At 62.8% G+C, this 103,365-nt stretch carries 79 protein-coding genes (1 of these 79 running past the window's edge); 25 read left to right on the top strand and 54 right to left on the bottom strand.

Annotation, left to right across the window (positions count from 1 at the left end):
* Positions 1-217: 217 nt before the first annotated feature.
* Complete coding sequence (locus FKZ61_RS09250) at positions 218-1,012, bottom strand: SDR family NAD(P)-dependent oxidoreductase (RefSeq protein ID WP_141609797.1); 795 nt, start codon at positions 1,010-1,012, stop codon at positions 218-220.
* Between the two features lie 247 nt (positions 1,013-1,259).
* On the opposite strand from FKZ61_RS09250, the gene FKZ61_RS09245 reads away from it, so the two are divergent.
* Complete coding sequence (locus FKZ61_RS09245; protein WP_141609796.1) at positions 1,260-2,078, top strand: polyphosphate kinase 2 family protein; 819 nt, start codon at positions 1,260-1,262, stop codon at positions 2,076-2,078.
* A gap of 8 nt (positions 2,079-2,086) precedes the next feature.
* Here FKZ61_RS09245 and FKZ61_RS09240 read toward each other — a convergent pair whose 3' ends face one another.
* The 6 genes from FKZ61_RS09240 to FKZ61_RS09215 all read right to left on the bottom strand — a co-directional run bounded on the left by FKZ61_RS09240 (position 2,087) and on the right by FKZ61_RS09215 (position 10,124).
* On the bottom strand, positions 2,087-3,424 hold the full coding sequence (locus tag FKZ61_RS09240) for an acetyl ornithine aminotransferase family protein (RefSeq protein ID WP_141609795.1): 1,338 nt from the start codon (positions 3,422-3,424) through the stop codon (positions 2,087-2,089).
* 28 nt (positions 3,425-3,452) lie between these two features.
* The gene (locus FKZ61_RS09235) at positions 3,453-4,271 is read right to left on the bottom strand and encodes an IclR family transcriptional regulator (protein WP_141609794.1); all 819 of its coding nucleotides are present in this window, start codon (positions 4,269-4,271) and stop codon (positions 3,453-3,455) included.
* A 172-nt stretch (positions 4,272-4,443) separates the two neighbouring features.
* Positions 4,444-5,304 (bottom strand): family 16 glycosylhydrolase, encoded by an 861-nt coding sequence (locus tag FKZ61_RS09230; protein WP_211358487.1) that lies wholly within the window; start codon positions 5,302-5,304, stop codon positions 4,444-4,446.
* Positions 5,305-5,422: 118 nt separating this feature from the next.
* Entirely contained in the window at positions 5,423-6,487 is a 1,065-nt protein-coding gene (locus tag FKZ61_RS09225; protein ID WP_141609792.1) for a glycoside hydrolase family 117 protein, read from the bottom strand.
* 113 nt (positions 6,488-6,600) lie between these two features.
* Positions 6,601-8,823: an ABC transporter substrate-binding protein gene (locus FKZ61_RS09220; protein ID WP_170199487.1), complete on the bottom strand. Its 2,223-nt coding sequence runs from the start codon at positions 8,821-8,823 to the stop codon at positions 6,601-6,603.
* A 173-nt stretch (positions 8,824-8,996) separates the two neighbouring features.
* Complete coding sequence (locus tag FKZ61_RS09215) at positions 8,997-10,124, bottom strand: mandelate racemase/muconate lactonizing enzyme family protein (protein ID WP_141609790.1); 1,128 nt, start codon at positions 10,122-10,124, stop codon at positions 8,997-8,999.
* Between the two features lie 297 nt (positions 10,125-10,421).
* On the opposite strand from FKZ61_RS09215, the gene FKZ61_RS09210 reads away from it, so the two are divergent.
* The 7 genes from FKZ61_RS09210 (at position 10,422) to FKZ61_RS09180 (ending at position 16,948) form a co-directional block, all read left to right on the top strand.
* On the top strand, positions 10,422-11,420 hold the full coding sequence (locus FKZ61_RS09210) for an ABC transporter permease (RefSeq protein ID WP_141609789.1): 999 nt from the start codon (positions 10,422-10,424) through the stop codon (positions 11,418-11,420).
* Between the two features lie 42 nt (positions 11,421-11,462).
* Positions 11,463-12,581 carry an ABC transporter permease gene (locus FKZ61_RS09205; RefSeq protein ID WP_229964199.1) on the top strand — a complete coding sequence of 373 codons (1,119 nt, stop codon included), beginning with the start codon at positions 11,463-11,465 and terminating at the stop codon, positions 12,579-12,581.
* A 64-nt stretch (positions 12,582-12,645) separates the two neighbouring features.
* A complete protein-coding gene (locus FKZ61_RS09200; protein WP_141609786.1) occupies positions 12,646-13,659 on the top strand; it encodes a zinc-dependent alcohol dehydrogenase in 1,014 nt (337 codons plus the stop codon).
* Position 13,660: 1 nt separating this feature from the next.
* Positions 13,661-14,431, top strand: coding sequence for a 2-dehydro-3-deoxy-D-gluconate 5-dehydrogenase KduD (kduD, locus tag FKZ61_RS09195; protein ID WP_141609785.1), 771 nt, complete (start codon positions 13,661-13,663; stop codon positions 14,429-14,431).
* A gap of 80 nt (positions 14,432-14,511) precedes the next feature.
* A complete protein-coding gene (locus tag FKZ61_RS09190) occupies positions 14,512-15,537 on the top strand; it encodes an ABC transporter ATP-binding protein (RefSeq protein ID WP_141609783.1) in 1,026 nt (341 codons plus the stop codon).
* Positions 15,534-16,574 carry an ABC transporter ATP-binding protein gene (locus tag FKZ61_RS09185; protein WP_141609782.1) on the top strand — a complete coding sequence of 347 codons (1,041 nt, stop codon included), beginning with the start codon at positions 15,534-15,536 and terminating at the stop codon, positions 16,572-16,574. Before FKZ61_RS09190 ends, FKZ61_RS09185 begins: the two co-directional genes overlap by 4 nt.
* Before the next feature lie 5 nt (positions 16,575-16,579).
* Positions 16,580-16,948 (top strand): hypothetical protein, encoded by a 369-nt coding sequence (locus tag FKZ61_RS09180; protein WP_141609781.1) that lies wholly within the window; start codon positions 16,580-16,582, stop codon positions 16,946-16,948.
* 20 nt (positions 16,949-16,968) lie between these two features.
* Here the strand turns inward: FKZ61_RS09180 and scpB are convergent, their stop codons facing one another.
* From scpB to FKZ61_RS09135, 9 genes are all read right to left on the bottom strand, one after another.
* Positions 16,969-17,778 (bottom strand): SMC-Scp complex subunit ScpB, encoded by an 810-nt coding sequence (scpB, locus tag FKZ61_RS09175; protein ID WP_229964198.1) that lies wholly within the window; start codon positions 17,776-17,778, stop codon positions 16,969-16,971.
* A 165-nt stretch (positions 17,779-17,943) separates the two neighbouring features.
* Positions 17,944-18,507 (bottom strand): hypothetical protein, encoded by a 564-nt coding sequence (locus FKZ61_RS09170; RefSeq protein WP_141609780.1) that lies wholly within the window; start codon positions 18,505-18,507, stop codon positions 17,944-17,946.
* Between the two features lie 77 nt (positions 18,508-18,584).
* Entirely contained in the window at positions 18,585-21,443 is a 2,859-nt protein-coding gene (locus tag FKZ61_RS09165) for a YfhO family protein (protein WP_141609779.1), read from the bottom strand.
* Positions 21,440-23,299 carry an ArnT family glycosyltransferase gene (locus FKZ61_RS09160; RefSeq protein ID WP_141609778.1) on the bottom strand — a complete coding sequence of 620 codons (1,860 nt, stop codon included), beginning with the start codon at positions 23,297-23,299 and terminating at the stop codon, positions 21,440-21,442. Before FKZ61_RS09160 ends, FKZ61_RS09165 begins: the two co-directional genes overlap by 4 nt.
* Before the next feature lie 18 nt (positions 23,300-23,317).
* Positions 23,318-24,058, bottom strand: coding sequence for a glycosyltransferase family 2 protein (locus tag FKZ61_RS09155; protein ID WP_170199483.1), 741 nt, complete (start codon positions 24,056-24,058; stop codon positions 23,318-23,320).
* A gap of 15 nt (positions 24,059-24,073) precedes the next feature.
* A complete protein-coding gene (locus FKZ61_RS24265) occupies positions 24,074-24,658 on the bottom strand; it encodes an ANTAR domain-containing response regulator (RefSeq protein WP_141609777.1) in 585 nt (194 codons plus the stop codon).
* A 193-nt stretch (positions 24,659-24,851) separates the two neighbouring features.
* Positions 24,852-26,426 carry a sensor histidine kinase gene (locus FKZ61_RS09145; protein ID WP_141609776.1) on the bottom strand — a complete coding sequence of 525 codons (1,575 nt, stop codon included), beginning with the start codon at positions 26,424-26,426 and terminating at the stop codon, positions 24,852-24,854.
* Positions 26,427-27,031: 605 nt separating this feature from the next.
* On the bottom strand, positions 27,032-28,024 hold the full coding sequence (locus FKZ61_RS09140) for a LysM peptidoglycan-binding domain-containing protein (protein ID WP_170199481.1): 993 nt from the start codon (positions 28,022-28,024) through the stop codon (positions 27,032-27,034).
* A 236-nt stretch (positions 28,025-28,260) separates the two neighbouring features.
* Entirely contained in the window at positions 28,261-29,430 is a 1,170-nt protein-coding gene (locus FKZ61_RS09135; RefSeq protein WP_170199479.1) for a ribonuclease D, read from the bottom strand.
* A gap of 277 nt (positions 29,431-29,707) precedes the next feature.
* Between FKZ61_RS09135 and FKZ61_RS09130 the strand changes: the two genes are divergently transcribed.
* The 7 genes from FKZ61_RS09130 to FKZ61_RS09100 all read left to right on the top strand — a co-directional run bounded on the left by FKZ61_RS09130 (position 29,708) and on the right by FKZ61_RS09100 (position 36,854).
* Entirely contained in the window at positions 29,708-30,742 is a 1,035-nt protein-coding gene (locus tag FKZ61_RS09130; RefSeq protein WP_141609773.1) for a PrsW family intramembrane metalloprotease, read from the top strand.
* Positions 30,739-31,377: a hypothetical protein gene (locus FKZ61_RS09125; protein ID WP_141609772.1), complete on the top strand. Its 639-nt coding sequence runs from the start codon at positions 30,739-30,741 to the stop codon at positions 31,375-31,377. The genes FKZ61_RS09130 and FKZ61_RS09125 overlap by 4 nt, the downstream gene beginning before the upstream one ends.
* The gene (locus tag FKZ61_RS09120) at positions 31,374-33,185 is read left to right on the top strand and encodes a S1C family serine protease (RefSeq protein ID WP_141609771.1); all 1,812 of its coding nucleotides are present in this window, start codon (positions 31,374-31,376) and stop codon (positions 33,183-33,185) included. The genes FKZ61_RS09125 and FKZ61_RS09120 overlap by 4 nt, the downstream gene beginning before the upstream one ends.
* A 326-nt stretch (positions 33,186-33,511) precedes the next feature.
* A complete protein-coding gene (locus FKZ61_RS09115; protein ID WP_229964197.1) occupies positions 33,512-34,678 on the top strand; it encodes a PQQ-dependent sugar dehydrogenase in 1,167 nt (388 codons plus the stop codon).
* Positions 34,679-34,719: 41 nt separating this feature from the next.
* The gene (corA, locus tag FKZ61_RS09110; protein ID WP_141609769.1) at positions 34,720-35,715 is read left to right on the top strand and encodes a magnesium/cobalt transporter CorA; all 996 of its coding nucleotides are present in this window, start codon (positions 34,720-34,722) and stop codon (positions 35,713-35,715) included.
* Between the two features lie 46 nt (positions 35,716-35,761).
* A complete protein-coding gene (locus FKZ61_RS09105) occupies positions 35,762-36,355 on the top strand; it encodes a hypothetical protein (RefSeq protein ID WP_141609768.1) in 594 nt (197 codons plus the stop codon).
* Positions 36,348-36,854 (top strand): NUDIX hydrolase, encoded by a 507-nt coding sequence (locus FKZ61_RS09100; RefSeq protein WP_141609767.1) that lies wholly within the window; start codon positions 36,348-36,350, stop codon positions 36,852-36,854. The genes FKZ61_RS09105 and FKZ61_RS09100 overlap by 8 nt, the downstream gene beginning before the upstream one ends.
* Positions 36,855-36,894: 40 nt before the next feature.
* Here FKZ61_RS09100 and FKZ61_RS09095 read toward each other — a convergent pair whose 3' ends face one another.
* Entirely contained in the window at positions 36,895-38,079 is a 1,185-nt protein-coding gene (locus tag FKZ61_RS09095) for a lipocalin-like domain-containing protein (protein ID WP_229964196.1), read from the bottom strand.
* A 296-nt stretch (positions 38,080-38,375) separates the two neighbouring features.
* Here FKZ61_RS09095 and ppgK point away from each other — a divergent pair, with 296 nt between their 5' ends.
* The 5 genes from ppgK (at position 38,376) to FKZ61_RS09070 (ending at position 43,873) form a co-directional block, all read left to right on the top strand.
* Positions 38,376-39,113, top strand: coding sequence for a polyphosphate--glucose phosphotransferase (gene ppgK / locus FKZ61_RS09090; protein ID WP_141609766.1), 738 nt, complete (start codon positions 38,376-38,378; stop codon positions 39,111-39,113).
* A gap of 308 nt (positions 39,114-39,421) precedes the next feature.
* Positions 39,422-41,392 carry a DUF2207 domain-containing protein gene (locus tag FKZ61_RS09085; RefSeq protein ID WP_141609765.1) on the top strand — a complete coding sequence of 657 codons (1,971 nt, stop codon included), beginning with the start codon at positions 39,422-39,424 and terminating at the stop codon, positions 41,390-41,392.
* Positions 41,393-41,494: 102 nt separating this feature from the next.
* Entirely contained in the window at positions 41,495-42,064 is a 570-nt protein-coding gene (locus FKZ61_RS09080) for a BlaI/MecI/CopY family transcriptional regulator (RefSeq protein ID WP_141609764.1), read from the top strand.
* A gap of 79 nt (positions 42,065-42,143) precedes the next feature.
* Positions 42,144-42,776, top strand: a complete 633-nt coding sequence (locus tag FKZ61_RS09075) for a hypothetical protein (protein ID WP_141609763.1) — start codon at positions 42,144-42,146, stop codon at positions 42,774-42,776.
* 38 nt (positions 42,777-42,814) lie between these two features.
* Positions 42,815-43,873: an SPFH domain-containing protein gene (locus tag FKZ61_RS09070; protein WP_141609762.1), complete on the top strand. Its 1,059-nt coding sequence runs from the start codon at positions 42,815-42,817 to the stop codon at positions 43,871-43,873.
* A gap of 48 nt (positions 43,874-43,921) precedes the next feature.
* Here the strand turns inward: FKZ61_RS09070 and FKZ61_RS09065 are convergent, their stop codons facing one another.
* The 9 genes from FKZ61_RS09065 to FKZ61_RS09025 all read right to left on the bottom strand — a co-directional run bounded on the left by FKZ61_RS09065 (position 43,922) and on the right by FKZ61_RS09025 (position 56,927).
* Complete coding sequence (locus FKZ61_RS09065; protein ID WP_141609761.1) at positions 43,922-44,233, bottom strand: HPr-rel-A system PqqD family peptide chaperone; 312 nt, start codon at positions 44,231-44,233, stop codon at positions 43,922-43,924.
* Entirely contained in the window at positions 44,230-44,421 is a 192-nt protein-coding gene (locus tag FKZ61_RS09060; RefSeq protein ID WP_141609760.1) for a hypothetical protein, read from the bottom strand. The genes FKZ61_RS09065 and FKZ61_RS09060 overlap by 4 nt, the downstream gene beginning before the upstream one ends.
* Positions 44,418-44,798: a S24/S26 family peptidase gene (locus FKZ61_RS09055; RefSeq protein ID WP_170199477.1), complete on the bottom strand. Its 381-nt coding sequence runs from the start codon at positions 44,796-44,798 to the stop codon at positions 44,418-44,420. The genes FKZ61_RS09060 and FKZ61_RS09055 overlap by 4 nt, the downstream gene beginning before the upstream one ends.
* Before the next feature lie 103 nt (positions 44,799-44,901).
* Complete coding sequence (locus FKZ61_RS09050) at positions 44,902-45,882, bottom strand: hypothetical protein (protein ID WP_141609758.1); 981 nt, start codon at positions 45,880-45,882, stop codon at positions 44,902-44,904.
* Positions 45,883-46,144: 262 nt separating this feature from the next.
* Positions 46,145-49,573, bottom strand: a complete 3,429-nt coding sequence (locus FKZ61_RS09045; RefSeq protein ID WP_141609757.1) for a C25 family cysteine peptidase — start codon at positions 49,571-49,573, stop codon at positions 46,145-46,147.
* A gap of 11 nt (positions 49,574-49,584) precedes the next feature.
* Positions 49,585-50,796 carry a hypothetical protein gene (locus FKZ61_RS09040; protein ID WP_141609756.1) on the bottom strand — a complete coding sequence of 404 codons (1,212 nt, stop codon included), beginning with the start codon at positions 50,794-50,796 and terminating at the stop codon, positions 49,585-49,587.
* A gap of 17 nt (positions 50,797-50,813) precedes the next feature.
* On the bottom strand, positions 50,814-52,031 hold the full coding sequence (locus tag FKZ61_RS09035; RefSeq protein ID WP_229964200.1) for a nucleotidyltransferase family protein: 1,218 nt from the start codon (positions 52,029-52,031) through the stop codon (positions 50,814-50,816).
* Between the two features lie 368 nt (positions 52,032-52,399).
* Complete coding sequence (locus FKZ61_RS09030) at positions 52,400-55,441, bottom strand: FAD-binding and (Fe-S)-binding domain-containing protein (RefSeq protein ID WP_141609754.1); 3,042 nt, start codon at positions 55,439-55,441, stop codon at positions 52,400-52,402.
* A 223-nt stretch (positions 55,442-55,664) separates the two neighbouring features.
* A complete protein-coding gene (locus tag FKZ61_RS09025) occupies positions 55,665-56,927 on the bottom strand; it encodes a C39 family peptidase (protein WP_141609753.1) in 1,263 nt (420 codons plus the stop codon).
* A gap of 316 nt (positions 56,928-57,243) precedes the next feature.
* Between FKZ61_RS09025 and FKZ61_RS09020 the strand changes: the two genes are divergently transcribed.
* The gene (locus tag FKZ61_RS09020; protein WP_141609752.1) at positions 57,244-57,504 is read left to right on the top strand and encodes a glutaredoxin family protein; all 261 of its coding nucleotides are present in this window, start codon (positions 57,244-57,246) and stop codon (positions 57,502-57,504) included.
* Between the two features lie 49 nt (positions 57,505-57,553).
* Here the strand turns inward: FKZ61_RS09020 and FKZ61_RS09015 are convergent, their stop codons facing one another.
* The 18 genes from FKZ61_RS09015 to FKZ61_RS08930 form a co-directional block, all read right to left on the bottom strand.
* Positions 57,554-57,946, bottom strand: coding sequence for a hypothetical protein (locus tag FKZ61_RS09015; protein ID WP_141609751.1), 393 nt, complete (start codon positions 57,944-57,946; stop codon positions 57,554-57,556).
* Positions 57,943-58,458 carry a hypothetical protein gene (locus tag FKZ61_RS09010; protein WP_141609750.1) on the bottom strand — a complete coding sequence of 172 codons (516 nt, stop codon included), beginning with the start codon at positions 58,456-58,458 and terminating at the stop codon, positions 57,943-57,945. The genes FKZ61_RS09015 and FKZ61_RS09010 overlap by 4 nt, the downstream gene beginning before the upstream one ends.
* Positions 58,459-58,764: 306 nt before the next feature.
* Positions 58,765-65,103 carry a S8 family serine peptidase gene (locus FKZ61_RS09005; RefSeq protein WP_141609749.1) on the bottom strand — a complete coding sequence of 2,113 codons (6,339 nt, stop codon included), beginning with the start codon at positions 65,101-65,103 and terminating at the stop codon, positions 58,765-58,767.
* Positions 65,104-65,139: 36 nt separating this feature from the next.
* On the bottom strand, positions 65,140-66,090 hold the full coding sequence (locus tag FKZ61_RS09000) for an NAD-dependent epimerase/dehydratase family protein (protein ID WP_170199475.1): 951 nt from the start codon (positions 66,088-66,090) through the stop codon (positions 65,140-65,142).
* A gap of 98 nt (positions 66,091-66,188) precedes the next feature.
* Positions 66,189-67,193, bottom strand: a complete 1,005-nt coding sequence (locus FKZ61_RS08995) for an ROK family protein (protein ID WP_170199473.1) — start codon at positions 67,191-67,193, stop codon at positions 66,189-66,191.
* 105 nt (positions 67,194-67,298) lie between these two features.
* Entirely contained in the window at positions 67,299-69,380 is a 2,082-nt protein-coding gene (locus FKZ61_RS08990) for a PQQ-dependent sugar dehydrogenase (RefSeq protein WP_268251934.1), read from the bottom strand.
* A gap of 171 nt (positions 69,381-69,551) precedes the next feature.
* Entirely contained in the window at positions 69,552-70,901 is a 1,350-nt protein-coding gene (locus tag FKZ61_RS08985) for an ABC transporter ATP-binding protein (RefSeq protein ID WP_141609746.1), read from the bottom strand.
* Between the two features lie 30 nt (positions 70,902-70,931).
* Positions 70,932-71,741, bottom strand: coding sequence for an ABC transporter permease (locus tag FKZ61_RS08980; protein ID WP_170199468.1), 810 nt, complete (start codon positions 71,739-71,741; stop codon positions 70,932-70,934).
* 215 nt (positions 71,742-71,956) lie between these two features.
* Positions 71,957-73,471, bottom strand: a complete 1,515-nt coding sequence (locus FKZ61_RS24260) for a CARDB domain-containing protein (RefSeq protein ID WP_170199466.1) — start codon at positions 73,469-73,471, stop codon at positions 71,957-71,959.
* A gap of 129 nt (positions 73,472-73,600) precedes the next feature.
* Positions 73,601-74,665 (bottom strand): Vgb family protein, encoded by a 1,065-nt coding sequence (locus FKZ61_RS08970; RefSeq protein WP_141609743.1) that lies wholly within the window; start codon positions 74,663-74,665, stop codon positions 73,601-73,603.
* 76 nt (positions 74,666-74,741) lie between these two features.
* On the bottom strand, positions 74,742-76,064 hold the full coding sequence (locus tag FKZ61_RS08965) for a glycosyltransferase family 4 protein (protein ID WP_229964194.1): 1,323 nt from the start codon (positions 76,062-76,064) through the stop codon (positions 74,742-74,744).
* Positions 76,065-76,185: 121 nt separating this feature from the next.
* Entirely contained in the window at positions 76,186-77,649 is a 1,464-nt protein-coding gene (locus FKZ61_RS08960; protein WP_141609742.1) for a flippase, read from the bottom strand.
* Between the two features lie 182 nt (positions 77,650-77,831).
* The gene (locus FKZ61_RS08955) at positions 77,832-78,383 is read right to left on the bottom strand and encodes a metal-dependent hydrolase (RefSeq protein WP_141609741.1); all 552 of its coding nucleotides are present in this window, start codon (positions 78,381-78,383) and stop codon (positions 77,832-77,834) included.
* On the bottom strand, positions 78,383-79,333 hold the full coding sequence (locus tag FKZ61_RS08950; protein ID WP_141609740.1) for an ABC transporter permease: 951 nt from the start codon (positions 79,331-79,333) through the stop codon (positions 78,383-78,385). The genes FKZ61_RS08955 and FKZ61_RS08950 overlap by 1 nt, the downstream gene beginning before the upstream one ends.
* A gap of 46 nt (positions 79,334-79,379) precedes the next feature.
* The gene (locus tag FKZ61_RS08945; RefSeq protein WP_141609739.1) at positions 79,380-80,486 is read right to left on the bottom strand and encodes an ABC transporter permease; all 1,107 of its coding nucleotides are present in this window, start codon (positions 80,484-80,486) and stop codon (positions 79,380-79,382) included.
* Entirely contained in the window at positions 80,483-82,006 is a 1,524-nt protein-coding gene (locus FKZ61_RS08940; RefSeq protein WP_141609738.1) for an ABC transporter ATP-binding protein, read from the bottom strand. The genes FKZ61_RS08945 and FKZ61_RS08940 overlap by 4 nt, the downstream gene beginning before the upstream one ends.
* A 207-nt stretch (positions 82,007-82,213) precedes the next feature.
* The gene (locus FKZ61_RS08935) at positions 82,214-83,512 is read right to left on the bottom strand and encodes a BMP family ABC transporter substrate-binding protein (RefSeq protein WP_141609737.1); all 1,299 of its coding nucleotides are present in this window, start codon (positions 83,510-83,512) and stop codon (positions 82,214-82,216) included.
* 224 nt (positions 83,513-83,736) lie between these two features.
* Positions 83,737-85,713: a glycosyltransferase family 117 protein gene (locus FKZ61_RS08930; RefSeq protein ID WP_141609736.1), complete on the bottom strand. Its 1,977-nt coding sequence runs from the start codon at positions 85,711-85,713 to the stop codon at positions 83,737-83,739.
* 351 nt (positions 85,714-86,064) lie between these two features.
* Here FKZ61_RS08930 and FKZ61_RS08925 point away from each other — a divergent pair, with 351 nt between their 5' ends.
* A complete protein-coding gene (locus FKZ61_RS08925) occupies positions 86,065-86,853 on the top strand; it encodes a polyprenol monophosphomannose synthase (protein WP_141609735.1) in 789 nt (262 codons plus the stop codon).
* Positions 86,854-86,996: 143 nt separating this feature from the next.
* Here FKZ61_RS08925 and FKZ61_RS08920 read toward each other — a convergent pair whose 3' ends face one another.
* Complete coding sequence (locus tag FKZ61_RS08920; protein WP_141609734.1) at positions 86,997-89,813, bottom strand: interleukin-like EMT inducer domain-containing protein; 2,817 nt, start codon at positions 89,811-89,813, stop codon at positions 86,997-86,999.
* A gap of 297 nt (positions 89,814-90,110) precedes the next feature.
* Between FKZ61_RS08920 and mtaB the strand changes: the two genes are divergently transcribed.
* Both mtaB and pheS read left to right on the top strand, forming a co-directional pair.
* On the top strand, positions 90,111-91,535 hold the full coding sequence (gene mtaB / locus FKZ61_RS08915; RefSeq protein ID WP_141609733.1) for a tRNA (N(6)-L-threonylcarbamoyladenosine(37)-C(2))-methylthiotransferase MtaB: 1,425 nt from the start codon (positions 90,111-90,113) through the stop codon (positions 91,533-91,535).
* Positions 91,528-92,565, top strand: a complete 1,038-nt coding sequence (pheS, locus tag FKZ61_RS08910; protein WP_141609732.1) for a phenylalanine--tRNA ligase subunit alpha — start codon at positions 91,528-91,530, stop codon at positions 92,563-92,565. The genes mtaB and pheS overlap by 8 nt, the downstream gene beginning before the upstream one ends.
* Here pheS and FKZ61_RS24450 read toward each other — a convergent pair.
* The 9 genes from FKZ61_RS24450 to FKZ61_RS08870 all read right to left on the bottom strand — a co-directional run bounded on the left by FKZ61_RS24450 (position 92,526) and on the right by FKZ61_RS08870 (position 101,725).
* Complete coding sequence (locus FKZ61_RS24450; protein WP_141609731.1) at positions 92,526-92,810, bottom strand: ATP-binding protein; 285 nt, start codon at positions 92,808-92,810, stop codon at positions 92,526-92,528. The two genes, pheS and FKZ61_RS24450, sit on opposite strands and share 40 nt — an antisense overlap.
* Positions 92,807-93,505 carry a hypothetical protein gene (locus FKZ61_RS08905; protein ID WP_211358484.1) on the bottom strand — a complete coding sequence of 233 codons (699 nt, stop codon included), beginning with the start codon at positions 93,503-93,505 and terminating at the stop codon, positions 92,807-92,809. Before FKZ61_RS08905 ends, FKZ61_RS24450 begins: the two co-directional genes overlap by 4 nt.
* Positions 93,499-93,915 carry a DUF6884 domain-containing protein gene (locus FKZ61_RS08900; protein WP_211358483.1) on the bottom strand — a complete coding sequence of 139 codons (417 nt, stop codon included), beginning with the start codon at positions 93,913-93,915 and terminating at the stop codon, positions 93,499-93,501. The genes FKZ61_RS08905 and FKZ61_RS08900 overlap by 7 nt, the downstream gene beginning before the upstream one ends.
* 96 nt (positions 93,916-94,011) lie before the next feature.
* Entirely contained in the window at positions 94,012-95,589 is a 1,578-nt protein-coding gene (locus tag FKZ61_RS24255; protein WP_141609730.1) for a DEAD/DEAH box helicase, read from the bottom strand.
* Between the two features lie 16 nt (positions 95,590-95,605).
* Entirely contained in the window at positions 95,606-96,922 is a 1,317-nt protein-coding gene (locus FKZ61_RS08890; protein WP_141609729.1) for a BREX system ATP-binding domain-containing protein, read from the bottom strand.
* 13 nt (positions 96,923-96,935) lie between these two features.
* Complete coding sequence (locus FKZ61_RS08885) at positions 96,936-98,165, bottom strand: BREX system ATP-binding domain-containing protein (protein ID WP_141609728.1); 1,230 nt, start codon at positions 98,163-98,165, stop codon at positions 96,936-96,938.
* Positions 98,162-98,998, bottom strand: coding sequence for a hypothetical protein (locus FKZ61_RS08880; protein WP_141609727.1), 837 nt, complete (start codon positions 98,996-98,998; stop codon positions 98,162-98,164). Before FKZ61_RS08880 ends, FKZ61_RS08885 begins: the two co-directional genes overlap by 4 nt.
* Positions 98,999-99,643: 645 nt before the next feature.
* A protein-coding gene (locus FKZ61_RS08875; RefSeq protein WP_170199463.1) for an IS3 family transposase occupies positions 99,644-100,751 on the bottom strand; the annotation gives its coding sequence in 2 pieces (ribosomal slippage) (positions 99,644-100,478 and positions 100,477-100,751; 1,110 coding nt in all).
* Between the two features lie 47 nt (positions 100,752-100,798).
* The gene (locus tag FKZ61_RS08870) at positions 100,799-101,725 is read right to left on the bottom strand and encodes a helix-turn-helix domain-containing protein (RefSeq protein ID WP_141609726.1); all 927 of its coding nucleotides are present in this window, start codon (positions 101,723-101,725) and stop codon (positions 100,799-100,801) included.
* A 504-nt stretch (positions 101,726-102,229) separates the two neighbouring features.
* Between FKZ61_RS08870 and FKZ61_RS08865 the strand changes: the two genes are divergently transcribed.
* A protein-coding gene (locus FKZ61_RS08865; RefSeq protein WP_141609725.1) for a hypothetical protein crosses the window boundary here: on the top strand, positions 102,230-103,365 show its 5' portion. It continues 670 nt past the right edge of the window; 1,136 of the gene's 1,806 nt are visible here — the first part of the coding sequence; the start codon lies at positions 102,230-102,232; its stop codon lies off the right edge, out of view.

Below are 103,365 nucleotides of genomic sequence, written 5' to 3'. Positions count from 1 at the left end.
TGTGTGCGAACCTGTTTGGTTCCCTGCGAAGCCGGGGTGGGTAGCGCACATTTGTGGTAGATGAGCCCCCATTTCTTGGCGGACAGACGATACCGATTGTCTTGCGAAGTTTGTCTGGCGAAGTGGCCCTCTGATTTCGTAGATCCGGTTTCCATACCGGACAAACGGTCATGTATGGAAACGTGACCTACTATGTCCTGTGATTAGACAATCGATATTACGGAGGAAGCAGGCTGGCCACACTCTGCCCCCCATCGATCACGAAGACCGCGCCGGTGGTAAAGTCAGACGCCGGCGCGGCCAGGTAGAGCGCGATGCCGGTGAGCTCTTCGGGCCGGCCCATGCGGCGCTGGGGGATGGACCGCAACACAGCGTCGTTCAGGGTCGGGTTGTCCCAGATGGCCTGGCTGAAGCGGGTCTGGACGTAGCCGGGCGCAATGGCGTTGACCTGGATCCCATCGGGCGCCAGCTCCTGGGCCAGCACCTGGGTGAGCATGATCACCGCAGCCTTGCTGACGCAGTAGATACCCATGCCCGGCTGGGGGTGCAGACCTGCGATGGAGGCCACGTTGATGATCTTCCCGCCGCCCCGGGCCCGCATGGCGGGCACGCAGGCCTGGACCAGGCGAAAGTATCCCTTGACGTTGATGTCCAGGGTCTTGTCCCAGTGGCTCTCCTGGGCGGTAAGCAGGGGGCCGAAGTGGGGGCTGGTGGCCGCGTTGTTGACCAGGATGTCCACGCCGCCGTAGGTTTCCACGGCTCGTTCCACCAGATGCGCCACCGCCGCCGGGTCGCCCGTGTGGGCGGCCACGGCCAGCGCCGTCCCCCCGGCCGCCTGGATCTGGGCAGCCACCTCGTCCAGGGCCTCTTGTTTGCGGCTGGCCAACACCACCTTCGCCCCGGCCGCGGCGTAGGTGCGGGCGATGGCTGCGCCAATCCCCCGGGACGCGCCGGTCACCAGGGCCACCTTCTCGGCCAGGGAAAAATCTGGCTGGTTCAATGGCATGGTCATGGGCTTCCTTCCCCCTGTCGTTCTCCCTTCTGCCCCAGAGCGGGGGGCAGATCCGGCCAGGCCAACTGGCTTGCTCCTGAAGCCACCTTATGCTATGGTCTCAGGGCTATGGCCTCAAAATCGTATCACAGCTTGCTGCCTGGGGTCGATTCCATCGCGCCCCCGGACGCACCATCGACCGGCACCGTGGCGTGGTAGCGACGGTCCTGGGTGAATGCAATCTGCCTGAAAGAGAAGGAACTGTCACATGGTAGACAAGACGGTGGACCACTATCGGGTCGAGCCCGGCATGGCCGTCGACCTGAGCCGGTGGGATCCAGACGACAGGTCGGTGTTTTCCGGTTCGAAAGCGGAAGGGAAAGCACGAACCAAGGCGCTCAACCGCCGGCTGGAAGCCCTGCAGGAGCTCCTCTACGCGGAAGGAAAGCACAAGGTCCTGATCGTGCTCCAGGCCATGGACACGGGCGGCAAGGATGGGACCATCCGCCACGTCTTCGACGGCGTTAACCCCCAGGGCGTCCGGGTGGCGGCCTTCAAAGTTCCCACGCCCGAGGAACTCCGCCATGACTACCTCTGGCGGGTTCACAAACATACGCCGGGCAGCGGCGAGATAGTCATCTTCAATCGCAGCCACTACGAGGATGTGTTGGTGGTGCGGGTCCACAACCTGGTGCCGCCGGAGGTCTGGCAGCGGCGGTATGAGCACATCCGCCAGTTCGAGAAACTCCTGGCCGATGAGGGGACCACCATCCTCAAGTTTTTCCTGCACATTTCGCCGGAAGAGCAGAAGGAGCGCCTGCAGGCCCGGCTGGACACGCCCCACAAGCGTTGGAAGTTCAACAAAGGAGACCTGGCCGAACGCAAGCGCTGGGACGAGTATATGCAGGCCTACGCCGACGCCATCCGCGAGACCAGCATCTCCTACGCGCCCTGGTACATCGTGCCGGCCAATCGCAAGTGGTACCGGAATCTGGTGGTTTCCCAGGTCATCGTGGATGCGCTGGAAGCGCTGGACATGCGCTATCCGGAGGCGGAGCCGGGCCTGGAATCCATCACCATCGAGTGAGGCCCGGCCTACTCCTGCTCCTCCTCGGCCAGGGTGAGGGCGTGTTCGAAGATCTGGAGCGCCTCGTCCACCTCCTGGCGGCTGACGATCAGGGGTGGGCAGAACCGGATGCTGCTGACGCCACAGCCGATCACCAACAAGCCATGCTCGAAGGCCAGCTTCTTCACCCGGTTGCGCAGCGCCACAGCCGGCCGTCGGGAATCCCTGTCCACCACCAGCTCTACGCCCACCATTAACCCCTTGCCGCGTACATCGCCCAGGTGGGGGTGTCGATCGGCCATCTTCCGCAGCCTCTCCAACAGATATGCGCCCTGCAGTCGGGCATTCTCCAGCCCCTCCTCGGCCAGCACATCCAGGGTGGCCAGCGCGGCGGCACAGGCCAGGGGGTTGCCCCCGTAGGTGTTGCTGTGGGCGCCTGCCGGCCAGGTCATGATGTGTTCCCGGGCGATGACCGCGCCCAGGGGCACACCGCTGGCAATTCCCTTGGCGCTGCAGACGATGTCTGGCTCCACGCCCCAGTGTTGAATGGCCCACCATTCTCCGGTGCGTCCCATCCCCGACTGCACTTCATCCACAATCAGCAGAATCCCATGGCGGTCACAGAGCTCCCGCAGCCGGGGGAAGAAACCATCCGGTGGGACGATGTAGCCCCCTTCCCCCTGGATGGGTTCCACCAGAACCGCCGCCACCTCTTCCGGCGGGACCAGGTTCTGGAAGATCACCTGCTCCAGATAGTTCACCACTGTTTCGCCGTAGTCCCGGTCGCCGGGCATGGGCTGGAGGACCGGCCGGTACGGGTTGGGGTACGGGATGTGGGTCACCGCCGGTGCCGGCATGAAGCCGGCCCGCTGGACGGTCTTGCTGGCGGTGAAACCCAGCGCGCCCAGGGTTCGTCCGTGGAAGCCACCGATGAAGCCGATGAAGCGGCTGCGCCCTGTGTGGTAGCTGGCCAGCTTGATGGCGGCCTCCACCGCTTCCGTGCCTGAATTGGCCAGGAAGACCCGGGCCGGCTCCGCAAATGGCGCGATCTGGCTCAAGCGCTCTGACAGCTCGATCCAGCGCTGGTGGTAGAAGTCGGACGAGATGTGGATGAACTGCTCGGCCTGTTCCTGGATGGCCTGGACGACCCGGGGGTGGCAGTGCCCGGTGGCGTTGACGGCGATGCCAGCCACAAAATCCAGATACCGGTTGCCGTCCACATCCCACACATAGCACCCCTTGCCGTGGGACATCACAAAGGGATGCTCACGGCCGTAGGACGGCGAAATGACCCGATGATCCCGGGCAATGAAGGCCCGGGCTTCGGGGCCGGGAACATTCAGTCGAGTGATGGAATTCAACAGCATGGTATCGCTCCTTTTTTGTGAATCCGCTTCAACGGGGGGAGGCCGGCGCCGTCCCCTGGGTTTCGGTCGGAGCGTCGCCGGCAGGCCGGTATCCCAACTGGTGGGAAATGTGACGGGCACAGCGTTGAACCTGCTCCACCAGGGCAGGCCAATGGGCCTCGTTTAGTCGGGTGCTGGGGCCGCCCACGCTCACGGCCGCCACCACCTGGCGATGATGGTCGAAGATGGGCGCGGCCACCGCCACAAAGCCGGCCTCCAGCTCTCCGGCGGCCACAGCATATCCCTGCCTGCGCACCTGTTCCAGCTCCTGGCGCAACATGGTCGGATCCACGAGGGTGCGCTCTGTCAGGCGGGCCAGGGGCTGTTGAAGGAGGGCTTCCACCATGGCCGCGGGCTGATGGGCCAGGAGGACCTTGCCCGTGGAAGTGGCGTGGGCGGGCAGGCGGCTGCCCACGTCCTGGGAGACGCCCAGCCGATAGCGGGTGGAGACTTCATCCAGGATCAAAACCTGATCGTTCACCAGGATCTCCAGGGAAGTGGTTTCGCCCGTCTCCGCAGCCAGCGCCTCCAGACTCGGGCGGCTGATGCTGCGCAGATCGTTGGAGCGCAGGGCCGAAGCGCCCAGCGCGATCAGCTCGGGGCCCAGGCGGTAGGCGCCGGTGGCCGGATCCCGCACCAGGAACTGGGCCCGCTCCAGGGTGCTGAGCAACCGGTAGGCGGTGGTCTTATTCAGGCCCACAGCCTGGGCCAATTCGGTCAGGTGCCAGGCTGGCCGGGCATCGCTGAAGGCTTTGAGGAGGGAGAGCGCCCGGACCACGGCCTGGGTGCCGGGGTAGGGTTCTTGCATGGTGGCTCTGCGCTTGTGTTTTTGAAACAAGTATTCATAATGTGGAACTGCGTAAGGGCAATATACAAAAAGGCCCACCCTTTGTCAAGGGCAGGCCTGAGGGGCTGATATGTTTCACCGTTGTCGGTCAGACAGCACTCGTCGGGGCTTGCCCTGCCCCAACGAGCTTGAACTACTGGTTGCCCTCGGGCACCAGCTGATAGAAGCGGATCCAGTCCACGTAGAAGAAGCGTTTGCTGTCGTCGGCCAGTTCTTCGTCGGTGGGGGTGATGCCGTTATCCGATCGCCAGTTTTGGTCTTCCATGTCGATGATCACGTCCATCGCCTTGCTCAGGCCAGTTCCATTGGTGTAGTTAAGGGGATCGATGATGGATGCCCCGGACACGGTGCGCACAAGCTGGCCGTCGATGTAGTATTCCAGGTGCCAGGGGTCGCGCCAGTATACGCCGTAGCGATGGAAATCTTCCCGCCAGATGGTGCCATCGTAGTACCAGGAGCCTGGATCCGTCGGTTGGTAGTCCTGGAACGGCTCGCGGATGAAGACGTGGTGGCTCAGGTGTACCCTTTCGGCGAACCACGTTTGGTCAGGTCGGTCGCTGCCATAGGCTTCCAGGATGTCGATTTCCTGGGTGTCGTCGGGGCTCAGCATCCACACGGCGGAGGACAGGACGAGGTTGCTGATCTTCGCCCGGGCCTCCACGTAGACGGGATAGATTACCCTTTCTTTGGACGTGATGATCCCGGCGTACACTTGCTTGCTGTTTGGCTTGCGGCTGGCCGCGATGACCAGGTGTCCGCCTTCCACCCAAGAGTGATTTCGCTGCCATTCGGTCAGACCGGGGCCGGTCCAGGGATTGTGATAGGTATCCTGCCACTTTTGGGTGAATTGGGGGCCTTTGTCGTCGGCAGGGGCAGTGTAGTTGAAGTCGTCCGACATGGGCAGGAGTTCCCATCGATACCCATCCCCTGGAGCGACAGGCACCGGGTAGATATCCCATTCCCAATGTTGGCTGGCGGGTCGTTCGCGATTCATGGCAACCAGAAGCATGCCCGATGCAAGGAGGACGAGTGCGAGCACGAAGATGATGGATAGGGTCGTTCGCCTGGGAGCCGGAATTCTTCGGAGCATGTTGGACCTCACTCTCGGGGATCTACACCCTTCGGGGGAAGTAGGTTTCAAAGCGGCGGATATACTGCCAGTTGCGGTTCGCCGCGTAGCGGTGGCAGAGTCCCCAGCGGATGCCGGCCAGGGGACTTGTGTCGTGGTCGGGAGTGCGGAAGAGGCCCATGGCCTCTGGCGCCCCTTTGATCACAGCCATGATCTCGAAGTTGATGCCATCCTCCGCGTATTGGATGGTGTTCTTTTCGGGGCCGTCGGTGGTGAGGACGGCGGCGATCCCGCCCCGGTAGGGCCAGATGCACACTTCATGACCGCTGTTGGTGATGGGATTGTACTCGCTCTTCACATAGGGGCCCTCGGGCTGATCGGCGATGGCGACGCCCCAGCGGATCTCCCGGCCGCCGAAGGTCATGCCCTCGCCCATCTGCTCTCCCTTGTAGTAGAGGTAAAATCGGTCGCGGTAGTAGATGAGACAGGGGTCGTGAACCTTATGGCTGTCGAAGTCTCCTTTTTCCACCACCGCAAAGCGATCGTCTTTCTCGCCCAGCCAGATGCCGTTGTCGGCGGGGGAGAGGATGGGTGCCGGCAACTTACGCCAGGGACCATCTGGAGAGTCCGCCACAGCCATGGCGACATGCTCTTTGACCCGCAACACGTAGGGGGCCTGGACCACCTGGTACACCAGGTAATACTTGCCCTCATGGACGAAGATTTCCGGGGTAAAGACGGAGCGGTCGTCGAAAGCGCCGGCGGGCCCGCGCCCGATGGCACGTCCTTGTTCACGCCACGTCCATCCGTCCTGGGAAGTGGCATACCAGATTTCGCTCAGGTCCCAAGGGAAGACCTTCTTCGACGGATCGCCGCTGCCAAAGCCTGCGGTCTCGCCGGTACTTTTGGTGTACCAGACGTAGTAGGTATCGTCGATCTGGATGACAGCGCTGGGATCGCGGCGCACCACGCCCTCCTGGTAAGCCAGGTCGCCACCCAGGTCGTACTCCTTGAACTCGCAGAACCATTCGGGGCCTTTGGTGTAGGCCAGGGCGCGCTTTGAGGCCGCGCTGAGCTTGGGTTGTTGGCTGTGGGTTTGTGTTTCCATGTGTCTGTGCTGCATGTGAATGTTTCTTTCGGCAGGCTCATGCGCTGGAAATCAACGGTTCGACTTCGGGATGGGGTAACACCCATCCCGAAGTCTCCGGAGGAACAGTGCCATCAGGGGCATTCGCCGTCGGAAGCGAAGTACCACTGCTCGGGCATGTAGAGGACCCACTGACGATAGCTCCAGCTCCAGACGCCCTGGGTACCCTCGGGCGGCGTGTTGCAGAGGTTCTTTTTGAAGAGCAGGGGCTGGGGCGGCCGCTGGATGGTGCCGATCATGTACAGCGGTTCAAATGCCTTGCGATAGAATTCCTTCCCCACGGCGATCTGCTCCTCCGACCGGTAGGGCAGGGCCAGATACTGCTCGCCCAGCTCCCACAGTTCCTTGATCTCGTCCGGCGGTTCTTCGCCCACTATTTCTTCTTCGCCGGCTTCCTGGGATTGGGCTTCGGTTCCTTCGCCAGCCTGTTGGGCCTTCTCCTTTCGCTCCTGCTCCAGGAGCCACTCCTGCCATGGATGGCCGGAGGCCCGGGCACCCCAGTACGGTCGCAGGTTCCCCAGCCCGTTGCTGATATCTTCGATGTCGGTGATATCTAGCGCCCACCCCGCGAGTTGAACGGCGTTGCCATCTCGCAGTTCGTTGTACAGACCTACGTCGATGATCTTGTAGTTGGTCTTCACGCCCACCGCGTTCCAGTAGTCTGTGACCAGCTCGCCGATCTTTTGCCAGGCTTCCTCGGGCACGGAGACCTGGAAGTTGAGGAAGAGGGTTTCGCCATCCGGGCGCAGGCGATACCCGCTGGCATCCCGCTGGTCGAGCCCCATTTCATCCAGGAGCTGATTGGCCCTCTCCGGGTCGTATTCGGCGTAGTAGTCGGTCATCCAGGGTTCGTAGTAGAGGGAGTTGGGGGTTGGCGCCGCCTGGGATGGGGTGGCCAGGCCGAAGTAGACCAGCTGGTTGATCTCTTCCCGGTTGATGGCCAGGGACATGGCCTGTCGGAAGCGTGGATCCCAGAAAATCTCCCGCAATACCGGATCCTCCACCGTGAAGTTGAACATGATGGCATATTCATTGCCCCGCTCGTAGGGAACCATCACGGTGCGGTAGTTGCCGGCCTCTTCGTTTTCCCGATAGGTGGGGACGCTGAGCAGCTTGCCCCATCCGTGGTGGGTATATTCCCCGGCAATGGCCTTTAAGTCCTGGACCTGCAGGTCCTCCACCAGGATCCGCCGTACGCTATCCGTGTAGGGGAGCTGGTTGCCGGCGACGTCAACTTTGAAGAAGTAGGGATTCCGTTCGTAATACTTGTTGCCGAAGGAATCTTCCCGTGCAAAGACGAAGGTGTTCAGGGTGGGCGCGTAGGGGTCGGTCTCTGCGCCCAGGTTCCAGGTATAGTTGTAGGGGACCTTCTTGGCGTTGAAAAGTTCTACCCAGTCGGCGTAACCTTGCTCTTCGGCCAGGGTATTGGCGTCGGGGTTGTAGTCGATGTGGAACTGTTTGAAGTAATGGGCCGGGAGGAAGCCCCGATTGCCAAATTCTGAGCCCAGGGCCACGATGAAACCGGGGTTGGGCTCGGCAAAGGTGTAGCGGACGGTCGTCTCGTCGATAACCTCGAATTTGGCCAGCTCGCCGCCGACCAGGTAGAGGGAGGGCGGCACGGGACTCAGTTCCGGGTTAGACACCACATCCTCGTAGTAGAAGCGGAAATCCTCGGCCGTGAAGGGCTCTCCATCCGACCACCGATGCCCTTCCCGCAGGTAGATGGTATAGGTGGTCTGATCGTCGGAGATCTCGTAGCCCTTCGCGATATTGGGAATGATGGTGACCAGATCCGGGCCGATGGTAAAGAGCTTCTGCAGGCGGACCTCGATTTCATCCCAGCCGCAGCAGGTGGGGCTGGTGGCAGGGCCGGCCAGTTCACCGCCATATTCTCCCACGGCGAAGAGGGGCTGAACCACCACTGGCTCCTTGGGGAGTCGCTCTTCCACCGGCGGTAGTTCACCGTTGGCTACCTTTTGAGCCAGAAGGGGAGATTCATTGAATTGGGTGATGGTGTTGCCCGTAGCCGCCTCGTATTCGGCCAGGGTGCCATACTGGAAGGGGTACGTCCGGTCGGATGTATCTTCTGCACCGGTGGTCTCTGCACCGGCGGCTTCCGAATTGGCGGCCGTTTCCGCAGAAGCGTCGCCCTGGGTTGCAGCCGGTGCCTGGACGGGCGCTTCTGCCTGGGCTGTTGGCGCCGGCGTGGGTGTCTGGTTTCGCCGGCCACAGGCAGCCAGCATCAAAGCCAGAAAGGCCAGCAGGCTCACGAGCAGGAAGAGTCGTTTGTGAGACATGGTCAGCATCTCCTTGTGTCAGGTCCTGAACCAAAACATATCCCAAAATATGGAGACAAGTGAGATTATCTGCAGGTGCTTCACCTCCTTCGTCTGTGAGAGACGACTGCATGCCTGAGGGTTGGGAAGCCGGTGCCCCGACGGAGAAAGCCAGGCCATCTCCATCGTGCGACTCAGGCGGTGGCCACGAAGGGCGCTGTTTCGGTTTCTCGGGGAGCAACCAGGTAGGGTGCCAGCGCCTCCCAGTCGAAGTGGACGCCATGACCTGGCGCCTCGCCGGGCACCATGACGCCATCCTGGAGCTGGGGCGGATTAAGGATAAATCGCTCCAGCCCGAAGCTGTGGATTTCCAGGTAGGACGCGTTGGGGATGGCCGCCAGCAGATGCAAATGCAGCTCGTGGACGCCGTGGGTGGTCACGGCGAGGTTATGGGCATGGGCCAGCCGGGCCACCCGCAGCCAGTTGGTGATCCCCCCGATGTTGGTGACATCCGGTTCGGGGAAGGCGATGCCTCCGTGCTGGATCATCTGCCGAAACTCGTAGAGGGTATGCAGGTTCTCACCTGTGGCGATGGGCACTCCGCCTTCCTGGGCGATACGGGCATGGCCGGCCACGTCGTCCGGGATGGTTGGCTCTTCCAGCCAGTAGACGTCGTACTCTTGAAGCTGTCTGGCTGTGCGAATGGCCGTTTCCACATTCCACCGCATGTTGGCATCCACCATCAGGCGAATATCTGGGCCGATGAGCTCGCGCACTGCACGGACCCGCTCGACATCCTCTCGGACGTGGGACTGTCCGACCTTGATTTTGATGGCGCGATACCCCCGGGCCAGGTTCTCCCGGGTCTGGGCCAGCAGCTCTTCCAGGCTCAGGTGCAGATCGATGCCCCCAATATAGGCCAGGACGGTATTGCTGTGGCCGCCCAGGAGTCGCCAAAACGGCACCTTGTCATGCTTGCCGATCAGGTCCCAGATGGCGATATCCACGGCGCTGATGGCAAAGCTGGCCAATCCTCCCCGGCCCACGTAGTGCAGCCGCCACCACATCTCCTCCCAGATGGCTTCAACACGTCGAGCGTCTTTGCGAAGTACCACTGGTTTCAGGGCTTCTTCGATCAAGGAGCGGATGGCTGCTCCGCCCTGGCCAATGGTGTAGGTGTACCCCAGCCCCTCGATGCCATTTTGGGTACGAAGGCGGACCATGACCACTTCGAAATGGGTCATGTTGCCATGGGTGGAGTCGGTCATGGGGGTGGGCAACGGGATGCGATAATGTCTTGATTCAAGTTCTGCGATCAACATGTCCCACGTCCTTTGTCGAAGGGATTGGATGAATTTTCCAGGCGAACAGGAACGGTCTATGGGGGCCACGACTTGTGGGGGCAGAAATGTCGCTGGCCACGTGATGGATGGAGTCATGGACCCTGTTGGGATTCACGGTATGGGGAGTATACTCGATTTTGAGTCGATTGTCAATTGTTGACAAAATGAAAGTTTTGGGATATGCTGGGCCGCAATGGTTTTCTGCCCCTGTCTTTTCCCATAGATGAGATTCCCCGGGCTGCACGGATGCTGTGCAGGTTCAAGGAGGGTTGATGTATGACGCGCTACATGGTCCAGCGGTCAATCTACCTGCTCTTTCTCCTCTGGATGGTCACCATTGTTACCTTTGTGGTCATTCAGCTCCCGCCAGGCGACTATTTGTCCACCTATATCAGCCGCCTTGAGCAACAGGCTGGTGATGTCATCACCGAGGAGATGATCCAGGCGCTCAAGGCCCAATATGGGCTCGATCTGCCCATGCACGAACGCTACTTGAAATGGCTGGGATCCGTGTTTCGCGGAGATTTCGGTTTTTCCTACGAGTGGCAAAAACCCGTGGGGGAGCTCATTCGGGAACGGTTGGCCCTTTCCTTTACGGTGGCCATCCTGAGCACGTTAGTCACCTATGCCATCGCGATTCCCATCGGCATCTACTCGGCCACCCACCAATATTCGTTGGGGGATTATGTGATCACCGTGTGGGGATTCCTGGGGCTAGCCATTCCCAACTTCATGCTGGCGCTGGTCTTTCTCTTCCTGGCTTTTAAGCTCTTCGGCGCCAACTTGAGCGGCCTCTTTTCGCCCGAATATATCGATGCGCCCTGGAGCACCGCCAAGGTCATCGACATGCTGAAGCACCTGCCCATTCCCATCCTGGTACTCAGTACCAGCGGCGCAGCCGGCCTGATCCGGGTCCTGCGGGCCACACTCCTGGACGAGCTGCAGAAGCAATATGTCATCACCGCTCGAGCCAAGGGCGTCAGCGAGACCCGGCTCCTGTTCAAGTATCCTGTGCGGGTGGCTTTGAACCCGCTGATCAGCAATCTGGCGTGGCTGTTTCCCGCCCTGATCTCGGGGGGCACCATCGTGGATATTGTCCTGGGGCTGCCTACGGCCGGGCCTATGTTGTTCCGTGCCCTGATCTCGCAGGATACTTTTCTGTCCGCCTCGATTCTCCTGTTTATGAGCATCCTCACCGTGATCGGAACCACGGTGTCGGACATTCTGCTGGTGGTGGTAGATCCCCGGATCCGCATGGAGAAAGGGACCGAATGAAGACCGGTACGATGAAAATTTAGGGGGGAGTGTAACATGGTCGTGACCGAAACTGCTCGTCAACCCGATCTGCACGACGAAAGCTATTACCTGGCCTCCCAATGGCAACTGGTCTGGCGAAAATTCCGCAAACACAGGCTGGCCCTGCTAGGCATGTCGATTTTGGTGATTTTCTATCTTGTGGCCATCTTTGCGGATTTCTTCGCCCTGCACCCCTACCAGGAGCGAAATGCAGATTTTGCGTTGGCGCCGCCGCAGCGTATCCACTTCTGGGATGAGTCGGGCCAGTTCCATTTTCCACCCTTCATCTATGGCCGACAGCAAAGCCTCGACATGCGAACCCTCCAACGTACTTATGTGGAGGACACTGAGGTTCGATATCCGCTGCGCTTCTTTGCCCGGGGATATTCGTACAAGTTATTGGGCCTGTTGGAAACGGATATTCACCTCATTGGCGTGGATGGCCCCGTGAAATTTTTCCCCTTTGGGACCGACGAATTCGGACGGGATCTCTATTCCCGGAATATCTTCGCCTCTCGCATCTCCCTTTCCATCGGTTTTGTCGGTGTGTTGGTGAGCTTCGTGATCGGGTGTCTGGTGGGCGGCATATCCGGTTATTTTGGCGGTACCGTGGATCTCATCATCCAGCGCCTGATCGAGTTCATCATCTCTATTCCTACCATTCCCCTGTGGATTGCCCTGGCCGCCGCCCTTCCCCCCCACTGGACCTCAGTCCAGGTCTATTTCAGCATCACGGTGGTGCTGGCTACGGTGGGTTGGACCGGCCTGGCCCGCACGGTGCGGGGCAAGCTCCTGGAGACGCGGGAGGCCGACTTTGTGATGGCCGCCCGGGTCTCCAACGTGGGGGATTTCCACATCATTGTCAGGCATCTGCTGCCATCCTTTGCCAGTTATTTGATTGTTAGCCTGACGCTGGGCGTACCGGGCATGATTTTAGGGGAGACAGCCCTGAGTTTCCTTGGCATCGGCATACGTCCGCCAGCGGTCAGTTGGGGGGTCCTCCTGCAGGACGCCCAGAATATTCGCAGCCTGGCCCAAAGTCCCTGGTTGTTCATCCCCGCCGTGTTTGTGGTGGTGGCCGTTTTGTGTTTTAACTTTGTGGGGGATGGCCTCCGGGACGCCGCCGATCCCTACAAGTGAGCGGTTGTGTTCTGTAAACAATCCAAATGTTAATTCATCTGGATAATTCATAAGGTGGTGATACATGAAGGCCGTATTCTATGAAGGAGATCGTCGGATCCGGGTAGGAACCTGTACCCCCCGCCCGCCCGGTCCGAACGAGGTGCAGATCCAGGTGGCCTATGGCGGGATCTGTGGGACGGACCTCCACATTTTCCACGGCGCCATGGATCGGCGGGTGCGGATGCCCCAGATCATGGGGCACGAGATGTCCGGGCGCGTCCACGCGGTGGGGAGCCAGGTGCAGGGGATTCGCGTGGGTGATCCGGTCACGGTCATGCCCCTGGATCCCTGCGGTGTATGTCCCGCCTGCCAGGCAGGGCACAGCCACATCTGCCACAACCTCAAATTCCTGGGCATCGATACGCCGGGTGCCTTTCAGTCCTTTTGGACGGTGCCGGCCCACACGGTCTTTCGCCTGCCCGAGACCCTTTCCCTCCAACAGGCGGCCCTGATCGAGCCCCTGGCCGTCGCCTGTCATGACGTGCGCCTGGGCGAGGTGAAGGCGGGCGACCAGGTGGTTGTGATTGGGGGTGGCCCCATCGGCACGTTGATCGCCCTGGTTGCTCGGGAGCAGGGCGCCCATGTATTGGTGAGTGACGTGAATCCCCACCGGTTGGCACTGATCCAAGAATTGGGCTTCCAGGTTGTCAATCCGCTCGAAGAAGATCTCCCCGGGCTGGTGCAACAGCAGACCAACGGTGCCGGCGCTGATGTGGTCTTCGAGGTTTCGGGCTCGGCAGCGGGTGCCAGAACCATGACGGAGCTGCTGCGGACGCGAGGACTGGCTGTGGTGGTGGCCATTTTCGGCCAGCCGCCAGCCGTCGACCTCTTCCGGGTTTTCTGGCGGGAATTACGGCTGCGGGGCGTTCGGGTCTATGAACAGGAGGATTTCCAGCGGGCCATTGAGCTGGCTGCTTCTGGTCGTCTTCCCCTGGACAAATTGATCACCTCTGTCCGTCCTCTGGAGCAGCTTCAGGCTGGCTTTGAGGAGATGGAGCAGGGAGGTGCCAACATGAAAATCCTATTGGAGGTGTAGCATGTCGGTTTTGGATCTGTTCAGACTGGATGGCAAGGTGGCCCTGGTGACCGGCTGCCGGCGGGGCATTGGCAGGGCCATGACCCTGGCCCTGGCCGAAGCCGGCGCTGATATTATCGGCGTGAGCGCCTCCCTGCCCCTCCACGACAGCGAGATCGAGCGGGAAGTCCGCCAATTGGGGCGAAACTTTACCGCCTACCAGTGCGATTTCAGCGATCGAGCTGCTTTGTACCAGTTCATTGCCCAGGTGAAAGCCGATTTCCCGGTCATCGATATCCTGGTCAACAACGCCGGGACGATCCTGCGTAAGCCGGCAGCGGAACACCCGGACGAGTACTGGGATACCATCATCCAGGTGAACCAGACGGCCCAGTTCATCCTCAGCCGGGAGATCGGCAAGGAGATGCTGGCTCGGGGCAGGGGCAAGATTATCTTCACCGCCTCTCTGCTCTCATTCCAGGGGGGCATCACCGTGCCCGGCTATGCCGCCGCGAAGCATGCCGTGGCCGGCCTCACCAAGGCGTTGGCCAACGAATGGGCTGGCAAGGGGGTTAACGTGAACGCCATTGCTCCGGGCTACGTGGAAACGGACAATACTGAAGCCCTGCGCAAAGATCCGGTGCGCTATCAGGCCATTTTGGATCGGATTCCGGCCGGCCGCTGGGGACGGATTGAGGATTTCAAGGGGCCTGTTGTCTTCCTCGCCTCCTCGGCTTCGGACTATGTCCACGGTGAGATCCTGACGGTAGATGGCGGCTGGATGGCCCGGTGAATCTTACCGTGAGAGACGGAGTAGATGCTGTCCAGGCTAGGGCATGGGCCGATTGAACGCCCGAGGGAAAGATTTGATTTATGATGAATGGCACACACCCTAAACTTCTGGAGATTCGTGGGCTGCGAACCTATTTCAAGACGGACGAAGGTATCCTGAAGGCCGTAGACGGGGTCGACCTGGACATTATGCCCGGCACGACCGTGGGGATCATCGGTGAGTCCGGCTGTGGGAAGAGCGTGACCGCCCAGTCCATCCTGCGGATCGTGCCGCCACCTGGCTTCATCGCTGGGGGGCACATCTGGCTTCATCGCAAGGATGGCGCATCGGTCGATCTGGCCCAGCTTGATCCTAAAGGTCCCGAGATCCGGGCCATCCGTGGTGCTGATATTGCCATGATTTTTCAAGAGCCCATGACCAGCCTTTCGCCCGTGCATCCCATCGGGGATCAAATCATGGAAGCAATTCTCCTGCACCGCACCCCGGACAAGCGGGAGGCCCGCGAGATCGCTTTGGATATGTTGGCTCGGGTGGAAATTTCCAATCCGGTGCAGCGATTTAAGGAATATCCCCACCAGCTTTCTGGCGGAATGCGTCAGAGGGTCATGATCGCCATGGCCCTCTCCTGCAACCCCAGCCTGCTGATTGCCGACGAACCGACCACCGCGCTGGATGTGACCGTGCAGGCCCAGGTGCTTGAGCTGTTGAAGCAGTTACAAGATGAATTTGGCATGGCCATCATGTACATTACCCACGACCTGGGTGTTATCGCGGAAATCGCCGACCAGGTCAATGTGATGTATCTGGGGCGGGTAGTAGAGCGAGCCAGCACCCGCGAACTCTTCCGGAATCCGTTGCATCCCTACACAAGGCGTCTTCTCCAATCCATCCCCCGGATCCAGGGCCAGCCGCGTACACGCCTGGACGCGGTGGAGGGCAATGTTCCCATTCCGCTGAATTTTCCCCGCCAATGTGGGTTCTATTCCCGTTGCCGGGAGGCCTTGCAGGGGCGCTGCGACGTCAGCATTCCCGCCCTGGTGAACGTGGGCCATGATCATGAAGTTCGCTGTTTTTTGTATAGCGAGGAAGAGGAGCTGGTCCCATGAATGTATCGCCAGCGAGGCATCCGACTTCCGCGGAGAAACTCCTGGAAATTAACCATTTGAAAAAATACTTTCCCATTGAGAAGGGGTTTTTACGTCGCGTGGTTGGCCATGTCCGGGCTGTGGACGACGTAAGCCTGTACATTCACGAAGGGGAGGCCTTTGGGCTGGTGGGAGAATCCGGCAGTGGCAAGACAACCCTGGGGCGCTGTATTGTGCGCGCCATTTCGCCCAGCGAGGGGGAGATCTGGTTCCGCCTGCCGGATGGGCGTCGGGTCAATCTGGCGCAGATGGATCGACGGGAGCTCCGGGCTGTACGCCGGTACATGCACATGATCTTTCAGGATCCTTACTCTTCCTTGAATCCTCGCATGACTGTTCGGGACATCATCGCCGAGCCGTTACGATACAACCATTTGGGCACAGAACAGGAAATCAACGAGCGGGTCAAGGAACTGATCCAACTGGTTGGCCTGGAGGTCCAACACCTGAAACGCTATCCCCACGCTTTCTCCGGCGGGCAGCGCCAACGGATCGGCATTGCCCGTTCTCTGGCCATCAACCCCCGTCTCATCGTCTGCGACGAAGCCGTCTCTGCCCTGGATGTATCGATCCAGGCCCAAATTCTGAACCTGCTGCTGGACCTGCAAGAACAGTTCAAGCTCACATATCTCTTTATCGCCCACGACCTTTCCGTGGTAAAGCACATTTCACACCGCATCGGTGTAATGTATGTGGGCAAACTGGTGGAGATGGCCGAGACCCACGAGCTCTTCACCAATCCCAGGCACCCGTACACCGAGGCCCTCCTGTCAGCAGTACCGAAGACAGACCCGGATCTGAAGACGGAGCGCATCATCCTGGCGGGCGAGGTCGCCAACCCAGCTAATCCGCCGTCTGGCTGCTATTTTCACCCCCGCTGTCGCTACGCCCGGGATATCTGCCGGGAAGAGACACCGTCCTGGGATGAGGTGTCGCCCGGTCACTTCGTGAGCTGTCACCTGGCTCGGGAACTGAACCTGCAAGGGACAACAGGGTAAACGCCATGGAGTTTTTGTTGGGTTCCATTCTGGTGATGCTTGTCGGTATAGGGCTGGTGATCGGCTCCATCCTCTACTGGTCCAACTGGCTGGCTCACCGACACATCACCACCCGTTTCCGCGATGCTGAATTCATCCTTCAGCACCACCGTGCGCCAGAATCGTGGATAAAGAGAGGGTCCGGTATGGGCCAACGTGTCGGAGAGCCCCGGCGGGATATCCTCGCCCGCCTGGATGAGCTCATCACCTTTTTCGAAAGTTGCCCATTTTTCGATGGGGAAGAAACGAGGCAACTGCTTCTATCCCAGCTCCGTCAGGAGCGGGAACAGTGGAAAGCCAGGCCGGATGAGGCATGGCTACTCAGGCATGGGTGAGCAATCCGAGGTTGAGCCGTTCAGTCCGGGTCCGCTTCCAGCTGTTCCGCCAGGGCGGTGGCCGTGGTCAGCAGGTCGGCCTCCTCCTGTTCCAGGGGCGGCAGCTCGGCCAGGTCGGTCAGGCCGAAGTGCTGCAGGAAGAATTCTGTGACGCCGTAGAGGATGGGGCGGCCGGGCATCTCCAGCCGGCCCACTTCGGCAATCAGGCCCCGCTGCATGAGGGAACGTAGAACCCCCGCACAGTCCACCCCGCGCACGGCCTCAATCTGGGCCCGGGTCACCGGCTGCCGATAGGCGATCACGGCCAGGGTCTCCAGCGCCGGGCCGCTGAGCCTGCTGCTGTTCTCCACATTGAGGAAGGCTTCCACGTAGGGGGCAGCTTCGGCCATGGTCACCAGCTGATACTTCCCCTTGTACTCCTGAAGCCGCAACCCTCGCCCCCCTTCCCGATACTGGCGAGCCAGGGTGGCCAGCCCCTCCTCCACCGCGGCGCGGGGCTGCCCCAACACCCGGGCTAGCTGCGCCGGATCCACCGGTCCGTCGGCCACGAACAACAGGCTTTCCAACACTTCCACGAGCCCAACGGCATGGCCGTTGAGCTGCAGCGCCATCGCCGGTGGCGCAGGCGCCTCGTCTGGGGACGGCATCTCCTGTGTCGCCTCTGGGGGCGCTTCCCCTTCGAGTACCGGCTCTTCCCCGCTGGCTGCCGCGGAGTCCGGCACGTCCGGCTCACCCGGCGCTGGCAGGGCCTGGTTCTCTGTCACCGTGGGATCAGGTTGGGCTTCTGGGAAAAGGGGGAGGCCGTCTGGAGACGGTTGCTCTTCACGCATGGACGTCATCGCTGGCGGTTTGCCGATGGGAATGGCATTCAGAAAGGCACGCAGATTTTCGACGGTGTTCCGCAGGAGCTGGCGAACATGCATGGGCCTGGACGCAGGGCAGGTGGTGGGTTAGACGTGGGCGGGGAAGGGACGGGCCGCCTTCGCCAGGGTCGATCATTGGACCCATTCGGGGTCGATGGGGGCGTAGCGCATGTGGACGTCCAGCTTGCCCAGCTTTAATCCCATATCCTGCTCGATGATATCCCGGGTCACCTCTACCACCTCGTCGGTCTTCATGGTCACGTCGATGTCCGGCGCCGCTTCGATCTCCAGCTTGATGTCCACCGCACCCCGGCGGGATTTCACCGTCGGCACCACGCGGACGATTTCCGCCAGCTGATCCAGGTGCCACGCCAGCCGGCGGCTGATGCTGGCCGTGTCCAGCTCTGCCGAGCCTCCCCGGACGGTGCGTATCCGGACGCCGCGACGCTGGCCTGTCCAGACTTCCAGGGTGATCAACAGGCCGAAGATCAGGATGGTCACTACCCCAAAGGCCACCTGCCCGATCAGGAAATTGGTGGGATTGGCCGTCTGATGGGCCTGCAGCCAGGCCGCCAGCTGTTGCAGCCACTCCTCCACCTGGGCCAGGGCTGCCAGCGGTGCGGCAGCCACGTAGGCGCTGCAGACCAGCAATGTCAACCACAACAGGGTCACAATTATGCGGTTGACCGTTGTCATACGAGCATTTCCTCCGCTGTGGCCAGCCCCTGTTTGCCATTGGTCGTTGAAGCGGTTGGTCCGACCTGTGACTGGGATTATACACCAGATGCCCGGGGAGACCGAATACGTCCCCAGGCCAGCCAGGCTAGACAGAGGCCCAGCAGGAGCGCGCCGCCGACACTGACCCACAGCCCCTTTCGCCAGCTTTCCGGCTGATAGACAAAGTGCACGGTGTGGGTGCCAGCCGGGACCAGCACCCCGCGCAGGAGGTAATTGGTGCGCAGGATGGGCGTCGGCTCGCCGTCCACCAAGGCGTGCCAGCCCGGGTAGTCGGTATCGCTCAGAACCAACAAGGCCGGTGTTCGGCTCTGGGTACGGATGGTGACTGCTTCCGGCTTGTAACTCAGGATCTGGGCCTGGTCGTCCGGGGCAGGCTGGCCGTGTAGGGCGACCTCCTCCTCGACCACCGCCTGCCGGGCAGGGTCGAAGTCGGGATGGGCCAGTTGCGCCAGCGCCTCATCCGGGCTGTCCACGGCCATCGCTTCGTGGACCAGGTAGGCCCGGGGCAACAGGTCCAGGTTCTCGTAGATCTTAACGTCGCCGCTGTGCACCAGGCGGAAGTGGCCCCGGTCGCTGGGCAACAGCGGCACAAACATGCCCGTGCGTCGGTCGATCAGGGTGATGGCCTGGACAGTGAGGGTCTCGGGGCCAGGCTGCCACACCAGCTCCAGGTTGGCCGGCGTGAGCGGCCGCGGCAAGGCCAGCTCCACCAGATATTCCTGGCGTCCGTTCTCCACATCCTGGAAGGCCACCCGCGCGCCGCCGGCTGCCGCCAGGGGACTGTCCAGCCCTTCATCGGCCAGTTGGGCCCCCGGCTGACCGCCGGCCACCAGGGGAAACTGGGCGACCACCTCCCCCGCCTCGCGCACCTGGAGGGTGGCCACGGTGTGATTCTCCCCGGCCAGGGCCTCCAGCGCCTCCGGGCTGGCCGTGATGGCGCCGATGAGGCCGATGTGGGTCGCCTCCAGCGGGTCTGGCACGTGGACAGTCAGGCGCTCCAGGCCGTCGCCACCCAGCCGCGCCCCAATTTGACGGTCGTAATAGACCCCCTCGAACCAGAGATCCCGGACCTTGTCGGTGATGACGTACTGCACGTTGAGCAGGTTGAGCAGGCGGGTGGGCGGGATCTCCTGGAGCTGCTCCCGCAGCCGCCCATCGGCAATCAGCCGGTCCGGCGGGATGAAGAGGGTCAGGAAGTCGATGTAGCGCTGCAAGGGCAACACACCGCCGTCAAAGCCATCCACCGAGGGCACCCGCCACAGCATGGGCAGGTTGGGGGCCAGGATCTCCTGGGCCTTGAGCGCGACGATCAGTTGGGCGAAGGCTTCCTCGCTCAGTTGGGGGGACGTTCCCTCCCGCAAGATGCGCCGGAAGTCGGCCATGTCGCCCGGGTCGAAGGTGATGGTGCTCATGCTGAGGAAGCGGCCCATGGCCCCCGGCCCGACCTGGGCGCGCACCGGGTCGGTGAGCAGGTGTGCCGGCGCCGTGCGCACGTCGTAGACGGCCTGGGGCGCGGTGGGCGCAGCGTGGGGCAGGGCCCGGGCCGCCAGCCATAGATCCACGGCCAACAGGGCCACCACCAGGCCGGTCAGCAGCCGGGGGCGGATGTCATCCGCGGTCAACGCCCGCCCGCGGGGTAGCCAGGATGGGATGCGCCCCAGCCCCTGGGCGCGCAGGGCGTCCAGGCCCACGCCGGCCAGCAGGGCCATACCCAGGGTGTAGAGCATCATCCAGCGGGCCGGCGCCCGGAACAGATCGAAACCCGGCACGGCCAGGTACAGGAGGTAGTAGACCGGGTTCCAGCGCCCCAGGGCCAGGAAGAGACCCAGGCCGGCAAAGAACAGGCCATAGCTCCGGCGCGGGTCACTCCGGCGCCAGGCGCCCCAGGCGGCCAGGGCCATACCCAGCAGGCCCACATGGGCCACAAATTCGGTATAGCCCAGGGTTCCGAAGACCACGCTCAGGTCCGCCAGGCCGTAGGAGGGCAGCAGGGTCCACAGCAACTGGAGGGGACGAAGGCTGAAGCTGCTGGCCTCCCCATAGCTCAGGCCGCCGCTGCGCAGCCCCAGTCCGCTCAGCTCCAGGGTGGGCCAGAGCTGAGCGCCGCTGAGGAGGGCCCCCAACAACACACCACCGCCGTAGGCGGCCAGGGGAAGCCCGGTCGCGCGCAGGGCTTCCCCCAGGCGGCGCCAGGATCGGCCGTATGTCCCCAGGGGCCAGAGGCACCAGAGGCCGACGCCGAACAGATTGATGTACGCCGTCTGGGTGTGGCCGGCCAGGAGCATGAGGGCCGTCAACCCGGCCATCCAGCAGAGGGCTACCCAGAAGGTCCGGCTACCCGGGGCGTTGGGGCGCTGCCCGGGCAGTAGCGGTGCCAGGGCCCAGAGGGCCCAGGGCAGCCAGGTGGCCCCGTTCATCTGGTTGATGTGGCCCATCAGGCCGCCGTAGAAGCCGCTGCCGGCCAGGGTCAGGCCGGTGACCAGGGCGGCGCCAGGGCTGGCGTGCCAGCGGCGGGCCAGGAGGTAGCCCCCCAAGCCCAGGAGCCAGGTGTGGATGGCTGCGCTCCAGTAGATCTGTTTCGTCACCGGCAGCCAGCTCAAGGGCCAGTGGAGAGGATAGAGCACCGCGGCCTGGGGGTTGGCCAGGAAGGGCACGCCCAGGAAGATGTACGGATTCCACAGGGGGATCTGTCCCTGGCGCAGGGAGGCCGCCGCGTAGTCCCGATAGGGGTAGAAATAGAGCAGAATATCGCCGCTGGCCAGCACCCGGTTGGTGAAGAGGAGCGGATGGTAGAGGGCCAACACAAAGATGGCCAGCGCCCCCGCGGCCAAGAGCCCATTCCGCAGCCCGGAGGATCGGCCTGAGCCATGGCGGATGTGTGCTAGCCTGGTCATGGGGAAGGCTGCTCCCGGCTCAGCTGGGGCCCTGACCAGACGGCAAAGGGCATCCGGGCAGGCGCCCCGGGATCTCGACAGAGGCACCAGGTGCAGAAGGGACGAGGCGGCTGTGTCAGCTCGTACAGGGTGAAATTGCCGGCCTGCAAGCGCTTCTGGGCCTGCAGCCCCTGCATGGCCAGGCGGGCAGCGAGGTCGGGCTGGGGGGCCCAGGCCGGGACCAGCAGAAACTTGCGCCGGTGGGGTGTCTTGAGCGCGTTGTCGGCCAGGTAGGTGGTGCTGGGGTACCAGCGCAGCTCCACCTGGCCATGGCGTATGGGATCGTACAGGTAGAAGCGGTAGTGCCAGCCCAGCACCCGGTGGTAGAGGACGTAGCCGTCAGGGTTCTCTTGCTGGAGCCAGCGGAGCGCCTGGTGGAGGCCCGTCATGGCGCCATGGTCGCTGCCGATGGGCAGGCCGCCGGTGGCCGCAACCCGAGCAGGCTGGATGCCCAACAGGCCCACCAGGAGCAACATGCCCACGGTCCACCCTGGCCGGGTCAATCGTGGCAGAAATTTGCTGAGGGTTTCCACCAGCGGGTTTCTGCCAGGGGATTTACGCCAGCCTGGATTCGCTGGCCACGGCTCCCCCAGCGCGGCAGCCAGACGCGCCCCGGCCAGGGCCAGGATGGGCGCCAGGGGCAGCAGGTAGCGATCCCAGACCTGGACGCTGGCCACCACGTGGAGGGCCAGGAAGCCAGCTCCCCATGCCACCAGCAGCAGAAAGGGGCCCGGTTCCATGGTCCCGGGCCATCTTCGCCGGCCTGGTAAATCCCGGTAGAAATTCGCCAATTGTTTCCACCTGAGGGGGCGCGCCCAGAGGGCACCCGGAATTTCTGCCGTGGTATTTACGCCCGACTGTACCAGGTGCAGCAACCCGGCCGCAGCCAGCAGGGCCCAGCCGGCCCAGGGTAGGCGACCGGCCGCCAGATACCATGCCAGCTCCGACCACGCCCGCAGCCGGCCGAGCCAGTCAGCGGGGTGGGTGAGGGTGAGGCCGCCGTAGTGGCGCACGCTCAAATCCCAGGGGGACGGCGCCACGTCCCAGCGCAGGCTGTCCCAATAGACGATGGGCAGGACCACCAGACCGGTGCCCACCAGGGCCAGGCCTAGCCGGCGCCCCAACCCGGCCAGCCGACTGGAAGGCGAAACTGCCTCGCGGGCAGAGGCCGGAGCGAATGCCAGCACGGCCAGGATGAGGGGCGCGTAGAGCAGGCCCTGTTGTTTGGTCATGATGGCCGCGCCCAGCCCGATCCCTGCCCACAGAGGCCATCCACGCGCCGCTGCGGCCAGCCCGAAGGTCCCGGCCAGCACCAACATGGGATCGGTAAAGGCAGTGGCCGCGAAGCTGATGGCGAAGGGGTTCAGGGCCAGGAGCATGGCGGCCACCAGGCTGGCAGGACGCCCCCACCAACGGCGGGCGATGGCGGCCACCAGGGGAATGGTCAGGGTGCTGGCCAGGACGTTCACCATCTGGGCGCCTGCTTCGCTGGCCCCGAAGAGGCGAAAGGCCAGGGCCAGGCTCCAGATGAAGAGGGGCGGCTTGTCCGGCCAGACCTGCAGGAACAGGGGATCGTCGGGCCAGGTGTAGCGTGCCCAGTAGCCGTACAGGGCTTCGTCGGCGTGAAAAGGGAAGCGACCCAGCAGCCCAAGGCGCAGGCCAAAGCCAACCAGGATCAGGACGGCAAGGGCCAGGGTATCGGCTCGGGCCAACAGCCCGGCACGCGCGCCAAAATGGACGGCCGTCAGCACCCTTCGTCCATGCCCGGCCAGGGGGGGCGGTGCCGGAATCGCGGGCCAGGATGACTGTCTGGACACGAGTCTATCTGCCCCGCATCAGTCGATGAACCGGTACTTCAGCAGCGTTTTGACCGCGGTGAAGCCGTCCCGCCAGCCGATCTTTTTCCCTTCGTGGAAGGAGCGGCCATTGTAGCGGATGGGCACCTCGAAGATGGTGTACCCTCGCTTGAGAATTTTCGCGGTGAGCTCCGGTTCGATTTCGAAGGTGCGGCTGCGCAGGGGCATGCCCTCGATGACATCCCGGCGGAAGCATTTGTAGCAGGTTTCCATGTCGCTCAGGGCCGTGCCGAAGAGCAGGTTGGTCAGCAAGGTCAGGGCCTTGTTGCCCAGGGTGTGGCTCAGGCTCATGGCCGCCCGGGGACCGCCCAGGAAGCGGCTGCCATAGACCACGGGCGAGCGTCCTTCCAGCAGGGGCTGCAAGAGGTGGACATAGTCCCGCGGGTCATATTCCAGGTCCGCATCCTGGACAAGGATGATGTCGCCGGTGGCGTGTTGAAAGCCGGTGCGCAGGGCCATGCCCTTGCCCAGGTTGCGTTCATGGAAGATGATCTTCAGGTCTCGTTCGCCCGCCGCCTGCCACCCCTGGAGGATCTCCCGGGTGCCATCGGTGGATCCGTCGTCCACGATGATGATTTCCCGCTCCAGGGTGATGGGCCCTGGCAGATAGCCATTCGTGCCGGCTGTGACGATGGTCAGGTCCACCGAGCGAACCTGGTGCACAATGGTTTCCAGTGTGGCCCGCTCGTTGTAGACGGGCATGACAATCGACAGTCGCAACGGTGGCCCTCGGCGTTACTGCTCGCTGATCTGGTGGGCCAGGATGATGGCGTCGGCGACCGTGCGCATGGACTTCCGGTTGTTCATGCTCATCTTCTGGATTTTCCGGAAGGCTTCGGTTTCGCTCAGCCCCTGGGTGTCCATGAGGATACCCTTGGCCCGATCCACCGCTTTGCGGGTTTCCAGGGCTTCCTGGAGATCGTCCACCTCTCGTTCCATGGCCCGGAACTCACTGAAGCGGGCCAGGGCCACCTCGATGGCGGGGGTGAGGTCGCTTTCCCGGAAGGGCTTGACCATATAGCCAGCCACGCCCGCTTTTTGCGCCCGCTGCACCAGCTCCTGTTGGCTGTATGCGCTGAGCAACAAGACCGGCGCAACCCGTTCTTCGGTGAGGATTCGGGCTGCCTCGATGCCGTCCATGTCTGGCATTTTGATGTCCATGATGACAATGTCCGGCCGGAGCTCGCGCGCCAGGTTGACTGCGCTGCGCCCGTCCCCCACTTCCCCGACGACCAGGTACCCCAGGTTGGTCAGCATTTCGCGCAGGTCCATGCGGATCAATGACTCATCGTCCGCAATGATGATCCGTGTCCGTTCCACGTCCCCGTCTCCTCATCAACAAACTCTGGTGTTGGCAACCCTTTTTCTCGGTATCGACTTGACTGTCTACCTGACTATTTACCCATTCCCTTCACGAAATCCTGTATTTTTTCCTACAACTGGTCAGGATTCTGGGTTTAAACCCAGTGTGAACGAAGTGTGAATGAGCAGAATTAAACACGTGAGCCGTCCCTTAGTCAACCTTTAAAGAGCGTTTGGGAAAGGTCACCACAGCCCGGGTGCCCCGGAAATGGCCCTCCGGCTCGCCGTTTCCCAGAACTTCATCCCGGTCCGAACTCGTGGTGCTGTCGCCATTTTGGGGGATGGACTCGATCTGCAGTTCGCCCTTCAGGTCGTCGGTGACCAGGGTGTGGACGATCTGGAGCCCCAGGCTGCCGCTATGGTGGGGATCGAAGTCGGGCGGGAGGGCGCTGCCGCTGTTCTGGATCTCCACCCGCACCGCGTCCCCCAGGTCGCTCAGCTCGATCTCGATGCGCCCTTTGGCGTGGCCCCCCAGGCCATGTTCCATGGCGTTGAGCATGAGCTCGTTGATGACCAGCGCGGCGGGCGTGGCCTGGCTGGCGGGCAGGCGGATGTTCGGCCCACGCACCACCAGGGCCACCTCCTGATCGGGGGTACCCGCCACCTGGGTAACCTGCTGGGCTACCCGCTGGCAGACGTCCCGGATGTTGATGGGTTGGTGTTCATCCTGGCTCAAGAATTCGTGGATCACCGACATGCTGAGGATGCGGTTGACTGCATCCAGCAGATGTTGTCGCGCTTCGTCACTTTCGCAACGCCGGGCCTGGATACGCAGGATGGCCGCGATGGTTTGCAGGTTGTTTTTGACCCGGTGGTGGACCTCCTGGATGATGGCCGATTTGACGTTGAGTTCCCGCTGCTTCTGCACTGCCTCGGTGGCATTGTGGAGCAGCACCAGCACCGCGTCCACGCTTTGACGTTCCCCCGTGCCCAGCAGCCGGGCCAGACGCTGGCCCACCCGGGTGCGTTGCAGCCAGCTTGGCGGCATGCGCAAAGGGATCACCTTGCGCACCCAGACGCGCCCATCCGCTGTTTCGTGACGGCGCTCCTGGCTGCGCTGGGCCTGGAAGGCCTCCTCCACCATCTGGTCGTCTTCGGCTTCCAGTTCGGATACAAGCTGGCCCTGGAGGCTGGTGACCAGGCCGATGGAACGGAAGAGGTTGGCGGCGATACCGCTCATGTAGGTGATGGTGCGGTTTCGGTCCACCAGGTAGATGCCGTCGTACAGGCCGAAGCGGCTCATCTCCGCGCATGCTGCCAGCTCTCCCCGGCAGCACATGGCCTGGAGCCAGTTGACCGCCTGGCGGAAACTGCGGTGGCGGCGCCGGTGGCGCTCGTGGGCAATCATGTTGGTTTCCACCATCAGGGCGGCGATCACCCGTTGTTCCCGGTTACGAATGGGGTACACATCCTGGATCACCGGGGCGCCGCTGCTGAAGAGCTCCCGGGAGCGGCGGCCCCTTCGCCCCGTTTTCAGGACGCGGAACAGGAGGGGCTCCTCCTCGGGCGTCAGGATTTGCCCGGTGGCTGCTTCCCGATAGAGGGAAGAGATGGAGTGGGGAAGGGCGTGGCTGACCACCAGCGCCTGCTGTGGCCCAAGCAGGCAACAGAGCAGCACATCAGCCCGGCTCACGTCGGCCGTGATGGGCAGGCCGGCTTCCACCTGCTGAAGGAAGGCTATATCTTCGGCTGTCAGACCAGGGCATTCCTCAACACGTCTGTCCATGCGAATCGGTCGTTAGCCACATCTGGCGTCAATATCGGCGTCAACTGTCCGGTGTCAATAACGGGGCAGGGATTCGGCGCACGACCGCCGGGTATCCAGGCTGGTAACAAAAAACGGACGGCAAGGCTGTTGTGCCATGTCCCTGGGACAGGCAGACAACAGATGGCCGTCCTGATCGTGCGCGGATTCCACCAGATGCCCACGGCTTCGTTGCGGCGTGACCCGCTGTCACATGCCACTGACGAAAGGTCCCTGTGGGCCTATCTTTGTCGGACATCTTTGTCGAAACTGCAATGGCAAAATGGCAACGCTGAATTGCAACAGGTGCCTGGGCACATGCCATCAGCGCCTTTGCTGATGCCGTCCCGGTGGTGTGATTCAGGACCTGACCGTCTCCGTTGACACAGGCTCCATGGACACAGGCGGATATGGCGCCCCCATCTGGGGGTAGTATCCGCAGCCCGCCGGCAACTGCCTGGCAGGAGTAAGTTTAACAAAAGCCGGAGGTTTCAGCAAACATCTCAATTGTACTTGATTTTGGCCTGGAAGGGCATCCTTGTCAACATCTGGTTCACACTGCCATCTTATACTCGGAGCTGTTGGGGTCAGTCGTGGACCCGCACCAGGGTGCCCACCGAGGCCCATCGGTAGAGGGCTTCGGCCTCTTCGGGGCGCATGTTGACGCAGCCATGGCTGACGGGAATGCCGAAGCTGGTGTGCCAGTAGGCGCCGTGGATGGCGTAGTCTTCGTAGAAGTACATGACCCACGGCACGTTGGGCAGGTCGTAGTCGTCGCCATACATATGCTGGCTGTCCAGCTTCAAGTAGATGGCAAAGTCGCCCTTGACCGTGGGGGTGGACCACTTGCCGGTGCTGACGATGGTGCGCATGACGACCACGTCCCCCTGCCAGGCGGTCAGGGTCTGGTCGCTCAGGTCGATCTCGATCCAGCGCTGGCCGTCCGCCGGGGCGCCGGCCACCCCCAGGCTGGCGGGCGCCGACGTCGCGGCTGCCTTGATCCGCAGCCGCTGGCCTGGCCACAGAAAGTTCAGGTGCGGCAGCCCGTTGAGGACCATGAGCTGTTCCTGGGTGGTTCCGTAGCGCCGGGCGATCTCGGCCAGCGTTTCATCGGCCTGGACCACGTGGATGAGGTCGGCGGGCTGCTCAATCGCTGGCCTGGATGTTTGCACGGGGGCCACCCGGGCGGTGAGCCGAAGCTTTTGCCCCACCCAGATGGTGTTGGCGTCGGGCAGGCCGTTGAGGCGCAGCAGGGTGGAGAGGGAGAGGCCATACTGGCTTGCGATCTGGGAGAGGGATTCTCCGGCCTGCACCCGGTGGTAGCCTCCATCGCCGGGCAGGGTCGAGGCCCCGGCGTCAACCGGTGCGAGGGTGCCGACCGGCTCGCCCTGGGGAATGATCAACGACTGGCCGATCTGGATCAGGTTTGGATCGACAATGCCGTTGACCTTTTGGAGCACTTCCGGGCTCACCTGATAGCGCTGGGCGATAGTCCCCAGGCTGTCGCCTGGGCGGACCACATGGATCGCCTCGGCTGCGTGCGCGGCAGGCGTGGATCCCGGCCACAGGGCGATCAACATGGCCAAACCCAGCAGCAGGTGAAGGAAACGTCCAGAAAGCCCAAAATATGGGCCGATTTTGCCTTTCGGGGAATGAGGTGCGATGTTGGGTTGGGGCATGGCCGATTCCTTCCTGGCTGTCTGAACGTACATAGGTCGCATGACAGGCTTCACCCCATGATGACGACCAGAGACAGGATTCGGTTACGCAGAATTCACGTACGGGCCGACATGGCCAGAGGGGCAGGAACGGCTGGTCAGTTGCCCAGGATCTGGAGGATGGCGGGGCCGTAGGTTTGAAGCTTCCACGGGCCCACCCCTTCCACCTCGGCCAGTTCTTCCAGGGTGGAGGGGGCATGGCGGGCGATTTCCAGGAGGACGGTGTTGGGAAATACGATGTCCGGATCGACCCCCCGTTCCGCGGCCACGTTGCTGCGCCACTGCCGCAGGGCATCAAAACGGGTCAGGGTCTGGGCGTCCAGGCTCTCCTCGGGCCGAGGAGCAGAGGTGGGGAGGGGCGGCAGGGGGCGGCTCCTGGCCTGTTGGATCAAGGATAGCAAGGTCTGGCCGTAGCGCCGAACCTGGTGCTGGCTCAGGCCACACGCCCGCAATCCGGCCAGGCTGGTGGGTTGCTCCGTTGCCAGCCGCGCCAGGGCCTGGTTTTGTAGCACCTTGAAGGGGGGGCGGTCCTGCTGTTGCGCTTCCCGTTCCCGCCATTCCCACAGGGCCTGGAAGACGCCGGTGGCCTCCCGGGGCAGTTGGCGGGCTTCCCGGGTTTGCCAGAAGGTGCGTTCCGGGGTGTTGCGCTCCCGGAAGTCCAGTTGGGTGAGCTGCTGGAAGGCTTCCTGGGCCTCTTCCCACCGGTTGGACGCCTGCAGCCGGCTGGCCAGCAGTTCTCGCAGGGCCAGAAGGTAATGGGTGTCCATCTGGGCGTAGGCGATCTGTTCCGGCGTCAGGGGGCGTTTACCCCAGTTGGTGCGCTGCATGCGCTTGTTGCTGACCACGCCGAAGTGCTCTTCCAGGATGGCAGCCAGGCCCACCCGGCGCCACCCCAGGATGCGGGCCGCCAGCTGGGTGTCGAAGATGCGGCGAAAGGTGAAATCGTATTCCCGCTGCAGGACCAGGATGTCGTTTTCAGCCGCGTGCATCACCACCTCCACCTCCTTCTCCCGCAGGAGCGCGGCCAGACCATCCAGCCGGCTGAAGCGGAGGGGATCGACCAGATAGTCGGTCACCTGGGTTGGATCGCCGTCCGGGTGGGTGTAGGTGGTGATCTGGATCAGACAGATCTTGGCGTAATAGCTGAACAGGCTGTCGCTCTCCGTGTCCAGCGCCAGACGAGGCTGCTCACTGAGGTGGTGGAGCATCTGCTCGAAGGTGTCCTGGCTGTAGACCAGGACCGGATTGCCGACACGGCGAAGGTTCAAAATTTGCTGCTTGTCCATAGTCCTGCACTTGATTTAGAATGAGCTGCAAAGAATGTACCACGCATCTGAAAAGGGTGTCAAACTGCTCCCCACTTCAGCCCCACGGCCCCTGCGGCGGTTGGACTTCGGAGCAGAGTTCAACCGTCAGCGCCATTTCTACTCCAGTCTGGCGTAAATATCACGGCAGAAATTCGCCGACATTACCTCTGGTGGAACCTATCGGCGAATTTCTGCCGGGATTTACTACCAATTTCCACGCATCGAAAGGAGGCACCCGGTGCAAACACTTCAAGCCGGCAACGATGAGCTGAGCCGCCTGGAACGCGTGGCCCACAATCGGACAGGTCTGTGGGCGTCCATCGCGTTCGAGCTATTCGGCCTCTTGCTTTTCGTTGCCATCTTCAACTTCCTGTTGCCCAATTTGGGCGACAACCTGGCCGGTGTGGGCCTGATTCTGCTGGGGCTAATTTTCAGCCTGGTTCCGGCAGCCCTCTGGCTCATCTTCTTCTACCGGATGGACCGCCTGGAACCAGAACCCAAACGCATGGTCTTCAACGTCTTCCTGATCGCCCTGCTGGTGGCTGGCGCACTCCATGGCCCCATCCTTCAGGGGGTCTTCGGGGTAGATCGCTGGCTCTACAGCAGCTGGTGGGCCCACCTGTTCGGCGGTATCCTGGTGGTGGCCGTGGTGGAGCAGTTCATGATCTATGGGACTGTGCGCTTCAGCGTCTTCGACCACCCGGAGTTCGACGAACGGGTGGATGGCGTCATCTACGCGGTGGCGGCCGGGCTGGGCCTGGCCACGGTGCTCAACTTTTCATACGTCCTTGCCCATGGTGGCGTGGACCTGGACATCGGCTCCATCCGCATGGTGGTCAATGCCCTGGCCTATGCCAGTTTTGCCGGTATTCTGGGCTACTTCATCGGCCAGAGCCGGTTTGAAAAGGTCCCGTTTTACTATCTGCCCATGGGATTCACCCTGGCGGCGGCCCTCCACGGGCTCTTCTTCTTCCTGTTGGAGCGGAGCGCCGGCAATAGTCTCCACTACAACCCATGGGGCGACCTGATCTTCGCCGCTATCGTGGCGGGAGTGACCCTGGCCGTGGTCTTCTGGCTGGTGGCCCGGGCCAATGAAGAGACCCTGCGCCTGGCCCATATGTCAGCCCAGGCCCACACTCCAGACACGAACCCCAATGCGGCCCAAACCGTCGATCCGAATACCGGCATCGTCCCTGGCACCGCCCCGTCGCCCCAGCCGGCGGCCGGCGTCGATGACCCGGATGATGGAACCAGCGAGGAGGTGACCCAATGACTCAGCTGATCCGCCTCCTGGCCAAACCCAGCGTGACCAACGCACCGCCCGAGCCGGAAGATATCCGCCGTAACGATCTGATCCTGATCGTCTGGGTAGCGTTTGTCCTCTTCCTGGGGTTTGGCATTCAGCTTCGGGCGTTGAACGCCAGCCGGCCCGTCTCCCTGGGGGAGGACCTGCCCACCCTGTCCGTGCCCGCCAGCTGGATCGGCCAGCGGGCCGGGGATCTGGCCTTCCGGGTGAAGAACCCCCAGAGTGCCAGCAGCTTCGACGCCGAAATCAGCGCTTTTGTCCGGCCGCTGAAAGAGGGGGAAACCCTGGTGGCCGCCCGCACCGCGTGGGGCCTGCGCCGCAGCCAGTCCCTGGATCGCTATCGGGAGCTGTGGGCCGAATCGGTAACCGTCCTGGATGGCCAGCCTGCCGTCCTGGTCACCTACGCCTATGTGGCCGATCCCACCCGCGCGGCCGGCGCTGTGGCGCCGCCGGTGGTGGTTCAGGCCCAGGATCTTCTGTTTGTCCTGGATGGCCACCTGGTGGTGGTCACCGTGGCGGCCGATGCTGTCGAATGGGAGGCGGAAGCGCCCCACTTCCGGCTGGTCTTCGACAGCCTGAACCTGAAGGGAGGTGAGGAATGATCCTGCGGCAACCCTGGCGCCGTGTGCGGCGCCGCCCCTGGGGAAGCCTGTTGTTTCTGCTCCTGACCCTGCTGGGCAGCGCGTTGGTGATCAAACCGGCGGCTGCCATCGAGCGGGAGCAGGTGATCCAGGCCCTGCGTGCCACGGTTCAGGTGATCGTGCCGGACAACGACTTCGAGGTGTTCAGCCTGGGTAGCGGCACCGTCATGAGCGAAGATGGCCTGATCCTGACCAATCACCACGTGGTGGCCGGCGACCGGACCAACGGCCTCTTCAACGACGACGGCCTGGTGGGGATCGCCGTGCCGCCGGCCGACCTGCGGGGCGAGGCCATCCTGAAGTATGTGGGTGTGGTGGTGAAGGTGGACGAAAAGCTGGATCTGGCCCTGGTCCAGATCACTGGGATGGTGGATGACCCACAAGCACCTCTGCCCCCCAATTTGGGGCTGACACCCATTGAGCTGGGTAACAGCGACGACTTGATGATCAGCGATGAGATCAACATGTTCGGCTATCCCGGCCTGGGCGGCAACACCCCCACCTACACCAAGGGCATCGTCTCGGGCTTCCTGGATGAAGATCGGGACGGCATCTACGAGTGGATCAAAACCGATGCGGAGCTGAGCCACGGCAATTCCGGCGGCCTAGCCACCGATGACCGGGGGCGCTTTGTGGGGGTGCCCACCGCCGGGAACACCGACGACGTGGGCAAGATCGGCCTGGTGCGCACGGGAAACCTGGCCATCGACTTCGTCCAGAGCTACTTCCCCAACCAGCCGGGTGATGGCAGCGCCGCCATCAGCAACGTCCGCTTCGCCCAGGCCGTCAATCGGAGCGGTCAACCGGTGGGCGTGGATGTCCAGTTCCCCAGCGGCATCACCGACCTCTACGCGGTCTTCGATTACAGCGGCTTTGAAGATGGCAAAACGCTGACGTATGTCTGGTATGTGGATGGCTTCGAAGGCCTGCGGGACTCCTTCGCCTGGGAGGAGGGGGAGAGCGGGAGCAGCTGGGTCAGCGTCTACAACGACGAGGGCCTGCCCGATGGCTTCATCGAACTGGAGCTGATCTACGATGGGGTCTCCCTCTACCGGGGCGGGGTGATCATCGGCGAGGGAACCGTGCCCCAGCCGCCTGCTAACTCCGGCGGCGGTGGCTTCGGCCCCATCCGCTTTGCGGAAGGGGTGGAGAACGACCGGCCGGTCAATCCGGGGGCGGTTTTCAGCAATCTGAAGAAAGTGTACGCGTTCTTCGACTATGAGGGCATGGCCAACGGTACCTCCTGGATGACCCGCTGGTATTTCAACGGGCAGCAGGTGCTGGAGAATCAGGCCGTGTGGGATGCAGGCGAATCGGGCAGCTACTACATCAGCCTTTCCCATCCGGATGGGCTGCCGGTCGGGGAGTACACCCTGGAGCTTTATATCGCCGGTGAGCTGAACCAGAGCGGCAACTTCACCGTGCAGGGGGGCACGGCACCGGGGCCCCGGGCGGTGAACGTAACCGGCGTGGTACTGGACCGGGATAATCAGCGGCAGCCCGTCGCCGGCGCGCTCATCGTCTTCCTGAAGCCCGGCATCCTCATCGACGATTGGGTGGAGGCGGACTTCCCGGACGATATGGTCCACGGCAGCGGGACGAGCAACGCCGAGGGCCGCTTCCAGCTGGACGCCAAAGTGACGCCCGGTGAAAGCTATGGCATCGTGGTGGTGCACCAGCAGTACCAGCCCATCGCCCAGGATGCCTACCAGATCCCGTCCGATGCGAGTGACCCCTATGAGCTGACCATCACCATGCGACGCAAGTAGCCGTTTACCCGGCCGGTCTCCCGGCCAACGGCAGGTAGGAGCCAGGGGGTGGTCCTCCATGACCGCCCCCTGTTTTTTCCCGTTCATCAGAAGGGGCAAAATATGTTATGATTGCACCCGTATGGCAAATGATGGACCATAGTCGTTGAGGCACACCCGCAAACCCCTCGGGAAAAGGTAGAAGCGGCATGAAGCAATGGAGATGGGCATGGGGATGGCCCGGGGCAGGGCGCCGGAAATGCGTGCTGCTGGGTTGGCTGGCCCTGATGGCTTTGAGCCTGCTGGGGCTCCATCCGACGCACCTGTCGGCTCAGGACACAAACACCTTGCCGTTGGTCTGGCCGGAGCTTACCCTGACGCGCATCGTGGGCGAATATGATCAGCCGGTGCACGTCACCCACGCCGGCGACGGCTCTGGGCGGCTCTTCGTGGTGGAACGGGCGGGGGTGATCCGGGTCGTCCAGGGGGAGACCCTGTTGCCCGACCCCTTCCTGGACATCCGGGACCGGGTCAACTCGAATTGTGGCGAGTGTGGTCTGTTGGGGCTGGCCTTTCCGCCGGACTTCGCCACAGGCGGCTATTTCTTTGTCCACTACAGCGCCGTTGGCAATCCGGTGTCGCCGGATGCCCCCAGCGAGCCCGACCCGGGTACGGGCAACGACACGGTGGTGGCCCGCTTCCGGATCACCGGGGACGGGAACGTGGCCGACCCGGACAGCGAAGAGCGCATCCTCCTGGTGAACCAGCCCTACACCAACCACAACGGCGGGCATCTGACCTTCGGGCCGGACGGATACCTGTACGTGGGCCTGGGGGATGGGGGCAGCGGAGGCGATCCCTTCAACGCAGGCCAGCGCACCGATACCCTGCTGGGCAAGATCCTGCGCATCCAGGTGGGCGCCACCGGAAGCTACACCATCCCCACGGACAACCCCTTTGCCCAGGTGGCGGGCAGCCGGGATGAGATCTGGGCCTATGGGCTGCGCAACCCCTGGCGCTTCAACTTTGACCGCCTGACGGGGGACCTCTACATCGCCGACGTGGGCCAGGGCAGCTACGAGGAGGTCAACTTTCAGCCGGCCGCCGGCAGCGGCGGGGAAAATTATGGCTGGCGCATCATGGAGGGGATGCACTGCTATGGCTCGCCCACCTGTGACCAGACGGGCCTGACCCTGCCTGTCGCCGAGTACGACCACAGCCGGGGCGACTGTTCCATCACCGGGGGGATGGTCTATCGGGGCTTTTTGACCCGGCTGCAGGGCATCTATCTCTACGGCGATTTTTGTACCGGCCGCATCTGGGGTCTGCAGCGGGATGGCAGCGGGTGGGCGGTGCAGGAGTTGGCCGACACCCGCCTGCGTATCTCATCCTTCGGGGAAGATGAAGCCGGCAACGTCTTCGTGGTGGATATGGACGGCGGCATCTATCTGGTGGGTGACGCAGGACATACCTGGCCCCATGCCCTGTTTCTGCCGTCTGTGCGACGTCCATGAGAGGGCAGTGAGCTGGTTGTGAATCCAAGCGCAAATCAGACTTGCGACCGTCCGCCATGATCCGCACCCTCTACCGCCATCGCCACAGTCCCATCGTCACCGAGCTCCCCACGGAGCAGCTGCAGTCGGCCGTGCGGGATCCCCAGGCACGCCTCTGGATCGACATGCAAGCCCCCAGTGCCGAGGAATATGCCCTGGTTCTGGAGCAGCTCTACCGGTTCCATCCCCTGGCCATCGAAGATGTGGTCAGCGACGTCCATGTGCCCAAGGTGGACGACTACGGCAGCTACCTCTACCTGGTGGTGCATACGTTGGGGCTGGGCCAAGAGCGCATGGCCATCGAAACCCATGAGGTGGATATCTTCCTGGGCAACAGCTATCTCATCACCATCCACGATGAGCCCATGCCCGTCATCGACAAATTGTGGCGGACCGACTATCACCAGGAGCGGGGACTGGCCCGGGGGCCGGCCATCCTCCTCTACGATCTCCTGGATCGCCAGGTGGACAGCTACGTGCCCCTCCTGGAGGAATTCGAGATCCAGGTGGAGGCCCTGGGGGACGCCATCTTCCGCCAGGAGCGGGACCAGGATGAGGTGCTACTGAACGACATCCTGACGGCCAAGACCAGTGCCCTGCGGCTGCGCCGTATCCTGATCCCCCAGCGGGAGCTCATGCAACGGCTGGCCCGCTCCGACTACGAGGTCATCCCGGCCGATGCCCGCATCTACTTCCGGGATGTGTACGACCACATGGTGCGCCTGGCCGATCTGACCGACAGCATGCGGGACCTGGTGAGCAGCACCATCGAGACCCATCTGGCCCTGGCCAACAACCGCATGAGCGAGGTGATGAAGGTGCTGACCATCATCTCCACCATCTTCATCCCCCTCAGCTTTCTGGCCGGGGTCTACGGCATGAACTTCGAACACATGCCGGAACTGTACTGGCGCTGGGCTTACCCGGCCATCTGGCTGGTCTTCCTGAGCGTGGGGGCGGGCATGCTCCTGTTTTTCCGGCGGCGCCAGTGGCTGTAGGTTGAGGTTGGTTGGACGAATCTGTAACCGATTGAGTTGCCGTTCTATGGGATATTTCTACATACGAAACCGCGAGCTCCATTATGCTCCTGGCCAGCCGGCCGGCCTTCTCTCCCTGGGGGATCATCCCCAGGCGCTGTTGCCGCCGCTGGTTACCGAACTCCATCGCAGTCTGGACGCCTGGTTTGCCCTGGGCCTGGCGCCCGGTCCGGTGCTGCCAGAGCGGCTCCGTTTTGACCGGGAGGGTACCCTCTACTGGCGCTTTGCCGGCCGCAGACGCCCTCGCCCCCTGGCCCTGCACCAGGCCGCTCAGACCCTGGCGGCCTGGCTGGTCCTGCTGGACAAATGGATGGAGACCTTTGTGGTCATCGCCCGGGCCCGGGGGGTGTGGGATGTGCCCACCCTGGCCGGCGCCTTGAGCTTCACCACACCGGCTTACCTGCCCGCGCCCCTGGTGAACCGCCCGCCCGACAACTGGGAGCGGGTGGCCCAGGCCCTGGCGTTGGCGGTGGCCGATGGCCCGCTGGCCGGCGCGCCCAACAATCGACACTGGCAGCTCCAGCGCAGCCCAAATGGCCAGGCCGCACCGGGGACCGATCCGGCCATGCATGGACCGCGGGCAGGGGTCAGCCATGAGTGACCGGCGCCGTTCTCTCCCCGAGATTACTCCCCACACCAAGCGGACCTGGCACCGGATTCGGGAGGATTACTCGGCCGGCGGCGTCGCCTATCGGCCGCGCGCCCAGGGACCCGGGGTGGAAATTGCCCTGATTGCCACCCGCCAGCGAACCCGCTGGCAACTGCCCAAGGGCTCCCTGGAACCCCATGAGTCTTCCCTGGAGACCGCCCTGCGGGAAGTCCACGAGGAGGTGGGGCTGGAGACCGTCAACGAGGGCTTCCTGAAGACCATCGACTACTGGTACTGGGATACCTATCGCAAAGAGGTGCCCGAGCTGGTCCACAAGCGGGTGGACTTCTACCTGCTGCGGGCGGTGGGCGGCACCATCTCGGACGCCTGTCACGAGGTAGACGATGCCGCCTGGTTTACGCCGGAGGAGGCCCTGTCCATCATGACCTTTGAAGGCGAGAAGGAAGTGGTCCGCCTGGCGATGGAACGCCTTCATGGCCGGGAATCCTGACCGGGGGGACCGGCAGCCCCGGCCTCTGCCCTCCCATGCCCTATCGTTGTAGCCCCTCCCGTTCTGAACCGTAACCGGTCAGCTCCACGTACCCGATCCCCTGGACCGGCTCCTCTCCCCGGTTCCCCGTCACGGTGACCGCGCCTTCCCAGTAGACAAAGCTGACTTGCATCTCCTGATCCCGAAGAAGGGGCGAAATCTGGAGGGTCAGGTCGAAGCGGGGCAGCTCGAGCTGCCAGCCCGAGGGGTAGGTGACGCCCGTGTTGGGGCTGGTCCAGTGATCCAGCACGGTCAGTTGGAAGTCGTCCGCGGCCACTGTTTCCTGCCGGTTGTCTGGGAAGATCACGGTCCCGTGGAAATCCCGGAGGCGGCCGCCGTCCCGGGTCCGGATCTGGGCCAGCATCAAGGCCATGCCGTCGTCCAGCTGAATGCTGAACCAGTCCCACCCCACCGCATCGGCGCTGAGGGCGCTGGTGCCGAATTCGTGATCCATCCAGCTTCGGCCCTGGACCTGGGCGGTGCGCCCCTGGCGGGTCACCGAGCCGGTGGTCTCCAGGCCGATCAGGCTGTAGTAGTAGCTGGCGTTGCCGGGCTCTGGCCCCTTCTGGCTGAGGCCGGCAACGCCATGCAGGACTGGCGGGCGGGTCTCCCGCAGGGTGAGATCCACGGAGACCTCTTCGCCGTCCCTTTCCGCGGCGGCCTGCATGTGGACCACGCCGGGCGCCGTCTGCTGGACGGACCAATCCTCCAGCCACACCTGGTAGGTGGGTTCACCAGTGGCGCTAGCCAGTCCACCGGCGCCCCGGCTATAGCGCTCGAAGCTGACGTGCCTGCCACCTGCTACGTCGGTCAGGGCGAAGTGGGCCATGTACACCTGGTTGGTGGCCAGGTCGGACGAACGGGTGGGCATGTCCGGCTCCAGGGCCGTGCGGAAGAAGGTGAGCTGGTAGCCGAACAGCTGCCCGGCCTCATCCTCCAGCACGCCGGTGTAGTACCACCACTCGGTCTGGTACTCTGGATGGGCGCCGTGGTCCCGGGGAAAGGCCAGCGGCCGAGGAGCCATGGCGCGGGCAAAGCCGTGATCGGTGGGGCCGCTGAGAGCCGCCACCACGTTGGCGCTGGCCACCTGGGTGGGCGGCCGGGTGAGGGAGGTGCAGGCGCTCAACAGGAGCAGCCCCATCAGCCAGCCCAGCATCTGCACCTTTCCGCTACACTTCGTGCCCATCTCTTCCCTCCAGAATTCTTGACGCTGTCACTTATCTCGCCGCGACCGATTTCCCGCTCGATCCCCCATTATGGCGGTGCCAGGCGCTTATCTCCGTCAGCCCGCGTCCCAAACCTCCTGCGGCGACGGGTGCCATCCTCAAATAAACACATGGGGAGGAAAGACGGGTATTTGCACAGGCGGGAGACAGAATGTACACTGCCGTTGGTGGGAGCCGTCTTTGGCTGGCTCTGTGTGGCTCGATGACCTCAGGGGATAGATTGGTATGCATTGGCTGAATGGGAAGGAGTAGACGAGTGGAGATTCTTGGCATCGATATCGGCGGTAGTGGCATCAAGGGGGCGCCGGTGGATGTGGACACCGGTGAACTGGTGGCGGAACGGCATCGGATCCCCACGCCTCGCCCATCCAAGCCGGAAGCCGTGGCCGAGGTGGTAGCCCAGTTGGCCAGCCACTTCGACTGGCATGGCCCCATTGGCTGTACCTTCCCGGCCATCGTGCGCCATGGGGTGGTGTACAGCGCGGCCAACGTGGATGAATCCTGGATCGGGGTGGATGCGGTGCGCCTGTTTCAGAAGGCCACCGGATCTCCCGTGCGGGTCCTGAACGACGCCGACGCCGCCGGGATCGGGGAAATGGTGTTGGGCGCCGGGCGGAATCGTCGGGGCGTGGTCATCATGTTGACCTTTGGCACCGGTATCGGTACGGCCATTTTTGTGGACGGCCACCTCCTCCCCAACACCGAGTTCGGCCATCTGCCCATCCGGGGCAAGGATGCCGAACATCGGGCTGCGGCCCGGGTGCGCAAGGAAGAGGGACTGAGCTGGGCCCAGTGGGCCGAGCGGGTCAACGAGTTCCTGGCCCAGATGGAATTCTTCTTCTCGCCCGACCTGTTCATCATCGGCGGGGGCGTCAGCAAAAAGCAGCACAAGTTTCTCCACCACCTGAAGGCCCGGGCGGAAATCGTGCCGGCCCAACTGTTGAACAATGCCGGCATCATTGGCGCTGCCCTGGCTGCCAGGGAGCTGGCCTGAAAGGACCCCATCTCTGTTGGATGGGGCCTTTTTCTTGCGCTGCCTCTGCCCTGTGGGGGGAGGACGATTCAGGGTATAGTTCAAGAGCGCCGGTGCAGGATGTAGGGACAGGGGCCCAGAGGCGCGCCCGGGGGGCACCCGCCCATTGGGCGCCGCCCTGTCCGTGACTCCGACGCCTGTGAACCATACCCGACGATTCAAAATCAGTTGAAGGTCAGGGTAAATGTTGGTAGAATGTCAGGCAACGGGCCTGACGTTTCTCCACAATGGAGGCGCGTCGACCCTGATTCGACCACTGTGGAGGAGCTATGCGTATTCCCTGGCCTACATTTCTGCTGACCTTGCTGCTGGCTTTTTGCCTCCTGTTGACGGGGGCTTCTACCGCCTATGCCCAGGACAAATCCTTCGTTTTTGAGCGCTTTGATGTGGATATCGTCGTCAATGCCGACGGCACCTTTGACGTCGTAGAGCATCAGGGCATCCGTTTTACCAGCGGCACCTTTACCTTCGGCTATCGAGAGATTCCCATCCGTTATTTCTCATACATCGACAATTGGCGTCTCACCGACGAGAGCGGCCACACCTACACGCTGGACCGGGGGAGCCAGCAACCGTACACCTTTTCCCTGGAGGAGAGCGCCAGCCGCTACGTGATTCGCTGGTACTTTCCACCCATGGCCAACGCCAGCGAAACCTACACCCTACGCTACCGGGTGCATGGCGGCCTGCGCTACTACGATGAGGGCGATCAGATCTGGTGGAAGGCCATTTACGGCGAGCGCAGCGCGCCGGTGCTGGCCGGCCGGGTGCGGGTCATCATGCCCGAGCGGGCCACCATTCAGCAGTGGGCCGCCTACATCAACGGCCAGGATGCCCGGGATGCCGCCACAGCCACCCTGGTGGAAGGGAATCGGGCCGTCCTGTTCGACCTGACCCGTCGGCTCAACGGGGGGGAGGAATTCGAGGTTCGGGTCCAGTTCACCCCCGGGGTGGTGGACGGTGCTCCCCAGCCGTGGCAGCAGGCGGCCGACGCGGAAGCGGCCCGCCGCGAGGCCGAGCTCGCGCTTCAAGAGCGATGGAGACCCATTGCGACCCTCGGCTTCGGTGCCCTGGGCCTGCTGTTGATGTTGGGAGGCCCCGCCCTGCTCTATGCCCTCTGGTATCGCTTTGGCCGGGACCAACCCGTGGAGATGGTCGCCGATTATCTGCCCGAACCGCCGGATGATCTGCCGCCCGGCCTGGCCGGCACGCTGCTGGACGAGACCGTGGATATGGAGGACATCCTGGCCACCATCGTGGACCTGGCCCGGCGCAAGGTCATCAGCATTACTGAGGAGAAGACCGAGGGTTTCTTCCGCACCGGCACCGACTTTATCTATCGGCGAGAGCGGGATGATGTGCCCCTGCGCCCCTTCGAAGAGGAACTGCTGAAGGCCCTCTTTGGGCGGAAAGAGGAGGTACGCCTCTCTGACCTGAAGAACAAATTTTACAACAAGCTGCCGCGCATCCGCCAGCAGATGTACCAGGCCGTGGTGGACGCCGGGCTCTTCCCCCGCAGCCCGGAGAGCGTGCGCAACCAGTACGGCTGCCTGGCCGTCTTCGGCCTCTTCCTGGCTGCAGGCGTGGCTTTCGTGCTGATGGCTGCCTTTGGCAACTTGACGGGCGCGGCCATCCTGCCCGGCGTGGGCCTGGGCGTCACCGCGGTGGGGCTCCTCATCCTCTCCCGGGCCATGCCCCGCAAGACCCACGAGGGCGCCCTGGCTGCAGCCCGCTGGCGGGCCTTCAAGGAGTATCTGCGGCACATGGAGCGCTACACCGACGTGGAAGTCCAGAAGGAGATCTGGGATCGCTGGCTGCCTTATGCCATCGCCTTTGGCATAGACAAGGAGTACATCCGCAAGTTTGAGGCCGTGGATGCGCCCGCGCCGGGTTGGTACATCCCCTCGCCCGATCTGTACGGCCCCTATCGGCGTCGCTACTACGGGTCGCCCTGGGGTACGGGGCCGGTGGTGACGGCGGGCGGCGGTGGCGGTGGCGGCTCCCGCGAAGGGGGCGGCTCCCTGGGCGGCGGCCTGGGGGACATGAGCCGGGGCATGGGGACCAGCCTGAGCGCCATGAGCGCGGGCCTGGGCGCCATGCTGACCAGCGCCAGCAGCACCATGGCCAGCCGGCCCTCTGGCTCCTCCTCCGGCGGTGGCTGGAGCGGTGGCGGTGGCTGGAGTGGCGGCGGCAGCTTCGGCGGCGGTGGCGGTGGTGGCGGCGGCGGTGGCTTTGGTTAAGCCCTGCCTGAAGTTGGACGTAAAGAAGTCGGACGTAAAGTTGAGAAGTTGGACGTGAAGTTGAGCCACCATGGGTAGAACCAGCATCCAGAAAGGGAGACCATGATCGGCGGAGGACGGACGGTTGGCGTGGGACTGATGGCCGGGAGTGTGCTGCTCTTTCTCGCCTTCCTGGGGTGGGTGGTGGTTGCCCTGGGCAGCGGAGAGACCACGGGCGGCGGCATGGCCCTGGGCATCCTGCTCGCCCTGTTGGTGCTGGCGCCCATCTTCGGCATTGGCGCCTATCTGTTTCGCCAGGGCACTGCGGAACAGGTGCAGTTTGCCTTTGTCCAACAGGAGAAGAAGATTCTCAACATGGTTTTGACCCAGGGCCAGGTGACCATCGGTGAACTGGTGGCGGAGCTGGGCGAACCCCGGGAAACGGTGGAGGAGATGATCCGGGATCTGGTGGGCAAGCAGCTCTTCAGCGGCGCCATCAACTGGCAGAAAGGGATCCTCTACAGCGTGGAGAGCCAGGCCCTGACCGAGAACCGCAAGTGTCCCAACTGTGGTGGCGAACTGCGCTTCGCCGGCAAGGGCCTGATCGTCTGCCCCTATTGTGGCAGTGAAGTGTTTCTGACCAAGCGGGCCGCGGCGGCAACGGCCGACGAGGCGCCCCAGGTGGCCGGGTGAAGGTGCCGACCGGTTTGGCCCCGTTGATCCGGCAAGTGTTGTTCGTTCTTGGAACAGACGTTCCAGACAGGAGGATCTGATGACCGACCGATTTGTGGATGAAGCCAGGGCCAACATGGGCGCCATTGAGCGGCTCCTCAAAGGGCTGCCCGGCATTCGTGGCTATGTGGATAAGGAGCTGCGCCGCGATGCTGACAAACGGCTGCGGGAGCTGATTGCCGGCCAGTTGGAGGAGCAGAAGCAGGCTTTGCTGACCCTCCAAAACAGCTTGCTCAAGAGCGGCGGGCTCCAGTGGCTCGACGACGTGGACGGGGCCATCCGCAAGCTCCAGATCCTCATCGACCGGGTGAAGACCGCCAGCATGGGATACGCGGGGCTCTTCGACGCGGTGCGCATCCAGGAGCAACAGCTAGAGGCGCTCCATCGCTTCGATGTGGCCCTGGCCGAGAAGGTGGTCGCCGTCCAGAAGGGGGTGCGGGCCCTCCAGGATGCGGTCGCCAGCAATGAATCCATCGGAGCGGTGGCGGCCCAGCTCACCGGGCTGATCGACCAGTTGAATACCCTCTTTAACCGCCGCCGGGAGGCCATCCTGTCACCCGACCTGTTGACCGATCCCGGCCAGCTACCCGAAGTGGACGAGACGTGGCTGGGGGAGCCATCCACCGGCGACGCTTCATCGGGAGAGGGTGAAGAGCATGGTGAAGAGCATTAGGACGGGACTTCGCTTGAGCATCCAGAGAGGATCAGATTATGCCAAGAATTATTGACGTCATCGAAGCGCCCAACCAGGGGCCAAACGACCTGGTGGTGCGTGTACCCGAGTATGGGTCCGGGGACTTCCGTCTGGGCAGCCAGGTGATCGTCCGGGAGAGCCAGCGAGCCGTCTTCTACCGGGATGGCAAGTCGCTGGACGTCTTCGGGCCGGGCCGACACACCATCACCACCATGAACCTGCCCATCCTCGCCAGCCTGTTGCGGCTGGGGACGGGCGGCGCCGACATCTTCACGGCGGAAGTCTACTTCACCAACATGCGGGAGTTCACCGACCTGAAGTGGGGAACGCCCCAGCCCATCAGCCTGCGGGACACGGACCTGGGTCTGGTGCGGCTGCGTGGGTTCGGCCAGTACACCATGCAGATCGCGGATCCCAAGCGCTTTGTGGACCAGATTGTGGGCACCCAGGGCATCTACACCACCGCCCAGATCGAAGACTACCTGCGGGGTGTCATCATCAGCCGCCTCACCGATGTGCTGGGCGAGAACATGAAGAGCATCTTCGACCTGCCCCAGCTCTTCGACGAAATTGGCGCGGCCATGAAGGCCAAGGTACAGGATGACTTCCTGGCCCTGGGCATCAGCCTCAAGCAGTTCATGATCGTCTCCATCAACCCTACCGAGGAGACGGCCAAGGCCATCGACGAGCGGGCCAGCATGGGCGCCATCGGCAACCTGGACGCCTACATGAAGTACAAGGCGGCCCAGGCTGTGGGCGACGCGGCCAAATCCGGTGGCGGCACCGGCGAAGGGCTGGGGCTCGGTGCGGGCATCGGCATGGGCGCCGGCATGGCCGGCATGATCGCCAACGCCATGAGCGGCACCCAGCAGGGCGGTCAGGCCCAGGCGCCCCAATCCCAGGGTAGCCCCGCCGCGCCGGCAGTGATGACCCTGGAGGAAGCCGCGGCCTATCTCAAGGTCTCTCCCGCCGATGTCCAGGCCATCATCGACAGCGGCGAGCTCAAGGCCCGCAAGATCGGCTCCCAATACCGCATCAGCAAGGAGGCCATCGACGCCTTCCTGGCTGGCGGCTGAGTCCGGGCGCCGGTGAATCCCGGCAGAAATTTGCCGAGGGTTTCCCCTTCACGCCCCATGTCGCAGGTCCGGTCTCCTGGCCGGACAGGGGTCTGCCAGCAGGCCCTGCCGGTCGAGCTCGGCCAACAGCGCCTCCACATCCGCTTCCACATTCCGGTCCGCCGGGACGTGGAAGCGGATGTGGAGGGCCGCCGCCAGTTCTGGGAGTGGGTGACGGCCGTCGCACAGCTGCCAGACCAGGCTGGCTGTCCCGTTGAGAAAGTGGATCTTCTGCGTCTCAGGGTCATACACCACCAGCTCCTCCCCCATGGCCTCCTCCAGTAATCCGTTACGACGCCGGGGACACAGGCTTCTACTCACAGGATATCCTCCCCAAATGGATTGATATAGCCGCCGGTCTGGGCTGGCCCCAGCTCGTTCAACAGTTCCTCCTCGGTGTAGGTGCGCAGCCGGGGCGGTTCGTAGGGCGGCCGCTCCTGATCTGGAGATCTTTCCTGGCTCGTCGCACCCCGCTTGGCGTTTAGATGTCCTTCGTTCCTGCTATTCATCTCGTTCTCCTTCTCCTGGGACAGCCGCAGCTCCTGGCCCGATACATCCACGGCCCGGCCCAGGCCAGGAACCATCCCAGCGCCCGCCAGAGCGGCCCGTCTACCCGGCGGACGCGGCCCCCGCGCGCCACTGCGATGACCTTGCCGGCCAGGGCGCTGGCTGGGAGGGGTGGGTCGGGTCGACGGCGGCTGTCTCCTTTGGTCTGGAAGATGATCGTATCGCCCCGGCGCTGTCGGCGGAGTAAGCGGTGGGCTACCAGGCGCGTGCCACCGTCCGCCGGCCCGGGGTAGGCCATCAGGATCACATCCCCTGCCCGGATCTCCGACGCCCCATGGGCCACCAGGATGCGATCCCCCTCCTGCAGGAAGGGCCACATGCTCTGGCCCTGGATGGGGAACCAGTGACTACGGTGGGCTTGTCGCCAGAGGCGCAGAGCCACTATCCCGGCCGTGGCTGGCGTGGGCCCACGGTTGCACGGCTCAACGCTGCACATGGGGCAGGTAGAGGCGTGGCCCATGGGATAGGGCGGTGGTCTGCAGGAGGGTCACCTGGATGGGGCCGTGGCGGGTGGCAACGCCCCGGTTATCCACGTCCTCCAGCTGGTAGAAGTGGGTGCCTGGGCCCGGACGATCCGTGAAGTGGTAACGGGCTCCCTGGCCCGGCTCGGCCCGGGGGGCGATGAGCTGCTCCGTGATGCGGCGGTATGGTCCGGCTGAATCCCTGGCCCGGTAGAGGTGGAAGCCGGCGTTATCCACCTCCACCCCACTTTCCCACGTCAGGTGGACCGTCTCCCCATCCACCCGGGCGTCAAAGGCGAGGAGCGTCACCAGGGTGGGCGGAAAGGTGAGCATCTGGCCGGTGTTACAGGCGCCGAAAGTATCTGAGATGGGGCCATGCCAGGTGAAGTCGTTGTACGTGCTGCCGGAGGTGGTTGTGGTGATGACCGGCCCGCTGAGCTGGAGGGAGCGGCTGATGGGGGTCGAGTTGGATTCCTGGACGCCGATGTCGGTGCTGGTGTAGCCGGCGGCCGGCCCGTCGGCGGCGGTGAAGCTCCCTTCGTAGCTGAGGAACTGGACCAGGGTGTCGGTGGCCGTGTTGACCAGGGCTATCCCATCCATGTCATTCTGGATGCCGTTGGTCGACAGCTTGATGACGTAGACATCGTAGTCACCACACTGGCCCGCCGCCGTTTCCGGCGCGGCCACAGTGCGGTAGACGGTGCCGTTCGCGCCGTTGTAGAAGACCAGGGCCATGGCCGACAGGTCTGTGCCTGCCGGCGCCACGAGCTCCACCGCCTCGCCCGTATCTGTGCCTGCATTGTCGTAATGGATCTCGTTAATAAACACTACCGTGGGCGGATCCAGCGTGAAGGACGGGCCGCTCTGCACGGCCAGGGCCGACAGCGCAGCCGTCAACCACGCGATGGCCGCGCTCACTCCAGCGATCCAGGCTCGTCTCATGGGATCTTCTCCTCCTGTGACGGATTCTGTGACGAGAACTATTCCAGCCCGATGGCAATAGACCCATGGATTCTCACGTAGGTCACGCATCCTGGGCTCTACTGCACAAAGGTCAAATGAGGACGCTGACCCACGCCGATGAACGCTGATTCGGGTTGCTCTCTCCTGCGTTTCTTTGCGCCTTTGCGCCTTTCTGCCTTTGCGTTTAAAAATGCCCTTTTTGCAGGGGAGTCATCCTTGCGTGGCGAAGGAGCACCTGCCCCTACGGCTGCTGGATCTGGGGCAGGTAGACCTGATGCCGGTCCGCCACGTGAAACTGGATGGCCACCGGCGCCACCAGCGGATTACCCGCCAGGTCCTGGGCCCTCTCCACCCGTAAGGTGTAGACCGTGCCGGGCATCCAGGGTACCTGTGCCAGCCAGGCTTCCCGGCCGTCCTCCGCCCAGAGCAAGCTCAAACGGGTTTCCTCCTCGCCCGGCGGCGACTGGAGGGATGGCGTCAGTTGGATGGCGACGCTGCCGGGGCGCACCGGCTCAGAAAAGCGGAGGTGGATGGTTGGCCGGGTGGGGTCCACGCCTGTTTCCACCGTGACCACGACTTGAGGTGGGATGTCGTCCTGGCTCACCTGGAAATGCCAGGGGTTAGGGATCTCCCCCTCTGCCAGCGGGTTACCCCCGCTGTCCTGCCCGAATACCTGCAGTTGATAGGTTCGACCATGGGCCAGCGGGGGATGGTTAAGCGTGAGCCGGGTACCGGTGGCGTTCCAGACCGCGGTGGCATTCTCCACGCCGGTCACCTGGACGGTGGCCGGGTCCATTCGCTTGCTGAAGGTGAGGACAATGGACGTATCGATGGGTACCTCCTGCGCCCCGGCGGGTGGTTCCACGGCTGTGAGGCGCGGGGGATTGGGCGGCGCGCCCAGCACGGTGGCCGGATCGCCCAACAGGGCGTAGGTGTCCAGGAGGTTCCGCCAGGCCGGGCTGCGGCTGAAGGCTGTGATGCGGGCGGCGGCAGTGGCCGCTCCCAGGGACAGGAGGCTATCCCGGAAGAAGGCATCGTAGAGCGCATCCAGAAGGATCCGATGGCCGGCGGGCTGACCCAGGCCCGTGGGCGCCCAGACGGCCACCGCACCTCCCTGCCCGTGGGCCAGGAATCCTTCCGCCAGGCTGGGGTTGGGGCCGCTGAAGAAACCGTTGAGGCAATTGGCCACGGTGATGAAGGGAAGGCGTGTCTGGTTGTCCAGGGCCGCCACGTCGGCCAGCTCCAGGATGGTTCCACCCTGCCACAGGCCCCAGCGGTAGTACTCGCCGTGGCCGGCGTAGTTCACCAGCAGGCGTCCCTGGTTGATAGCGGCCAGGATGGCCGCCGTGGGATCGCCCGGCGGGAAGTCGGCCATGTCCAGCAGTTGTGCCTGGTAATCGGGCGGCAGGCGTTGCCGCAAGTCCTGGGAGATGGCGCTGAATAGCGGGTCGTCGTCATCGGCCACCAGCAGGACCTGGCGATCCCACACCGGTTCCGGTGGGTACCGGTCATAGTCGATGATCTTGTTGACCATGGCCTCTGCCTCCTGGGCTGTGCGGGCCGGCAGGCGGCCAATGAGCAGGTCGGGCAGGGGATCGTCCCCATGAACCGTCACAAACCAGTTGTCCGACGACGTTTCGCCGAAATCCCGGGTGGCGATCACCTGGGAGGGCACGTAGTTCACCCGGTCGAATCCCAGGATGTCCCGGTAGTCCTGGTAGGCATCGCCCAGCAGCAGGACGTAGGTGGGAGCCGGTGGCTGCCAGTACCGGTAGGCGTAGGCCAGGAAATCCCGGATAGCCCGGGGATTGAAGATGCCGTCGCTGAACTCATCGTAGAGGTCGGCCACGTCCACCACTGCGACCCGCAGCCCCTGGCCCTGGCGGTGCCCGGCCAGACGCAGGGCGCTGGTGTAGAAATTGGCGTGGGTGATCACCACATAGTCCGCACCGTGGGTTGGCGAGCGCCACTGGGAAGGGCGGTCCGCCTGGATGCGCAGGGGGCGGCGGTAGCGGGCCGGTGTGGCGGCCCAGTAGCGGGGCATGGTCGAGGCGGTGTCGGTCAGGTGTAGCCAGTAGCCGGTATCCTGGGCCAGCACCTGCCCATTCACCAGACGCACCGGCGCCTCCGGCCGGCTGACGTCCAGCACGGTGATGGTCGACTGGGTGAAGCCTGGGATGACCACCTGCCAGGAGCCTGGGCCGGGCAGTGAGAAGGCCAGCTCATCGTCTTGGGCCAGGTAGCCTGCCAGATAGTCCACTTCCAGCCAGTTGACCAGCACCTGGTCGGGCTCCGTGCCGCTCTCCAGGGCCTCCACCGTGAGGACATTGTCACCGGCCTGGAGCAGGCTGTGGTCGATGGTCACCACGTGATCGAAGTCGGCCTGTCCCTGCCATGTCTGCTCGTCGATAGGTGTGCCGTTCAGGATCAGTCGGGTTCGGTGGGCGCCGGCGGTGTAGCCCTTGAGCCGGGCCCGGAGGGTGGCCGACTCTGGGATGTCGGCTGGCGGCGGGGCCAGGGTGAAAGGATAGTCCCGGCTAGCCGGCATCCCCTCGCTGTTGGGGCTGAGCCGGGTGCCCCAGAACCAGCGGTCTGTGCCCAGGTCGGGCGGCATGGTCTGCCAGTAGGCCGTGTCCACCTCCACGTGGCGATGCTCTGGAAATGTCTGGGCCACAGGCACCGCCCCGTCGGGTGTCCCGTCTCGGGTTGCCATGCGGATACCCGGTTCGGGGCCCACCTGGAGCCAGTAGACATTCTCGGTGGTGTAGAGGCCATCTGGGCCGTGCAGGTCGATGCCCTGGCCGAAGAAGAGGAGGGTGTCACCGTTATCAAAGCGGCCGTCCGCCTCACCGTCTACCAGGATGGCCTGCTGGATGCCCCGGTGCCAGAGCTGCAAGTGGCGGGGATCCAGGGTGGCCAGATCCAGCCCGGCCTGGAGCAGCTCGTCGTAGGTCAGCCGGTAGATACCCGTCTGGTCCACGAAGATCTTCAGCGCGGGCCAGGAGTTCGCGGCTGCCGCCGGCCTGGGCGGTGGAACGGGAATGGCTTCAGGCGCCTGAGCCGTTGGCGTAGGACCGTTGAACAGGGTGGTCTGCCACAGGTCGGCGTAGAGGGGCCGGGTTGGGACGGGGCCTGCCGCTGCGGCCACTGTATCCCAGCGCAGCGCTACCCGGAGGCGGCGATACAGGCGGAGCTGGTCCGAGTCTACCTTAGCCTGTTGCAGGGGTGTAAAGGTCAGCGCAACCACCGCCTGCTCGCCCAGGTAGCCCTGCTCCACCAGCGCCACCGGCTCTCCGGCAGACGGTGTGAGCCCGGCCTGGGGGGCCAGGGGGATTGAGATGGCATCCAGGATCTCCAGCCGGAGGCCGGCCAGGGTGGGCACGCCCAGGAGCACTGTCCGGCTCAACGCCTCTGGCGGCGGGCTTCCATCCCCGGGATGGGGCAGGGTGGCGGTGAAGAGCAGCTCCATGGAGTCGGCGTCAGCCTGGAGGAGGGTCACGTCGGTTTGCCATCGGGTGTTGGCCGCCCTGGCGACCGATGCCGGTAACCCGCCGCCCATGGCTGTGGACAAGACCAGCAGCAGGGCGAGCGGCCAGGAACCAACGGGGCTCATGATGCAGGGACGCACATCGCGGGAAGAGCGGCGTCGTCGGGGGATGATGGTACGCATGCTCCTCGGTTTCAGATGGATAGCTTGCAAGACCTATGCGATTCTTGCTGCTCCGTCTCTAACGACATCCGTTCTGAAGACAACAGGCGGTCAAGGTGCGCCAACATTTGGGGCAGGGGACCCAGCGTCAGCCGGTGAAAGACCGCGCCGCGGGTCCCTCGCGCCAATTGCATCAGCAGCTGCCCCACCTCGCCCTGGCCGTGCTCCCCAGATGTCCCTGCCGGTCGGCCGGTCAGGCAGTGGTTGAGGAGGCGGCATACCCCCTGGCTGGGAGACAGGGCCAGCAGCCGGGACTCGTTCCCGAACGCTGGTGGCCGTAGCCGGGTGCGGATCAGGTTCAGCAGTGGGATACCGGCCTGCCGACACAGCTGTTCCGCCTGGCGCATGGCGGCCGTCCGCTGGCCTGGTCGGGGATGGACCTCCACCTGGCCGGCGCCCATGGGAATGACGTGCCGCACCCCAGGCAGCGCGGCCAGGGCGTGGATGAAGGCCGGGCCTGTCGGTTCTGTGAACAGCCAGAAGGGTCCCTGCTGGGCCCGGCCGGATGGGGGACCGTGGGCACTCTCCAGGAAGATTACGTGGCGGATGGCCACAGGGGCAGGGTGAGGATGGCTCGTCGGAAACTTTGCAAGGTCCAGCAGGAGTCGGTCGCCCCAGGGCTGGGCCATTCTGGCCAGGGCTGGGCGAGCCAGCCGGTGCAAGGTGTCCGGTCGCAGGGAGAGGGCCCGGGGAAAAGGGTACAGACGCTCCTCCGCCGGGTGGAGGAGCGCCACCTCGTCGCCCAGCACTGTGACCTGTCGAAGGGCCAGGGCGAGGGCCAGGGTGCTCTTGCCGTGATGGGATTCGCCTGCCAGCAGTGTACCCTGGCCGTTCCGGCTGATGCAGGCCGCGTGTAGGGGCAGAAAGGGAGTCAACCTCTCCAGGATGGCCTGTTGGACGCGCTCGCAGATGTAGGCCTCCCGGTAGGGCAGTGCGGGCAGGGGTTCCCACAGGTGGCCAATCGCCAGGGCCGGCGGATCCCCGCTGGCCGAAGTCCTACAGCGGATTCGAATGGTCAGGTGGGGATGGCCCGAAACAGGCGTCCGGAATGCCGCGTACAGTTGAGCTAGCCCCGCCAGCGTGTGGGGATCGTCGCTTTCGATGTGGATGTTGAACCCGTGGATATGGAGCGTCAGCGTTTCCCCGTCCACCCGCCGCTCCTCTGCGCCCTGCTGAAAGACCATCGGACCCTCCAGCTCCATCATGGTGCCCCGAAGGTCCGGATGAGCTGGCCCAGGGTTCGCAGCAGCAGCCGGCACCCATGGGTACGGACCAGGCGGACGGGGCGAAGCAGGCGATAGGCGGGCATCAGGCTGGACGGCAACTGCCGCGCCTTCATGTCCAGGGGATTGGCCTGCCCCAGGAGGGCCGCCACGAAGCGTAGCCGATCCCCCGGGCGTTCTCGGGCCCGTAGATAATAGGCATAGGCCGAAAAAGGCACAGGCGGAGAGCCACTGCCTGGCTCCTGCCAGAGGGCCAGCGTTCCCCGGACCAGGCTGTGGATGGCTGGATCTCCGTGGATGGCCTGACGAATTTCTGCCGGCACAGGGGCGGCCAGCAGCCCATGGGCCAGCGCCAGGCCCAACAGCAGCAGGCGGCGAAGTCCCAGCCGGGTGACCTCCTCCAGAAGGGACGGCCAATCCAGGTCCGGGTGTGCCTCTGCCACGACAGCCACATCCACCACCCACTTCAGCCGCTCCCAGCGATGTTTGGCCCCATGGATGCAGAGGGCCAGCAGGAGGTGGGACGGTGCCAGGGTCTCGATAGTCGTGTCCTGGAACGAAACAGGCCGGCGAGCATGCCAGAGCTGTTCGGCAGTCAGTGGAACCTGGTGGTGGATGGGCAGAAGCCGGCTGTGGAGTTCCAGGCGAAGCTGCCGGCCTGGATGCCAGAACGCTTCGTGGCTGCCCAGGCGCTGCAGCGCTTCCCGCTGGCCAGGGTGCCAGGAGCAGACAGGTTGATACCCATGGGCCAGGAGCGTCCGTCGCACTGCTGGCCAGGCGGACGCGGGCGCCAACAGGTCCAGATCCTGGGCCGGTCGTAGCCAGCACTGCCCGTAGTACTGTTGGGCCAGGACCGGGCCCTTGTAGGCTAAGGCTGGGATCCCGGCCTGGAACAGGCGCCCCAATTCCCGGCCCAACAGCAGGCTACGACCGGCCCAGCGGCGGGCAGCCAGAGCCAGGCGATGGCCCGCTGGATGCTGGAGAAAATCCGGATGGAGGCGCTGCAGGTGGCGGTAGGCCAGGGAGAGCACCTGGTGGGTAGCGGCCAGGGCGACGAAGGTGTCCGGGCAAAGGGGACGGTGTACCAACGCTCGAAGCTTGGCCTGCCCGGCAGGATCCAGATGGGGGCGGCTGCAGGCCAAAAGCAGCCGAAACTCCGGAGACAGGGTGGCAGTGATCTGGTCGGGGGATACCATCACACGGTCATCCGATGGGTAATGGAATGGGCTTGTGGTTCAGTGTACGTCTGATGGTGACATTATACCACGGCGGCCGATATTGTCTCACGGTCAGGATGTGGCAAAGGATCTCCTACTTTTGTAGGAGATCCTTTGCCTGTGCAGCGGCATCGGGCGGGCACGGGAGGCCGCCCCTACAGGACACGGCCCCGGTCGTAGGCGGTGGGCGAATCATGATTCGCCCCTACATACCGGACAGCGCAGCCGTCGCCCGTGCCTTTATCCGCCAGGATGTGGCACCATCGGGCGGCTGGGAGCCGCCCCTACCGCAAACCAGCGCCTTTTCGCGGTTGGCGACAGCGGGCGGCTGGGAGCCGCCCCTTGCCTCAGTCGGCCAGGGCCGCGGCCAGGGCTTCGGCCAGGTGTACCGGTTGTCGACCGGCGAAGTGCTCGATCTGGTGGCGGCAGCTGGTGCCGCTGGCTACGATCAGGGCTTCCGGATCCGCCTGGCGTACGGCCGGCAAGAGTCGATCCTCGCCGATGCGCCGGCTGATCTCATAGTGCTCTGTCTCGTAGCCGAAGTCGCCGGCCATGCCGCAGCAGCCGCTGGGGATGACCTCCACCTGGTAGCCGGCCGCCTGAAGCGCGGCCACGCTGGCCTCGTTGCCCACCAGGGCCTTCTGGTGACAGTGGCCGTGGAGTAGGACCCGGGCGCCGCCCGAGCGCCACATGGGCTTGAACCGCCCTGCCTCCACCTCCCGTACCACAAACTCTTCGAAGGTGAAGGCCCCCTGCGCCAGGACCTGGGCCCGCTGGGAATCGCTGGCCAGGGCCAGGTATTCATCCCGCAGGGTCAGGATGCAGCTGGGCTCCACCCCGATGATGGGGATCCCTTGCTGGGCATATGGGGCCAGCAGGGCCACATTGTGATCCACCCAGGGCCGGGCCTTGTCTGCCTGGCCACCGGTGATCAGGGGGCGACCACAGCACTTTCGACCCGCGGCCAGGTAGACCTGGTAGCCCGCGGCCTCCAGGACCCGCACCATGGCCTGGCCGATGTGGGGCTCGTTGTAGTTGACCCAGGTATCGTGGAAGAGGATGACCGGTCCATTGGGGCGCTGGCCGGATCCATCCGAGCGGGCGCGCTGGTGGAACCATCGTTCGAAGGTCTGGGGCGCGTAGGCCGGCAGGTCGCGCTGGGGGTGAATGCCGATGCGGGCCAGCGCGGCTTTGGCCGGCGGCGTTCGCAGACTCCAGTTCACCGCTGGCACCAGGCCAGGTGCCAGCCTGTAGAGCAGGGCGTTGAGGGTGGGCAGCCAGCCCATGAGGCGGTTGAAAAGGGGCAGGCCATTGTGCCGGTGGTAGTGCACCAGGTACTCGGCCTTGATGCGGGCCATGTCCACGGCCGAAGGGCATTCGCTCTTGCAGGCCTTGCAGCCCAGGCAGAGGTCCATCACCCCTTTCATCTCCGGGGTGAAGAGCTCCTCGTGGGGGATGCGACCAGCCAGGGCATTGCGCAAGGCGTTGGCTCGCCCTCGGGTGGTGTCTCGTTCGTCCTTGGTCGCCATGTAGCTGGGACACATGGTGCCGGCCCCCAGTTTCCGGCAGACGCCAGCTCCGTTACACATCTCGATAGCCGGCGCGTAGCCGCCGTCCGCCCCCCAGTCGAAGACTGTGTCCAGGGAGATGGTCCGGTACTCGGGGCCGAAGCGCAGGTGCTCCGTGGGCGGCGGCGCGTCCACGATTTTGCCGGGGTTCAGCAGGTTGTCGGGGTCGAAGGTGCGCTTGACCTCCTGGAGCGCGGCGTAGAGGGTGGGGCCGAAGATGGTGGGGTTGTAGGCGCTGCGGGCCAGGCCGTCACCATGTTCGCCGCTCATGGCCCCGTGGTATTGAACGGCCAGCTCCGCCGCACGGCGACCCACCCGGGCCAGCATTTCCACGCCCTGGGCGGACTTGGGGTTGATCAGCGGGCGCACGTGCAGGCAGCCGGCCGAGGCGTGGGCATAGACGGCCACGTCGGGGATGTCCTCCTGCTGGCGGCAGAAGGCCAGGATCTCGCCCAGGTAGTCGGCCAGCCGTTCGGGCGGTACGCTCACATCCTCGATGCCCGGCACCGGCTTGTACGGTCCCCGGCGGCTCATGAGCAAGTTGAGCCCAGCCTTTCGCACGGACCAGACATCGGCGATGCGGGCCGGATCCAGAATGCGGACCACCGTGCTTCGCCAGCCCCGGGCATACAACAGCCCTTCCAGCCGCTCTAACTTCTGGACCAGCTCCCGTTCATCTTCGCCGTAGTATTCGGTGAGCAGCACGGCCGGCGGGTCGCCCTCCACGAAGTGGAGCTTTTTGGCCCACTCGGGCTGGGCCCGGGCCAGGTCCATCAGCTGTTTGTCCAGCAGCTCCGACGCGCTGGGCTCTGTCTCCAGGATGTCGGGGATGGCGGCACAGGCGTCCAGGAGGTGCTGGAAGTGGACCACGGCCAGGGCGGTGCGGCGGGGGCGGGGCACCAGCTGCAGGGTGACGTCGGTCATGATGGCCAGGGTGCCTTCACTGCCCGTCACCAGTTGCGCCAGGTTGAAGCGGTCGATGCGGGTGGGGTTACAGACCTCGGGCCGGAAGCGGCTGTCGAAGCTGAGCCGGGCCCGCTGATCGGGCGGCAGCAGGGACGCGGCCAGCCGGTCCAGGTTGTAGCCGGAGGCCCGGCGCCAGTGTTTGGGCCAGCGCTCCACCAGCTCCTCCATCACCCCCTGCAGGATGAGGGGGATGGTGTCATAGATGCGGCCCTCGAGTCCACCGGTGCGGGCTTTGGCCGGCAGATCGCCTGGGTCCAGCGGGCCGAAGTGGGCCCGGGAGCCGTCGGCCAGGAGCACCGACATTTCCAGCACGTTGTCTGCCATCATGCCGTAGAGGATACTGTGGCTGCCGGTGGCGTTGTTGGCAACGCTGCCGCCGATGGTGGCCCGGTCGGCGGAGGCCGGGTCTGGGCCCAGCATCAGGCCGTGGCGGGCCAGCAGGCCGTTGAGCCTGGCCACGGTGATACCGGGCTGGGCGGTGGCGGTGCGGCTCTCCACATCCACCGTGATGAGTTGATCCATGTATTTGCTGAAGTCCAACACCAGGGCCGCGCCCACGGTCTGGCCGGCCAGAGAGCTACCGCCCCCTCGGGGGAGGACCGGGACCTGGTGACGGCGGGCCAGTTCCAGGGCGGCCTGAGCGTCGTCGGCGTGCTTGGGGATCACCACCCCCACCGGTTGGATCTGGTAGAGGCTGGCGTCGGTGCTGTAGAGCATGCGGGTATAGCCGTCGAAGCGGACTTCACCGTCGATGACCCGCTGGAGTTCGGCGGCCAGGTCTTGCACTTCGTGGGGGATGGTGCGCATTTCGGTGCGGGTGAGTCCGCTCCGTGGAGATGTCAATGCCACTTTCATGGATGAACCCTTTCCCGTTGTGGAGCGATGTGAAGACATTGGATCCACTTTAACGGATTGGGTTCAAAAGTCAAATCGGCCGGGTGTAGGGGGCATAGTTCACAATCGTCGGAGTTGGCCCATTAGACGCCGCTGTAGGGGCGCTGCTTGCTCCGCCTTCCCACGCCGGACAGGGTAAGCCATGTACTACAGGTGGAAACCGTCGGCGAATTCCTGCCGGGATTTACCTGGGCAGGCTTGCCAGGGCTTCCTGGGCCGGCGCGAAGGCGGGGTTGAGGGACAGGGCCTGTTGCCAGGCGGCGCGGGCACCTGCCAGGTCGCCCAGCCCGGCCAGCCCCTGTCCCTTCCAGTAGTGAATCTCCTCGATGCTCTGGGTGGTGGCCAGGGTAGCGTCGGCCAGGGCCACCACGTCGCCGTAGCGCCCCACGGCGTGGTAGGCCTGGAAGGGGCCAAATTGATACCAGAGCATGCGCCAGGGGAGCCCCAGGGCCCGGGCCCGGTCGTAGGCCAGGGCTGCGGCGTCGAAGTCTTGCAGCGCGACCAGGTCGGTGCCCAGGTTGAACCAGGCGAAGGGGTCGTCGGGCCGTTGGCCCACGACCGCCTCTGCCGATTGGCGGGCCGTCTGCCACATGACGGCATCGTCCATCTGTTCGCCCAGGATCTGCTGGATCAGGGGCTCCTGTGTCTCCTGGTAGATGAGGATGTAGGTTCGGTTGAAGACGGCCCAGAGGGCTTCGGTTTCTGCGTAGGACAGGTAGATGCCCTGGTAGGGGGCATCCGCCGGGGCCACCAGGTTGTCGCTCACGTAGGAGTCGTAGGCGATCCAGTGCTGGGCGGCATCGTCGTAGCCCACCAGCAGCCGGTAGTGGCCCATGCCGTCGTTGGGTTCAGGCTCCAGCCACGTCTCTAGCACCACCGGGATGCCGTTGCTGAGGAAGGTGCGCAGCAGCTGAGCGTTGCCGTTGACCCGTACCAGCGCCCGGTAGCCCTGGCTGCGGGCAAAGTCGGCCAGTTCCTGGGGGGCTACGTTTTTGTCGTCGGGATGACGGCGCAGCACTGCGGCGATGTCGGCCTGATCCAGGCTGCTGCCGTAGTAGCTGAGGGCCATGGCCAAAGTCGCCGGGCCGCAGTTATTCCAGGTCTGCCACATGTGGCGCAGGCCTGTGAGGGTGACGGCGACCTGGGGCGGCTGGATGAATGGTGTGGGGGTAGCCGTGGGCGCCGGCGTCCAGGTGGGTGTCGGGGGAAGGGCCGTAGGCGTGGCTGTGCCGGTGGGCGTGGCTGTGGGCGCCAACACCACCTGGGGAGGGCGCGTTGGTGTGAATGTCCATGTGGGCACCGGCTCGACGGGGCCTGCGTAGGCCCCCTGGCTAGTCGCTGCGTAGGAACCAGGTGCACGTGTCAGGCCGATGGCCACCACAAGGATGGCGGCCACGCCCACCAACGTCAGTGCTGCTCCAGTTGGCGTCCGAACGAATTGGCGCATCTCCTGCTATTTCCTCCCCCCCGGGTGCCTGTCGCCATTCAGGGCTCACAACATCCCGCATCCGGCGGGGGCCATCGGGTCAACCCATGCCGCCGATCCAGGTGCCAATGCGCGGATGGCGGTTGAATGGATAACGTCGGGGCCTGCTTCCCCGTTCCATCCAAGGGCCTGGGGGATGACAGTTCGAACGCTGGCCCGTTTCGGCCCTTTGTCGTTTCCATTGTATCATAGGTGATTGTGTTGTGGGCGTCAGGGTCCCATTAGAACAGGAACATCAGTCACAAGTCGAGGTTAGTTACGAGCAGGAGTTGAAGGGATGCAGGAGAGACAGACTGCCGCCATTGTCATGTATACCACCGATTGGTGTCCGGATTGCTGGCGGGCCAAGGAGATCATGAAGGCCATGCAGGTGCCCTACACCGAGGTGAACATCATCCATGACGAAGAAGCGGCAGAGGAAGTCATTCGGCTGAACAACGGCTATCGCAGTGTGCCGACCATTGTCTTTCCAGATGGCACGGTGTTGACGGAGCCCAATACCACCACCCTGGTGCACAAACTACAAAGTTTACAGTAGTCCCAAGGCCAACTGGACCCAGGCACATCCTGAGTCCAGTTGGCGTCCCCTATTCCTGACTTCGGCCCTCCATGGACCCGGAGCCTCGATTCAAGGCGTGCTGGACGGCCAGGCGCAGCTCCTCATCGTCGAAAGTTTCGGCCAGGGAGGCCAGGCGCTCCAGAAATTGGTCGTCTTCCAGAACCACAATATTGCGTGACTGCAATTCACGCAGGAAGCGGTTGTAGGAGACGCCGGCCATGGCCGCCCCACCTCGCAGATCGACTTTTCGTTGCATATAGGCCTGGACGGCTAGCTCGATTTTCCTGGTGCGCATCCCTTCCCGGACCCACTGTTTCATCAATGACGCTTCTGGTGTGGCGGTCTGGGCACTCAATCGGGCCAGCTCTTCCGCCTCTTCGGGCGAAAGTCGAATTGACTTGGTCACTGTAGCTGTGCTCATTTCCACTCTCCCCGCTTGCTGGCAATTTCCTCCACGATCTGCTCAGCCTGTTGAATCAATTTAGGGCTGGTCGTCATCGTCAGTCGGCGTAAGTAGCCGCGCACAGCAGAATAGGTGATCTTACCCTGAGAATAAAGTAGGATGCAGAAATCGGGCACTGCGACACACTCGATGCCGAGAGAGCGGGCAAATTCCAGCGGTCGGACATCGTTGATCAGCAAGATCCAGGATCGCTCTCGGGCCAGGGCAATCGCATGTGCTTCTCCTGTGCCAAAAATATGTAAGGGTTCCTCTGGTTCAGCCGGATAGAGCCGCCCATCTTCTTTCAGCACCATGAAAAGCATGGCTTGAGGATAAATTAAGGACGTTTCGTCAGGATCAGTTGTGACAATCTCCTGCTCTACGGCCCGACAATAGTAGACCCTGAAGAACGAGAACAGATAAGGCGCTATTCCAATCTGGGCCGCAATATTCCAGAATGATGTGTCGAGAGAAGCATCAAGCAACGCCATGAATCTATTGTATTTACATTGATGCCAATGTCAACATAAATTCTCTCGGCGACTTCACCCCAGAGTGGTAGTAGGCACTCTAGTATTCGGAAGACCATTCACGAATGGACGTTACGCACGAGCTCCAGTTCAAGCCGGGTGCAATCCGCTCCGTTGAGTGCGTTTCAATGCACTTATAGTATGCCAGCCGATGATTTCAGTCATCGGCCCGAGGCCGGCCACCCTTTCATGCAGCGCTACCTCCGATTCGTGGATAGCCACATCAAGGATCGTCCCTATTCGGCACCATCATTCGAGCAAGAATCCCTATCCACCCACAAACGGCAGGTACAGCTCACCCCCGTCCGGCCCTGAGATGAAGGGGATGAAATAGCTCCGGGCGATCCAGAGCTGGGCCTGCGGCCGATAGGTGAGCTGCCAGTCCAGGTCCACGATCTCGACCTGGGGTTCCAGGCGGGTGCCGTAGGGCAGGTCGGCGGACACGGCAGCCGTGACGCGGATGGGGATCAGGCTGCGGGGTTCGCTGACCCCTGTCCACTCCACCTGCCCGTTGACGAAGCTGCAGGTGCCGGTGCCGCAGACCACCGAGGCCGGATCGTAGGTGAGGCCCGGGATGGCAGGCAGGGTGACCCGGGCGTTGGTGGCGATGCTGCCCTGATTGCGCACGTGTACCAGCAGGGTGACGGACTGCCCGGGCTCGCGGATGGCCGGCAGGAAGCTGAAGGTGGAGATCCCCAGCTCCGACCGGCGTACCCGCACCGAAGTGCTTAGCAGGTAGCGGGTGCTGTGGCCGTCATCCAGTTCGGCCTGGTTGACGATGACCGTGCCGTCCGGGTAGGAGGTGCGCAGCCGGGCATCGTAGGCGATGGTGACCGGCGTACCGGGTGCCACTTCCCCCGTCCAGGTGACGGTGTCCCCCTGTACTTGACAGCTCCCACTGCTACAGCTCAGGGTGTCTGGCAGATAGGCCAGGCTTTCGGGCAGCCGATTCTCCAGTCGGGCATTGCTGGCCGCCTTAAGGCCATTGTTGCGCAGGACGAAGCGATAGGTGTTGACGTCGCTGGCGGTCACCGCCTCCTTTTCCCGGCTGGCCGAAGAGGTACCCAGATCCAGCGGATTCAGGGTGGCGAAGGCGCTGCGCTGGATGATGCTCTCCGCGTGGATGATGTGGGCCGTGTTGGTGATGACCTGGTTGACCGCCGGCGAGTCTTCCACGGTCGCGGCGAAGGTGAGCTGGGCGGTCGCCTTCCCCTGGCCCACGCCGGGCGGAATGAAGCGGACTGCCAGCTCATCCCGGAGGCTGCCGGCCTGGTTGCAGGCGTAGTTGACGCCCTGGCTGCCGCTGTAATCTTCCAGCCCGGTAGCCGTGAAACCGCCGTCGATGGCGCCGGCCTGCAGCACGTTGAAGGTGATGGAGCCATCCTCATGGAGGATGAGCTGGAACTCGCCCGGGGCGCTGCCGTCGATGCCGAAGGGCCGAACGCCTCGCCATTGGACCACCAGATAGCGTTCCGGGGCCTGCCCAAAGGTCTGGTAGTAGATGGCGTCGTCCACCACCAGGTCTCCCCACGCTGCGGCGATGAGGCCGTCCATGCCGTTCATAGGGTGGGGCAGGGGACAGGGCGTGTTGAGGGGCGGGAAGGCGAAGGCGTTGAAATAGACGAAGCCGTTGGTGCTCACGCAGAATTCCCGCTGTTGGACCCCAAAGAAGGGGAAGGGGAAGCCAATGGGAACACCGCAGACGTAGAAGTCGTCCCCGCCCCCCAGAGAGGTGCCACTTCCCTGGATGTCCACCCACTGGAAGGTGACCTTATCTACGGCACCCCGCCCCAGGGAGTCCCCCCATTCGAAGCGCTCGCTGGTGTTGAAATACGCATCGGGATCGGGTATTACCTCCCCCGTCCACTCCAGGGTGTGGGTGTCGGCCAGGTAGCGGCCGCTGCCGTTGGACACCTGGAGGCTGTCTGGCACATAGTGGACGTTGGGTGGCAGCGGATCCCGGACGGTGACGGTGCCTGCCACGGGCCGGTTGGTCACCAGGTCCAGCCGGTAGGTCAGGGTATCGCCGCCCAGCACCCGGACAGGCGTCACCGACTTGCTGCTGGCGCCCAGGTTGGGCACTGCGATCAAGACGGTCGCCCGATCCTGGAAGGAGGCGTTGTCACCCTGGAAGGTGGCCTCCAGGGTCACGTAGTCTCCCTCAACCCACTGGCCAGGGAGCAAGTCGATGCCAAAGGTCACCTGCACTGGGACGGCATCCCCTGGTATCGAACCCTGCCATTCCACCCGATGCTCATCGGCCAGATATTGGGCGCCCGCTACAGCCGGCTGAAAGCCGGTGAAGGTGACGCCGTCTGGCAGCGGCACCTCCGCCCGGACCTGGTGGATGTCGGTCCGGCTGGCGTACAGCGTCAGGGTCATGGTGATGTGGCTGGCCGGGGCCACCAGGTTGACGGCCGGGGCCAGGTTGGAGAGGCAGAAGTCCGACTTGAGCCGGAGCGATTCCACGCTGACCACACTTTTCCGGCCACCCACCAGGAAGAGACGCCCCCGAGCGTAGGCCATGCCAGCGCCCCAACGGTTGCTGTCCAGCAGGTCGGAAATGGATTGCCAGCTGTCCATGCCCGGCTGGAAGCGTTCCACGCCGGGAACCGGGTTACCCAGGGCATCGGTGCCCCCGGCGACGTACAGGAAGCCGTCGGCCGCGGCGGCCACCACGGGATGCTGTCGTCCCCGCCTGAGGGCCGGCGCGCTGCTCCAGGCGTCGGCGACAGGGTTGTAGACGTCCACCCGGCTGCTATCGGTGGAGTTGCCGATCAGGTAGATCAGATTTCCCAATCGTGCCGCCCCCGCCTCGCTGCGTGAACCTCCCGGAATGGGCGCTTTAACTGTCCAACTTCGAGTCTGGGGATCGTATTCCAGGGTGTGGTTCGTTGCGCCGTCGGGAGTCAGCCCTCCGAACACATAAATTTTCCCCTGGGCCGTGGCCACCGCCGGGTAGGCCAGGGGCATGGGGAGATCGTTCTCCTGGCTCCAGCTATCCGACGTCGGATCATAGCGGTAGACATGGCGGCTGAAGGTTTCGCCCCAGGGCTCAGCCTCAGAAACCTCGCTCCGGTAGCCGCCGATGACGTAGATGGCATTGTCCAGGGTGGCCACGCCCGCCCCATGGAGGGGCTCGGGCATGGGGTTCATCTGCTCCCAGGAACGGGTGCAGACGTCGAAGCGGTGGACATCTGGGCTGGCTACGTCTGACTCTTGCTCGATGCCACCCAGGGCGTAGAGATACCGTCCCGGATTGGGGGCAGCCAGGGCCAGGTCGTAGCGATTGCGCGGCATGGGGGCTTCATCCCGCCAGGCGGCAAAGCTTGTGGTGGTGAGCGGAATTACCTGTTGGGGCAGGTTGGTGGCGTCCACCACCAGGCTGGCGACATCCTGGGCGCCGTTGGCTGCCTCGGCAGGGACATCCACCTGAATCATGATGCGGGCAGAGGTACAGGGGGCGATGGAGAGCGGCCCGGTGATCTCCTGCCCGTTCTGATGCAGGCGGGTGGGCCATTGGTGGCCGGTCAGAGAGAGCTGTACCGTCAGCGCCTGGCTGCCCGCGTTGATCAACTGGAGCTGGTAGGTTCGGGTGCTCCCTGGGGCTGTGACGGCCTGCAGGGCGCTGGGGGAAAAGTCGAGTCTGTAATCGGGCCGGGGACTTAGCGTCCACTCGATGCTGCGGCTGAGGATCTCCGCAATGGCCGGGTCTCGCTCTTTCCCCCGGGGGCCAATATTTTCGTAGCCCATGGCGAAATAGACCGCCCGATAGCTGGCATCACACGGGGCGATGGCCAGCGCCGCCCCGTCGCCGTTGGCGTAGGTCAGGATGGGGTAGGCGTCACCGGCGATGGGCGTCCGGGGCGTGACCGAGTCCGGCCAGAAGCCCAGGATGCCGTTGGCATACCCGTAGAGGCTGGCATTGGTCAGCTTGGGCGACAGGCCATCCAGAAAACCGGCGCCCTGTAGCGATTCCCCCTCCTGAGCCGCCATATCCTGCACGAAGGCGGCGCGCAGGTAGTTCTGATAGAAGCTGGAAAAGGCGTCCCAGAAGCCGATGTCCTGGCCCGACAGGATCAGGCGTCCACCCTGATCCAGATAGGCAGCCAGGACAGATTCCGCCCCGATGGAAGCGGGGGAACCGCCGCCAAAGCAGCCGAAAAACCAGGCGCTGCACCCGCTGTGCACCCAGATGACCACGTCATAGTTGGTCAGGGTGTTGAGGCTGGGAATGCCATAACCCACGGATCCATCTTCGCGGACGAAGGTGTCCTGTTGGTTCAGATACTGAATCGACCACTGATCGTAGGTGTAACCCGTTCGATCCAACGCCCACCGGAAGAGGGTCGTCACCGGCCAGCCGCTGAACCAGCCACTGAAGGCGTCGGCGTTGACCAACAGGATGGACGGAGCTGCTTTCAGCTCGAAGTCCCGGGTGGTGCCTTCGGCGGGCACGGCCACTTCCTGGCGCGCCGGTTTGGCGCCCTGGGCCTGGGCCAGGAGGGTGTGGGTGCCTACTGGCAGAGATAGGCTGTACTGGCCGGCTGCATCGGTGGTGGCCTGAACTGCGGGCGCTTCGACGACGCTCACCGTCGCGCCGACCACCGGCTCGCCGCCCCGGCGAACCTGGCCGCGGAGTTCCGCCCGGGGCAGGGCCGTCAGGCGAAAGTCGGCCAGGGAGAGGGTGCTGCTGATGACCGCCTGGCGTTCAAAGGTGGCCGGTTCATAGCCCCAGGCGTTGACCGTCAGGTTGTAAAGGCCGGCCGGTACGGTGAGGGAGTAGGCGCCGGCCGCGTCGGTCTGGCCGCTGAAGTGGACCTGGCCATCGATGCGGATGCCGGTGACTGTGGCGCCTGCCACGCCGGTACCCTGGGCACCATCCCGGACGGTCCCCCGGAGATCACCCGCGCTTAGAGCCCAGCGCACAGCTGGTTCGCTCTGAATGCGGCCATAGCCGTAAAGGTCGTCCGGCCCTGGAGCGCCCAGGTCCAGGGCCGTGGCTGCCACGAGATACTCCAGCTCATCCACGTTGAAATCGCGGAAGCCGTCTTGCAGGTCGGCGGAGATCAGGAGCGCGAAGAGGCCGGCCACGTGGGGCGCGGCCATGGAGGTACCCGAATACTCCGCGTACTCCTGGCCGAAGACCGAGGAGCGGACATCCACACCGGGGGCCGTAAATTCGGGTTTCTGCTCCCCCTCGTAGAAGGAAGGTCCCTGGCCGCTGAAGCCCGCCAGCTGGTCATTCCGATCGGTCGCGCCCACCGCGATGGCCTCGGGCGCGTTGGCCGGCGTCCCGATGGAGCCGGGGCCGGCCTCTGGGTTCCCGGCGGCAAAGACCGGCGCGATGCCGGCCGCCCGGAGGGTCCGGATGATGGGGCGGAAGACCTCGTTGACGGGATTGGCCGAGCCCCAGGAATTGCTGATCACATCCGGCGCCTTACCACAATCGGCGGTGGAGAGGTCGCCGCTCAGGTCGGTGGGGCAGAGCAGCCACTGGAAGGCCTTGAGCATGGTGATGTCGTCGCTGATGCTGCTATCGCCGCTGCAGAGGGCCGGCACCGCGATCCAGCGCGCGCCGGGGGCCATCCCCACCTGGGTGCCCTCCGTGCCCCCATCGCCTACCAGGGTCCCCATGGTGTGGGTACCGTGGCTGCTCAAATCGTCGCAGTCATAGGGGATGCGAGAGCGGCTGGCGCCCAGGTTGCCGTTGGGGTAGAGGTTGCCGTCCGGGTCGAACCAGTTGTAGTTGTGTTCAAACGACTGGAAACTGCGGTAGCCCCGGTAGCGTTGGGTGAGGGCCGGGTGTTGGAAGTTCACACCGCTGTCGATGGTGGCGACCACCACTCCCTCCCCCCGGATCCCCAGCTCATTCCAGACCCGGTCGGCCCCCACCAGTTCGATGTTCCAATTGGCGTCGCTCAGGTCTACGGTCGAGGCTTCTTGCGGCGGGGAGAGGGCCGGCTGCCCCAGGCTGTGGACGGGATAGTTGGCCACGATGCGGGCCACATCGGGCCGCTGGGCCAGGGCGATGAGCGCGGCCAGGTTGCCCTCCACGGCCAGGACATTCGCAATGAAGAAGGGTTGATAGCTGGTAACGGCGGCCTGGGCCTGCAGGTCTTGGAGACTGGCCGTGACTTCGGCCTGGGCGGCCCGGGTTTCTGCCAGCAGGCTGGCGTACAGGGCCGAGCGCTGGTCCACCTGGCTGGCAAATACTCCGCCTGTCAAGGAAGCGGCGTCGGGCTGTTGGGCCATGTAGACCAGGAAGCGGGTTTGTTCCGGCGGCTGGGGGGGACGGGCACCTGCTGGGGAGCTCCCCAGCAGGTGGGTCGGCCAGATTTGGCCCCGCAGCTCGGCCAGGATGCGGGGGTCCACTTTCTGGCGTATCTCCGTGGGCAGGGATTGCCACGTATCCCACAAGAGCTGGTCGAGCTGTTTGTCACCGTCGGCCTGGGTTGTTTCCCGGGCCAGGTCGGCTGTGGCCGGCGCCAGGACACTGTTCCGGGCCATCGCCGTCTGGCTCCTCTGGAAGCCAACGGCAAATAGGAGCACGATGGCGGTCAGGATCAGGATGCGAAGTGCCTGCCCGCGGGGGATGAAGACCATGGTTGACCTCCTGGTGGATAGGGCAGGCAGCGGCCCTCAGCGTTCCTGATGCATGTTGGCTCGCTGCCACGCCAGTTGGGCGCGAAGCCCATCTCGAATGCCGGTTGTTGGTTGATAGCCCAGAAGTTGTTGAGCTTTGCGGATATCGGCGACCGTACGCCGTTGATCGCCGGGCCGGGGCGGGCCGTGGGTGATGCGGGGTTGGCGTCCGCTCAGTTCGGCCAGGATGGCCAGGACCTGGTTGACGCTGACCTCCTCGCCGCCGCCGATGTTGAACACCTGGCCCACGCTAACATCCCGTCGCTCGAAGGCCAGGAGGATGCCCTGGACACAGTCGGCAATGAAGGTGTTGCTGCGGCTATCGTTGCCGTCCCCATCGATGGTAATCAGTTCATCGTTGAGGATCTTGCGGATGAAAATGTTGTAGCCCATGTCGGGGCGTTGCCGTGGGCCGTAGACGGAAAAAAGCCGCAGGATGGTCACGGCCAGGCCAAAATTTTCCGCGTAGGCCTGGCAGAGATGTTCGGCGGCCAGCTTGGTGATGCCGTAGGGCGAGATGGGCGCCAGGGGCGATTCTTCATCGCCGGTGGCGAAGCGGCCGTAGACCGACGAAGTGGAGATGTGGATGAAGTGTTCAATCCCTTCCTGGCGGGCCGCATCCAACAGACGTTGGGTGGCCAGGATGTTACAGCTCATGTAGGTGTCGAATTCCCGCCAGCTCCGCAACAATCCGGCCATGGCGGCCAGGTGAAAGATCACGTCGGCCTCTCGACACAGGGGGGCCAGGTCGGCGGTGCGCAGATCCAGCTCATGGAAGCTGAAGAGGGGCGCACCCTGGAGGTGGGCCAGGTTGTGTTCTTTCAAGGGGCGGGGGTAGTAGGGAATGAAGGCGTCCACACCGATGACGCGATGGCCGCGGGCAATGAGTTGTTCGCAAAGGTGGGAGCCGACAAAACCGGCTGCGCCGGTCACCAGACAAGTGGTCATGGATAGATCTGTCTCCGTTTGGTTTGTAACGGGTTTACTGCCGGGTGTACTGCCGCCGGGTGGAAAGTGGCCAGGCGCGACACGATCCGTTGAATCCCTCAGCGCTGCCCATCCTGGCCGGCAGCGGCCCAGACCAGGGCGGATGCGCCCACCGCGCTGGAGGAGAGTTGGGAGCGTACCACCTGCAGGGCTTCCAGGCTTTGGGCTCCCACGCGGCGCCGGAGTTCGCCCATGGCATCGGGGACCAGCAGGTCGAAGCCCGAAAGGCCCAGGCCGCCCCCGATCACGATTTTGGCGGGGTTCAGAATGGCCACATAGGCCGCAAAGACCATGCCCAGCCAGGATGCGGCCTCGGCGAAGGCCGCCCGTGCTGCCGGGTCGCCCTCCTGTGCCGCCTGGAGCACCCGTTCCGGCGTCAGCGGGCCGCCGGCGGCCAGGCGGCTGCCCATGGGCCGTCCCTGGGCCAAATACTTCTGGACAGAGGCCACGATGCCAGGTCCAGAGACCACCGTCTCCACGCATCCCCGCAGGCCACAGGCACATTGGCGTCCTTCCGGATCCAGGGAGAGGTGTCCCATTTCGGCTGCCATGTAGGTGGCGCCGGTGATGAGCGCGCCGCGGGAGATGATGCCGCTGCCCAGGCCCGAACCAATGCCGATGAAGACGAAGTGGTCGCAGCCGCGCGCGGCGCCAAAGTAATATTCCCCCAGTGCCTGGACGTTGGCGTCGTTTTCCACCCAGATATCCAGGTGCATGGGGAGGGCTGCCTGTAGCCGTTGGGCCAGGGGGACCTCCTGCCAGCCCAGGTTGACCGCATTCTGGACGATGCCGGCGGCTGAGTTCACGTAGCCTGGCGTGCCGATGCCGACGCCGGCCAGGGGGCCGGATGCTTCCTGGGATAGTTCCTGAACCAGGGTGGCCATCCGGCCGATTACGGCCTCTTCGCCCAGGGCTGGCTCGGTGGGTACACGCTTTTCGGCCACCACCCGGCCATCCCGGCTTACCAGGGCTGCGGCAATCTTGGTGGCACCCAGATCCACGCCGATGGCATAGGAAGCGGAGCGGCCGGAAATTGTCGATGAGAGGGCTGAGCGTCGTGACATGCTCTCTACCCGGTTGAACATGGGGCTATGGGTTGTTGATCGTGGTCTGAATTGTATCCCACACACATCGGCGGGACAAGTCCGCGATCTGCAGAGCCGGACGCCTCAAGGCCCTTCCCCCTGGTCGATTCGAGGCAGAAAGGCCCGGTAGGCCGGCCGGGTGTAGGTGTAATGGGCCGTGTAGACGACCTCTCCTGCCGGCGGTAAGATGGTGAGGGTGCGCGTTGGCAGGATAGTTTCCGTGGGGCTGGCGGCAGCTGGCCATCCTGTAGCAAACATTGTCCAGTAGGCAAACTGGCCGATACCATCTTTGTAGAGCAGGGTAGGTGGGGCTTCCAACTGCTGCTCCACACCGGCGATGGCTTTGAAGATATAGGCGGCTGGCTCCTGCCGCCCGTTGACCGAGAAGATGGCCTCTCCTGGCTGGCTTTCCACGCGAATACGGCTGAGATCTGGATAGATTTCCCGGCTCAATTCGATTTCCTGACCGTTGTCGGTCCGCATGGTCAGGTAGAATCGATACCAGAGGTTCCAGTCACCACCATGATTTTCCCGGGATAGGGTCCATATACCTTCTTCACCCACATAGCCGGTGATGGCCGGATGGGTATGTTGGTTGTGATGGAGGTCGATACGCCAGGTGTAGGGACGCTCCGGATCTAATCCGCTGGTTCCACCCTCGCGTACGGCAAGAAAGCGGAGCCGGTCACCCCCTTGGAAGGTTTGGCGTTGAGGAGCTGTCAGGTTTTCCAGATGAATGGACGGGATGGCACCTGAATAGACGTTCACCTGGGCCGTCACCGGTTCCGATGCGCCACCCCGGGCATCGAACACCTGGAGCGTGGCCAGATACGAGCCGTCGGCGGTGTAGGTGTGGGTAAAGACGGGGCTGGTAGTCACCCATGTCTGCCCGCCCGGTTCAGGTGTCCAGTGATACCACAGGGCGGAGTCGTCTGCGTCATGGGTTCCTGCCGCCGAGAAGGTGACCACCAGAGGAGGTGGGCCCAAGGTGGGGGCGATTTCCAGGCTGGCTGTGGGAGGACGATTGGCGGCCGTGCTGTGGTAGAGAAGCTGAATCGTGCCCCGGTAGATGTTGAGCAGATACAGCCCGCCGGTGGCAAATTCCATGTCGGTCAGGGCGCCTGCTCCATCTGCGAATGCCTCCAGGGCAAACCCATCTTCTGTCAAGGTGGCCATCTGGAGGGACTGCAGGTTGAAGTCGGCCAGGAACAGTTTACCCCGATATTCGGGCGGATAGACTTCACCAGTGGAAAAAGCCAGAGCTGTCAATGCCCCGCCTAACACAGGTGGATGAGCGTAATAGAGGATGGGATCGGTGTACTGGGTAGGAGCCGATTCACAGGGCTGGCGCTGGCCCTGGGGGCAGGGACCTTCTCGAACAGGCCAGCCGTAGTTAGCCCCGGCCTGTACCCGATTCACTTCTTCCCAGGTTTGCGCGCCCACGTCGGCCAGATACAGCGTACCGTCGTCAGGGTGTGCAGCGAGTCGGTAGGGACTCCGCAGGCCCAGGGCGTAAATCTCCGGCAGGGCACCTGGTGTCTCCCGAAATGGGTTGTCCGGCGGGATCTCATAGCCTGCGTCCGTGGGGCGGATACGCAGGAGTTTGCCGTTCCACGTGGATAGATCCTGAACCCGGTCCGGCTCTCCTATATCGCCCAGGGCGATATAGAGATAGCCGTCGGGGCCAAAGTGCAGGCCACCGCCGTTGTGCCACTCTGCCCAGGGGATCCGATCCAGGATGACGAGTTCGCTACCTGGGGAGGCGGTACCGGTGGCGGGGTCAAAGGTGAAGCGGGAGATGCGGTTGTAGCTGGTGCCGTCCCATCCCCGGGCGTTTTGTCCGATGGCGTACCACACATAAAAGTGCCGATTGCGCGCGAAATGTGGGTCCAGGGTGAGGGCCAGCAGCCCTGAGTCCAGATAGACGTTGGTGCTCAAGGTCAACACCGGGGTGGCCTGCAGGCTTCCGCCACGTACCAGCCGTATTCGGGAAATTCCATCAACGTTGCTTCCCCAACCCTTTTCGGCCACCAATATTTCGCCAGAAGGCAAAAATGCCATGTCGGTGGGCGTATCCAATCCGTCGACAAGGGTCGTCACCGAAAAGCCCGGTGGCCAGCCAGCGCCGGGCGAGACCTGGGCCTGAGCAACGGAGCCGGTACCCATCATCAGGCTACTCGCCAGCAGGACAGCCAGCCCGAGAGCAAACGCGATGGGCCAGAAAACAGAGTTCCAACTATTCCAGAGAAAGGACAGGCGCCGTGTCGTGAGGTGAAATCTGCGCGAGCACTTCATGGGACAGTCAGATTAACGGCAGTGGATTGTTGGGCGTAGTTGTTAATGGGAGGACCGGGAGTGGGCGGCCGAGTCTGCCAGGGTGTGTAGAGGCTCCTCTACCGAGGCAGTGGGCCAGGCAGAGGTTCCAGTGCTTACCTCCCAGGCCCCTTCCAAAGAGATGAGGCCGTATCCATCCCGACGCCGACCCGGGAAAACGCGGAAGGGGTAACGTCGGTCGTGGTAGTCGAAAATTTCGGTGTCTGTTTCGTTGACCACGGCGACGGAGACGGTGTAGGTCCCTTCCAACAGGGGGAGCCTGGGAATGCGGTAGGTGACGATCCCTTCCCTCTCGACCTGGGGGATATGTACGCCGCTGAAGCGGGTGTTGGGGCCGGCGATATGGACGCCGTTCTCATGATGGAGGGCAACGCCAAAGATGGGCGCCTGGATGGGTTCCCTGCTGCGATAATGGAGCCGAATCTGGAGCGGTTCGCCGGTGACAAAGACCGAGCGAGGGGTGCCATCATCGCCGCAGAGCTCGACCTGGGTGATCTGGATTTTTCCATTGCCCCAGCGTTGGCCCGGGCCAGAGTCGGCTTTGGGTGCCTCTGCCTGGTTTTGGGCCTCCTCTTCCCGGGTTGCCATACTCTCCAGATAGGCCATTACCACGTCTGTTGGTTTACCTTCTGCCTGGATCCGGCCATCTTCGATCCAGATGGCCCGGTTACAGATATTCTGGATGGCTGTCATGTCATGGGAGACCAGCACCAGGGTGCCGCCGTTTTTGCGGAACTGGTAGATGCTGTTCAGACATTTGTGCTGGAAAGAGACATCCCCCACGGCCAGGACTTCGTCCACTAACAGGATGTCAGGTTGGGTATGAATAGCAATGGCAAAGCCCAGCCGTACATACATGCCGGAAGAGTAGTGTTTGACCGGCGTGTCGATAAATTCGCCCAGCTCCGCATAGCGGATGATGTCGGGCAAGCGGCGATTCATTTCTGACCGGCTCAGGCCGTAGATAGAGCCGTTGAGGTAGATGTTCTCCCGGCCCGTGAGATCGGGCTGAAAACCGGCCCCCAATTCCAACAGAGAGGATAATCTGCCCCGTACACAGAGTTCGCCTTCGGTGGGTTGTAAAATGCCCGTGATGAGTTTGAGCAGGGTGCTCTTGCCAGAACCGTTGGGACCGATTACCCCTAGGGAATCACCGGCGTGGATGGAGAGGGAGACGTCCTTTAAGGGCCAGAACTCATCCACCTGGATGGAAGAACGTTGGAACAGGCGGATGAAGAGTTCTTGGAGGGAGCGATGGCGTTCAGTCCGCTTTTCGAAGCGCCGGGAGACCCCACGCAGTTCTATCAACGGCTGGCCCGGTATCGGGGTATGCAGACGTTCCACATTCATCATGATTGCACCACCAGGACAGGGGACATGTCCTCACACCTCTTCGCCGAAGCGATCACTGTAGCGGGTGAAGAACCAATAGCCAATCACCAGGACTATCAGGGCTGTGGCCGCCGTGCGCAAGAAGAAATCCAGGTTGGTGCGGTAGCCGTAATAAAGCAGGTCCCGGTAGACATTGACCAGAGACGCCATGGGATTCAGGATGTAGGCCAGGCGTCGGATGTTGAGCTCCAGTCCCAACATATGATAGCTAGGGGGCAACTGTTGGACCGAATAGAAGACCGGCGTCAGGAAAAACCAGGCCAGCAGCACCACGTCCATGACCATCACCGTATCCCGGTAAAAGACGTGTAAGGTGCTCAGAATCAGGGCCATACCCAGAGTAAAGCAGGTCTGGATCAGGATCACAATGGGCAACATCCAGAGCCAGGGACTGAATTGGGAGCGGAACACCAGCAATACCGCGAACAGGACCAGGAAGGCCAGCAGGAAGTTGACCAGTTGGGCCAGCACGGTGGCGATGGGCAAGACTTCCCGGGGAAAGTAAACCTTTTTAATTAACTGACCGTTGCCCACGATGCTGTGCATGCTACTGTTGATGCTGGCCGCAAAATAGTTCCACGGCAAAAGTCCGCACAACAGGAAGATCGGGTATTTCTCGATCTGCCCGTTGGGCCAGAGGACGCCAAAAACGACTGTGAAGACCAGCATCATCCCCAACGGATTGAGTAGGCTCCAGATGAAACCCAGGACGCTGTTCTTGTAGCGGGCCTTCAGCTCGCTAATCACCAGGTTGCGAATGAGTTCTCGATAATGGTAGAGCTCGGCTAGCCGCCAGGCCATGGATTGATAGCGCCAGGTATGCCTGGGCGGTGCTGGCCGATCCTGCTTTATTTGGGGGGATGCTATCCAGTTGGTCATATTCGTCGATAACCGTTATCAGTCCATTCCAGCAATGAAGCAGGGCTGACACAGCCCTGCTTCATGAGAGGATACCAGAGGCGCCTGCCCTTGTAAAGAATGCCGCTCATCCCATCGACCGGATGCCAGATAAATGGCTATCGAACGTAGATGTTCCGACCGACAATCGGTAGGAAAATCCGATGGTCGGCAAAGAAGATAGCCCGGCTGCGGATGTTGTTGTTTTCATTGGTTTCGACCACCGCCTGGGCGGGATCGACCACCACATAGATCGTGTAATTGCCGGGTGCTACATTCGGCCAGAGGATCTCCACATCTTGATAGTCGCCACAGCCCGAAAGGGAGACGGTCTGTTCTGCACCGATCTGGACGCCGCCAGCCTGGGGATCACCGTTGTAGAAGCGTACTTTGAAGCTTTGCTTGGCCAGCAGGTTGCCGCTGTTGGCCACCCGGGCCCGCACGGTGAAGTCTACATTGCCCTCCGAAGCCAGCGGCGCGGGCGGGTTGACCACGATCTGGCTCACGGTCAGGTCGTGCTCGGCGGCGATGTTGGCCGTATAGTTGACGAAGTTGTCGCCCATGGGCGAGCGACGATAGCTGCCGGGGTTGGCCGGATCGGGCTCAAACAGGTAGCCGTTGAAAGTCTGATCCTGGACACTATACCAGGAGAAGCGTTGAACCAGCCGGTAGCCGTCGTTAGGGTCGCCCAACACCGGGTCCGTCGCTGTGCGCAGGTAGTCGAAGGTGGCGTTCATGAACGCATTGACCCGAGAAGGGGGAAAGTCCGCCGGCGGCTCGAAGATGTTTGGCATCAACACCCCATATTCGGACAGGTAGACCCGGGCGCCCTGGTAACCCCGATCTTTGAGCCACTGACGGAAGCGCCTGACCTGGGCAATGAACAGATCCATGTCGTCATTATCCTCTGGCCGCACCCGCAGGCCCTCGGAGGCGTTAATTCCGGGTGGAATGCCAGCGCCCCAACAGTCGTAGTCATTGGGGCCTTCGCAGGCCTTCTCGTTCAAGATGAAGTTATGGAACGACCAGCCATCCGCCGGCAGCGGCTGATGGTACCGACGATGATAGGCGTCCAAGACCATGTCCAGGTACTGCAGCCGCAGAGGCGTAGGCTGGACAATGGCCCCCACAATCACTTTGGCTGTGGGATCGGTGGTCTTGATCAGGGTATAAAGCTCGTGGTACGCCTGGGCGTAGATGCGGGGCTCTACGTCGTCTTGATAATCCCGGCGGTCCGGCTCATTGCCGATGAACCACTCCGCACCCGGGAGGCTCTGGATGGTCTGGATCAACTCTGTCTGGTTGCTGAGGGGGATATGGCTGGAATTCAGAGAGTAGCGATAGCTCTCTCCCTGCTGCCGCAGCCGAATGATAGGCATATATTGGATGCCATTGGGGCGCACCGCGTCGCTGTGTGCACCGTAATCCACATACCAGCTCACCCGGAAAGGGGCAATGTCGAAGCCCGCCACGTCGCCGTTAACGCCGAAGCGACAAAGGGGCGCGGTGGACTCGTCAGCCGCACCGCTGGTGGGGAAGGTGCCTTCGGCCGCCTGGGCTACCTGCCAGGGGGCGAGAACCAGCATGAAGAACAGCCCAAGCCAGATTCCCAACGCTGCGTATTTGAATTTCACATAAACCTCCTGCGTATAAAATCCGATGCATCCAAGGTACATCGTGACGGTGCATCCTGGCCATCAAAAAGCCGTTCGGCTTCTGCCAGAAGTCGAACGGCCATGCCCACCCTATAGGCGGACAACGTCCTATTGCCGGGCAATCCACGGCATGTAGATCGCGTTCAGGTACGGCGGCCGGAGTTCAATGATCACGTTGCGACCTTGATCGGTGATCCACACATGGTTGTTGCTGTCCATAACAATGTCCCAGGGCGCACTTCCCTGGCCCAGGGGAAATTCCTGGAGCTTCACAAACTGGCCGTTGGGGCGGATGGTCAGGCGACCGGCCAGGCCACTTTGATTTTCGGTGAACCAAAAATCCCAGGTGGCGCCGTTGTTGCGGAACAAAATGCCCACTGGCCCGCTGTTGGGCGTGGTGACGGGGTAGGGTGTCCACAGGCTCAGGGTACCCGGTGCGTAGGCGGCCAGAGCATTCTGCTCGAACTGGGTGGTCCAGAGGCGCCCCGAGCTATCCAGCACCAGGTCCATGGGCCTGGCCTGTCCCAGGGTGTAGACGGCAAAAAACTGATCGGTGTCGACTCGGTAGTTGCCCACGGCGCCGGCACCGGGCGCGGTGAACCAGATCTCATTGTTGTTCTTCACCAGAATTTCCCGCAGGCGGGGTTCTGTGGTGGTGAAGAGGTTGCCCGGCAGGGGATACGCCTGAAACGTTTGGGTCGTAGGGTCGAAGCGTCCCAGTTGATTGGCCCCTCGCTGGGTGAACCAGAGGGTTCCATCCGGGGCCCGCGCGATCCCCATGGGTTCGCTGTTGGGCGTCGGGATGGCGTATTCGGTCAGGGCCTGGCTATTCACGTCGATGCGCCCCAACTTATTGGCACCCCGCTGGGTAAACCAGACGGCATCATCATGGTAGACCAGGCCAAAGGGCTCACTGCCGGGATCCAGCAGGACGTAGGAGATGGTATAGGTCACCAGAGGATCATTGGGGCCCGAGAGAACGGTGAGCTTGCCCACGGCGTTGGCCTCCGGTGCCGTAAACCAGAGCTGGCCAGGCGCCTGGATGACCACATGGAGGGCTTTGTTGGGGATGGGGTACTCGATGCGCAGTCCAAAGTTGGTGGCCGTTAATTCGGCCCGGGCCGGCGCAACACCCCAGGCCAGTGCCAGGGTCACCAGGAGACAGCACCACATCAACTTTCCCAGGATGGAAACGCCGGACCAGCGGCTGCCTATTCTTCGCCTGCCAGGATGGTCACTTTGAAGCGGATCAAGCGGTTTCATCTCGAAATCCTTTCTCCATACCTTCCGGGCCCGTCGACATGCGCCGCCGTCGCCCCTCCCGCAACTGGCGGTAGATGGCCACAATTTCCCGGCCGGCCTGTTCCCAGTCGAAATGCTGGATGACCCGCCGGCGAAGCCGCTGACCACACGCCCGATAGCGATCCGCCTGACCAGGAGGCGGAAAAAGGGCGGCGCTCAGCTGCTCGGCCAGGCTTTCCACATCGCCTCGCTTCGCCAATAGCCCGTCCGCCCCCAGATACTCCCGCGCCACCGGCGTGTCGAAGGCCACCGTGGGCAAGGCCGTGGCCATGTAGTTGAGCAGCTTGCCGGAGCCCTCGGTCAGGCTCAGCTTGGGCGCCGCAGCCACATGGCCCAGGGCCAGGTAGCGGGGAGCCTCCTGGTACGGGATGCGGCCAGTGGTGATCACGGCGTGGCCAATGCCCAGGGCTTCTGCCTTAGCCCGGTACAGTTGAACGCTGGGGAAGCCCATCAGCAACAGGTATACGTTGCTGTGGTGACGCAGGATACGTTCCACCGCCTCCAACAACAGGCCCGTCCCCTGGTATTCGGCCAGCAGACCCAGGTAGACGATGACCCTGGCATCGGCGGGAATGCCCAGGGAGCTGCGCAGCGCGGCCAGCTCCTCCGGCGGGAAATCGTCGGCCGGCCGGAAGACGTCCGCATTGACACAGTCCGGCAACGCCCGGATCTGCTCAGGCCGACAGTGGAATTGTTCCAACAAAAAGCGCCGGGCATGGCCGGTGCTGGTGAGGATAACGGGAGCAGAACGGGTGATCCACGTCTCCAGGCTGCGCAGTGGAGGGTAGAAGGGACTCTCCCGCCGCAGGAAATGGTGGTCAATCATCTCTTCCGTGAGGCTGCCCTGGAAGTCAAACACCGTGGGGATGCCGAAGAGCCGCCCCAAAACCAGGCCGATGAGGGCGCCCTCGTGAAGGTGGGCGTGGATGACGTCAAAGCGCCGCCGGGCCAGCAGGGCCAGGGTTTCCACCCCCAACAGCGCGTCAAAGGCAATTTTATGGCGGCTGGAGCCCACTTCATAGTGGGTGCGCCAGGGGATGGGCAGGGTACGCCGAATGTCCAGCCCCGGTACGTCCTGGCCGTTGCGGTAGGTGACGATGGTGACCTGATGCCCCAACTTCTGGAGGATGCGCGCCTCTTCCAGGATGCGCACATGGCATCCATAGTCGGCAAAGAAGCTGGTGGGCGCAATCATCAGGACCCGATAACGCTTCCCGTTGGACGAGTCCGTGGGTGACACCTCTGCCGCGGCTGAAGTTTGCTGTGACATACGCCGTTGGCGATCCTCGCTGAGCTGGCAACTCGTATCGGTGGAAACAGGTCTGAATGCAACGATTCTGTCCACCATCCCCGACTGGCCATTGTAACGGACAGCGACCCGGCTACCCAAATCAGCCCTTGCCGTGGCGCAAGACCCGTCGGAAGAGCTGAATGTCGTCCGGCGCCACCATGCCCGTGAACCAGGCCAGCAGGGCGTAGAGGGTAGCGCTGGCCAGCAGACGCCAGGGCCAGGCCATGGGCAGCCAGATGGCCAACACCAGGGCCAGCGCCGAGGCCGCCCCCATGGGCCAGAGCTGTCCCAACGCCGGGGCCAGTCGCTTCCCCCGCAGGAACCACAGGCTCCCCAGGACGCCCGCGCCACCCGCCAGCAGCACAGCCCACGCCGCCCCCTGGGCCCCCCCCACCCAGATCAGGGGGGGCATGGCCACCAGCAGCACGCCCACATGGAGCCCGCTGATGAGCAGGCTGTGGCCAGGGTGCCGTTCCACCATCAACAGGGTGACGGCATAGGTTTCCAACAGGAAGAAGGGGGGCAGCCAGAGCAATACCTGAAAGATGGGGGCTGCCTGGACGTAGTCCTGGGCATAGACCAAATGGAGCAGGTCCGGCGCCAGGGCCGTGCCCAGGGCCGCAGCTGGCAAGAGGATCAGAAGCCCGTAGCGCAGGCTCAAGGCCGCCAGGCGATGGTAGGTCTCCAGGGCCTGGTGGCGCAGCCGGCTGAAGGTGGGGTAGAGGGCGCGGCCGAAGCTCTGGATCAACTTCAGGGCTACCCGCACCAGGTTGTAGGCCGCACTGTAGAGGCCAGTCATGGTTTCACCGCCCAGCACACTCAAGAGCAGGATGTCCATGCGCTGGAGCAGCACATCGGCCAGGGTCAGGCCCAGAAAGGGCGGCGCCTGCCGGAAGAGCATCCGGGGCGAGACCGCCACCCCCTCCTGGGGTTCGGCCAGCAGTCCGCTGCGCCCCACCAGCCACAGGCAGAAGAGCGCCGAAAAGAGCTGGGTCAGGATCAGGACCCCGATCAGGTGCAGGACTTCCCCCCCCAGCCAGAGGGCCACCAGGCTGACGGCCACAATGAGGAGGTTGACCAGCATTTCGATGCCCATCACCAGTTCCATACGCTCGCCGGCCTGGAACAAGGTCTCGCATACGGAGGTGACGGCGAAGAAGGGCAGGGATGCTCCAACCAGCCACAGGGCCGGGCGGGTGCTGGCGGAGAAGGGCAGTACCAGGGTGAGGAGGACTAGACCCCCCCAGGTGAGCAAAGCCGACGCCATCTGCACCCACAGCGCTGTTCGAAAATAGGCCCGGCGTCGGGTGGGCATCTGGGCCAGGTCGCGCACCAGCAGCACCGGCAGCCCCAGTTCGCTGATCACCTGGCTGACGTTGAGGTAGGCCATGGCCACCGTGTACTGGCCCAGGGCAGCCACCCCCAGCCCCCGGGCGATGAGCACCTGCAGCACGAAGCTCAGGGCGATGCGCCAGAGGCTGGAACTGGTCAGCGCGCCGGTGTTGACCAGCACGCGCCGCCCGGTGGACTGTACAACGCCGGCCGAAGTGGGTGTCGTCTGCATGAACCCTGTGTTGCCGCTCCTCCCCTGAAATCCTGTCTGCCTGGGACCTTCTGCCCGTGACACTGTATCCGTGGCACGGGGTGACCGAAATCTCACCCGGTGGATTGTATCACGGGCCTCGCGGGAAACCGAAAGTGCGCAGGGGGCACGGTGTGTTTGGTTCCGTGGGGAAAGGGCCGGGTTCAGCCACGTCTATTGACAGCGGGCGGCCTGCCTGTGAGGAGGAAGCGGAGCAAGTGTGAAGGACGGTAGAGCTGGTGACGCCAGATGAACCAGGCCAGGGCCAGCAGCCCACCGAGCTCCCAGATCCAGAGCTCCGGGCGACGGGTGAAGGCATGCCAGTAGGCCTGGCTGATGGCCGCCTGCTCGGAGCCCTGCTTGCGCCAGACGTGGAAACGCCAGCCCCGCAGCGGCCAGTAGAAGGTGTCCGGGAAGAACCAAAGCCGGTCCAGCACGGCATGGCCCACAAAGGCCAGGGTGTAGATCCAGGCCTGGGGAAATCGTTGGGCTGTGAGCAGCAGGACCGCCACATGCGCCAGGAGCGTGTGGGCAAAGAGCACCGCCGCCCGGTAGCGGCGATAAAAGTAGGCCCAGGCCAGGGGCTTGTCCACCAGATCGGGGCCCATGGCCGCCAGGGCCACCAGCCGATAGTCGGCATCCGGTGCCACGTCCAGGTGCTCCTGGGCTAAGCTGAGGGCACACCAGGTGTAGGCTACATGGGATTGGGGCAACATCAGACGCCGCGCTCCTCCCGCACGTAGGGCTGGCCCAACGCCGCCGGCGCGCCCAGCCGCCTTCGCATGGCCTCCCGAGAGCCAATGACCAGGACGAGGATGGTGAAGAGATAGGGTAACATGTTCATGAAATATCCATAAGTTGGGTTGCGCAGAAAAAAGGCCAGGTTTTGAAGGTCCAGGGGCAGCCGACGGATGGCCCCGAAGAGGTAGGAGCCCAGCGCCGCCCGGACCGGATCCCAGCCGGCAAAGATCACCAGCCCCACCGCGATCCAGCCCTGGCCGGCCGTCATGCCCTCGATCCAGAGGGGGGTGATGGCCAGGCTCAGGGCTGCGCCGCCGATGCCGGCCAGGACGCCGCCCAGCACCACATAGGCGTAGCGCTGCGCGTAGACATTGACGCCCAGCACGTCGGCCGCTGCCGGGTACTCGCCGATGGCCCGCAGCTCCAGCCCCGGTCGGGTGCGGTAGATGTAAAACCAGGCCAGGGGCACCAACAGCATGCCCACGTAGACGATTACGTTGTGCTGAAAGAGGACGGGGCCCAGCAGGGGGAGCTCCGCAAGGCCGGGGATGGACCAGGTGGGCAGCCGGGGGGCCTGCTTCACCTCCACCAGGGGCGCGCCCAGGACCGCGCTCAGCCCCGTGCCCAGGAAGGTCAACGCCAGGCCGCTCACCACCTGGTCGGCCCGGAGGGTGACGGTGACAAAGGCGTGGAGCAGGGCCATCAGCCCCCCGGCGCCTGCCGCCACCAGCAGGCCCAGCCAGGGGTTGCCCGTGTTGGCGGCCACACCAAAGGCGCTCATGGCGCCCATGAGCATCATCCCCTCCACCCCCAGGTTGAGCACGCCCGCTCGCTCGGCGAAAATTTCTCCCAGGGTGGCAAAGAGGATGGCCGTCCCCGAGCGGATGCCCGCAGCCAGAATGTTGACGATCAGGGCCAGTTCCATGCTACTTCTTCTGCCGCTTCTTCAACGGCTCACCGCTTCCATGGGCCTATCGCGTCCACCGGACGCGATACTGTAGGAGAACCTCGCCGCCCACCACCACAAACAGGATCACCCCCTGCAGGAGCTGGGCGATCCCCGCCGGTTGAATCTCATCGCCGCCCACCAGCAGTCCGCCGAACAGGTACGCCACCAGCACGATGGCCAGCGGGTTCAGCTTGGCCAGCCAGGCGATGATGATGGCCGTGAAGCCATAGCCCGGGGAAAAGCGTTCCTGCAGGCGATGCACCACGCCGCTCACTTCGCTCATGCCGGCCAGGCCGGCCAGGCCGCCGCTCAAGATCATGGCCAGGACGATGTTGCGCCCCAGGTGAATGCCGGCATAGCGGGCTGCCCGGGGGTTGTCGCCAATGACGTTGATCTCGAAGCCCCAGCGGGTGTAGCGCAACACCAGCCAGATGAGCAGCGCCAGGCCAATCCCCAGGAAGATGCCGAAGTGGGCCGTCAGGCCCCGCAGGGCGGGAAAGGTCTCCGCATAGTCGGTGAAGCGGGGCATCCATGCCGAACGGGGAAAAGTGGGCGTCAGGCCAAAGCCCCGCTGGCTCCACGGGCCATAGATGAAGTAGTTGTTCCAGTAGATGGCCACGTAGTTCAGCATCAGGCTGGTGATGATCTCGTTGACGTTGAGCCATGCCTTGAGGAGGCCCGGGATCAGGCCCCAGAGGGCACCGCCCACAAAGCCGGCCACGGCCATGGCCGTGAGCATGAGGGGGCGGGGTGTTTCCGGCGGCAGCCAGTGGAGGGCCACGCCCGAGGCCATGAACGCACCCAGGAAGAGCTGCCCCTCCGCGCCGATGTTCCACAGGCGCATGCGGAAGGCCAGCGCCACGCCCAGGCCGGCCAGGATCAGGGGCGTGGCCTTCACGGTGGTGTCGGACCAGCCGTAGGCCGAGCCAAAGGCCACCTGGGCCATGCGCCGATAGACCAGCCAGGGGTTGGCCCCTGCGATCTGCAAGAGGAGCCCGCCCACCAGCAGGGCGGCCGCGATCAGGATGACCGGAGAAAGGAACTGGAGCCAACGGGGCTGTTCCAGGCGGCGTTCCAGGCGGAGCCGCCGGCGGGCGCCAGGGAGGGCTGCGGCAGAGCGCGTGGTCATTGGACCTCCAGCTTCTGGCCCGCCATCATCAGGCCGATCTGCTCCAGGTTAGCTTCCGCCGCGGGCACTTCGCCGATGATGCGCCCTTCGTAGAGCACCAGAATGCGGTCGGCCAGGGCCAGGATTTCGTCCAAATCTTCCGAGATGAGCAGGATGGCGGCTCCCTGGCTTCGCTCCTGGATGAGGATGCGGCGGACCTGTTCCGTGGCGCCGATGTCCAGCCCCCGGGTGGGGTAGGCGGCCACGGTCACCGCCGGCTGCTGCGCGATCTCCCGGGCCAGGATCACCTTCTGGAGGTTGCCGCCGCTGAGCTTGCGGGCCGGTGTCTCCACAGTGGGGGTGGCGATGTTGAACTCCCGCACCAGCCGCCGGGCCTCTTCCAACATGGCCCGCCGGTTCACCAGCCAGCGGCCGCCGATGCCGGGCCGGCGGTAGCCCTTCAGGGCCAGGTTTTCCGCCACCGAGAGGTTGGGCGCAGTGCCGGTGGCGCTGCGGTCCTCCGGCACGTAGGCCACGCCCGCCTCGATCATGACGATGGGAGGGGCATTGGTGACCGGCCGGTTCACCACCCGGATCTCGCCGCCGGTGGTGGGGCGCAGCCCGCAGATGACCTCGGCCAGCTCCCGTTGTCCGTTGCCCGCCACGCCGGCGATGCCCACAATCTCGCCCGCGTGGACGGTCAGGGAAAGCCCCCGCAGGGCCGGCACGCCTTTGTCGTCCACCGCTTCCACATCCCGGAGGATCAGGCGGGGTTCGCCGGGCTGGCAGGGGGGCTTTTCCACCCGGAAGAGCACCTCCCGGCCCACCATCAGGCTGGCCAGCTCCGCCTTGGTCATGGCTGCGGCGTCCACGGTGGCCACGTGGCGGCCCTGGCGCAACACTGTGATGCGGTGGGCCACGGCCAGCACTTCATCCAGCTTGTGGCTGATGAAGATGACCGTTTTGCCCGCAGCGGTCATCTCTCGCAGGGTGCGAAAGAGCTCCTGGGCTTCCTGGGGCGTCAACACCGCCGTCGGCTCGTCCAGGATCAGGATCTCCGCCCCCCGGTAGAGCATCTTGATGATCTCGACCCGCTGTTGTTCCCCCACGGAAAGCTGCCACACCTTGGCCGTGGGGTCCACGGGCAGGCCGTACTGTTCCCCCAGGCGGCGCACCTCCGCTTCGATGGCCCGGGTGTCCAGGATGAAGCCCACGTGGTTCAGGCCCAGGATCACATTCTCGGCCACCGTCTGGGAGGGGACCAACATGAAGTGCTGGTGGACCATCCCCACGCCGGCCTGGATGGCATCCCGGGGGGAGTGGAAGTTCACGGGCCTGCCCTGGATGAAGATGGTGCCCTCATCGGGGCGGTAGAGGCCGGAGAGGATGTTCATCAGCGTGGACTTCCCGGCCCCGTTTTCTCCCAACAGCGCGTGGACTTCGCCCTTGCGGGCGCTGAAGGTGACCCGGTCGCAGGCCACCACGCCGGGGAACCGTTTGGTGATGTCGCGCAGTTCAAAGGCCAGTTCGGCTTCGGTCATGCCCTGCTGCTCTCTGTGGCGTGGTGCGTCATGCATGGTGCGTGGTGCGTCAGGCAACGTGCCGGCCATGGAGGGTGGTGTCCATGGATGCACGCACCACGCACCATAAACTAATACCGTCTGGCGTAAATACCACGGCAGAAATTCGGCGGCACGACCTCTGGTGGAAACCGTCGGCGAATTTCTGCCGGGATTTACTAAACTACGTCAGTTCTGGGGAATCTCCGCGTCCGGCACGAAGCCCTCGGCCAGCCAGTTCATGCAGATGGTGCAGCCTTCCCGGCCCAGCATGGCGCCCAGCTCGGCGTCGATGCCTTCCAGGTCCGACTGGGTGAGCTGTTGACCTTCGGGCACCACCAGGTTCCCCTTGTTGTCGTAAATCGGGCCGGTGAAGATGTCAAAGCGGTCAAATTCGCCGGCCAACATCTGGGCCAGAAGCTCCCGCACCTCGGGGATGACTTCCTCGGGCACGGCGGGCATGGGCTCCTGTCCCTCCATGAAGCCCAGCAGACCCACGATGCCCGTGTCCGCGTCAAAGTAGTAGTCGTCCGGCACAAAGGTGCCGTCCATCATCTGCTGGACCAGCTGCGCATAGGCCGGGCCCCAGTGCCAGTACGGCACGGTGAGGCAGTGTTCGGGGTCCACCTCGCAGGCGTTGTCGCTGTCATAGCCGATGCCGTAGAGGCCCCGCTCGCCGGCTGCCTGCACCGGCCCAGGCGTATCGGCCCCGGTCACCACCACGGTGGCGCCGGCGTCCAGCAGGGAGATGGCCGCCTCCCGTTCCTTGTCCGGGTCGAACCAGGTGAAGATCCAGCGGATGTCCATCTCACACTCGGGGCAGGTTCGGCGCATGCCCAGGGCCAGGGCGTTGCCCAGGCGGATCACCTCGGCGATGGGGAAGGGGGCGATGTAGCCCACCCGATTGGAGCCATCGGCCTTGGCCCGGGCGCCTGCAATCATCCCAGCCAGGTACTTCATGTCCTCCATGGCGCCGAAGAGGTTGGCGAAGTTGGTGTCGTTCTTCTTGAAGCCGGAGATGTGGACGAAGTAGATGTCCGGGAATTCGGCCGCCACTTCTTCGGTGGGATCCATGTAGCCGAAGGAGGTGGTGAAGATGGCGTTGAAGCCCTTGCGGGCCAGGCTGCGGATCACCCGTACCGCGTCCGCTCCCTCGGGCACGCTCTCCAGGTAGGCCGTGTGGACCTGGTCACCCAGTTGTTCCTCCAGGTAGAGGCGTCCCTGGTTGTGGGCGTAGGTCCAGCCGCCGTCGCCGATGGGGCCTACGTAGACGAAGGCGACGTTAAACTTGCCCTCCTCGATGTCCGGGATCTGGACGCCGCCTGCGTCAGCCGCCGGGGCTTCGGGGGCGGCCTCCGTCGCAGCCGATGTCTCTTCGCCGGCAGCGGGTGCGCCACCGGGGGCCGGGGTGGCAGCCGGGCAGGCGCTCAGCAGCAGGGCCGCCACCATCATTACTGTGAGTAGGAACCAGGCTCGTTTGTTTCGCATAGGTACGGCTCTCCTCTGCATTCATCAGGTCGGGACGAACAGGTGGTCAAGGTCGAACGAAGGTCGAATGAAGAACAGTAATCCGGAGCCAGTTGTGTCGGTGAATGGCCAGGGTGCCGCCGGATTGTGACGTTTATCCCAAGCCGGCGTCTGGGAATATACAACAGGACGCATCCCCTGTCAACGCCGTTGGAAGACAGGAAGACAGGGGGGCAAGGCCGCGGTTACGGGGCCAACGGCAGCTCCAGGGGCGGGGCCAGTTGGGCCAGGTCCGGCTGGCGGTAAAGGCCCACCAGCAGGGAGCGGGCCTGCCGCGCCGCGTCCAGGGGTAGGGCGTGGGCCTCTGTCAGCACTTCCCCTGGCTTCCACAGGGACGTGGGATAGTAGACGTCTCCCGGCGGTGCGTCGTGCTGCGCCAGTTTGTCCCCCCGGTCATCCAGCAGCTGGACCGTGGTGGTGAAGTCGCCGGGAAGCCGCTGGTCCACCCGCCAGAAGAGCCGGATGGTCACCTGGTCACCCTGCTCCGTCCACGTGTAGCCCAACAAGGTCAGCGGCCCCAGCTCCCGCATCACCGGCCGGGCCGGCTCAGCCGTCACCGGCCCGATCACCTGCACCAGGGGACCCGGGCCCGGCATCAGTTCATACTTCACGGCCAGGCCGGGCATGGCTTTGATCAGGTAGACCGGGCGCTCCCCGCCTTCAGCCAGGGCGGTGTCCAGGGTGGCCCCAATGTCGGCAAAGCGGGGGTCAGGCATGATCAGGGGGAAGAGGCCGGTCATCCCCTGGGCACGCCCCTCCACCGCCTGCAGGTAGAAGAGGGGGACGATCTCGTTGCGGTCGTTGCTGACCAGGATGGCGTTCGCCGGTGGCTGAGCCGCCAGGATCTGCTCCCACTGCTGGCGGGTACTCCGCATCTGGGACTGATCCAGAATGCCGGCGTAGGCACGCCACTGTTGCAGGGGCAACAGACAGGCCAGGCCGATGGCCAGCAGACCGAACAGGAACCCGGGCGAGGGGCGGCCGCCCGCCCCGGCGCTGTCTTGAGCCTGGGGAGGATCCTGGGGCTCAGATGGCCGCGCGCCAGGCAGCCAGTGGCCGGCCGCGAGGCTGTGGACGCCGAAGCCAATCCAGAGGGTAGCCACCAGGTAGAGGGGGATGTAGTAAACCAGGATATCGCCGATGTTGTAGAACAGGTTGAAGAGCTGCTGGAGCAGCGCGTAAGTGACGGTCAGGGCCAGGAGCGGGCGACGTCCAGACCGGGCCAGGGCAAGCAGGCCCAGGGCCATCAGCACCAGGCCGGGCCAGCCGAAGTGGAGCCGCCAGAGGAACGCCGCGTCCCCCAGGCCGGCCAGGGCCTCCGCCGCTCCCTTGAACCCCACCGAGATGGAGCGGCCGGTGACGAAATCCAGAAACGAGGCCCAGTCGCCCCGGTACAGGCTCAGGACGGATCCATCCAGCCGCTGGTGATACCAGGGGGAGGCTGTTGGCCCGCTGCGCAGCGGGATGTACAGGTAGAGGACCAGGGGCGCCAGGCCGGCCCCGACCGCCGCCAACAGCCCCCACGAGCGCCACCAGCGCCCATCCAGCAGCCAGAGGGCCAGCAGCAGGGGAGGGATCCAGAGGAGGGTCATGGCGTGGTGGGTGAGGGAAAGCCCGACCAGCCCCGCCAGCCCCACCAGCCGCGGGGTGGTGATGATTGGCCGTTTCCGCTTCCTGGCCGGGGGGATGGCCTCCAGCCCAGGCACGGCCAGGAGGATGAGCAGCACGAAGAGGGCGTGCAGGGTGTAGACCTCGGCGATCAGGTTCTGGCTCCAGAAGGTGGGGTTGACGGCAAAGTAGGCCGCGACGAAGAGCGCCGTCGCCCGCCGGAGGGCCGCCGGCCCGTCCAGCCAATAGTACATGAGCCGGTAGAGCTGGCCCACCGCCAGCGCACCCACCACGCCGCTGAAGAGGTTCAGGGCCGCGGCCGGGTTCAGGCCCAGGACGGCCAGGAGATGCTGCCAGGCACTGCCCAGCAACAGGTAGAGGGGATAGCCCGTGGGGTGGGCCAGGCCCAGCCGCCAGGCCGCGAACTGGAACTCGCCCGAATCGCCGGGCAGCATGTCGGGCGCGGCCATCCGCACGTAGAGGGCCAGGGTGGCCGCCATCAGCAGCAGGACGATCTGTCGGTCGGTGCGGGCAGTGGGTAGTAATTTGACCATTGGCACTATTTATTCAATAATCTTTTGACTCGCCTGGAAAAAGGGTATTTTGGAACGCAAAGGCGCAAAGGTGCAAAGGCGCAAAGAAACGCAGGAGAGAGTAAACCGAATCTGCGTTCATCTGCGTGGGTCGGCGTCCTCATTTGACCTGTGTGCAGTAGAGTGATTGTACAGTAGCGTGGTGCGCTTGATTTCAAAATGCACCCACTTGGGCGAGTGAAAGGGACAGCGACGAAGCACAGCGACGAGCTGCACCTATGAGAAGGGGTGCCGGTCTGCCCAGGGACGGCTCCCAGCCGCCCGATGTCGCTGGATGGTACTGTAGTCCTGGATGGCAGAGGTAGCGCAGGCATGGCAGTCAGCTGGTCCGGTCAGGCATTGATGATCGTGCCAACCTACAACGAACGGGAAAACCTGGCCCGCCTGGTGGCGGCGCTGCGGGGCCTCCCCGGTGACGTCCACGTCCTGGTGGTGGACGACAACTCTCCCGACGGTACAGGGCAGATCGCCCTGGAGCTGGCCGCCCGGGATCCGGGCGTGTTCGTGCTGCAGCGGGAGGGCAAGCTGGGCCTGGGCACCGCCTACAAGGCCGGCTTCGCCTTTGGCCTGGCCCGGGGCTACCAGTACCTCTGCACCATGGACGCCGACTTCAGTCACCATCCCGCCAGTGTCCCCGCACTGCTGGAAAAGGCTGCCTCCGGCTATGACCTGGTGGTGGGCAGCCGTTACGTGCCCGGCGGCCGCATCGTGGGCACCACCCCCTGGCGCCAGTTTGTCAGCTACAGCGCCAACTGGCTGGCCCACGTGCTGCTGGGGGTGACCGTCCGGGACTGCACGGCCGGTTTTCGCTGTTACCGCCGGCGGGTGCTGGAGACCATCGACCTGGACGCCATCTTCAGCAGCGGTTACAGCTTTCTCATCGAAATGGCTTTCCACTGCCAGCAGGCCGGCTTTCGCATTGGCGAGGTGCCCATCACCTTTGTCAACCGCACCGAAGGCGCCAGCAAGATCAGCAAGCGGGAAATCTACAAAGCCTTCTACACCCTCCTGCGTCTGCGCACCAGCATGCTCCCCTGGGAACGGATGGTCGCCCTCTACCAGCGCCACCGGGCGCGCCGCCTGCCCATGGAGGACCGCTGACGCTCCCCCCGCCTCAAGGCCCTAGTAAATCCCGGCAGAAATTCGCCGATAGGTTCCACCAGCGGTAGCGCACCCAGAGGGCAGCCGGAATTTCTGTCGTGGTATTTACGCCAGGCTGTACTAGAGACACCGCCGGGCGTGCCTCAAGGCGAGCGGATCTCCACCCAGTCTACCGCCGCGGCCAGGGGGCGCCGATCCGGGTTCAGGCTGAGACGCAGGAACGCCTCCTGGGGATCCAGCACGGCCAGGGCGGTGCCGGGCGCGGCACCCTGCACGCCAATGATGGCGAAGTGCTGGCCCTGCAACGCCGCCAGCGTCACATCCACGCCGAGCCCCCGCAGCCCCGCCACTGCCTCTTCCGTGAGGTGCGCCGTGGCGTCGCCGTGGCTCACCACCAACACCGGGTGCCCAGGCTGGATCCGGGCCAGGTAGTCGGCCAGGGCCTGGCTCTCGTAAACGTTGGCCGCCGTGTCGAACCCCACCTTGTCCAGCACCGCCCCGCTCTCCGGATCCAGCACCGTCACGTTGACTCCCCGCCGTCCTGCCGCGGCGTCCACCTGATTGCCCACCTCGTCGAAGAGGGCGATGTAGCCGCCGTCGGCAAAGCCCTTCAGATCCGCATCCACGGGCAGGGAAACGCCCGTGCTGCCGATCTGGCGACTGCCCCCCAGCACAGTCCGGGGCACGGCCGTGGCCCCCCAACGCAGCTCCAGCCGGTTGAGCCCATCCACCAGGGCCGAGCCCGGCACGGTCCACGTCACCTCCTGCCAGCCATCGGCCAGGGTCTGGGTCTCCAGGAGCCGGCCGTTGACGGCCAGGGCCAGGGTCTGGGGTTCGCTGCCCGGGTAGGCGAAGGGGTGGGCCCGCACGGCCACCGTGTAGCCAGCGGCTGGATCCACCTGGCGCAGGGGCACAAAGAGCCGGCTGGTCCGGGCCGTGGCCCAGATGGCGTCCACCTCGTAGGGCGCGTCGATCTCTGCGTTGTCCCAGCCCTCTCCCCGGTAGGGATAGGTGCCCGGCTGGCCCAGGTCCAGGCGGAAGTGGTCGGCGCCCTCGGGCTGGCGCACCCGGTACGCTTCGATGCCCTCCCCGCGCCAGAAGGGCTCTTCCTCCAGGGGCAACACCTCCCGGGCAAAGTCCCAGGCCGTCTGCCAGTGGTCCACGTAGGGAAAGCGCTGGGGGATGGGCGGGAAGAGGAGGACGTAGCCCACGTTGTAGAGGTACATGAGCTCGTCGGCCTGGGCGCGGGCCGCCTCTGCCAGCTCCGGCGTCACCTTGCCGTCCACCTGGGCGTCCACCAGGGCCTGGAAGAGGGGGATGCGCTGGAAGTAGGCCATCTTGAAGTCCGGCGCCCGGCTGATGTTCCCGCCCAACATGGGTTTGCCGTGGGCCGTTTGGAAGTACTGAAGCTGGGTGCGTTCGGGGCCCCAGGTGCCAAAGCTGTTGCGCCAGCCCAGGGGCAATTGCAGGACGCTCACCGGCCGGGGGTCCGCCGCGATCTGGGCGTAGACCTGGGGGATGCGTGCGTCGGAGAGGGGCGCAGGTACGGCCAGGTGCTCGAACAGGATGAGCCCGGCCAGCAGGGCCGGCAGCAGGCCGCTGTAAAAACGGCCGCCTCGCCCGGTGGGCAGCCGTTGCAGCAGCCAGTGGAGGCCGTAGCCGGCCAGCACCGCCAGGGCCAGCATCAAGATGACGCTGTTGCGGTTGGGCGCCCGGTTGGCCTTGACGATGGGGATGTAGTGGAGCAGTGCGTAGGGCAGGGGGAAGGTGGCCTCCACGCCGTCCAGGTCGAAGCGGTAGCGGCCGTTGATCTGCAGGAAGGGCCCCAGGGCGAAGAGCCCAAAGAGCACGGCCGTCCAGATCCAGAGGCGCACCCGGCGTCCCAGGGCTAGCGCGCCCACCAGGGCCAGGGCCAGGCTCGTCCAGCCCAGGAAGACGGTGTTTACATCCCGAAAGCCGGTGACGCCCATCTCCAGCGCGCGCAGCTGTACCCGCCGCAGCTCCGCCACCAGGTCGCCGCCGAAGACCGGATGCAGCACCGTGGGGGTGAAGAGACCCAGCAGGTCCACGCTGAGGGGGATGGCTTCGCCCCAGCCCTTGAGCGCGAAGTCGGCGGTGAGGAACTGAACCAGGATGGGCACCAGGGCCGGTCCCCACACCAGGGCCGTGACGCCGCCGGTCAGGGCCAGGGCGGCGAGGGCGCCCGCCGGCGACACCGGGGGCGCGGGCCAGGTCGCCTGACCGCGCCGGTCCTTCAGCCAGTTCACCGCCCACCAGAGCAACACCAGCCCGGTGAAGAGGCCCAGGAACATGGCCGTGATCATCTCGGCCAGGCCGTTGAGCGCCAGGAAGAAACCGGCCAGGGCCGCGGCCTGGTAGCGGCGGCGGGCCGGTAGGGTGCCGTCCAGGCTGCGCAGGAGCATGAGCCCGTAGAAGGGGATCCACTGGGTGGTGACCATGTCGTAGTGGCCCAGGGCGGCGTAGACGGCCCGGTTGCTGGCAAAGGCGTAGAGCAGCCCGGCCACCACCGCCGCGGCCCGGATGCCCCGCTGCCGGCCCGTCTTGCGCAGCAGCCAGAGGACCAGGAGAAAGGTGCCATAGGCGCTAAGCACGGTGCTCAAGAGGAGCGCCACGTTGCTGGCAAAGGGCAGGTTCACGGCCAGCATCATGGGCTGGGCCAGCAGGGCGTGGAAAAAGTTGTAGGTGTGGAGGATCAGGTCGATGCCCAGGGGATAGTAGATCAGCTCCGTGTGGAGGGGATTGCTCAGCCGGTCCACCAGGGCATGTTTCAGGTACCAGGCGTTCCAGAGAAAGGTGGATTCATCGAAGGCCCACTGGGCAACGCCGGGCACCCGGCTGGTGAGGTAGCGGGGCAGGGGCCAGCTCAGGGCCAGGGCCAGGGCGGCGTAGAGGCCAAGCACCATTCCATGGCAGCGGGCCGGGCAATGCTTTTTCCACATCGGCAACAGCTCTTCTCCATCCACGAAAATGGGCGATGACGGGCATCCCTGGTGCGCCAGTGTACCATAGGCCTCCACAAAGGCCGGAATCTGCCCGGGAAATATTCCTGCCATCTCCTGGGCCTGTGCTATACTTTTGCTGCGGCGAGCCGCAGGTCCCGTTTCCTACGGGATGGCATCCTTGCGGTATAAAAACCGCACCTACGTGCGCCTTTCTCGTCCCCTGGCGGCCGGTTCCCGCCGGGGCGAGCTGTAGGTCCCGTTTCCATCCGGGAATCGCAGGATATCGGATCTGTTATGCGGGTATATCTGGATCAAATCGGCTGTCGGCTCAACTTCAGCGAAATGGAGACCCTGGCCCAGCGGCTGCGCAACGCCGGCCACCAGACGGTGACCTCCCCTGAGGAGGCCCAAGTGGTCGTCTTCAACACCTGCGCGGTCACGGCCGCCGCGGCCAGCAAGAGCCGCCAGCGCATCCGCCAGCTCCACAAGCTCAACCCGTCGGCCCGCATCGCGGTCACCGGCTGTTGGAGTTCCCTGGAGCCCCAGGCCGCTGCCCGCCTGCCCGGCGTGGCCCTGGTAGCCGACAACAGCCGCAAGGACCTGCTCCACACCCTGTTGGAGCCCTGGAGCGCGGAGCTGGATGATCCCGCCGACCTGGCCCGCATGCAGCCAGACGGCACGCCCTTCGAGGAGCCCCTCGGCGGGGTGGCGCCGGAGCAGCTACGCCGCACCCGGGCCTTCATCAAGGTCCAGGACGGCTGCAACAACCGCTGCACCTTCTGCGTGGTCACCATCGCCCGGGGCGCCAGCCGCAGTCGACCTGTGGCCGACATCGTGCGGGAGATCCAGGAGCTGTGCGCCGCCGGCGTCCAGGAGGCGGTGCTCACCGGGGTGCACCTGGGCAGCTACGGCCGGGATCTTGCCGGAAAGGCCCGGACGGATCTCAAGGAGCTGACCGCGGCCATCCTGACCGATACGGACATCCCCCGCCTGCGCCTCAGCAGCCTGGAGCCCTGGGAGCTGGCCGAGGGCTTCTTCGAACTCTGGGCGCGCTGGCCGGGCCGCCTCTGCCCCCACCTGCACCTGCCCCTCCAGGCGGGCACCGACAAGCTGCTGCGGCGCATGGCCCGCCGCTGTACCACCGCCAGTTTCCGACAGCTGGTGGCCGAAGCCCGGGCCGCCATCCCGGACCTGATCCTCACCACCGACCTGATCGTGGGCTTCCCCGGCGAGACCGAAGCGGATTTCGTCCAGGGGATGGCCTTTGTGGAGGAGATGCGTTTCGCCCACGCGCACATCTTCCCCTTCAGCCCCCGGGCCGGCACCGCAGCCGCCCGCTTCGACGGCCAGGTGGACGGTCGGGTCAAGAAGGAGCGCTCCCGGCGGCTGCACGAAGTGGTGGAGCGCACCGGCCGGGCAGAGCGCCTGCGCTTCGTGGGCACGGTGCGGCCTGTCCTCTGGGAAGGAGAGCGCCAGAGCGTGACCGATACCAATGCGGTTCTCTGGGCCGGATACACAGACAACTACCTGCGGGTCATGGCCCTGGCCCCGGCCGACCTGGACCTGCACAACACCATTACGCCGGTGCGGCTGGATGAACTCCACGGCGATATTTTGCTGGGGACCATCGACGGGCTTGCCCCCGCCACCCTGGAGGGGGCGGGGCTCCGTGGAGGCCGGCTGGACCAAATTCTTGGGGATGAGCGTCGCCATGAGTGATCTGTTGCAACAACTGGAGGCACTACAGGAGAAGGCGCTGGCCGAACTGGCCCAGGCCAGCACCACCGAGGAGACCCGGGCCTGGTACGGGGAATACCTGGGGCGGAAGGGTCAGGTGACGGCCCTGCTCAGCGGGCTGGGGCAACTCCCCCGGGAGGAGCGCCCGGTGGTGGGCAAGGCGGCCAACCAGGTGAAGATGGCCCTGGAGGCGGCGCTCCAGCAGCGCCAGGAGGCCATTGCCCTGGCCGAGATGGAGCGGGCCCTGGAGCACGAACACGTGGACGTGACCGTGCCCGGCCGCCGGCCGGTGGTGGGTAAATATCACCCCACCACTGCCGCCCTGCGGGAGATCGTGGACATCTTCGTGCAGATGGGTTTCCAGGTCTACGACGCCCGGGAGGTGGAGACCGACGCCTACAACTTCGAGCTGCTCAACTTCCCCCCTGGCCACCCGGCCCGGGAGATGCAGGACACTTTCTTCACCACCAACCCGGACGTGATCTTGCGTACCCACACCAGCCCGGGCCAGATCCATGCCATGCGGGAATACGCGCCCGAACCCATCCGGGTGATCCTGCCGGGCAAGTGCTACCGCAACGAGGACGTGACGGCCCGTTCTGAGATGATGTTCTACCAGGTGGAGGGCCTGGCCATCGGCAAAAACATCACCTTCAGCGACCTCAAGGGGGTGCTGCTGAACTTCGCCAATCAGATGTACGGTGAAGGGCGGCGCATTCGCTTCCGCAAGTCCTACTTCCCCTTCACCGAGCCCAGCGTGGAAGTGGACGTGGACTGCATCCTCTGCGGCGCCCAGGGCTGTCGGATGTGCAAATACACCGGCTGGCTGGAAATTCTGGGCGCGGGGATGGTGCACCCGGTGGTCCTGCGCAACGGCGGCTACGACCCGGCCGTCTTCAGCGGTTTCGCCTTCGGCATGGGCATCGAGCGGCAGGCCATCCTCAAGCGGGGCATCGACGACATCCGTTACTTCTACGAAAACGACGTGCGCTTTTTGGAGCGGGTGGCGTAGGCGACAGGTGACGGAGGCGGAAAAGGGGACCGCCGCCGATATCGGCGGCGGTCCCCTAGGTCTTCCTTCGCAATTTCCGGCCCGCTGTTGGCGACGGTGAATGCGATGCGCCGGCCCGCCCGGGTGAGTGACAGGGTGACCCAACCGCCCGGATTGGCATATTTGATGGCGTTGTCGAGCAGGATCTCCACCACCTGCCGTATGCCGTCTGGGTCACCGTTTGCACTCAGCCCCGGCTCGATCAAATGGGTGACGTGTGGCTCAGCGGCAGCGAGCGAGCGGAGCGTCCGCTGAAGCCGGTGTTAGCCTGCACAATAGCCCTCAATTTTTCTAACTCTGACCAGGATAAGCCATCTTTGTACAACTCGTTGACAAGCCACAATCCACTCTCTCGTATCTTCTTCTTTGGAGAGTGCAACCCCAGCCAGGTTGAAGATGGCCTACACTCTTGACACCACGATACTGTCGAAATTATTTTACGCTCCCACTCCAATCGTTCTTCCTTCTCATCCACTCTACACACCACAAACGAGAAATTTGCCTGAATGTATGCTGTTACAGCTCTCTCTACCTGATGCTGTTTTCTTTCGTCAAGCAAAGGGCCATACTTCTCTCTTGCTCTCCTTGTTGTCAAATCCCAGTTCCACTGCTCAAGAAACGGGTCGTTTTCGCGCCGAAGCATTGCACGTCCAATATTTTTCCGAAAGATGCTCCGGTCTTTGTTCTCATTCACAAAGTGCTGTTTCAGCCGGGAAAGCAATTGATTGTCTCCCCTGTGCGTTCCTACCCTGACAATGCGGTCCAAACCGTGTGCATATTCCCCTTTCTCGAAAAGAACATAGACACCATTGCGGGGGATTGCCAATTCAGCGAAAGGAAACCGACAGCGCGGAAGCCCATTGAAGAGTTCGTGCAATTGCTGACAAATCTCTCTTACCATGACGTTTCCCGCTTCAAAAACTGCAACTGCTTTCCTATAGGCAAACCCGCCAATGGCACTTCGTAGGATTTTAGATGCGACAACAGATACTGCCGATACTTCTGCCCGGCTAGTATCACAAAATGGTCTTTCTCCAAATCGCAGTACTCTTGAAGTTGCGCCACGACTTTCCTAGCCCAGTTTCTTCGTCCACGGGCAGACATACTATTGAGTGTAACATCGTATGGCTCTATTTCTTCATCCAATTCCACCAAACCGTATTTCGCAGACAAAATAAACACCTGTTTGGGCGAAAATCGTTGGGCGTACTTCAGGTTCATTCGGAATAGTGGGCTGACGTACAAATCCCTGGCTTTTGCCCTGTGCGGCAATTTTTTACTCACACATGAAATCAGAACAACTGTACTCACCGTCTCGTCCTAATCGCCCAGCGCCGTCCAGCCGAGCGCGAAGCGCAGCGGAGCGGCGTCAGGTGGAAGCGCGTGTTAGCCTGTTTAGCATTTTCACTAAGCAAGTTTGTTCCTTAGCTCTGGAGGGAGCAAGTAATAGAAAGCTCCCACTCGACCACGCCTTAGAAAAAAGGCTGCTTGGGCTCGTCCCATGAAACGACGGACTTTGATCATGTTTCGTTCTATTGAAACAATTTGCCATACTCTTCCTCCAAGTACGAATACTTCATCGACAACGCCCATAATCAAACCGATCTCTCTCCCCGATGCCACATCTATCACCCTATGCGATTGTGACTCTGGAATGTTTGAGTGGATTCGTCCCTTCGCGCCGAGATCCATCAACTTCGTTGAAGCAAACCATCGGCTTGTAGCACGTTCAACCCATTCTTTGCTTCGTAAGTGCCTCAAGATCAGTGTTGCTTCTTTTTCATTGCAAATGGGTGACAGGAGACTCACGATCTCCGTTTCCAGTACGCCCCCTCTGTTTTGATACAGGCACGAGAATATCTGCTGTACCGCGACAGATAAGTCAGGGTTATAGGGCTCCTCAGGCAACTCACCAGACGCTGCAACTTCGAACATGCTCTCAAGCAGTTGACGTTCCTCCGAAGAGGTCACGAGTGCTGCAACACGCACAATTCCCTCTCTTCGGTTGCCGCGTCCGATGCGTTGGAGCAAAGATGAAACGCTCCACGGAGGCTCTACAAGCACAATCAGGTCGAGGTCACCGATGTCTATACCAACTTCCAGGGTAGAGGTTGATACGCATATCGCAACATCCGCTTCCTTCATCACCCTCTCCGCCTCTTCTCTGAGTTGGCGATTAAGACTACCGTGGTGAGCCACAACCGGATACGGATGCCATAGTCTGCTAATCTCCGATACCGTCTCTTCAACTGTCTCGCGAAGGTTGCAAAAATAGAGTATCTTCCGCCATTTTCGTTGCCTAGCAATCTCGTAAATTTCCTTGTGAGACTCGACAAACTGGTATTCAATTTCCCTACGCCCAGGCACTTCCACAGTCTCATAGAGCTGCACATACCTCCCAGCCGTTTCGCGAGGGGATGCCAGCGTCGCCGATAGAAGATGTACTGAGAATTCAGCAACCTTAGCAATTTTCCTTAAGCGACTTATTAGAATTCGTAACTGATCTCCACGGTATGTATTATCAAGCAGGTGGATTTCATCAATAATCACCGTTTGCAGGTTGGAAAACAATTCGGTATTGCGGCAAATTAGTGAATCGAGAGATTCAGGGGTTATGACCAGAAAATTGGGCGGATTCGACGTTGAGAGATAAGGCTTATCCCCATGTTTGATATCCGCCCTGATGCCCATATCTTGTAGAGGCCCTGCAACGCGAGCTATCGTATCGTTAGTCAGGGCCCGCGTCGGTACGACATATACTACAGCAAGTTCGTACCACCTTTCTTCGATGAACTTCTGTGCAACCGGCGCAACAACGGCCTCGGTTTTCCCAGACGCAGTAGGGGAGGCGATGATGACATTGCTTCCGTCCAGTATTCTGGGAATTGCTTCGAGTTGAATAGGCGTTAGCCTACCGAACCTAGTGAAAAACGGTGTCCAGGCATATTTTAGTCGGGCACGTATATCCCTAGTTCTCTCAATCACCGCAACATGACCTCACTCATGATTTCGTGAGAAAGCGGGCTATATCTAAGATTTCGACGGCTCCCTTGACGAACAATCGTGTCTGTATTGATTGGTTCAGTATGTTGAATATAGCGTCAATGGTCACGTCTTCCTCCAGATAATCATAGGCACTGTCATAGAGCAAACAGATGTGCTCGAAGACCTGTCTCAGCGCCTTCTCCGATAACGGCTCCAACTCGCTCTTGGGTATTCGCTCGATCTCAGGAATATACGGCGTTTTCGAGTAGTACCCGTCAGTCCAACTGTAGTAGTAATTCCAATCTAGAGAGGTGAATGCAAACAATAGCTTCAAGCCGCTAACCTCTTCGTAGAGGAAAGGAATGCGAGGACCGACTCCAACTCCGCAGTAATCAAGGCCTGAATTCCAAGGCTTTTTCTGTAATGCTGGTTCGTTATCAGCGGTTCGAATCAACGCCCGGAGGAAATTTCTACTTCGTTCTGCCTGATAAGAATAGTAATTCATCTCCACGGTCTCGGCTTCGTCAAAAACCAGTAGCAGCCCTTTCAGGCTCATGACTTCCCTTGCAGCCCATCCAAGTGCGCTGAGCAAGTAGCAGTAGATGTTAGCCGCTGTGGAATAGTCATAGAGTCCGGGCAATGAGTTGTACGTCCAATTGTAGAAGCTCCAGGGTCGAATACTGGGTTCTCTTGCTTCGATCCATTCCCACAAGGTTTCATCGAACTCATGACCCATTATTCGTTTAAAATATTCGTGATCTTTTAGCGCGCCCAAAGAAAGCGCTCTTTTCAAAAAATCCCGAAAATTTCCTACGCTCGTGCCCCCTAATGGATATCGCATGTTCTGAATCAATTGTTTGTATACACGTTTCGGCTTGTGAAAAGGTGCTTCGTTGGGATCCATCTCCACCCAAGAAACAGCATATCCTTCTTGCAATGCGCGTCCTAGAGCATAATGCAGGAGATGAGTTTTTCCGCTGCCATATTCTCCTACAACGAGCATGGTTCCCGACTGTTCTGACTGGGAGGATAGCCATTGCGCGATCTGTTTGACTTCTTGCTCTCTTCCGAAAGTGAAATCCTCCACACAATCATAGGGCACGATCCCGAGGCGAAATGCCTCAATCATGCGTCGAGATTTGAAGTGTTCATCGGGTTCAGGTGCTGGCGGAAAGCGTGGAGCTGGTGGGAGAAGTTCTGCTTCACGCAATTCATCAATCCGCACCCATCTGCGCACACCGTCGAACTCAACCAGCAACTCGAACCCCTTGTGGCGGCGCTGCAGCACCACACCACGACCATACCTGGGATGAACGACTTCCTTCGTAGTCATGACTCAAATCCCATTAAAAGTCCAAGTCTTCGGGAGACGGTGGGGAGCCTTTCTGCCTCAAGTAATGGAAGCCTTGAATAACCTTTTGCACGAACAGGCGTTTGTATCCGATGTCTCCGTAGCGTTGCTCATAAGCAGCTTCCGCAGTTTGCCTGATGGTATGCAGAACTAGCGAATCATCAAGTTTGGATGCATACGCCACTTCGTAAACGCGTCTCAGCCCTGTTCCAATCTCCGTTAACAGTGTGAGCGGGTCTCCCGGAATCCTCTCCAGTTCGATTTTGACGCCAGTTGGGTTTAACTCGTCGAACACGGTGGCTACACGCTGGCGTAGCGCTTCATAAATTTGAGTGCGCCCTTCCAGAAAATTCTCATCTGGCACGGCATAGAAAATCATAACGCTTTGGAAATTCGTGTGCCCACATTCGTCAATCAGCTCGCGCAAGTTATTCAAATGGAGTTCTCTTTGTTTTGTGCTAAGACTTGGGACGCGCTCAGCCTCGTCCAGCAAGATGACGAGTCCAGAAAAACCGATCTGTTTGACCCATTGGACTAAAGATCGGATCATGGTGAAGGCCGTCGTTCTATCGATACGCTGTAGAATTCCAAATCTGCCGTGGACTGTGCGGTCGAAGCCTTCACCCGTTAGCCACTGACATATGTTGAGGAAATCTTCTTCCTGTCTATCCAATAGCGCCTTGAAGGCCGCTTTGACCGCTTTTGAAAAACTAATGCTCTCTATCCCTTGGATGTTTTCAATTTCACTCAGCAATCTTTCTCGTAAATCCTCAACCGACACGCCGTCATTACGCGCCTCTTGGTACTTCATGCTATACCAGGAGCGGATGAACGGCACGATACCTTGCTCATAACCTGATAAGAGTTCTTCCGCCGATAGGGGTGGAAGCAGTCCTTTGATAATAGCCTTATATACCAGGTCTAGCCGATGAAATGGGCTCTCACCAGGAGCCAGGCTGACATACGAGACAGCGAACTGGTTTTTCCACGCTAGATCGCGTACGCAGTAGAGAAAGTGCGTTTTTCCGCCCCCATAGACTCCAACCACCATCTTAAATGCAGAGCCACCCTGCTTTATGAACGTGGAAAGATATTCCTCATCGATAACAGAAAGGTACGGCTCCAAGCCAGCAGTGAAAAACTGAAATCCATATGCTGGCGGAATGCCATTGGCCGCTACGGTGTCGATTATCCTCCTGGCGATTTGCGAATCAAGTTTGTTCATGCTCGTTTCTCCTCAAATCTCAAGTGGGAATACGCGCTTCCCTTGCCATCTTCACTTTCGGGGACCCATAGGAAGTCCGATCGGCGTTTTGTTTGGGCTCGAGTAGCTGTTTTCAAGCGGAATTGCCTTGAGGAAGGGTTTTGAGCCAGAAATCGCCGGAGACGAAAGAGGTCGAAGCTGAAGTCAGCTCGACTGTAGCTCTTGTAATAATCTTTTCGCGGATCTTGGTAAAACCGGGGATTCTGAAGCAAGTAAGCGATTTCTCCAAGCATCTTGATTATGGGGGCATCTTCGCCTACCCTTTGGACCACTCGAGTATAAGCCTGATATAGGTTTTCCAGAAGTTCCTGTTCAGGAATCTGCGATCCTAATTCCTTCTTTGCTCTTTCAACTCGTTTTACGATGTCAGAAACGGATAATGGGCTTGTACTCAGCTTCTCTTGCTTGGAACCGTACCACAAGGTTGCTTGCCATTGTTCAAAATCAAGCTCGATTGTGAACAGTCCGGCTTTTAGTTCAGGATATTGTCCTGTCAGCGTGATCCCCAATTGTCGAAGTTCTTGCTCCAGTTCCGAACCAAATCGTCGTTGCACTTGTTCCTCTGTCTGACGCAATTCAGACTCGAACTGATTTATCCATTCCTTGAGAATGTCCAGTGGAAACGGATCCGAATCCGACACGATATCCTTCAGCTTACCTACTTGTTTCTTTATGCGCGCCAAATTGATTTCCCGGTCACCTGATAACTTCTCGATCTCCCGCAGCGAAGCGATAATGGACTTGACCGCTTTGGAGTGACGTTCCAGTTCGTCTATTAGCTTTTGTCGGTTCATAGGTCCTAAACCTCATACTGTCATTTGGTCTGAATTAGGGACACTAGCCGGGAAGCACAGGCTAACTGTTAAGTCTCAAGACATAGGTAACACTTTTGGGGCTCAAGTATTGCCTCCGGTAGGCTCAAGACATAGGTAACACTTGACCTGAATAGCCGTACATGAACAACCGAATCAAGAAACTCCAGGCCATAGGTTGACCCTGGACTGACGGTAAGGTTCTGGCACAGGAAGCATCTCTTCCCGAATTGGGAAGGGGAAGTCAGCGATACACACCGGCGCTTCAGCAGGTGCTTTCTGATGATAGACGTAGAGGCGATGTTCCCCCGGTGACCAAAGTCGCCCGAATCGTCTTACCTGCCCATTGCGAATCCAGCGTCCATGTGGCGTTCAAGAGAGAGAACTGGCCGCCATTGTTCACAAAACGGAGGAAGTGGATGAGGCCGTCACATAAGGGCAGGACAGAGGGGAGTTGGGTATGCTCTGGTAGACGTACGGCCACAGGTGAGCTCTCCCGATAAGTAGCCGGGGTAGTCAGTTCGCCAGGTAAAGGACGATGTTCTGGCTAAGGTTGACCCCATTGTCAAGACCACGAAATGGCCAAAATAAGGTGAAGAAAGAACAACAACAGCAACAACAAAGTACTCATGCGAAATGGACCTCTGCCGGTGCCCGATAGCCCAGGCTTTGATGCGACCGGTCATGGTTGTAGAACTGGAAGTAGTCATCCAGGCCCGTGTCCAGTTCCGGAACCGAGGCATAGTCCTTCAAGTAGATGTCCTCGTACTTAACCGACCTCCATAGCCGTTCGATGAAGATGTTGTCAAACACCCGGCCTCGGCCGTCCATGCTGATCCGCACGCCAGCAGCTTCGAGACAGCTGGTGAACTCCAGGGCGGTAAACTGCACCCCCTGGTCGGTGTTGAAGATGTCGAGTGTGCTGAGCAGAAGCGCTTGCTGGAGCGCGTCCAGGCAGAACCGACCGTCCAAGGTGTTGGACAGTTGCCAGGCCAGCACATAGCGGCTGAACCAATCCAGGATAGCCACCAGATACATGAAGCCATGCTGCATCGGGACGTACGTGATATCGGCGCTCCAGACCTGATTGGGCTGCGTGATCTCAAGGCCCCGCAGCAGATACGGATAGATTTTGTGACCCTTACCGGCCACGCTGGTCTTCCGTTTTGGATGAATGGCCTGCAAATCCATGATCCGCATCAGACGTTGCACCCGTTTGTGGTTGACCGCGTAGCCTTCTCGCTGAAGATAGGCCGTCATCCGGGGCCAGCCATAGAAGGGCGTTTTCAGGTACTGCTCATCGATCAGGCGCATCAGATGCAAGTTGAACTCACTCTCCCCCGCCGGCGCGTAGTAGTACGTCGAACGATTCAGCCCCAGCAGCTCACATTGCCGGCGAATACTGATGTCCGGATGGTTGGGCTCGATCATGGCGCGCTTGACCTCAGTCGAAGCCGGCAGCTTTTTTTTTCAGCCATTCCAGCTCCATCCTCAGGCGCCCGATCTGCTCGTACAGTTCGGATTCCAGCTTCTCGAACTCCCGCTGTTGCCGGGCGCTGTTGGAACTGAAAACATGGGCACCGTCTTCCAGGAGCTGGCTTTTCCACTGGCTAATCTGGTTGGGATGTACGCTTGTTTCACTAGCGATCTCTGCCAGCGTCTTGGTGCCTTTGGCCGCTTCCAAGGCGACCTTGAACTTGTATTCAGCACTGTATCGTCGTCGTTTCTTGGACATCTGTTTGACCCTCCACGTGCACTCAATTATAGGCCGATTTCTCCACCTTAGCACGTGGTCCAGTTTTCGGGGTCAATTATACGGCAGTAGGTTTGGAAGTCTGGCAAGGCCTGCTGGACCATGGAGAGATCCTGAAAATGCATCCGTTCCCAGAAGTTGCGGGACCAAAGACGATTGAAAGACTCGATCCAGGTGTTGGCTTGCGGTGTATAGGGCGGGATGAAGATGACCTGCACACCCAGATAGAGCCACAGGCGCACCAGGGTGCTGAACGTGTAAGAAGCAGAACTACTTCCCCGCCAGACCGGATCGTTATCCACCCTCAGGGCGTTTGGACGCCCCACATCTTGCCAGGCGGCCAGGAAGAAATCCACCACATTCTGCTTGGTTTTGCTGGTGATGAGAGCCAGAAAAGGCCATTGGCAGAAGACATCGAGCAGGTTGCAGGCATAGAGACGTTGTCCGCCTGGCAGGACCCGTTCCATGAAATCCATGGCATGAAGGACATGGGCGTGATGCACTTGTGGCCAGGGATAATCAGCCGGTAGGGTCTGCTTCTTGCGCTGATGGGGCCGCGGATTGCTGAGCCCATGACGCCGAAGAATTCGGTTGATGGTCGCCCGGCTTGGCGCTTCGATGCCGGCTCGCTTCAGCTCGGCGGCAATGGCATCAGCCCCGCTGTTACCAAAGCGCAACACAGGGTCCTCCCTACTGCTCAACAACCGCCGCACTCGCAATACCGCCGCTTCCACCTCAGGGGCGATCTGGGATGGCGAATGACGCGGTTGTCGCAAACGCGAGGCTAAACCCGCCCGACCCTCCTGTTGAAAACGGTGCAAGGTCTCATAGAACCACTTGCGACTACGTCCCAAATGCCGCGCAATTGCCGCCGGTCGCATCCCCTGCAGATACCGATCGATGGCCTGGTTCCGCAGGGCTTCTTCTTGATTCGTTTGGTAAGGTGCCTGGTTCATACGCTCCTCCAGTATTCCGGTGAAATTTCATGGAGGTAGCGTAACCTGTTACCTATGTCTTGAGCCTAATTGGGCAATACCTGTTACCTATGTCTTGAGACTTTGAGTGTTACCAATGTCTTGAGACTCGACAGCTAACGACAGCGTCAGCGGCGCGGCGCCGCCGTCCTACGACCATTGTGGGCGCATGATTTTTGGCCGAAAATTCGTCCGACTTGGCGCGCAGCGCAGCCGCGTCCGCTGCACGCAGGGTTAGGCAGAAACTATCCTTTCCTTTGAAACCCCATTTTCTGGAAGGCCCACCGAGCAGCAGCGCTTCTTGATAAATCGAGTCCAGCGTAACTGTACGCGAAATCGAATAAAGTCTGAAACCTAGCGTAAGTTTTGTGCAATCAGAGGCCGAATCACGAAAAACGGCCTAAAATTAAAAGATTTTTCGCACCTTACCAACTGAATCCGGAACCTGTATGCTCATAACCATTTCCAAACGAGCGAGGAATGGTTATGAGCAGCGACGAGACACAAGTCCAACACACCCAGCATGCCTTTCTGGTTGCCTGGGGTTGGTTCGCCGAACACATCGGCCTGATCCAGGCATTCCAGGGGCTATCCCTAAAGCAGAAGCGCTACCACCACACGCCCCAGGGCAAAGTCCTGGAATTTCTGGTCGCCATCCTGGGCGGGCTGAAGCATTTGCAGGATATCAGCCTGTCTGCCCATCCCCTGGATCGGGATCAGGCGGTTGCCCAAGCCTGGGGACAGCCGGGCTGGGCGGACTACAGTGGCGTGAGCCGCACGTTGCGCGGGCTGAGTTGGGAGGAAGCCCGGCAGATTGCCCTGACATTGGCGCAAATCGGCCAGCCGTATATCGAAGCTGAGTTGAGGCGGCTGCGCGCCCAAGGCAAACGCCTCCGCTATGATGGCGATCTGACCGGCATTCCCGTTTCCAACACCAGCCAAACCTACCCCCATGCCGCCTTTGGCCACATGGACGATGCAATCCGGCTGGGATACCAGGCGGCGCTGGTCAGCCTGGAAAGTCCGACGTATGGGCGCTTGTGGCTTTCGGTGGCACATCACCCTGGCGATACGGTCTCTTGCACGCAGGCTGAAGCCCTGGTTCTGGCTGCCGAAGTCCGCACCGGCTTGCGACCCCGCCGGCGCACCGAGCTGCTGCGCAGCCGCATTCAGGCCCTGGAGCAGCAGCTGGCCCAGACCGGCCAGCGCCTGGACACCCAGAAAGGCGCTGTGGAGCGTGCCCGGGAACGACTGGCGGAAGCAGCGCAGCAACGGCAGGCCTGCCAGCAACATCTTGACGACCTGGAGCATGACGACCGTATCCGTAACCGTCCAGAGCGTCCGAGCAGTGCCCTGGCCCAGGCTCGCCGGCGCTTGCAGGCCGCAGCAAAACGCTTGAAAGGTCGGGAGGACGCCTGGCAGCAAGCCCAGCGCAGGCTGGCCAGGACCACGGCGCATTGGGAAGAGCAACAGGCCGCGTGGAGCCTCCTGTCCCAACGCCTGACCCGTTTTGAGCAGGACAACGCCACCAATCCCGAGCCGATGGAAGCCGAATTTCGCCTGGATGCCGGTTTTGGTACCTACGAGAACCTGGCGCTGCTCATCGAGATGGGCTACGAAGT

Source organism: Litorilinea aerophila (assembly GCF_006569185.2).
GTDB classification, from domain to species: Bacteria; Chloroflexota; Anaerolineae; order Caldilineales; family Caldilineaceae; genus Litorilinea; species Litorilinea aerophila.
The sequence above is the reverse complement of the archived record's forward strand: the minus strand, read 5'-3'. Positions and strand labels throughout refer to the sequence as shown.

Bases quoted from the DNA above. Each gene is read 5' to 3' on its own strand.
- FKZ61_RS08945 (WP_141609739.1), bottom strand. From the start codon at position 80,486: ATGACCACGCGCTCTGCCGCAGCCCTCCCTGGCGCCCGCCGGCGGCTC.
- FKZ61_RS09200 (WP_141609786.1), top strand. From the start codon at position 12,646: ATGAAGGCCGTATTCTATGAAGGAGATCGTCGGATCCGGGTAGGAACC.
- FKZ61_RS09020 (WP_141609752.1), top strand. From the start codon at position 57,244: ATGCAGGAGAGACAGACTGCCGCCATTGTCATGTATACCACCGATTGG.
- FKZ61_RS09120 (WP_141609771.1), top strand. From the start codon at position 31,374: ATGATCCTGCGGCAACCCTGGCGCCGTGTGCGGCGCCGCCCCTGGGGA.
- FKZ61_RS08940 (WP_141609738.1), bottom strand. From the start codon at position 82,006: ATGACCGAAGCCGAACTGGCCTTTGAACTGCGCGACATCACCAAACGG.
- FKZ61_RS09165 (WP_141609779.1), bottom strand. From the start codon at position 21,443: ATGACCAGGCTAGCACACATCCGCCATGGCTCAGGCCGATCCTCCGGG.
- FKZ61_RS08985 (WP_141609746.1), bottom strand. From the start codon at position 70,901: ATGATGAATGTGGAACGTCTGCATACCCCGATACCGGGCCAGCCGTTG.
- FKZ61_RS08970 (WP_141609743.1), bottom strand. From the start codon at position 74,665: ATGTGGTGCTGTCTCCTGGTGACCCTGGCACTGGCCTGGGGTGTTGCG.
- FKZ61_RS08930 (WP_141609736.1), bottom strand. From the start codon at position 85,713: ATGGTCAAATTACTACCCACTGCCCGCACCGACCGACAGATCGTCCTG.
- FKZ61_RS08960 (WP_141609742.1), bottom strand. From the start codon at position 77,649: ATGCAGACGACACCCACTTCGGCCGGCGTTGTACAGTCCACCGGGCGG.
- FKZ61_RS09220 (WP_170199487.1), bottom strand. From the start codon at position 8,823: ATGTCTCACAAACGACTCTTCCTGCTCGTGAGCCTGCTGGCCTTTCTG.
- FKZ61_RS09125 (WP_141609772.1), top strand. From the start codon at position 30,739: ATGACTCAGCTGATCCGCCTCCTGGCCAAACCCAGCGTGACCAACGCA.
- FKZ61_RS09245 (WP_141609796.1), top strand. From the start codon at position 1,260: ATGGTAGACAAGACGGTGGACCACTATCGGGTCGAGCCCGGCATGGCC.
- FKZ61_RS09080 (WP_141609764.1), top strand. From the start codon at position 41,495: ATGATCGGCGGAGGACGGACGGTTGGCGTGGGACTGATGGCCGGGAGT.
- kduD (WP_141609785.1), top strand. From the start codon at position 13,661: ATGTCGGTTTTGGATCTGTTCAGACTGGATGGCAAGGTGGCCCTGGTG.
- FKZ61_RS09045 (WP_141609757.1), bottom strand. From the start codon at position 49,573: ATGCGTACCATCATCCCCCGACGACGCCGCTCTTCCCGCGATGTGCGT.
- FKZ61_RS08965 (WP_229964194.1), bottom strand. From the start codon at position 76,064: ATGTCACAGCAAACTTCAGCCGCGGCAGAGGTGTCACCCACGGACTCG.
- FKZ61_RS09050 (WP_141609758.1), bottom strand. From the start codon at position 45,882: ATGAGACGAGCCTGGATCGCTGGAGTGAGCGCGGCCATCGCGTGGTTG.
- pheS (WP_141609732.1), top strand. From the start codon at position 91,528: ATGAGTGATCTGTTGCAACAACTGGAGGCACTACAGGAGAAGGCGCTG.
- FKZ61_RS09140 (WP_170199481.1), bottom strand. From the start codon at position 28,024: ATGTTGATCGCCCTGTGGCCGGGATCCACGCCTGCCGCGCACGCAGCC.
- FKZ61_RS09085 (WP_141609765.1), top strand. From the start codon at position 39,422: ATGCGTATTCCCTGGCCTACATTTCTGCTGACCTTGCTGCTGGCTTTT.
- FKZ61_RS09210 (WP_141609789.1), top strand. From the start codon at position 10,422: ATGACGCGCTACATGGTCCAGCGGTCAATCTACCTGCTCTTTCTCCTC.
- FKZ61_RS08890 (WP_141609729.1), bottom strand. From the start codon at position 96,922: ATGACTACGAAGGAAGTCGTTCATCCCAGGTATGGTCGTGGTGTGGTG.
- FKZ61_RS09105 (WP_141609768.1), top strand. From the start codon at position 35,762: ATGGGATATTTCTACATACGAAACCGCGAGCTCCATTATGCTCCTGGC.
- FKZ61_RS08995 (WP_170199473.1), bottom strand. From the start codon at position 67,193: ATGTCACGACGCTCAGCCCTCTCATCGACAATTTCCGGCCGCTCCGCT.
- FKZ61_RS08925 (WP_141609735.1), top strand. From the start codon at position 86,065: ATGGCAGTCAGCTGGTCCGGTCAGGCATTGATGATCGTGCCAACCTAC.
- FKZ61_RS09215 (WP_141609790.1), bottom strand. From the start codon at position 10,124: ATGTTGATCGCAGAACTTGAATCAAGACATTATCGCATCCCGTTGCCC.
- FKZ61_RS09040 (WP_141609756.1), bottom strand. From the start codon at position 50,796: ATGGTCTTTCAGCAGGGCGCAGAGGAGCGGCGGGTGGACGGGGAAACG.
- FKZ61_RS09055 (WP_170199477.1), bottom strand. From the start codon at position 44,798: ATGTGGCCCTTCCTGCAGGAGGGGGATCGCATCCTGGTGGCCCATGGG.
- mtaB (WP_141609733.1), top strand. From the start codon at position 90,111: ATGCGGGTATATCTGGATCAAATCGGCTGTCGGCTCAACTTCAGCGAA.
- FKZ61_RS09095 (WP_229964196.1), bottom strand. From the start codon at position 38,079: ATGGGCACGAAGTGTAGCGGAAAGGTGCAGATGCTGGGCTGGCTGATG.
- FKZ61_RS08885 (WP_141609728.1), bottom strand. From the start codon at position 98,165: ATGAACAAACTTGATTCGCAAATCGCCAGGAGGATAATCGACACCGTA.
- FKZ61_RS09190 (WP_141609783.1), top strand. From the start codon at position 14,512: ATGATGAATGGCACACACCCTAAACTTCTGGAGATTCGTGGGCTGCGA.
- FKZ61_RS09100 (WP_141609767.1), top strand. From the start codon at position 36,348: ATGAGTGACCGGCGCCGTTCTCTCCCCGAGATTACTCCCCACACCAAG.
- FKZ61_RS09015 (WP_141609751.1), bottom strand. From the start codon at position 57,946: ATGAGCACAGCTACAGTGACCAAGTCAATTCGACTTTCGCCCGAAGAG.
- FKZ61_RS09030 (WP_141609754.1), bottom strand. From the start codon at position 55,441: ATGAAAGTGGCATTGACATCTCCACGGAGCGGACTCACCCGCACCGAA.
- FKZ61_RS08920 (WP_141609734.1), bottom strand. From the start codon at position 89,813: ATGTGGAAAAAGCATTGCCCGGCCCGCTGCCATGGAATGGTGCTTGGC.
- FKZ61_RS08870 (WP_141609726.1), bottom strand. From the start codon at position 101,725: ATGAACCAGGCACCTTACCAAACGAATCAAGAAGAAGCCCTGCGGAAC.
- FKZ61_RS08980 (WP_170199468.1), bottom strand. From the start codon at position 71,741: ATGGCCTGGCGGCTAGCCGAGCTCTACCATTATCGAGAACTCATTCGC.
- FKZ61_RS09035 (WP_229964200.1), bottom strand. From the start codon at position 52,031: ATGGTATCCCCCGACCAGATCACTGCCACCCTGTCTCCGGAGTTTCGG.
- FKZ61_RS08990 (WP_268251934.1), bottom strand. From the start codon at position 69,380: ATGGGTACCGGCTCCGTTGCTCAGGCCCAGGTCTCGCCCGGCGCTGGC.
- FKZ61_RS09005 (WP_141609749.1), bottom strand. From the start codon at position 65,103: ATGGTCTTCATCCCCCGCGGGCAGGCACTTCGCATCCTGATCCTGACC.
- FKZ61_RS09070 (WP_141609762.1), top strand. From the start codon at position 42,815: ATGCCAAGAATTATTGACGTCATCGAAGCGCCCAACCAGGGGCCAAAC.
- FKZ61_RS09250 (WP_141609797.1), bottom strand. From the start codon at position 1,012: ATGACCATGCCATTGAACCAGCCAGATTTTTCCCTGGCCGAGAAGGTG.
- FKZ61_RS09225 (WP_141609792.1), bottom strand. From the start codon at position 6,487: ATGGAAACACAAACCCACAGCCAACAACCCAAGCTCAGCGCGGCCTCA.
- FKZ61_RS09145 (WP_141609776.1), bottom strand. From the start codon at position 26,426: ATGGACAGACGTGTTGAGGAATGCCCTGGTCTGACAGCCGAAGATATA.
- FKZ61_RS09170 (WP_141609780.1), bottom strand. From the start codon at position 18,507: ATGACAACGGTCAACCGCATAATTGTGACCCTGTTGTGGTTGACATTG.
- FKZ61_RS09235 (WP_141609794.1), bottom strand. From the start codon at position 4,271: ATGCAAGAACCCTACCCCGGCACCCAGGCCGTGGTCCGGGCGCTCTCC.
- scpB (WP_229964198.1), bottom strand. From the start codon at position 17,778: ATGCGTGAAGAGCAACCGTCTCCAGACGGCCTCCCCCTTTTCCCAGAA.
- FKZ61_RS09185 (WP_141609782.1), top strand. From the start codon at position 15,534: ATGAATGTATCGCCAGCGAGGCATCCGACTTCCGCGGAGAAACTCCTG.
- FKZ61_RS08935 (WP_141609737.1), bottom strand. From the start codon at position 83,512: ATGCGAAACAAACGAGCCTGGTTCCTACTCACAGTAATGATGGTGGCG.
- FKZ61_RS09000 (WP_170199475.1), bottom strand. From the start codon at position 66,090: ATGACCACTTGTCTGGTGACCGGCGCAGCCGGTTTTGTCGGCTCCCAC.
- FKZ61_RS09075 (WP_141609763.1), top strand. From the start codon at position 42,144: ATGACCGACCGATTTGTGGATGAAGCCAGGGCCAACATGGGCGCCATT.
- FKZ61_RS08880 (WP_141609727.1), bottom strand. From the start codon at position 98,998: ATGAACCGACAAAAGCTAATAGACGAACTGGAACGTCACTCCAAAGCG.
- FKZ61_RS09010 (WP_141609750.1), bottom strand. From the start codon at position 58,458: ATGGCGTTGCTTGATGCTTCTCTCGACACATCATTCTGGAATATTGCG.
- FKZ61_RS09025 (WP_141609753.1), bottom strand. From the start codon at position 56,927: ATGCGCCAATTCGTTCGGACGCCAACTGGAGCAGCACTGACGTTGGTG.
- FKZ61_RS09230 (WP_211358487.1), bottom strand. From the start codon at position 5,304: ATGAATCGCGAACGACCCGCCAGCCAACATTGGGAATGGGATATCTAC.
- FKZ61_RS08905 (WP_211358484.1), bottom strand. From the start codon at position 93,505: ATGGTAAGAGAGATTTGTCAGCAATTGCACGAACTCTTCAATGGGCTT.
- FKZ61_RS09060 (WP_141609760.1), bottom strand. From the start codon at position 44,421: ATGAATAGCAGGAACGAAGGACATCTAAACGCCAAGCGGGGTGCGACG.
- FKZ61_RS09240 (WP_141609795.1), bottom strand. From the start codon at position 3,424: ATGCTGTTGAATTCCATCACTCGACTGAATGTTCCCGGCCCCGAAGCC.
- FKZ61_RS09180 (WP_141609781.1), top strand. From the start codon at position 16,580: ATGGAGTTTTTGTTGGGTTCCATTCTGGTGATGCTTGTCGGTATAGGG.
- FKZ61_RS08950 (WP_141609740.1), bottom strand. From the start codon at position 79,333: ATGGAACTGGCCCTGATCGTCAACATTCTGGCTGCGGGCATCCGCTCG.
- FKZ61_RS08955 (WP_141609741.1), bottom strand. From the start codon at position 78,383: ATGTTGCCCCAATCCCATGTAGCCTACACCTGGTGTGCCCTCAGCTTA.